A 99234-nucleotide genomic window follows, 5' to 3' on the forward strand; every position below is an offset into this window, starting at 1 on the left:
TCATCCAGCAGCTTGACCGCCTTGGCGTCCAGCGCGGCGGCTTCTTCGGCCACGTCCATCTCTTCGTTGGCACGGGCCAAGGCGCGCAGCTCTTCGGCTTTGCCTTCGATTTCGGCCAGGGGTTTTTCGAAATCCAGATACTGGGTCATGACGCCTCTCAACGCGGAATTTCATTGCTATATGACCTGTGGTTGCGCGGGATGCAACTCAGCAAGATTTGTGGAGGCGGGATATGCGACCACAAACGGGCAAGAGGAAGGAAGGGATGCCAATGCCAACCAGCTATGAAGACCGCATTCTGCGCGTGCTGGCCTATATCCACGACAACCCCGCCGGGGACCTGTCGCTGGACGCGCTGGCCGATGTCGCGGCGATGTCCCGGTTCCATTGGCACCGGGTGTTTCGCGCCCTGACCGGCGAGACCTGCGCGCAGGCCGTGCGCCGGATCAGGCTGCACCGTGCGGCGATTGCGCTGGTGCAGACAAACACGCCGGTGGCGCAGGTTGCCACGGATGTGGGCTATCCCAATCTGAACTCTTTCGCGCGGGCCTTTACCGACGCTTACGGCAAAAGCCCGCTCTCGTTTCGCAAGGCCAGGCAGTTCATGCCCGCCAATCCACGCTTCAGAACAGGAGATTACCCGATGTATCCCGTAACCACCCGTATCGAACCTGCTCGCAATATTGTGGCGCTGCCGCATAAAGGGGCCTATGCCAAGATTGGCAAAAGCTTTGAGGCGTTCGGTGCCTTATGCGAATCCCGTCAGCTTTGGCCGCAGGTCGGGCCGGTGATCGGCATCTATCTGGACAGCCCGGACACCGTGCCCGTTGATGAGCTGCGCAGCTATGCCGGGGCCGAATTCCGCGGCGATGCCACGCCCGACGGGATGGAGGCGATGCAGATCCCCGGCGGCAAGACGGCCGTTCTGACCTTCAAGGGCCCGTATTCCGGGCTTGAGGCGGCCTATCACAGCCTGTTTGGCAATTGGCTGCCGGATTCGGGCGAGGAACCGGCAGATCAGCCCTGCTATGAGGTCTATCTGAACGATCCGCGCGACACCGCACCCGAGGAACTGCTGACCGAAATCTGCCTGCCGCTGAAATAGCTCAGACCGGCCAAAGAACCGGATAGAGCGACAGCACCAGCAAAGCCGCCATGGTCCAGTTAAAGGCAACCAACCGGCGCGGGTTCGTCAGGACGCGCGCCATTTGCTGACCCAGAACAGTCCAGGTGCTGACCGAGGGCAGGTTCACCGCCCCAAAGATCACCGCGACCAGCAATATTGCAGGCAATGTGTGGTTCGGCGCATAGGCCGTCGTGGCCGTCAGCGCCATCGCCCAAGCCTTGGGATTGACCCATTGAAACGCCGCAGCCTGCAGAAATGTCATCGGAGAGCCCTCTGCAACCGCGCCCTTGGCCGGGGCTGCATGCGCGATTTTCCATGCCAGATAAAGCAGATACCCCACCGACGCGAGTTTCAGCACCATGTAACTGGCCGGGTATCTGTCGAACATATGCACTAGCCCTGCACCAACCATCAGCACCATGACGGTAAACCCCAAACCGATCCCCAGCATATGAGGGATGGTACGACGAAACCCGAAATTGGCCCCCGATGCCATCAGCATCAGGTTGTTGGGCCCCGGCGTGATGGACGAGACAAAGGCAAAGGTGATCAGGGCAAGCAGGATATCAGTATTCATGACGCGACAATCGCGGCATTTCCGGCAAATGAAATTGCGCTTTGATGCGAAAACTCGTTAATGTCGCAACAAATGACGAAACTGGACCACATAAACCAACAAATATTGCGCGAACTGACTCGGGACGGGCGCATCAGCAATCTGGAACTGGCGGATCGGGTTGGCCTGTCGCCGTCGGCCTGTCTGCGCCGCGTACAGGAGCTGGAGCGTGCAGGGGTGATCTCGGGCTATCGCGCGGTGTTGAACCCGGCGGCGCTGGGTCTGGGGTTTGTGGCCTATATCGGCGTCGGGCTGGGCGAACACACAAAGGCCGCGCAAGAAGGGTTCGAACGCGCACTGCAACGCGCCCCCGAAGTGGTGGAGTGCCACAACATCACCGGCACGATCGAGTATCTTCTGCGCGTCGAATGTGCTGATCTGCCCGCCTACAAGACCTTTCACACCGATGTGCTGGGTACCCTGCCGCATGTGACCTCAATTACATCCTATGTGGTGATGGGGTCCCCCAAGGATATGCGAGCTTGACCGCTGATTTGTGATGCTCTGTGGCCTTGCGGGCCAAAAACACTCATCCTAATGTCAATCCAAAGGCCCAGACAAAAAGGGGAAGACCCCACATCAAGGCCATATTCAGGGAGACGACGATGAAACCTATGAAAACCGGAGCGCTTGCCGCAACCTTGGCCTTGATCGCCGGGGCCGCACTGACCGCGCCTTTGAAACTGCAACCTGCCAATCCGCAACCCAAGCCGCAGGCGGGTTTGGACGTGAAATATTTTGGCACCGGAAATCAGCACAAAAAGATCCGCGATCTGAGCCAGGCAAAAAGCATGCTGTCGAAGGCGCAGCCCGGACAGCCGTTGCGCGGGCTGGACTACCGGGACACCAGCAAGGGCGAAGATGTCCTGACCTTTGATGGCGCATACAACGTCGCCGCTGAGATCACGGGGTACATGCTGTTCGATTCACCCGGAATCTACGAAATCGAAACATGGTCGAATGACGGGATCGAGGCGTGGGTCGGCGGTCAGGAGATTGGGCGCGTTAACGGCATTCAGGGCTGCGAAGCCAATCAGCGTACCGAAGTCGAAGTGCCCAAAGCGGGCTGGTATCCGCTGAAGATCACCTACTATCAAAAACTGGGAACGTCCTGCCTGATGATGAAGTCGGGCAAGAAGGGCGAACGCTTTACCTGGACACCCAACGAGGTCTTTGGCCGCTAATGCAAAAGGCGCCCTGGGGGGCGCCTTTTTCGTTTATCCGTTGGCAGCGATCAATTCAGCCTGCGCCACGATCACCTCGGCTTGTTTGATCGACGCGATATCCACCAGACGCCCCTTGTAGACGGTGGCACCTTCGCCATTGGCTTTGGCTTGTTCCATTGCGGCCAGAATATCGCGCGCCTCGGACACAGCCTCGTCCGTTGGGGTGAAGACCTGATTGGCCAGCGCGATTTGCTTGGGATGGATCGCCCATTTGCCCACCATGCCCAAGGTGGCCGAACGTTTGGCCTGCGCAATGAACCCGTCATCATCCGAGAAATCGCCGAACGGCCCGTCGACCGGCAGCACGCCATGGGTCCGGCAGGCGGCCACGATTGCAGCCTGCGCCCAATGCCACGGATCGGACCAGTGCTTTTCGCCCTCGCGCAGCATGTAATAGTTTTCCTGCGTGCCGCCGATGCCGGTGGTCTGCATCCCCATCGAAGCCGCAAAATCCGCCGCCCCCAGGCTCATCGCCTGCATCCGGGGTGAGGAGGCCGCGATTTCCTCGACATGCGCGATACCGGCGGCGGATTCGATGATGACCTCAAAACTGATGGGCTTGGTGCGGCCCTTGGCGCGTTCGATGGCCGTGACCAGAGCGTCGACAGCATAGACATCTGCCGCGCAACCGACCTTGGGGATCATGATCTGGTCCAGCCGGTCGCCTGCCTGTTCCAGCAGGTCCACCACGTCACGATACCAATAAGGTGTATCCAGACCGTTGATGCGGACGGACATGTATTTACTGCCCCAATCCACGGTGTTCAGCGCCTCGATCACGTTGGCGCGGGCGATGTCCTTGTCCGAGGGCGCAACGGAATCCTCAAGATCCAGATTGATCACATCCGCCGCCGAAGCTGCCATTTTGGGAAACAGTTTGGTGTTCGACCCCGGCCCGAACAGTTGGCAGCGATTGGGGCGCGCAGGGGCGGCGGGTTGCAGGCGAAAGCTCATCTGGACCTCGTGCGAGAAATGAAATTACAATTTTCCTGCTCACTGAGGTATTAAATTGCGCGACACTGTGCAAGCATCTTTGTGCAGATGCGGCAATGCAATTGCAGCATTCCCCAAAAAATGGGGTTCCACCCGTGGTTAAAGTTTAATCATCGTGAAAACTTGAAAGAAACTTGCATATTTGGATCGAAATGCGCAAAAATTTCCGATCCTCCGCGGGGTTACCGGTTCAAAAAGCGAAACGCTCGTTAAGCGCGTCCCTTAGATTGCGCCGGAATCAAAGGAGTGCACCGCAATGATCGAGACACCGTATCTGCTGTTTTTGGGCGATGCGCCCGACCAACTGGCCGCCAAAGTTGCCATCGGCATCCGCGACTGGCGTCCTGAAAACGCCGTAGGCCAGTTCCGCATGGACGGCTGCAAGGCTGATCTGGGTATGACCGACATGACCCTGGCCGAGGCCAAAGAGGCCGGTGCCAAGACGCTGGTCATCGGCGTTGCAAACCGCGGTGGCGTGATCAGCCAGGCGTGGAAAACCGTTCTGATCGAAGCGCTGGAAATGGGTTTCGACATCGCCTCGGGCCTGCACAACCTGCTGCGGGACGAGGGCGATCTGGTGGCTGCCGCGCAGACCCATGGCTGCACCCTGCACGACGTGCGCGTTCCGACCGTTGGCTATCCGATTGCAAACGGCAAAAAGCGCAGCGGCAAGCGGTGTCTGGCTGTTGGCACCGATTGCTCGGCCGGTAAGATGTACACCGCCATGTCGATGGATGCCGAAATGCGCAAACGCGGTATGAAGTCGACCTTCCGTGCCACCGGCCAGACTGGCATTCTGATCACCGGTCAGGGTGTTCCGCTCGACGCTGTTGTCGCGGATTTCATGGCTGGTGCGGTCGAATATCTGACGCCCGAGAATGATGAAGATCACTGGGATCACATCGAAGGGCAGGGATCGTTGTTCCACGTCTCGTATTCCGGCGTGACCATGGCGCTGGTTCATGGGGGACAGCCTGACGCGCTGATCCTGTGCCACGAGCCGACCCGCACCCATATGCGCGGTCTGCCCGAATATTCCCTGCCGACGCTGGCCGAACTGCGTGACACAGCGCTGCCGCTGGCGCGGGTCGGAAACCCGGCCTGTCAGGTTGTTGGTGTGTCGGTCAACACTCAGAACCTGAGCGAAGAAGACGCCAAAGCCTATCTGGCGCAGGTTGAGGAAGAGATGGGCCTGCCCGCTACCGACCCCTATCGCTTTGGGGCTGGTAAACTGGTGGATGCGCTGGCCGCGCTGTGATCTAAGCGGCGCGCCGGATGGTGGGTTGAGTGCAATCCGCCTCCGGCGGCCGTATTTTGAACGAGAAGAAGGATGGGCACGTGCAGATAGAGGTCTCTCGTGATGTGTTTCGGTTGGCGCAGGTCTTTACGATCTCGCGCGGGTCGCGGACCGAGGCAAAGGTTCTGACGGTTCGTCTGTCGGATGGGACGCATCAGGGGTGGGGCGAGTGTGTGCCCTATGCGCGCTATGATGAGACATTGGAGTCGGTTGAGGCCGAAATCGCCGGTCTGCCCGCCGAGTTTACCCGTCAGTCCTTGATGGATTTGCTGCCCGCGGGCGCGGCGCGGAACGCCGTGGACTGTGCCTTGTGGGATCTGGAGTGCAAGCGGGCGGGCAAACGCGCTTGGGACTTGGCTGGATTGTCGGTGCCGGGGCCTGAGATCACCGCCTATACGCTGTCGCTGGACACGCCTGAGGCGATGCAGGCGCAGGCGGCGCAGAACGCGCATCGCCCGTTGCTGAAAATCAAGCTGGGTACACCCGATGACATGCCCCGGCTTGAGGCTGTGCGGGCGGGCGCGCCGAATTCAAAGATCATCGTGGACGCGAATGAGGGGTGGTCGGCCGAGGTTTATGCCGATCTGGCCCCACATCTGGTGCGTCTGGGTGTTGCATTGGTGGAACAGCCTTTGCCTGCCAGTGACGATAACGCGCTGATCGGGATGGACCGCCCGGTGCCTGTGTGTGCTGACGAATCCTGCCATGATCGTGCCAGCCTGCCCAAGCTGAAGGGCAAGTATGATGTGATCAACATCAAGCTCGACAAAACCGGAGGGCTGACCGAGGCGCTGGAATTGCGCAAGGCGGCCATCGCCGAAGGCTATGACATCATGGTCGGCTGCATGGTCGGCAGCTCTCTGGCTATGGCGCCTGCGACACTGGTTGCGCAGGGCGCAATGGTCACAGACCTTGACGGCCCGCTTTTGTTGGCCGAAGACCGCACCGACCCGCTGCAATTTGATGACGCCGGAGTGCATCCGCCCAAGGCGGACCTCTGGGGGTGACGAACGCCAGGAAAACGATCCAGTGGATCGTTTTCAGTGAGGAACGGGCGAAGCCCTGAGACAAAAGGATATGACATGACCCGCACCGTTTACGTGAACGGAGAGTACCTGCCCGAGACCGAGGCCAAGGTATCCATCTTTGACCGTGGTTTCCTGATGGCCGACGCCGTCTATGAGGTGACAAGCGTGCTGGACGGCAAGCTGATCGACTTCGATGGCCACGCGGTGCGTCTGAAACGGTCGCTGGACGAATTGCAGATGGCTGAGCCCTGCAGCAAGGCTGAACTGCTGGAGATTCACCGCAAGCTGGTTGAGCTGAACGGGATCGATGAGGGCCTGATCTATCTGCAGGTCACGCGCGGCAGTGACGGTGACCGGGATTTTGTCTTTCCCTCTGCCGACACCAAGCCGACGCTGGTTCTGTTCACGCAGAACAAGCCGGGTCTGGCCGACAGCCCGGCGGCGCAGAAGGGTGCCAAAATCATCTCGATTGATGATATCCGCTGGGGTCGTCGCGACATCAAGACGGTACAGCTGCTGTACCCGTCCATGGGCAAGATGATGGCCAAGGCCGCTGGCTGCGATGATGCGTGGATGATCGAGGATGGCTTTGTCACCGAAGGCACCAGCAACAACGCCTATTTCGTCAAGAACGGCAAGATCGTGACCCGCCCACTGTCCAATGACATTCTGCACGGGATTACTCGCAAGGCCGTCCTGCGTATGGCGGCTGAGGCGCAGATGGAAGTCGAAGAGCGCCTGTTCACAATTGATGAGGCGAAAGAAGCGGATGAAGCCTTTACCACTTCGGCCAGTGCCTTTGTGATGCCCGTGGTAGAGATCGACGGCGTTCCGCTGGGCGATGGCACGCCCGGGCCGATTGCAAAGCGTCTGCGTGAGATTTATCTGGACGAAAGCCGCAAGGCGGCGATCTGAATGAAAAGGCCCGCCAAACCGGCGGGCCTTTTTGATTTCCGGGCTTAACCCTTTTTCGTAACGTTTTCTTCGAATGCGACCTCGAAGGCGGCCTGTTTTTCGGGGCTGGCCTCGGTCTGATAGTTGGCTTTCCACTCATCCATGGTCATGCCGTAGAAAATCTGGCGGGCTTCGTCCTTGCCCATCTCGATGCCTTTTTCATTGGCCGCTTCCTGATACCAGCGCGACAGGCAGTTGCGGCAGAACCCGGCAAGGTTCATCATGTCGATGTTCTGAACATCGGTGCGGTCTTCCATCAGGTGCTTTTGCAAGCGTCGAAACGCGGCGGCCTGAAGTTCGATTTCGGTTTGCTTGTCCATGGGCTGACTCCGGTTGGCGTGTTGCCTATTCAAGTAGCGGTGGAAGGCGCGTCTTTCAATGCAGCGCTATAGTTCGCTGGCCGTCAGCGCATCTTGCAGCACCACGGCCAGACGTTCCGCCCAGTCCCGTTGGCCCGCGTGATCAGCGATCAGGTCATTGCGTAACTCGATCAGCGCATTGGGGCGGCCAAAAGCGGTGCAGTGCTTGTCGATGGCATCGCCGGGCAGGACGCCGGTATAGGGCTCGTTGACGCCGACGCACAGGTCGCCCTCGGCCTGTAGCCGATTGATCAGCGGGCGCGAAAAACGCTTGTCCGGGGTGTGCAGCACGCCGACATGCCACGGGCGGGGTTCGCGTCCGCGCAGCTGGCGCGTGAAGGAGTGCATCGAGATGATCACCGCATGGGGCAGGGCGGCGAACTCTGCCAAGGCGGTGTGATAGGGGCGGTAGCACATATTCAGCCGCCGTTCCCGCTCGGCCGCGTCAGCGTGGCGGTTGCCGGGGATGATCGAGCCGTCATACAGCTTCATCAGCAGTGTCGGGTCATCCTCACCCCGGTTCGGGTCGATCACCAGGCGTGAGAAATTGGCAGCCACAACAGGTGCGTTCAGGATTTCCCCCAGATGTTTTGAAACCTCATAGGCCCCGACATCATAGGCGATGTGACGTTCCATATCCTCGCGCGGCAGGCCAAGGTCGCCGCCGTTTATTTCGGGCGGGACAGTGTTTGTGGCATGGTCACATGTGATCAGCCAGCGCGAAGGGCGATCAGCGCCGTGGATAAAAAACGGGGAATACGTCATAAGCCTGTCATCTAGTTTGTCGCAGGTGTAGGGCAGTTGCTTTAAAAAGGGAATTGCGCAATAAGCGGCCATAAGCAATGTTTGCGGTAACAATTGCGCGAAGACAAAATCAAGACGTGAGGAGAGCACCACCAATGCGACGCCTGAGAAGTGTAAAAATCGTGGCGACGCTGGGACCGGCGTCAAATGACTATGACATGATCCGCGCCCTGCATGAGGCCGGCGCCGACGTGTTCCGCCTGAACATGAGCCATGGCAGCCATGATGAAATCCGCGAGCGGCACCGGATTATCCGTCAGGTTGAAAAAGACCTGGACAGCCCGATCGCGATTCTGGCGGACCTTCAGGGGCCGAAGCTGCGGGTCGGTGTGTTCGCCAACGACGCCGAAGAGCTGGAAGAGGGCGCGATGTTCCGCCTGGATCTAGACCCGGCCCCCGGTGATGCCGGACGCGTATGCCTGCCGCATCCCGAGATTTTTGCGGCGTTGGAGCCGGGCGCGCGGTTGCTGGTCAATGACGGCAAGATACGACTGGTCGTTCAGGACTGTGGTCAGGATTTTGCCAATTGCACGGTTGAGGTTGGCGGGACGATCTCAAACCGCAAGGGCGTGAATGTTCCTGACGTTGTACTGCCACTGGCGGCGCTGTCGGAAAAGGACCGGGACGATCTGGAATTTGTGTGTCAGTTGGGGGTCGATTGGCTGGCGCTCAGCTTTGTGCAGCGTGCAAAGGACGTGTTCGAAGCCCGTGCGTTGGCGGATGGGCGGGCCTCGATCCTGTCCAAGATCGAAAAGCCCGCGGCGGTTGAGGCGTTTGACGACATCCTTGACGCCTCGGACGGGATCATGGTCGCGCGGGGCGATCTGGGTGTGGAGCTGCCTGTTTCAGCGGTGCCGCCCATTCAAAAGCGCCTGGTGCGCAAGTGCCGGGGCGCGGCCAAGCCGGTGATCGTGGCGACCCAAATGTTGGAGAGCATGATCGAAAGTCCGATGCCAACCCGGGCCGAGGTTTCGGACGTGGCGACTGCCATCTATGAAGGCACCGACGCCATCATGCTCAGCGCGGAGTCGGCGGCAGGGTCTTATCCGATTGAGGCCGTGCAGACCATGAACAAGGTCGCCATCGAGGTTGAGGCCGACCCGACCTATGGTCAGATCATCGCCTCGTCACGGTCGGCCAAGGGTACAACCATCGCGGATGGGATTGTGGCCGCCGCGCGTGAGATTGCGGAAAAGACGGACATCAAGGCCATCTGCTGCTTTACGCAAAGTGGCACGACTGCCCTTCTGACCGCGCGGGAACGGCCCGGCGTGCCCATCATCGCGATGACACCCGCCACCGGTACGGCCCGCCGCCTGTGCCTGACCTGGGGCTGCCATTGTGTGATGACGCCCGAGCTTGAGCGGTTCAAGGGGGCCGTCGTCAACGCCGCCCGCGCGGCGCGGTCCGCCGGGTTTGCGGCTGAGACGGATCAGATTGTCGTCACAGCCGGTGTACCCTTCAATGTGCCCGGAACCACCAATATTCTGCGGATCGCCCCGTGTGACGAACGGTTGATCTACAACACCGATCCGGGTTGAGTCTGGCTGGCAATCCGCAGGGATCAGATCGATACTTTTATAAGTCGCCTAAAAAATAGGCGACTTTTTTCTATTATTTTCAATGACAAAGCGCCCTCTCGGTTGAATTCTGCAAAAACCTCTCTGTTTTTTGGTGTTTTTCTCGGATACTGGGCGTCAGGGGCGGTCTACTCAGATAGTTCCAGGTTCCGGCTGCCCCACCGGGGTCACGGGTCCCGGTATAATCAAAAAATAATGGAGGAACGTCATGACAACGAAAATTGTCATAGGACTGGACGGGACAGAAACCGGCGAACGCGCGATTGCCTTTGCCAAGGATTTGGCTGGGCGCATCGGGTCCTGCGAATTGCTGGTGGTCTATGTCATCGAATGGTCCCCATTCACCTTTCAGACACCTGAAGAAAACGCCCTGCGGCACAAGCGGCGCGAGGAAGAGGTCGAACTGGCCACCAACCGCATTGTCACACCAGCGGTCGACGGGCTGAAGTCCGAAGGCTTCATGGCGCATGGCATTGTCCGCCATGGCGATGTGGCCGAGACGCTGAACAAGATCACCGTCGACAACGGCGGCACCCAGATCATCGTCGGGCGCGCCTCGGCGGATGGGTTCAAGAAACGGCTCTTTGGCAGTTCGACCCAGAATCTGGTGATGCATGCCGACGTGCCGGTCACGGTCGTGAACTGAGGGGAGTGACAGGAATGAATTTGCTTCGAAACCTTGGCCTTGGTGCCATTGCCGCCCTGATCGCCAACCCCGTTTTCGCGCAGGATGCGCCGGGTCTGGATGACAGGATCAACCAGGCCTTTGCAGATTTCACCGGGCCGTTTGTCAGCTTTATCTTTGCCCCGTTCCCGGGCACAGGCTTCCCCTGGATCGTGGGCTGGCTGGTAGTCGCTGCGACGGTCTTCTCGCTGTATTTCGCCTTTGTGCAGTTCCGGTTCTTTGGCCATGCCGTCAGCCTTGTCAAAGGCGACTATTCCGACCCCAATGACGCGGGGGAGGTCAGCCACTTTCAGGCGCTGGCAACCGCGCTGTCGGGGACTGTCGGTCTGGGTAACATCGCCGGTGTCGCGGTGGCCGTCGGGATCGGCGGGCCGGGCGCGACCTTCTGGATGATCATGGCGGGCCTGCTGGGCATGGCCTCGAAATTCACCGAATGTACGCTGGGCGTGAAATACCGCAACGAATACGAAGACGGCACTGTGTCCGGTGGCCCGATGTACTATATGTCCAAAGGGTTCAATGAACTGGGCCTGCCGGGCGGCAAAATTTTGGCCGTTCTGTTCTCGATCTTCTGTATCCTTGGCGCGCTGGGCGGGGGCAACATGTTCCAGGCCAATCAGGCGCACCAGCAGATTGCGGGCATTGTCGGGGATTACCCGGGCTGGATCACAGGTCTGGTCTTTGCAGGCATCGTCTTTGCCGTGATCGTGGGCGGCCTGAAATCCATCGCGCGTGTGACGGAAAAGGTCGTGCCGTTCATGGGCGTCATGTATGTGCTGGCGGCGCTGGTGATCATCATCATGCACGCAGACCAGATCGGCTGGGCCTTTGGTCAGATATTTGCCGGAGCCTTTACCGGTCTTGGCGTTGCCGGCGGTATGGTCGGAGCGCTGATCCAGGGCTTCCGCCGTGCGGCGTTTTCCAACGAAGCAGGCGTCGGGTCTGCGGCAATCGCACACTCGGCCGTACGGACCAGTGAGCCGATTACCGAAGGCTTTGTCTCCCTGCTGGAGCCGTTCATCGATACGGTCGTGATCTGTACCATGACCGCGCTGGTGATCATCATCACGCAGCAGTTGCTGATCGATCCGGAAACCGGTCTGTACATGCTGACCGAAGACGGCAGCGGTATCGCCACCGTTGACGGCAACTCGGGCGTCAGCCTGACCTCGGCGGCCTTTGCCAGCGCCTTTGGCTGGTTCCCCTATGTGTTGGCGATCGCGGTGGTTCTGTTTGCCTTCTCGACCATGATCAGCTGGTCCTACTATGGCCTCAAGGCGTGGACTTATCTGTTCGGTGAGGGGCAGACCAAAGAGCTGATCTTCAAGATCATCTTCTGCGTCTTCGTGGTAATCGGCGCGGCGGCCAACCTTGGTCCGGTCATCGATTTCTCGGATGCAGCGATCTTTGCCATGGCGGTCGTGAACGTCTTTGCGTTGTACTTCCTGATGAAGGTCGTGCGCGAGGAACTGGCCAGCTATGCAGCCCGGCTGAAAAGCGGTGAAATCCGCAAGTTCGGTCATTGATCCTATACACCGGGGCGGCGCGCGTCGCCCCGGTGCCTGACCAGCCTGCGAAAAGCGCAGATTCTGGTCGAAACCCCCTTGTCAGTATGGTCGAACTTGCGTAAACGGCGCTTCTGATCGCGTGACCGGCCGAGATGGCATGCCGAGTCGCGTTTAGTACCGAACCCTGAAAGGAGACGGAAATGCCTAAGATGAAGACTAAGTCGAGCGCCAAGAAGCGCTTTAAGGTGACTGCGACCGGTAAGGTCCTTGCTGGCCAGGCCGGCAAACGGCACGGCATGATCAAGCGGACCAAAAAGTTCATCCGCGACGCCCGTGGCAACACCACCCTGTCCGCCCCCGACGCCAAGATCGTCAAGGGCTACATGCCCTACGACCGCTAAGAGGAGATTAAGAGATGTCCCGCGTTAAAGGTGGAACCGTAACTCACGCCCGTCACAAGAAGGTCATCAAGGCCGCCAAAGGTTACTATGGCCGCCGCAAGAGCACCTTTAAGGTCGCCCGTCAGGCCGTCGACAAGGCCAACCAGTATGCAACCCGCGACCGTAAGAACCGCAAGCGCAACTTCCGCGCGCTGTGGATCCAGCGGATCAACGCGGCTGTCCGTTCGCATGACGAGGCTCTGACCTATTCCCGCTTCATCAACGGCCTGACCCTGGCCGGTATCGAAGTGGACCGCAAAGTTCTGGCCGACCTGGCCGTGCACGAACCGGAAGCGTTCGGCGCGATCGTCGCCAAAGCTCAGGCCGCTCTGGCTGCCTGATCCTCTGCTACAGAGACAGTGAATGAAAGGCCGTCCCACTTGGGGCGGCTTTTTTTGGTTGTCCGTCCGCTGCTGAGAAGCTCAGAGGGAAAACGTGAGCTTTTTGGAATGGTATCTAGCAGTTACCGCTGTTCTTCGTTTTCGATTTAGGCGACGAAATTAAGAAGGCGAAGAAACTCATAAAACCGGCAATTGCGAGGTGTTTGCCAGTGGAATAAAACTCAATACCAGTGTTGAGGTAAGTGTTTGTCAGTTTTCCAACCACTACGGGAAAGAAAAGGAATCCAAAAACTGTAAATGCAACACGCTGTCTTTCTCGTATCTGTGGATGATTTTTGAACACTAGTCTGCCGATGAGCGCCCCGGCGTAACTACCCAACCATGCGCCGCCGAAGATACTCGCTGTAACCGTTACAAAGCCCAGTGCCTTGAATGTATCTTCCGTTGCGAAGGCCACACCGAGCATAACTACAAGTGGCAACATGCCCAACCACGGCAGCCATTTTGAGCTTTCAAGTCTGCTGTGTAGCCTATTCAAAAAATCCACAAAATAGTTCCCTATAACGCTATTCACCACTCTTCTTCACTAACTGCGCCGCAAACGCCACCCCGGTCCCCGGACCTGCATAGGTCACCATGATCACGTCATCCAGATAGACACCGTTGAATATCCCCGAGGATACATCATCGCCTGAAATCCCTGCCTCGGCCAGAACAAAGCGGGTGGGATCGTCCAGAGAAAACGTGCCCATCGCCTCTTCGATGATCCAGTCTTTGTCTCCGATCCGGCGCCAGCGGTTGGTGGCGGTGATCAGGTTGCCGTCCAGCTTGGTGATCTCCAGCTCCATCTCGGTTTTCAGCAGGCCCTTGGCGTGGTTCGGGTTCGATTTGGCAAAGCCCACCAGATAGGTGCCGTGCCAGGTACCGACGATCTGCGGAAAACCGCTGCCTTGTTCGGCAAATGCGGGTGTGGTGAAGGCAAGAATGAAAGCGGTGAAAAAGGCGCGTAACATCGGGGGTCTCCTGTCTGGAATAGAAACAGGCTATCCGAGTTGCGGGTTTTGGCAAGGTTTTGTTCGGGCACAAAAAAACCGGCGCGAGGGTGCGCCGGTTTTCATCTTTCGCAGGTTTTAGCCGAAGACACGCCCCAGCGCGCCGTCCACCGCATCGGTGATCTGGTCGATATCGTCCGGCGTCGCAATCAGCGCGGGCGAGAAGCACAGCGTGTTGTTCCGGCCCGGGACCGAGCGGTTGGTGACGCCGATGATCACACCCTGCGCCATACAGTCAGCCACAACGGCCTGCGCCAGTTTTTCATCAACCGGCTCGCGGGTGGAACGGTCCGAGACCAGCTCGGCCCCAAGGAAAAGTCCCTTGCCGCGTACGTCGCCGATGACCTTGTGCTTTTCCATCAGCCCCTGCAGGTTGCCCATCATACGAGCGCCCATGTCCGTGCAGTTCTGCAGCAGGTTCTCATCCTCGATGATCCGCATGTTTTCGATCGCCGCTGCCGGGCCTGCTGTGCAACCGCCAAAGGTCGAGATATCGCGGAAATAGTTCATCGGGTCGTCGGCATTGTCCTTGAACATGTCAAAGATTTCTTCGGTCGTGACCATGCAGGCAATGGCCGCATAGCCCGAGGCGACGCCTTTGGCCATGGTTACAAAGTCAGGCTTCACGCCATATTGCTGATAGCCAAACCATGTGCCGGTGCGGCCGACGCCGCAGACAACCTCGTCGATATGCAGCAGGATGTCATACTTGTCGCAAATCTCCTGCACGCGCTGCCAATAGCCTTCGGGGGCCTCGATAACGCCGCCGCCAGCGGTCACAGGTTCCAGGCACAGGGCACCCACAGTGTCGGGGCCTTCGCGCAGGATGACCTCTTCGATCTGGTCGGCGGCCCATTCGCCAAAGTTCTCCTCGGGCGCGCCGTCAAGCTCGTGTTTACGGTATTCCATGCAATGCGGCACGCGCACGAAATCGGGCGCAAAGGGGCCGTATTGCGCGTTGCGCTCGTCCTGACCACCCGCCGACATCGCCGCCAGAGTCGAGCCGTGATAATCCCGGTCGCGATACAGAATCTTGGTCTTCTTGCCGCCGTATTTCTTATGGGCGATCTGGCGGACCATCTTGAAGGCTTTCTCATTCGCCTCAGAGCCCGAGTTCATGTAGTAGACCCGGCTCATGCCCGGCATCTTGCTGATCAGCTTTTCGGCAAAGATTGATCCGGGAATCGACCCGGCCGAGTTGGCGAAATAGCACAGCTTCATCAGTTGGTCATAGACGGCCTTGCAGATCGATTCGCGGCCATAGCCCACGTTGACCGTCCAGACCCCGCCTGAAACCGCATCCAGATGTTCTTTGCCGTTCTGGTCCCAGACGCGCATGCCTTTGCCTTCGACAATGATGCGCGGATCGTTGGTTTCAAAGGGCTTATGCTGGATCAGGTGGTGCCAGATATGGGCGCGGTCGGCCTCGACCACGCGGGAAAGATCGTTTTCGTTGAACGTGCCGTCCATGACATGTCCTTTCAGCAAAAGTGGGTGCGCAAGGTGCCTGAGGCCCCTGTTTTTTTGATGGCTCAGATCACCGCGAATGACCATTTGTAGATAGGGCCAGATTGCACCATCCCGTATCGCCAGTCCATGGCGCTGGCGTATTAATACGGGTTTGTCAGATGCGAAACTTTGTGATCAAGTCGCGCAAAATCTGAACTGGGAGGGTCAGCAAATGGCAGATACCAATATTTACGAACGTCATTTGGACAAGAACCGCGCGAATTACACGCCCTTGTCCCCGCTGAGTTTCATCGAGCGCACCGCGCAGATCTATCCCGACTATCCGTCGGTGGTGTATGGCGCGCGTCGCTACAGCTGGGTCGAGACCTATGGGCGGTGCTGCCGTCTGGCCGGTGCGCTTTCTGCGCGGAGGATTGGCAAGGGCGATACCGTATCGATCATCGCGGCCAATATCCCCGAGATGTATGAGGCCCATTTTGGCGTGCCCATGGCAGGCGCGGTGCTGAACACGATCAACACCCGGCTGGACGCGCCGATCATTGCCTTCATCCTGAACCATGCGGAATCCAAGGTCTTGCTGGTCGATCCCGAATTTTCGGGCGTGGTGAAAGAGGCCCTGAAACACGTCGATCACGATATTCTGGTGGTCGACATTGAAGACCCCGATTTTGAGGGAGGCGAAAAGCTGGGCGGGCTGACTTATGACACCCTGTTGACCGAAGGATCCCCGGATTTTGCCTGGTCGCTGCCCGATGACGAATGGGACGCGATCACGCTGAACTATACCTCCGGCACCACGGGCAATCCCAAGGGCGTCGTCTATCACCACCGCGGGGCCATGCTGAATGCGCAGTCGGACCTGTTAGATTGGGATATGCCCAAACATTCGGTCTATCTGTGGACACTGCCGATGTTCCACTGCAATGGCTGGTGTTTCCCTTGGGCGATGGCGGCCAATGCCGGCGTGTCTGTCTGCCTGCGGGCCGTGCGGGATGAGCCGATCTATGCCGCCTTCCGCGAAGAAAAAGTCACCCATTTCTGCGGCGCGCCGATTGTTCTGAACATGCTGGCAAACGCACCCGATCACCTCAAGGATTTCGATCACCAGATCAAGGTGATGACCGCCGGGGCCCCGCCGCCCGCCGCCGTGATTGAGAAAATGGAGGCGATGGGCGTTGACGTGACCCATGTCTATGGTCTGACCGAAACCTACGGTCCCTCGGTTGTCTGCGCCTGGAAAGAGGAATGGAACGACAAGCCCGCCGAAGATCGCGCCGCGCTGAAGGTCCGGCAGGGGGTGCGTTATACGGCCCTGTCCGGGTTGATGGTGGCCGATCCCGAAACGCTGGAGCCCGTGCCCGCGGATGGTGAAACCATGGGCGAGATTTTCATGCAAGGCAACGTGGTCATGAAGGGCTATCTGAAAAATGCTGATGCCACGGACAAGGCGTTCAAGGGCGGGTGGTTCGCCTCGGGCGATCTGGGCGTGATGCACCCGGATGGCTATGTCGCGCTGAAGGACCGGTCCAAGGACATCATCATTTCGGGGGGTGAGAATATCTCATCGGTCGAGGTTGAGGACATCCTTTATAAACACCCCGCCGTGATGGAGGCCGCCGTGGTCGCCCGCCCCGACGAGAAATGGGGTGAAACGCCCTGCGCCTTTGTCGAACTCAAGCCCGATGCGCAGGCCACCGATGCCGAGATCATCGCCTTTTGCCGCGATAACATGGCCCATTTCAAAGCGCCCAAGACGGTGGTGTTTGGCGCGTTGCCCAAAACCTCGACCGGGAAAATCCAGAAATTCAAGCTGAGGGATCAGGCAAGGGCGCTTTAGGCGCCCGCCTTGTCAAAGATCGACAGGTTCAGGTCCAACAACTCGCCCATCCAAATGGCCCGGTCGCGGTGATCTTCAAGGTGCTGGCCGGTTTCGGGATGGGTGAAGATGGTCAGGCCCTGCCGGTTCAGCATCAGCCAGGGGATGACCTGATCGAATGCGTCCGGGGTAAAGGCCAGTTGGCAACTCCATCGCGGGTGCGGCCCGACGTTTTTGGCATGCATTCGGCCCATCTCAACCGGAAAAAGGCGGGCGGCCTCTTGGCATAGCTGTTGCGCGGTGTTTTGGGTTTCGGCGTCGAAATAGACATGGGCGTGATAGCCGGTGATCTCGGGCATTGGGGCCTCCTGCATCCGTTTCGAAGAAACTACACCCATGGCGTCGGGTTTCACACCATTGCCCGCACACAGACCCTGTGCATCAGGTCGGGGCCTTAGGGTAGGCGGCGACAAAGGCAGGATGATCCGCGCAGGCGGCTTCGACCCCCTGAATACGCGGCAGGTCGGACAGGTCCACATCCCAGCGGTGCGCGTTGTAAAGTTGCGGGATCAGGCACAGATCGGCGAGGCTGGGCCCGGACCCTGTGCAATAGGGGGATTGTTCGAACCCGTTCAGCAAGGTTTCAAACGCCACCAGACCCGGCCGGATGAAATGACGCATCCAATCACCCGTTTCGCCGCCGCGGGCGGTGGCATGCTGGGCCACTGACAGGTTGCAGACCGGATGGATGTCGACAGCAATCGACTGCGCCAAAGCCGAAACCCTGGCCCTTTGCGCAGGTTCAGCGGGCAAAAGGCCGAGCCCGCGGGTCTGATCCAGATAGTCTATGATCGCCAGCGATTGCGTCAGTCGCAGCCCGTCAATCTCCAGCACAGGAACCAGCCCCTGCGGGTTGCGTGCCAGATGGTCCGGGGACCTTTGATCTCCGCCCCTAAGGTCGACCGGGACCGCACGATAGGTGATCCCGGCCAGGTTCAGCGCGATGCGGACCCGGTAACTGGCGGATGAGCGCCAGTAATCGTACAGAACCGCACCGCTCATGTAATCAATCGTCCTGCAATCTGGCGGCGTCCAAAGCCTGAGCCAGAACTTCGGCCTGTCCGATATGGTTGGCCAGCAGCAGAACCAGCCGCGCGTTCAGGGCGTCGCTTTCTGACTTGTCCAACCCGTCATGGGCGGCCAGCAAACCGGCATAGAAATCGTCGGCATTGTCGAGATTTGGGGTGAGGATCAAATCGGCCATGCTGCTTACTCCTTACCGGTGGCCCGGCGAAGGGCTTGCCGGAATGCGTTTTCCTCGAACGTGTCGCGTCTGGCCGCGACGTGCTGATCAGGGCGGATCAGATAGACGCCGGATGGGGCGTTCCCCAGATAACGGCGTTTGAGTTCCTGCGTCCGATCATCCTTGACGGAGACAGCCAGCCTTGTGGCTTCGATCCCGCCTTCTTCGATCCGCTCGGGGGCGTCGGCGTCGATGGTCAGCAAGGTGAACTTGCCTGCCAGTTTTGGCAGCAGAAAACCATCACCCAGCGGCGCATCCGGGCAGGCGGCACCGGGGCGGGTGATCTCTGGCCCGTCCAGCGCGTCTGCCGAGCTCAGCGAGGAGCCCTCATAGGCGCAGGGTGTGCTCAGCCGCCCGGAATTCACCAGGGGCCGGGCAAAGGCGTAATGCTCGCTTAGGTCCAGAACTGCGTCCCTGAACAGGCGCGACATCTCGGACTTCGGCGTGATGAAATCGGTCGAACGGGTCGAGGCGCGGATGTTCTCATCGGCGGCCTGCACCCGCTCGCGGTTGTAGCTGTCCAGAAGGATCTCGGGCGCTTGGCCGTCTATGACCAGTTGCAGCTTCCAGCACAGGTTGTCGGCATCCTGAAGGCCCGAATTGGCCCCGCGCGCGCCGAACGGGCTGACCTGATGGGCGCTGTCGCCGGCAAACAAAACACGACCGTAACGGAACCGGTCCATGCGGCGGCATTGGAACGTATAGATTGACACCCATTCCAGTTCGAACGGCACATCCTCGCCCAGCATGGCCTTGAGCCTTGGGATTACGTTCTCGGGCCGCTTCTCACGCTCTTTGTCGATGTCCCATCCCAATTGCAGGTCAATGCGCCACACGTTGTCGGGCTGTTTGTGCAACAGCGCCGATTGTCCACGATTGAAGGGCGGGTCGAACCAGAACCAACGTTCCGAGGGGAAATCCGCCTGCATCACCACGTCGGCGATCAGGAAATTGTCTTCGAACACGCGGCCTTCGAACTCCAACCCCAGCATCCGCCGCGTGGGCGAATGCGCCCCGTCACAGGCGATCAGCCAGTCGGCCTCAACGGTGTAGGACCCTTCGGGGGTTTCGACCTCAAGCGCGACATAATCGTCATGGGTGCCAATCGCCTCAACCTTGTTGCGCCCGCGAATTTCGATCGGTGCGCCCTCGGCTTGAAGGGCCCGAACCCGTTCGACCAGCGCGATTTCCACGTAATATTGCTGCAGGTTGATAAAGGCGGGGTTTGCATAGCCGGTGTCAGGTTGCAGGTTGAAATCATAGACCTGACGTTCGTCGAAAAAGACCTTGCCCGCGTTCCACAGAACGCCTTTCTCCAACATCGGACGCCCCGCGCCCAGACGGTCGGCAATGTCCAGTGTGCGTTGCGAAAAGCAGATGGCGCGACTGCCGAAACTGACCTTGTCATTGTCGTCCAGCACCACGACCTCGATCCCCTGCTGGGCCAGATCGATGGCTGCGGCCAGCCCGGTTGGGCCCGCGCCAATGATGATCACCTTGTGGCGGACCGGGGCTGGCGCGTCCTGATCCGGACTGTGGGAATAGGCATAAAGCGGGACTTCGAAAATCTTGTTCATGGGCTCTCTCTCCCCGATGGTCTGGCGCTGTGGCGCAAGATGTGCCCACGGGCGGTGTCCAGCCGAGGGCTTATCCCCATGGTTTCACCGAAAATTCGGCCGCAAAACGATCTGGATCAAATGCGACGGAATGTCCTTAGCTTTGCAGTGCCTCCCACATCTCAAGGTCGCGCTGGGCGGTCCAGATGCGCGGGGTGTCGATACCGCGGGCCTCGTCATAGGCGCGGGCGACGTTGAAGGGCAGGCAATGCTCGTAGATTGCATAGTCCGAGAATTTGGGGTCGCACTCGGCGCGCACGGCGTCCCACGCCTCTTTCAAAGACCCACCGCGTGCCGCTACCTTTGCCGCCGGACGGTAGGTGCTTTGGACGAAGTCACGGGTGTTCTCGATGGCCGCATTGACCATGTCTTTTCCGATGAGGGCATCGCCCCGCCCCGGAGCGATCGCATCGACGTCGAACCATTTGATCGCGTCCAGCGTATCGCTCCAATCGCTGAAATGCCCGTCGCCGCAATAGCAGGCCGAGTGATATTCGACGATGTCACCGGTGAACATGACGTTCTGGTCGGGCACATGGATGACGATGTCACCTGCGGTGTGGGCGCGGCCCAGATGCATCAGGTCAACCCGGCGGTTGCCCAGATAGACGGTCATCGTGTCGCTGAAGGTGGTGGTGGGCCAGGTCAGACCGGGGATGCTTTCGTGCCCTTCGAAGAGGCGGGGGAAGCGCTGGAATTCACTGTCCCAATCCTCTTGCCCGCGTTCGACGACCATGGCGCGGGCCATGTCCGACATCAGAATTTGCTGCGCCCCAAAGGCGCTGGCACCCAGTACGCGCACGGCGTGGTAATGGGTCAGCGCCACATGGGTGATCGGTTTGTCCGTCACTGAGCGGACGCATTCGATCACTTTGCTGGCCAGACGCGGGGTGGCCTGTGCTTCGACAATCATCACGCTGTCATCGCCGATGATCACGCCCGAATTCGGATCGCCCTCGGCGGTGAAGGCATAGAGTCCGTCGCCGATTTCGGTAAAGCTGATCTTTTTCTCAGACATGTCCCCCTGGGACGCGAATGCCTTGGCCATGTTGGGCTTCCTTTTTCAGGCTATGGACTGGTTGCGATGTAGCACCGCCTCCGGCGGCCGTATTTTCGACGAGAAGAAGTGGTGGGTTTATCGTTTGTAGGGGTCCGTTTGGGCGGGCAGGACCGTGCCGGTGCAATCGCCGAACCCGATGGTGTAGCCGTCGCCCTTGGCGCTGCCGGTCAGGGTCAGGGTGTCGCCGTCTTCGATAAAGCTGCGTGTTTCGCCGGCATCGAGCGTCAGAGGTTCCTTGCCGCCCCAGCTCAGTTCCAGCAGTGAGCCGCGTTCGGGTTTTGTGGGGCCCGAGATGGTGCCCGAGCCCAGCAGATCGCCCGTGTTCATCGGACAGCCCGAGGTGGTGTGATGCGCCAGTTGCTGCGCGGCTGAATAATACATCTCGCGGTAGTTGGTGCGGGCGATGGTGGTGGCGGGTTTGCCAGCGGGTGCCATCGTCACAGCGAGGTCGATGTCAAACAGCATCGGTCCGCAGTCTTTGAGGTGATCCAGCAGCTCATGTTCACGCGCCGGGGTGTCGCAGCGAAATGGCTCAAGCGCGGCTTTGGTGACAATCCAGGGGCTGATCGAGGTTGCGGTGGCTTTGGCCTGAAACGGCCCAAGGGGCTGGTATTCCCATGCCTGGATGTCGCGCGCTGACCAATCGTTCAGCAGCACGTAGCCAAAGATGTTGTCGTCTGCCTGCTGTACCGAGATCGGACCCTCGGACGGGGTGCCTACAATTGCGCCCATTTCCAGTTCGATGTCGAACCGGCGGCTGGGCAAAAAGGCGGGACGATCGTGGTCGGGGGATTTCAGCTGCCCCCAGGGGCGACGGATGTCGGTGCCCGACACCACCACCGAGGACGCGCGGCCATTATACCCGATGGGCATGTGCAACCAGTTCGGCGGCAGAGCATTTTCCGGCCCCCGGAACATGGTGCCGACGTTTTGGGCGTGGTGGCGACCTGCGTAGAAGTCGGTGTATTCGCTGACGGCGAAGGGCATGTGCATTTCGGCATCGATTTGGGCGACCAGCAGGGCACGAATCTTGTCTTGTTCTTCGGAGCCTTCGGCCAGCAGATCTGTCAGACGCGCGCGCAGCGCGGCCCAAACTGCGGGACCTTGTTCCATCAGCGGGTTCCAGAAGGGCAGGTCGAACAGCGGCTCGTCGGTCAGGGTGATAAGCCCCTCGGCCTCGGCCGTTGTGACGTCAAGGATCATGTCTCCGACGGCCACGCCGCAGCGCTGTTCATCTTCTTCGGTTGAGAAGACACCATAAGGAAGGTTGTTCAGGGGAAACGGGTGGTGGGCATCATTGGCCGAAGCGACCCAGGATTTCTTCAGTGACATGTTGTCTCCAAACCTTTGTCAGGGGACAAGATTTTTCGTCGAAAAATCTCGGACCACGAACGGTGTTCATTTCTTACCCGGGGTGCCGTCGAACTTTTTCTCAAGCGAGGTCCAGCAGTCAATGTAGTCGTCCTGCAAGGGGGCCTCGTTGGCGGCAAAGGGGGTCAGGTGCTGTGGAAAGCGGGTCTCGAACATGAAGGACATGGTGTTGTCCAGCTTGTCCGGGCCCAAGTTCGAATTTGACGCCTTGTCGAACGCCTCGCGATCCGGGCCATGGGGCAGCATCATGTTGTGCAGGCTCATGCCGCCGGGGACAAAGCCCTGCGGTTTGGCATCATACTGGCCGTAGATGTTACCCATCAGCTCGGACATGATGTTCTTGTGGTACCAGGGCGGGCGGAACGTATCCTCGGCCACCATCCAGCGTTCGCGGAACAGGACGAAGTCGATATTGGCCGTGCCAGGCTGCCCGGATGGGGCGGTCAGCACGGTAAAGATCGATGGGTCGGGGTGGTCGAACAGGATCGCACCGACCGGGCAATAGGTGCGCAGATCGTATTTGTAGGGCGCGTAATTGCCGTGCCATGCGACCACATCCAACGGGCTTTGACCGATCTTCGTCGTGTGAAACTGTCCACACCATTTGACGGTGACGGTTGAGGGCACTTCGCGATCCTCAAATGCGGCAACGGGTGCCTTGAAATCGCGCGGGTTGGCCATGCAGTTGGCACCAATCGGGCCACGGCCCGGCAGTTCGAATTTCTGACCGTAGTTCTCGCAGACAAAACCGCGCGCAGGGCCCTCTAGCACTTCGACGCGATATACCAGCCCGCGCGGGATGATGGCGATCTCTTTGGGTTCCAGATCGATGATCCCCAGCTCGGTCGCAAAGCGCAGGCGGCCTTCTTGGGGCACCACCAACAGCTCGGAATCGGCTGAGAAGAAGTAATCGTCCACCATGGAATCGGTGACCAGATAGATATGGCTGGCCATTCCCACCTGCGTGTTCACGTCGCCTGCTGTGGTCATGGTGCGCATACCGGTTAGCCAGGTCAGGCCCTGATCCGTATGGGGCACTGCGTCCCATCGATATTGTCCCAGGCTGATTACGTCCGGGTCGACGAAGGGCGCGCTTTTCCAAAAGGGCAGGTCGATCTTTTCATAGCGTTGCGAATGCTTGACCGAGGGCCGGATACGGTAGCACCACGTGCGTTCGGGCGGGTTGGCGGTAAATGCCGTGCCGCTGAGCTGTTCGCCATACAGGCCATAATTGCAGCGTTGCGGGCTGTTCATCCCTTGCGGCAGCGCGCCGGGTAGGGCTTCGGTCTCAAAGTCATTGGCCCAGCCGGGCATGTAGCCTGCATGCGCCCCAACGGGCGTGCTGGCCTGCGTCATTTCGCGTGGATCAGTCGGATGTTTCATCCTGTGCTCCTGTGTTTGCTGCTTGAGGGATAATAGTTGATTTTGTAACTAACAAGGATGACCCACGATGATTCCAACACTAACGATGATTTCGATCTGCGGGATTTCCTGCCTTATCTGCTAAACCGTGCGGCTGAGGAAAGCGCGTTAGAGTTTCAAAAGGTCTACAAGGATCGCTATGGCATGTTGCGGACCGAGTGGCGCGTGCTGTTTCATCTGGGCAATTATGGGGAAATGACTGCGACCGAAATCGGAACGCGCGCGCGCCTGCACAAAACCAAAATCAGCCGCGCTGTCCATCGGCTGGAAGCGCGGCGGTTCCTGCAGCGCGAGCGCAGCGCAGCGGATGGGCGGGTGGAACACCTCAGGCTGACTGCCGCCGGACAGTCTGCTTTTCGCACGCTGTGTGGTATCGCGCGGCAATATGATGCGCGCCTTACCGCGCAGTTCAGCCCGGATGAGGTCATGCTGTTGCGCAAAATGCTAAGGCAGTTGTCAGATACAGATTGAATACTGGAAATTGGGTCCCGTGGCCCCCAGATGACATCCAGAGCGGACACTGGAATAATAACAAAATGCAATTTGCGAACGCCGATATGGCGAAATCAAGCGATCTTATCGAATGGATTGTCGAGCGTGGCCTGGAAGGTGCCACGAAGGAAGAGCTGTTGGACGGCTATTGCACCAAGCTGTTGGATTTGGGCGTGCCGCTGATGCGCTTTCATGCAGCACAGTCCGCGCTGCATCCAGTTTATGGCGGCACCGGCTTCAGCTGGTACGAAGGTCAGGGCGGGACGCTGGAGAAGTTTGAATACACCGAGGAACCCAGCGAACAGTGGAAGCAAAGCCCCCTCTACGCCATTCTCAGCAATGAGGTGGACGAAATTCGTGAGCGTTTGGTCGAGCAGAATGAGGCCAGCCGGTTCCCACTGCTGAATGACCTGCGCCAGATCGGGGCCACCGATTACTATGCCACGGGCGTCAATTTCGATGTGCCCACACATAACGGCGGGAAAGACGCCAAGAAAGCCGTCGACGGTGTTCTGATGTCCTGGACGTCAAACGCGCCAGAGGGGTTTGGGGATAGCGATATCTCTCTGATCAACATGGCGGTTCCGCATCTGGGACTGGCGTTGAAAACGGCATCAAATGCTCGAATTTCAAAAGACCTGATGCGGGTCTATCTGGGTCGTGACGCCGGGCGGCGCGTGCTTTCGGGGGAAATCCGGCGCGGATCATTGCAGCAGATTGATGCGGTGATCTGGAATTTTGATCTGGAAAACTTCACCAGCCTGTCCGAGGAGCTGTCCGGGCCCGACATTATCGACATGCTGAATGACTATCTGGCGGTGGCTGTGAAAGTTGTGCACGACAACGGTGGCAATATCCTGAAATTCACCGGCGACGGGCTGATGGCGATGTTCGACGTGGGTGATATCGACGCGGACGCGCGTGCTGCCCTCAAGGCCGTGCCCATGCTGCAAAGCCAGATGGAGATTTTGAACATCAAGCGCCGCGCTGCGTCTCTGCCTGTCGCCAATTTCACTCTGGCGTTGCACTCGGGTGAAATCCTTTATGGGAATATCGGATCGGAAACCCGTCTGGACTTTACGGTTATCGGACCGGCAGTGAACCAGACCGCCCGGATTGCCGGTATGCATAGATCACTGGGGCAGCGCATTCTGATCTCGGACGACGTGGCGCAAGCTGCGCAGCCCTGTGGTCAGAATCTTGTCTCGGTCGGGCGGTACATGCTGCGCGGGGTGAACGAACCTAAAGAACTGTTCACGGTGTACAACCCTTAGAAATCGATCTCGACCCCCGGCAGGTTCAGTTCCTTCATCATGTCGCGCAGCTCTTGCCTTGCGGCGATGTTCGAGATGTTCAGTTGCTTGACCCCGATATCCTTGAGGTCCAGCAGGGTCAGGCCACGCGGAAACAACTCGCGAAAAATCACACGCTCGGAAAAGCCCGAGGCGACGCGAAAACCGATGCGCTGCGACAGCATTTCAATCGCGCGCTGCATCTTTTCCTTGTTGACCATGCGCTGCGTGCCGACGCGGTTGCGAACGACGACCCAGTCGATGGGTTTAAGCCCGGCCTGCGCCCGAAGCTGCCGCGCGTTCCAAACCATTTCGGAATAAACCGACGGGCCCAAGATCTTTTCACCTTTGGAGTCGATCCGGGCCAGCAAGTCGAAATCAATGAAACTGTCGTTCAGCGGCGTCACCAGCGTGTCAGCCAGCGAATGCGCCACCTGGCTGAGACGCGTGTGCGAGCCGGGGCAGTCGATCAGGATAAAGTCGCTGTCGCTTTCCAGTTCGGCCACGGCAGCAGACAGGCGGTGGTCATAGATGTTCTCACCGGGTTTCAGTTTTGTCGCGTCAATCTCGGGCAGATCGTGATGACGTGGGCTGGGCAGGGTGAAATCCGCGTTTTTCAGGAAATTCGCGCGGTTTTCGAAATACCGTCCCAGGCTGCGCTGTCGCAGGTCCAGATCCAGCGTGCTGACCTTGTGGCCCAGCCGCGCCAGCGCGGTGGCCACATGCATCGACACGGTCGATTTACCTGCGCCGCCCTTCTCGTTCCCCACTACGATGATATGTGCCATGCGTGTTTTCCCATGTCCCGCCGTGCTTAGCCACACGTTGTTGTTAGCCACTATATGTTGTGGAAACGGGGAAGGGAAGAACCCCATTGAGCCTTAAAGACCTCAAATTTGGAAAACCAAGCTGTGTGGATGGTTTAGCCTGCATGCTTGCCAAAGACGCTGGCCTGTTTCACTCTCCGTGACACCAAATTGCCATGGGGACCCGACGTGGAGCACCTGTTTCTGAATGTTCTGAACGTGGTCCTGCCCGTGCTGATTTGCGCCGGAATCGGTTATAGTCTGGCCCTGATCAAAGCTCCGTTCGACAATAAGGTGATCGGAGGGCTTGTGTCGCGCGTGGGCTATCCGACGCTGATCATTTCGCACCTGTCTACCACCCAGATTGCAGTCGGTACCTTTCTGGATGTCATGGCCGCCGCGGCGCTGGCCATTGTCGGGTTCGGGGTGCTGGGGTTTTTTGCCCTAAAGGTCATGCGCCTGCCGGTCCGGGCGTTTCTGACCCCGCTGATGCACGGCAATGTCGGCAATATCGGGCTTCCGATCACGCTGCTGGCGCTGGGTGATGCCGGAATGGCCTATACAATGGCTTTTGTGGTCGTGGTGCTGATCAGCATCTTCACTGTGGGCATGTGGATACCGGCGGGTGCGTTTTCGCCCAAAAAACTCGCCACTTCGCCAATTATCTATGCGGTTGCCATCTCGCTTGTTCTGATGACCACGGGGTACAGCCTGCCGCAGCCGGTGGCCAAGTCCTTTGACATTCTGGGCGGACTGTCAATTCCGCTGATGTTGCTGACGCTGGGCCATACGCTTGCGACCCTGCAGATCAAACGTCTTGGCCGGGCGGTGATGCTGACCGCGTTGCACCTTGCCATGGCCGTTCTGATTGCCAGCGGTCTTGTCTGGGCGTTCGGCTTCACAGGGGCGGAGAGAGGCGCGGTGATCCTGTGTTGTCTGATGCCATCCTCGGTTGCCGCCTATCTGTTTATCGATCAGCACATGCCCGAGTATGGGCCCGATGTGGCCGGGTTCATCCTTGTGTCAACGCTCAGCACCATTCTGGTACTGCCGATTGCGCTGTCTTACTGGATTTGACGCCCACCTTATGCAGGGGCCACGTTTCTGCTAAGCTGCTGAATAATTGTTTTAAACCGATATGGACTGAGGGCAGTTTGATGCAGGACAAGACACCGGCAGAGGTATCACCGCAGGCCCGCGCCCGCGTGGTTCTGGCGATGAGCGCGATCTGTATGATGGTTGTGGGGTTCAACACCACTGCGGTGACCACCATCCTGCCCAATCTCAAGGCCGAATTCGATCTGACCCAATCGGGGCTGCAATGGGTCATGGCCACCTATTCCGTAGCCAGCGCCACGCTTGTCACTATCGTCAGCCGTCTGGGCGATATCACCGGCAAGATGGGCGTCTTTTTCTTTGGTATGATCGTCTTTGCCATCGGTTCCGCCTCGGCCTTGTTTGCACAGGATGGGGCGATGCTGCTGTTCGGACGTGGGGCGCAGGGGGCGGGGGCGGCGGCGCTGTTCGGCACCTCTCTGACATTGCTGATGGCGGCCACGCCCGAAGACCAGCGCGCAAGCGTGACAGGGGCCTGGGGCGCGATTGTCGGCCTCGCCATCGGCATTGGCCCGATCCTGGGCGGCGCTTTCGGACACTATGTCAGTTGGAGAGCCATTTTTGCTGTCGATCTTGTCCTGCTGGCGTTGGCCTTTGCCATTGGTCTGCGTGTCAGCAAGCGGAAATACATCCCCGACACGCGCCTTGCGGGCGCGAAATTCGACTATGCCGGGGCCGTCGCAATCGTGTTCCTTCTCGGCCCGCTGTCCTTTGCGCTTAGCAACGGAGAAAGCGGAGGCTGGGCCTCACCCCTGACGCTTGTGTCGCTGGCTGTAGCGGCGGTTTCGACCATTGCTCTGGTAATCGTATCTCGCCGCAGCGACGATCCGCTGATCGAGCTGCGGTACTTTCTTCATCCACGGTTCTTGATGGCGGGGGCGGGAATGTTCTGCACGGGCTTTACGCTGTTCTGCTTTTTTGTCTATTTCAACACGTTCGTCCAATCGCCGGATGCCTTTGGCTACACGTCCATCGAGGCGGGGCTGGCGATCATGCCGCTCAGCCTCAGCATGTTTGTGATCTCGGTGGCCGCGCCCCGGTTTCTGGCCCCCTACAGCTTTCAATGGCCGGTTGCGATTGGGCTGGCTGCGATGGCATGTGGTTTTCTGCTGTTGATGACGACCACCAATACCACGCAATATGTCGAAATCTGGTGGAAGTTGCTGATCGTCGGGATTGGTCTGGGGGTCTGTTTTTCTTTGCTTCCCCGCCTGGGCCTGCGTCTGTTGCCGGATGAGCATGTGGGGCAGGGGTCCGGCGTCATCAATGGGTGCCTTTATTTCGGGGCGACGCTGGGTGCTGTGGTCGGCGGCCTTGCTGAATCCATCACCAGACGCCGCGGTCTGTCCGAGGTTATCGACGCGCTGCCCACCGGTTCCTCTCAGCGTGATGATCTGGCGCATGCGTTGACACACGGAACGCCCAGCCAGATCCAGCAATTGATCGCGGGAATGGAGCCAACGACCGGGACCGCCCTTGCCAAGGCTTTGCGTGACCTTCAGGACAATGCGTTCGACAGTGCCATGTTGGTGGCCGCGATTGCGGCGCTGATCGGGATGGGTCTTGCGCTGGCGCTGCTTCGGGGGCCGGTGCCGCCGCTCCACAGCGCGGCCGCGCTGGCGCGCAAGCGGCGCTAACCTCCCAGATACACACCATCTTTGGGGCGATAGAACACTTTCTGATCGTGCAGCTTACCCAGCAGGTCGTGAATACGGCGCAGGGTGTCTTCGCGCTCGGCCGTGCCGCTGGCTTCTTCATCCAGCGCAGCCTGTGACAATGAGGCGACCGAGCCGCGCAGTGCCGTTTCGATCAGGTCCATATCCTCGACCGAAAGCTCAATCATGTCATTGTACTGGGGCATGCCTGGGATCTCCGTTCCTGATGATCTTGGGGTGATCCCGAGTGTAGCACCTCTGAGCCCCGACCGAAAACAATTCGCGCTTTGGGGGGGTGATCAGTGTCAGGAGCGGAAAAGAAAAAGGCCGCCCCGTTGGGCGGCCTTTCGCATTTCAAAAGGGTCAGGCTCAGAAGCCCAGACCTTCGTATTTCTTCTTGAACTTCGACACGCGGCCGCCGGCGTCCATCAGGCGCGACGAGCCACCGGTCCACGCGGGGTGCGAGGAGGGGTCGATTTCCAGAGCCAGCTGGTCGCCTTCGGCACCCCAGGTGGATTTCATCTGAACCACGGTGCCATCGGTCATTTTGACGTTGATGACGTGATAATCGGGATGGATGTCTTTTTTCATCTTTCCGCTCCTTACGCCTCGGCGCCAGCCTTGGGCTTGTAGTTGGTGACCTCTGCGATACGTGCGGATTTACCACGACGGGTGCGCAGATAGTACAGTTTGGCGCGACGAACGCGGCCACGGCGGACAACGGTGATGCTGTCGATGTTGGTCGAATGCAGGGGGAACACACGCTCCACGCCTTCGCCAAACGAAATTTTGCGGACGGTGAACGAACCGGCGATGCCGTTGCCACCTTTGCGCGCGATGCAGACACCTTCGTAGTTCTGCACACGGGTACGCGACCCTTCGGTCACTTTAAAGCCGACACGGATGGTGTCACCGGCTTTGAAATCGGGGATGTCTTTCCCCAGGGCGGCAATCTGTTCCGCCTCAAGCTGTGCGATCAGGTCCATCGCAATCACTCCTATATGCTCGTGGTTGGTCCACGAAGTTTGGGCACGGGCCGAGAGCTCTTGGTCTTCATCGGGTCCCGCATGCAGCCCGCCAGAGGTCAGATCGTATGTTCCTTATGTCTGATCTGCTCTGACACGCGGGGGCCGAAGAAAGCCGGGCGTTGCGCCAAGATGCAAACCGAAACACCGGAGTCGCGCAGTTGCGGCACCGGATTGCGCTGCTTTACGGGGTTTGCGGACAGGGATCAAGCCAAAATCGCTATGATTTGCGGGCAAAACGGTGGGTTTCCGCTGTCCTTAAACTCCACCGTTGCCTTGTGGCACGGATCAGGCATTCTGAAGGGAATTATACGAGCAGAAATTTACAACAGGATAAAGAGCATGCGCATTGCGTTGATGCTGGCTGTTATGGCCTTTGCGACCCTGTCCTGCGGTCGCAGCACCCCTCCGCCCCAGCAGGTTGAGGCGAAATCCTTTCTGAGCACAACCGCGCCTTCTGTGATTTACCCGGCCTTTGGTGACGCCGACCCTCATGACTGGGACGGGCGGCATCCGGGTCACTACCCGGTGCATGGGCTGGACGTGTCGCGCTGGCAGGGGCCGATAGACTGGCACCGGGCCAAGGCATCGGGCGTCAGCTTCGTCTTCATCAAGGCAACCGAGGGCGGTGACGTGGCCGACCCGATGTTCGATGATCACCGGCGGGGCGCGCAGGCGGCAGGGGTGCCGTGGGGCGCCTATCACTATTACTATTTCTGTCGCCCCGCGCATGAGCAGGCGCGCTGGTTTATCCGAAACGTCCCCAAGGGCGCCGACCTGCCGCATGTACTGGACATGGAGTGGACCCCGCATTCCAGGACCTGCAGGTTGCGCCCCGATGGCGCTACCGTCCGGGCCGAGGCCAAGCGGTTCCTGGATATTCTGGAGCGCCACTACGGACGCCGCCCGATCGTTTACACGACCGTGGATTTCCATGCAGACACGAAAATCGCTCGTCTGCGCGGAACCGAGTTCTGGCTGCGCTCGGTCGCTGGACACCCGCATAAGGTTTATCCGAAATCCCCCTGGCGATTCTGGCAATATACCGGCACCGGTCTGGTGCCGGGTGTGCAGGGGCCGGTCGACATCAATACCTTCAACGGCCACCCGGAAACCTGGGCACGTTGGAAGGGCCGTTAGTCTTTGGATTTTTCGTAGGCATCCCACAGATCGGGCCGCCGTTCGCGGGTGATCTTTTCTGACATTTGGTGCCGCCAATCTGCGATGCGCCCGTGATGGCCGGACATCAGGATTTCTGGGATCGGGCGGCCCTTCCATTCGGCGGGGCGGGTGTATTGCGGATGCTCTAAAAGGCCCGAGGAAAAGCTTTCCTCTTCGGCTGACGCCTGATTGCCCAGCACGCCGGGGATCAGGCGCACGGTGGCGTCGATCAGGGCTTGTGCCGCGATCTCACCGCCGGTCATGACGAAATCGCCCAAGCTGGCCTCTTGCACGCCATAATGCTCTAACACCCGTTCATCGACACCTTCAAAGCGGCCGCACAGCAGGGTCATACCATCGCAGCGCGCAAGGTTCTGCATCATGCGCTGATCCATCCGACGGCCACGAGGGCTGAGGTAGATCAGCGGCCAGTTGCCGCGCACCCCGGCCATCGTGTGTTCAATCGCTTCGCCCAGCACGTCGGCGCGCAACACCATGCCCGCTCCACCGCCTGCGGGTGTATCGTCCACATTGCGGTGCTTACCGATGCCGAACCGACGCAGGTCGACTGTTTCCAGCTGCCACAATCCATCCTGCAACGCTTTGCCCGTCAGGCTTTCCCCCAGTACGCCGGGAAAGGCCGACGGGAACAGCGTGATGATCTTGGCCTTCCAAACCCCGTGCAGGTCGGGCGTGGGAGTCAACAGTTCACGCGGTTTCAATGTCGGGCGGATCGCCTTGCGACCGTGGGATTTGCCGGGTTTGTCTGTCATATCGTGCCGATCAACGCGCCTTTGGCGCGGTCTATGAGTGCTTTTTTCTGCTCGACCAATGCGGCCTCGTCCAGGCGCGAGCGGTTCAGTTCCAGCAGCTCTTCCAGAACATCCTCGGGCAGGCGGTTGTTGACCTTCGACGGCGGCACCAGCAGCTTGGCCTTGTCGCGGGGCGGGTCCAGATATTCGGCAAAGGGCGTGCCCGGGCCATAGCGGCGCAGCTGCAGCTCTTCCAGCCATTCTGTCATCACTGTCACCGAAGGCAGCCTGCCCTGCACCTGATCTACGGTGTCCTGCAGCGGGGCGACCTGATCCATGTGCTCGCGAAAGGTATCAAAGTCGAAGACCTGTCGCATCCGTTCCAGATCATGTGCCCACAGGCTGCGCAACCAGCCGCCGCGCTGCCGCAAAGACAAGTAAATGGTTATTTCGACCTCTTGGCCCGCAAACCGGTGGTGGACCGCGTCGACCAGACAGGCGGCAAGATCGGGGGTTGCGGCATAGCCCTGTTCCATGTTGCGGCTGGGGCGCAGACCGGCAAAGTTTTCCTCGGACAGGATCAACCCGCGTTTGTCGCCGAAATCCAGCGTGTCCAAAAGCTCGGCCACCTGCGTGCCAAATTCGGACAGCGTGCCAACCGTGCCATAGACCGAATGATTGGTGGCCGCCCGCGACAGTCCGGATTTGCGTGTGCGAAAAGGCAGGATCAGTGCAAAATGCGGCCAGATCAGTTCGCGATTGTCGTAGAGGAACGATTGCGCCGCTGTGGTGCCGGTCTTGTGCAGACCCAGATGCAGCAAAACGCGGCGCATCAGATCAGCCCCTCGGGCGGGTCGGCGATGATGCGGCCTTTGTCCAGATCGACGGTCGGCACGGCCGCAAGGGTGAACGGCAGCAAAACAGTCGCTTTCAGGCCGGACCCGTGCAGTTCCAGCAGATCGGCTGCGCCGTGGTTCTGGACCGATTTGACCCTGCCCAGCAGGGTGCCGCCGGTGTCATAGACCTCAAGCCCGATCAGGTCGGTGTGATAGAATTCGTCATCGGGCAGCGATGGCAACTGATCGCGCCGTGCAAACAGGCGCAGGCCCTTCAAGGCATCGGCCTGTTCCTTGGTCTCGACGCCGCCCAAACGCGCAGCGAAACCGTTCTTGATGGATCGAGTCAGGACCAGAGGGTATTTCTCACCGCCCGCTTCATCGGTCAGGGGGGAATACGCCTCGATGTCTTCAGGCGTGGCGCAATAGCTTTTCAGGCGCACTTCGCCGCGCACACCATATGAACCTGCAATGCTGCCGACGCAGATCAGATCACTCATTTGGTCCATCCGTCACACATAGCCCGTCCTGCCATTGCCCAAGCGCCTCGCACGCTTCGCGTTGGTTTGAGCGTTCGAAAAACACGCCGACAATAAAGGCGATCATCAGCAGAATGGGAAGCCGCAATAACCCGAACATGCGCCTACCGTATCTCGATGGGCAATGTGTCGTCGCGGTTTTCCCAGCCGACCTGTTCCAGTTCCGGCGTGTCGGACTGCGTCTCTGGCCAGCCCACACAGAAATAACCGATCAGACGCCAATCATCGGGCACGTTCATGTCGCGCGCCATCTGGTCAGGATCCAGAATGGACACCCAGCCCAGCCCCAGCCCCTCGGCCCGTAAGGCCAGCCAGAACAGTGTAATGGCCGAAACAACGGAGTAACGCCGCATCTCGGGCATTGTGTCCGCGCCCAGTCCTTGCCCCTTGTCGGTGGCATCGTCGCAGAACACGGCCAGTTGTACGGGGGCTTCCTGCATCCCCGACAATTTCAGGCGGCTGTAAAGCTGCGCCTTCTCGCCAGAATACCCCTCCAACGCTTGGGCATTGGCGGTTTGGAAATTCTTCAGCGCCGCCGCGCGGGCGGTGTCGCTGTTGACGCGGATCACGCGCCAGGGTTCGCTGAGCCCCACCGAAGGGGCCAGTCGAAACGCGTCGAGGCAGCGCGTCAGCACTGCCTCGTCAATCGCGTCGGTGCGGAACCGGCGCACATCGCGCCGGAGCCGCAGCAACAGGTCAAACTGCGTGCGAAAATCGTCGGTAAAAGTTTGATCCCGCACGCGCTTGCCTGCTTATTCTTCGGCCGCTGCTTCTTCAGCCGGTGCAGCAGCCGCTTCCGCAGCTTCCGCAGCCTTGGCTGCTTTTTCTTCGGCGCGTTCCTGGGCCTTCTTGCCCGGGGTACCCTTGTTGGGGTTGTTACGCTCGGCTTTTTCCTTGGCGCCTGCAGCTTCCAGCATACGAGCGATCCGGTCGGTGGGCTGGGCGCCCTGGTCCAGCCAGTACTGGATGCGCTCCATGTTCATTTTCACGCGCTCTTCGCTGTCTTTCGGCAGCAGCGGGTTGTAGGTGCCCAGTTTCTCGATGAAACGGCCATCGCGGGGCATACGGCTGTCGGCCGCAACAATGCGATAGAAGGGACGTTTTTTCGAGCCGCCGCGGGCGAGACGAATTTTCATTGCCATGGTGGTATCTCCTTTGGATGGCGTGACTGGGAAGGCCCCAGTTATTCTTGGTGTTTCCTGTGGTGTCGGATGACTTCCTGAATGATGAAATTCAGGAAAGCCTTGGCGAAATCAGGGTCCAGATCGGCCTGTTGCGCCAGGTCTTCTAACCGCGCGATCTGCGCGGCTTCGCGCGTGGGATCGGACGGGGGAAGGTCGTGCTCGGCTTTGAGCTTGCCAACGGCCTGCGTGTGCTTGAACCGCTCGCCCAGCGTATAGACAAGGATCGCGTCCAGCCGGTCGATGCTTTCGCGGTGGCTTTTCAGCAGCGTGGCCGCCTGTTTAACGGGGTCGGTCATGCGTAAGCCTCCATGCCGCCATTCACCAGATCGGCGGGCGCCGGATGCCGCCAGATCTCGATGGTGCCGAATTCCGGATGTTCGAAAGTGTAGTCAAACGCGGCACCCAGACGTTTAGCCACCGCCTTGCTGGCGTGGTTGTCGGGGTCGATTACCGAAATCGCGGTATCCCATCCCAAAATATCATAGGCATAGGCGCGGGCAGCTTTGGCGGCCTCGGTCGCGTATCCCTTGCCAGTCGCGTAGTTCATCAGGGTCCAGCCAACTTCCCGCTCGGGCCAGTTGTGCGGATACCACAGACCGACATGACCAACGTAGGTGCCGGTGCCTTTTTCCTCGACCCCCCAGAAGCCGTAACCGCGCATGATCCAATGCCCCATGAGTTGCGCGATCAAACGCCATGTCTCATCCGGGCGTTTGGGTCCGCCAACATACTTCGACTCATCCGTGGCGAAAAACTCCGCTTCGGCTTCGAAATCAGCCTCGGATAGTGCGCGCAGGATCAGGCGCTCGGTCTCAAGCCGGGGGATATGATCGGCGATCAGGTTCACTTTTTCTTCCCGAACCCGCTAAGGCCCGGCGGCAGCGCCATGCCGCCACCCATTCCGGGCATGCCACCGGGCATTTTACCCATCGCCTTGGCCGCCTGTTCCAGCGCCTTGGGGTCCATGCCGGCGGCCATCTCCTCGGTCGAGGGGCCGCCTTTGCCGAACATGCCCTTCATGGCCTGTTTCAGCATCTTGCCTTTGCCCATCTTGCCCATTTTCTTCATCATGTCCGACATCTGCCGGTGCATCTTGAGCAGCTTGTTGAGGTCGCTGACCTCCATACCCGAACCGGCGGCAATCCGTTTCTTGCGGCTGGCCTGCAGCAGTTGCGGGTTGGCGCGTTCGCGTTTGGTCATCGACTGGATAAGCGCGATTTGTTGGCGCAGGATCTTGTCGTCCAGACCGGCCTGATCCATCTGCTTGGCCATCTTGTTCATGCCCGGCATCATGCCCATCATGCCCTGCATGCCGCCCATCTGGATCATCTGTTCCAGCTGCATCTTAAGGTCGTTCATGTTGAACTGACCTTTGACCATGCGCTTCATCATGCGCTCGGTCTGTTCCATCTCCATCGTTTCCTGGGCCTTTTCGACCAGAGCAACGATGTCGCCCATGCCCAGAATACGACCGGCGATCCGGTCCGGCTCGAAGGTTTCGAGCGCGTCCATCTTCTCGCCCAGACCGACAAAGCGGATCGGCTTGCCGGTGACTGCGCGCATCGACAGCGCCGCACCACCACGCCCGTCACCGTCCATCCGGGTCAGAACCACGCCCGAGATGCCGACTTTGGCGTCGAACTCCTCGGCCACCTCAACGGCGACCTGACCTGTCAGACCGTCGACCACCAGCAGGGTTTCACGGGGATCGACCACGTTGCGAACCTGCTCGACCTCATCCATCAGGACTTCGTCGATATGCAGGCGGCCCGCGGTATCGAGCATATAAACGTCATAGCCACCCAGCGTTGCCTGCTGCTTGGCACGTTTGGCGATGTCTACGGGTTTCTGCCCCGGAACGATCGGCAGCGTATCGACGCCGACCTGCGTGCCCAGAACGGCCAGCTGATCCATCGCCGCCGGGCGATAGACGTCGAGCGAGGCCATCAGGACCTTCTTGCCCTCTTTCTCTTTCAGACGCTTGGCCAGCTTACCGGTTGTGGTCGTCTTACCCGAGCCCTGCAGACCGACCATCAGGATCGGGGCGGGCGGGTTGTCGATCTTCAGCGTGCCGGGGTCTTCTTCGCCGCGCAGGGTATCGACCAGCGCGTCATGCACGATCTTGACGACCTGCTGACCGGGGGTGATCGATTTCGTCACTGCCTGGCCGGTCGCCTGTTCCTGCACCTTCTTGACGAATTCGCGCGCCACCGGCAGCGAGACGTCAGCCTCAAGCAGGGCAACCCGAACCTCACGCAGGGCGGTTTTGACGTCTTCTTCGGACAGCGCGCCCTGTTTGGTCAGCCGGTCAAAGACGCCGGAAAGGCGTTCGGATAGATTTTCAAACATGCCTTCGGCCTCCTTAGCCGGTTATCCTGTGGCTGTTCCTAGGTAGGAAACGCCGGTTAAATACACAATTGCCCCCTCCCACTGAATTAGACGTGGGGGTCATGCCAAATGGCATTGCCCCCACGGGCGAAACTCGCTGGTGGGGGGCGATCCCTGAACGACTCAAGGGACCGGAAGATCATACGCTTCCGGATGTTTGAACGGGGCTTTAGGCCGATTGGCTGTCAGAGTCAACCGCCCGGGCCGGAAGCCAGTCATTGACCGCATCCACCAGCCGCTGCGACCCGCGCCCGCTGACATAAGCTTCGACAATCGGGTGCCGGCCTGCACTCATACCCTTTTCCAGGATCAGAACCGGACGGTGCATTTTGGACGTGGTCCTGTTGCGGGTTGAGGTGGTGGTTTCCACCTCGGCATGGGACAGGTTCGACAGCTCATGTTCTACAGTGTCATAGCCAAAGACGGATTGGCGGCGGATCAGAATGCTGTTGCCGGGTCGATCCAATATGACCTGAACGCGCCGCACAAAGGCGCAAAAAGCGCCGATCCCCATACCGCCGCCGAATACCGCAAAGAAAAGGCCGAACAGAATGCCTTCGCCGCCTTCGCTGGCCATGAAAAGACCAGCCCCAACAAAACATAGGATGAAGAAGACCAGCGAGATGCCGATAAACCAGGGCGTGTTGGACAGGATCAACTGGTCCGGGGTGTTGCGCGTGACTTTCATGGCGGCACGCTAGCACTGAATTCCGGGTCTGTCCGGCTTGAAATTGCCCGCGTGTTGCGCGATGAGCGCGGCAATACAGGAGGTTCCCATGGACGCATCATCCGCCTTTCAGGACACATTACCGCTCAGCTCGGACGCGCTGTTGGCGCAATTGGACGACTGGGGGTTGGCCTACACGCTGCACACCCATGTGCCGCTGCGCACGGTCGAAGACGCCAAAGCGGTCGAGGATCAGTTCATGGTGCCGGGTGAGAACGCTTTGCGGCTCAAGAACCTGTACCTGCGTGACAAGAAAAAACGCAACTACCTTGTGACGCTGGAACAAAGCCGCGAGATCGACCTCAAGGCGCTGGCGGCGGATCTGGGGGCAGGGAACCTGTCTTTCGGGTCAGCGGACCGGCTGTTGCAGAACCTTGGTATCCGGCCCGGCGCGGTCAGCCCGCTGGCGATGATCAATGGTGTCGAGAACACCGTTCGGTTCTTTATGGACGCTGCGGCCCAGCAGGCGGATGTGATCTACATGCACCCGCTGGTCAATGACCGCACGATTGCCATGCCCCGAACCGATCTGATGGCGTTTTTCGACCGGATCGGGTGTGAGGTGACGTGGCTGCCCTGATCATGCAGCCAGCCCCTTGATTGCCCCATGGGCCGAGGTCAGCGCGGCCTCGGCGTCCAGGGCCATCTTGTCGGCGGCAATAACATCCACATCGTGAATGCCGATAAAGCCCAGAACGTGCTTGGCGTAATCGGTGGCAAAATCGATCTCGGACCCGACGGCCGTGCCGCCTGACGCAATCGCCAGAACGGCGCGTTTGCCATCCAGCAGCCCCTTGGGGCCGTTTTCTGTATAGGAAAATGTCAGTCCGGCCCGCGCCACCAGATCGATCCACGCTTTAAAGGCTGCGGGCACCGAAAAGTTGTAGATCGGCAGGCCGATGACAATCGTATCCGCCTCTTGCAGTTCATTCACCAGACTATCCGACAGGGCCAACTGATCCCGCTGCGTCGCGTCGCGCTGGTCGGCAGGGGTGAAATTGGCGTTGATCCAGTCTTCGGTCAGCAAGGGCAGGGGGCTGGCCAGATCGCGGCGAATAATACGCGCGGCGCCCACATGCTTGACGATACGGTCAGACAGGTCACGGGTGGCCGAGCCTTCGCGGCGGGCCGAGGCGTCGATATGCAGGATCGTTTTGGTCATGTCACTTGCGTCCTTACGGGGTTCAGTTTGGGTTCTGGCCTCAATATGAATATTGCACCAGTGAACAAAACTCTGATATATCAACACCCATTGTTGGAATTTGCACATTGAAGGCGAGACAGTGGATAATTGGGACGAAGTGAGAACCGCCTATCAGGTCGCCCGCATGGGCACCGTCAGCGGCGCGGCCGAGGTGCTGGGCGTGCACCATGCAACGGTAATCCGCCATATCGACGCAATTGAAGCACGTTTGAGCGTCAAGCTGTTCCAGCGCCATGCGCGTGGCTACACACCGACCGAGGCAGGGGACGACCTGCTGCGCGTCGCCCAGGCGACCGAGGATCAGTTCAACCAGCTGGTCGGCCGCATGAAGGGGCGCGGCGATGATGTGTCGGGTGAGCTGGTGGTGACATCGCTGGCCTCACTGGCCCCTCTGGTCGTGCCGGTTCTCAGCGAATTTCAACGCCTGCATCCGGGTTTGATTGTGCGCTATTTGACCGGGGACCGCCTGTTCCGCCTGGAATACGGTGAGGCGCATGTGGCCATTCGCGCAGGCTCGGCCCCGGATCAGCCGGACAATGTGGTTCAGCCTTTCATCACGCAAGAGGTCGGCTTGTTCGCAAGCAAATCCTATATCGACGCCTTTGGAATGCCCGCAGGTGTCAAGGATTTCGACAAGCATCACTTTGTCAGCACCGACGATGAAAACAGCCGCGCTCCGTTCTCACGCTGGCTTCGTGCGACCGTCCCGGCTGAAAACATCACCTTCCGCTGTACCAACAACTTCTGCATCCGCGAGGCGGTTCTGTCCGGTGCCGGGATCGGCTTTATGGACCGGCGCGAGGCGGCGCGGGATTCTGATCTGGTCGAAGTGATCGAGCCGCTTCAGGAATGGTTCGGCAACCTGTGGCTTGTCACCCATGTTGATCTGCACCGCACGACCAAGGTGCAGAGCTTTCTGAAATACCTCAAGGATCAGTCAAAGGGCTGGAAAGCGTGAGCCCACAGGCACAGGGCCATCTGGCCATGCTTGCATTTTCGGCATTGGTGGCGGGCAGTTTCTCGCTGGGTGCCATGGTTGCCAATCAGATTTCGCCCGAGGCGATTACGGCGGCGCGCTTTCTGATCGCTGCGGTTCTGATCGGGGTGGTCGCCCTGATGACCACTGGCCTGCCGCGCAGCGCGGCGCGGGCACCGTGGCGGTATCTGGTGTTGGGCGGCCTGTTCGCCACTTATTTCGTGCTGATGTTCCACGGCCTGAAAACCGCACCTCCGGTCAGTATGGCGGCGGTATTTACCCTGACGCCGATGATGTCGGCTGTGGCGGGCTGGGTGCTGTTGCGGCAGTTCACGACGCCACGCATGGCGCTGGCCTTGTCCGTGGGGGCCGTTGGCGCGCTCTGGGTCATTTTTCGCGCCGATTGGCAAGCCTTCACAGCGTTCCAGATCGACCGGGGCGAAATCATCTTTTTCTGGGGCTGCCTCGCGCATGCCGTCTATACGCCGATGGTGCGCAAGCTGAACCGGGGCGAGCCCGCCGTGGTGTTCAGCTTTGGCACGATGGTTGCGGGGTGTCTGATCCTGACGCTCTATGCGTGGTCCGACATTCGCGCGACGGATTGGGCAAATTTGCCGCTGATCGTCTGGATCGGGCTGCTGTACCTGTCGGTCTTTGCCACTGCGGCCAGTTTTGTGCTGGTGCAATTCTCGGCGCTGCGCCTGCCCTCGGCCAAGGTGATGGCCTATACCTATCTGGTGCCCAGCTGGGTGATCCTGTGGGAAATCGCGCTGGGACAGACACCGCCGCCTGCGCTGGTTTTGGTGGGGGCAGTGCTGACAATCGCGGCCCTGTTGCTGTTGTTGAAGATCGAGGATCAGCCCCGGTCCTCGACCAAGCCCGCCGTCGAATAAGGTTTGTCTTTCCGGCGGTTTGTGGCAGCCTTACGAGATGTGAATACGGGTGGGCGTTAATGAAACACGTAACAGTTCTGATCGTCGCGGCGGGTCTTGCCGCCTGCACGCAACCCTCCCCCGATACTTCGGTCTCTGAGGCAGATTTGCAGGGCAGTTGTGAGGCGCTTGTGTCAGCCGAAACCGGTTTGCGCCCCGAGAATGTATCGGCCCTATCGACGGAAACCACGCCAACGGGTTCGGTCACGACGCTTTCGGTTTCCGGCGCGCAAGCACCGTGGTTGTGCCGCGCAGACCCGTTCGGGGTGATCACCGGCGTTGCCTATAGTCAGGAAGGGTAACCTGTTTAACAGGGTTCCGGCGCGTTGAGCTAGATCAAAGGCGTCATATGCGAATTTCTCTATGCTTTGTGCGAGGAGGAAGAACCCATGTTCAAACATATTATGATCCCCGTAGACCGTCATCTGCCGCCCGAGACCCGCAAAGCCGCCGATGTGGCCGCCCAGGTTGCAAAATGGCAGGGGGCCAAAGTTACCGTTGTCAGTGTCACCAGCAAACAGCCGGGTGAGGCACATCAGGGCGACATAGAAGTTTCGGAAGAATTGAAGGAACTCACCGATCAACTGAAGCAAGGCGCCACCGACGTGTCGGTGCGCAATGTTCATTCAGTGGATGTGGGTGCGGAAATGGACAGCGATCTTGCAAAGGTCGCGGATGAGATTGGGGCCGATCTGGTCATCGTGGGCACTCATGCGCCACGGATCACCGATTACATCTTTTCAAGTCATGCGGGTTACTTGGCCCAACATGCCACCATGTCCGTTTTTGTGGTGCGATAGCGCTCAGGCGTCGTCGGCGGGCAGTTCGGTTTCCAGAAACCGCTCAAACGCATCCAGATTGACCGGCTCGAACTGCCCGAAACCCTGCATCCAAACCGACGCCGCGCGCAGCGCGTCGGGTTCCAGCTTGCACCACTTTACCCGCCCGCGCTTTTCCTGAGAGATCAGCCCGGCCTTGGTAAGAATGACCAGATGTTTCGAGATTGCGGCCAGCGACATTTCGAACGGGTCAGCCACGTCGGTGACGGCCATGTCGTCCTCTAGCAACATCGCAAGGATGGCGCGGCGCGTCGGATCGGCAAGAGCTGCGAATACGGTGTCGAGGTCATTGGACATGATCTCGCTGAACCACAGTGCCCCGCTTTGGTCAACCATTTGGTTGAATATGCGAATTCGACACAGTCTGCCCACCTGCCGGGATGTGCGCTTTGGCCTGCATCTGGCAGCGCAATATTTTTAGCATAAAAATCTGATACTTAACTGCAGTCGGGGTGCGACCTATACACCGTTGACTCTGCGCGCCGCGCCCCTTAGCACCCTACCCAAGACTGTGCGAGGGAAATGCCCGTGACCGATGATGACCAAAAGCAGCGTATGGCGCAGCTGGAGGCCAAGATCGACGCGGCGAAAAAGGCCAAAAAGCCAGAGACCCGCGCAGACGCTGACATATCCGGAGGCGAGCTTGCCTGGAGGATGGTCATCGAAATGGTATCCGGTCTGGGGATCGGATTTGGCATCGGATACGGGCTGGACAGCCTGCTCGGGACGATCCCGATCTTTCTGGTGCTGTTCACATTGCTGGGCCTTGTCGCGGGCGTGAAGGTTATGCTCCGCAGCGCGAAAGAGGTTCAAGAGAAACAAGCGGCGGCGACGGCTGTCGAGAAGGACGAGAGGGACTGAACGTGGCAACTGAGACCACCGCAGCAGAAGGCAGCAGCCTGGTTTTCCACCCGATGGATCAGTTCATCGTAAAGCCGTTGTTTGGTGACGGTGCAGTGGGCATGTTCACGATCACCAACGTGACACTGTGGTTGTTCTTTGCCATCGTCGCAATCCTGCTGCTGCTGGTCGTGCCGACCTCGAAACGCGCCATTGTTCCCAGCCGGTCGCAATCGGTGGCTGAATTGGCCTACGGCTTCATCTACAAGATGCTGGAAGACATCTGCGGCAAGGAAGGCATCAAGTACTTCCCTTATGTCATGACGCTGTTCATGTTCATCGTCTGCGCCAACTTCCTGGGCATGATCCCGACATCTTTCACCACCACATCGCATTTCGCCGTGACCATCCCGCTGGCGCTGGCCGTGTTCCTGACCGTGACCATTCTGGGCTTTGTCAAGAACGGTGCCGGGTTCCTGAGCCTGTTCTGGGTGTCCAGCGCACCGCTGGCGCTGCGTCCGATCCTGGCGATCATCGAGCTGATCTCGTATTTCGTACGCCCGGTCAGCCACTCCATCCGTCTTGCCGGTAACGTCATGGCAGGCCACGCGGTGATCAAGGTGTTCGCAGGCTTTGCCGCAATCGCAGTGATCTCGCCCGTGTCCGTTCTGGCGATCACCGCAATGTATGGTCTTGAGGTCCTTGTGTCCTTTATCCAGGCCTACGTTTTCACCATTCTGACCTGTGTTTACCTCAAGGACGCTCTGCATCCGCATCACTGATTGGGTCTTGCACCCGACACAGGAACGATAACCCAACATCGAAACTTCCAATTCGTAAGGAGATACATCATGGAAGGCGATCTCGCACACATCGGCGCAGGCCTGGCAGCAATCGGTTCCGGCGCAGCCGCAATCGGGGTGGGCAACGTGGCAGGCAACTTCCTGGCCGGCGCCCTGCGCAACCCTTCGGCGGCTGCTTCGCAGACCGCAACCCTCTTCATCGGTATCGCATTCGCAGAAGCGCTGGGCATCTTCGCATTCCTGGTCTCGCTGCTGCTGATGTTCGCCGTCTAATCTGCGGAACCTGATCCTTACGCGCAGGTGGGCCCAAGCCATAGCGGCCCACCTGTTGTAAAGACAACGTTCCGACGGAGGACATCATGGCGACTGAACCCATTAGCGAAGAAGTAGTTGGCTCGTGCGTCGACTCGCATGGCTCTGCCATCGGGATGCCTCAGCTCTGCTTCGATTGGTTCCCCAACCAGATTTTCTGGCTGGTCATTACGCTGGTCGTCATCTTTCTGGTCCTGTCCCGCGTGGCTCTGCCCCGCATTGCGGCAATCCTGGCTGAACGTCAGGGGACCATTACAAATGACCTGGCTGCGGCCGAAGATCTGAAGGCCAAAGCGGTCGAGGCCGAAGAGGCCTATAACAAGGCGCTGGCCGATGCCCGTGCCGAGGCGCAGCGTATCGCTGCCGAAGCACGTGCGGAAATCCAGTCTGGTCTGGATGACGCAATTGCCAAGGCGGATGCGGAAATCGCTGCAAAGGCGGCTGAATCGGAAAAGGCAATTGCCGACATCCGTGCCGGTGCGCTGGAAAGCATTCAAGTGGTTGCCAAGGATACGGCGGCTGAACTGGTCACCGCACTGGGCGGCGAGGCGGATGCCAAAGCCATCAACAGTGCCGTAGATGCGCAGACGAAAGGATAAGTGACATGCGGAATATTCTTGCCCTTATCCTGACCTTCGGCGCGGCCAGCCCGGCTTTTGCGGCCAAAGGCCCGTTCTTCTCGCTTGGCAACACTGACTTTGTGGTCCTTTTGGGCTTCATCGTCTTCATCGCGGTCCTGTTCTATTTCAAGGTCCCCGGCATGATCGGCGGCGCGCTGGACAAGCGGGCCGAGGGCATCCAGTCCGAATTGGACGAAGCCCGCGCCCTGCATGAAGAAGCACGCAGCCTGCTGGCCTCGTATGAGCGCAAGCAGCGCGAAGTGCAGTCTCAGGCGGATGCTATCGTAGCTGCGGCCAAAGACGATGCGGCACTGGCGGCTGAGCAATCCAAGGTCGATCTGGAGAAATCCATTGCACGCCGCCTGGCGGCCGCACAGGATCAGATCGCGTCGGCAGAGGCATCTGCTGTGAAAGAGGTGCGTGATCAGGCCATCACCGTTGCCGTTTCGGCGGCAAATGCGGTTCTGGCCAAACAGATGACGGCGACACAAGCCAACAAACTGATTGATGCGGCAATCGCCGATGTCGGCGAAAAGCTCCACTAAAATCAGATTGTGAAAAGTAAGAAGAACCCGGCCTTAGCGCCGGGTTTTTTCGTTTGATCAGGCCGCTGTGGGCATCGAAGGCAGTCGGTTCACGATGCCTGCATATTCGGGGGATGCGACAAACAGCTCGGGCAGCTCATCAATGATAACGTCGATTGGGTCGTACACCGCAGACGCCTGTGTCAGGATGTCTTCGGGGATTGCCTTTGGTGCTCTGTTCGCACGTGCGGGGAGATCAAACTCCATACCCAGAAAATCCGCCACGTCACCCTGCCTGCGCCAGATCGCATCGTAGTTCAGGCACAGAACAGGCACGTCGGTGAATGTGGCCCATTGCTTCATCTGCTTGGCCTGATTGAGGACATCATACCGAAACAGATCCTCGAACGTGCCATCGGCGTGAAGGTGATTGAAATGCTGTTCCACCCACTCGGGGCCGAACCGTTCCATCGCTGAATAGACCGACAACGCTGAATCCTTGGTCGACCCAAAGCAAAACAGAACCTTGACGTTTTTCCGTGTTTTCAGCGCGTCGGGGAAATCATGAGTTTTCACAAAACTGCCCGGCTCAAGGTACGCCGTTGCCAGTTCCTGCTCGAAAACAGCGGTGATCTTTCGTTTCCAAGGTCCCCATTGTTTCTGAGCCTCCGCCATCCACAATGCTTCGAACATCAATGTGCTGCCAGATCGGCCATTGCTGGCCACGATAACGCAGGGTGCATCCTGAGTGGGTCTGCCGCGCTGAAAAAGGTTCATTCATTGCCCCGATGTTGCTGCGTAAGAGCGGACTCGCAGTAAGGATGCCGATATGTGTACGTATCAGTTAAATTTCCAGTAACAGAAAAACAATCACCTGTGAGGTGACGATGGTTTTCTTGGGCGCGCTTATGCCTGCCCGGTCTCGTGCTGCAACCGTTGTTGGGCGATGGCCTCGTTGCGCTGGGTTTTCTGGTGATCTTCCATGCTCTGCTGCACAAAGCTGAGATGGTTATGGACAGCCTCGCGCGCGCCTTCGGCATCGCGGGCCTGTAGTGCGGTATTGATCGCGCGGTGCTGATCCAGAATGGCGCCCCGCGTGGTTTGTTGCTGAAACATGATCTGTCGGTTGTAGAAGACGCCCTGTTGCAGCAATTCATACATGGATCGCATCATGTGCAGCATGACCACGTTATGGCTGGCCTCGATGATGGCCATGTGAAACTGGGCATCCAGTTGCGCCTCGTCTTTGGAGGCGTTGCGTTTATGGGCAGTTTCCATCTTTTCAAAGATCGTCTGTACGACTTTCAAATCGCTGTCCGAACCCCGCCGGGCGGCGCGTTCTGCGGCCAGCCCCTCAAGATCGCGGCGGAATGAGATATAGTCGGCCACGGCCTCCTCGTGGCTGCCGAACAGCCGGACAAGGGCGGGCGAAAACGCTGATCCCAACACGTCAGCCACATAGATGCCGGACCCGGCCTTGGCAGTTAGCAACCCCTGATCCTGCAGGTTTGAAATCGCTTCACGCAGCGAGGGGCGCGATACCCCCAGCCGGTCCGCCAGCTCTCGCTCCGCCGGGAGGCGTTCTCCGGGGCGCAGGATGCCGCGCAGGATCAGCATCTCGATCTGTTTGACGACAGCAACAGACAGCTTTTCAGGTTGGATTTTTTGAAAGGGCATGCAGGCGTTTTCCGAAACTGGTCAGATCATATGACCACGTAATAAAGGTTGGCACAAGAATAGGGGACTCCGAGAGCGCAATATTTGCGAGGTGATCTGCCATCGGGGCGGAAAGGTTTTGTTAACCATCATCCATCAAAGATCGCGTGATGATGCGCTATCTTTCCCTTTTGGTGTTGGCCGCTTGTTCCGCAGGCACACCGCATTTTCGCGATGTTCCTGCCACCCGTGTTGAGGTGAACGGCAGTGTGTTTGACGTGCGCGTGCGCGGTGATTTGGCCGAGGCGGTGCGGGTCAACACCCAATACGCGCCACGGCTGGGCCCGATCCGCGATCGCGCGGGGCTGGCGATGGCGCAGGTGTCGGGTTGCCCCATTCTGGATGTGCTGGGCGATGCAGCGGTGACGATTGGCGTGCTCGGCTGCGACCGCGAGGCGGGTGAGCGGTTGCTGCTGACCGCTGTGTCTACCCCGAACTACGAATGTGTGGATACGGGCATCTTTGACCATATCGGTGGCGGTTACGGCTATCAGGTCTTTGAGTGTACGCCCTACTGATATACGCGTCTTTCTGCGTATTTTTGCAAGATATTGTGGATAAGTCCGGATGATATCCCATATCCTGCGCAACTCCGTTGACACGTCCACACTCCGTTGCGCAGACTTCAAGCATATAGGAATCACGGGACCCATTGCCTTTGCGCTTTAGCAAACTCAAACTCACCGGCTTCAAAAGCTTTGTCGATCCGACCGATCTGATCATTGCGGACGGGCTGACCGGCGTGGTGGGTCCCAATGGGTGCGGCAAGTCCAACCTGCTCGAGGCGTTGCGCTGGGTGATGGGGGAAAACCGTCCCAAATCCATGCGCGGCGGCGCGATGGAGGATGTGATCTTTGCCGGGGCAGCCACCCGCCCGGCCCGTAATTTCGCCGAAGTGGTCCTGACCATGGACAACTCGGAACGGTTGGCCCCTTCGGGCTTCAATGACGCGGATCAGTTGGAAATCGTGCGTCGCATCACCCGCGACGTGGGCAGTGCTTATAAGACCAACGGTAAGGACGTGCGCGCCCGCGATGTTCAGATGCTGTTCGCTGATGCCTCGACCGGGGCGCATTCGCCTGCGCTGGTGGGTCAAAACCGAATTGCCGAGCTGATCAATGCCAAGCCCCGCGCGCGACGCCGTATTTTGGAAGAGGCTGCTGGAATCTCGGGCCTGTATCAACGTCGGCACGAGGCCGAGCTGAAGCTGAAGGGCACCGAGGCCAATCTGACCCGTGTGGATGATGTGTTGGAACAGCTGGGTGCTCAGCTGGCGCAACTCGCCCGTCAGGCCCGCCAGGCCGCGCGCTATCGCGAGATTGGTGAGCAGTTGCGTCAGGCCGAGGGCATGCTGCTGTATCGCCGCTGGAAAGAGGCGGATATGGCCCGCCAGCAGGCCGAGGAAAAGCTGCGCGAACGGATCACCGATGCCTCGCGCGCCGAGGCTGAGGCCCGCGCGGCTGCCGCCCGGCGGGCTGAGATCGAAGAGACCTTGCCGCCCCTGCGTGAAGAAGAGGCCATCGCCGCCGCGGTGTTGCAGCGCCAGCAGGTGCAGCGTGACCAGCTGGCCGATCAGGAAACCCGTGCCCGCCAGACCATCGAAACCCTGACCAACCGTATTCAGCAGCTGGGCAATGATATTGAGCGTGAAACCGGTCTGAACCGAGACGCAGGCCAGATGATCGAACGGCTGGAATGGGAAGCCCGTGAGCTGGCCAAGGCGGCCGAGGGCCATGACGACAAAGTGGCTGAGGCAGCCGAGATCGCGCGCGAGGCGGCCTCGGTCCTGCAGGACCGCGAAGACCACCTGTCTCAGGAAACCGAGGATATGGCGCGGTTGGTGGCCCGGCACCAGTCGGCGCAGCGCCTGGTTGAAGACAGCCGCAAGACGCTGACCCGGTCCGAGGCCGAGGAAGACAAAGCGCGCGGTGCCGTGAATGAGGCGCGCGAGGCGCTGACCCGCGCGGCGGAGGCGTTTGAAACCGCGCAGCAAGGAGAGGAAGAGGCGCGCATTGCCGCCGAAGCCGCCGAGCAGGCACTGGCCCAAGCCGATGAGCTGCGCAACGAGACGCAGGCGCGCGAGGCCGAAGCCCGCGCGCAGCGGTCCGAGGCCGAAGGTGAACTGGGTGCGATCCGTGCCGAGACCACGGCGCTGGCCAAACTGGTCGAACGGGACACAGCCGAAGGCGGGCAGGTGTTGGACCTGCTGCGTGTCGCTCCGGGTTACGAAAAAGCACTGGGCGCGGCGCTGGCGGATGATCTGCGCGCACCGCTGGTCGAAGGCGACGGGCCGTCGGGGTGGGTGCAGGTCGCAGGTTATGACAGCGACCAACCCTTGCCCGACGGTGCAGAACCGCTAGCCCTGCATGTATCGGGCCCCGACCGTCTGAGCCGCCGTATTGCTCAGATCGGGTTGGTGGACGCGGATCAGGGCGCGCGGCTGCAGGCTGCGCTGAAGCCGGGGCAAAGGCTGGTGTCGCGGTCCGGTGATCTGTGGCGCTGGGACGGGTTCCGCGCCTGGGCCGAGGATGCGCCAAGCGCCGCAGCGTTGCGGCTGGAACAACTCAACAAGCTTGAGGCGCTCAAGCAGGAGCTGACCCGGACCGAGGCGCAGGCCGACGGCGCTCGTGCCGCGCATGAGGCCCTGTCGCAGCAACTGGCCGAGGTCACCGAGGCTGACCGCCGCGCGCGTGAGGCCCGCCGCGCCGCCGATCAGCGCATGGCTGAAACCGCCCGTCAACTGAGCCGGGCCGAGGCGGATCGCAACCTTGGCCAAGGCAAGCTTGAGACGCTGACCCTTGCGGTTGACCGCCACAAAGAAGACGCCATGTCTGCCCGCGCCCAACTGCGCGAGGCTGAGGCGGCGCTGCAGGATTTGGGCGATCTGGACAGCGCCCGCGCGCAGGTTGAGGACATCAAACAGACGGTTGAGGCCGCGCGGATCACCATGCTGACCCATCGCTCGACCCATGACGAACTGCGCCGCGAGGGTGAGGCCCGGACCCGCCGCTCGCAGGAGGTGACGAAAGACCTTAGCGGGTGGAAACACCGGTTGGAAACGGCCGAAAAGCGAATTTCCGAACTGGCCGAGCGCAAGGAAAGCTCGGAAGGGGAATTGTCCGAGGCAACGGCTGCCCCCGGCGAGATCGCCACAGAACGCGAGAAGCTGAATGAACTGATCGTCGAGGCCGAGACCCGACGCGCCGAAGCTGCCGATAAGCTGGCTGGGGCCGAAACTCAGCTGCGCGAGTTGGTCTTGGCCGAGCGGGACGCCGAGCGTGTCGCCTCGGAAGCGCGCGAGGCTCGGGCTGCGGCCGAAGCGCGGTGCGACGGGGCGAAGGAAAGCGTGACAGCTGCTGCAGAGCGTATTGCCGAGGACCAGCAGCTGACGCCCAACCAGTTGCTCAACCAGTTGGACGTGAACCCCGACCAGATGCCCGCCGCCGACGCGCTTGAGGCTGAGGTCAACCGCCACAAGCGTCAGCGCGACGCGATGGGAGCCGTAAACCTGCGCGCCGAAGAAGACAGCAAAGAGGTTCAGGAAGAATTCGACACGCTGAACACCGAAAAGGCCGATCTGGAAGAGGCGATCAAAGCCTTGCGCAGCGGCATCGCCAGCCTCAACCGCGAAGGGCGTGAACGTCTGCTGACTGCGTTTGAACAGGTGAATTCGAACTTCGCCATGCTGTTTAAGCACCTGTTTGGCGGTGGTGAGGCTAATCTGGTCATGGTCGAAAGCGACGATCCGCTGGATGCGGGGCTTGAGATCATGTGCCAGCCGCCGGGCAAGAAACTGTCGACCCTCAGCCTGTTGTCGGGCGGCGAACAGACCCTGACCGCGACCGCGCTGATCTTTGGCGTCTTCCTCGCCAATCCGGCCCCTATCTGTGTGTTGGATGAGGTCGACGCGCCGCTGGACGACGCCAACGTCACCCGCTTCTGCGATCTGCTGGACGAGATGTGCCGCCAGACCGATACGCGGTTCCTGATCATCACCCACCACGCGGTGACGATGGCGCGGATGGATCGGCTGTTTGGCGTGACCATGCAGGAACAGGGCGTCAGTCAGCTGGTCTCGGTCGATTTGAAAAAGGCCGAGGCGATGGTGGCCTGACACCTCACCGCAACGTTATGACCGGATTGCGCCACAACAGGGTAGGCTGGTTGCATGATACGGTACTTGACCCTCGCCCTTCTGATCGCGTCCCCGGCCACCGCCACCGAATGGCGCACCAAGCCCGGAGACGTCCCATTGTCACCCACCGAACTGGCCGCGTTGGAGGGGCGTACGTTCACCTTTTACGATGACGGTCAGGCCGCATTTGCTGCCGACGGGGCCTATTCCTATACCTACGCCAGCGGAGACGCGGCCTTTGGCACCTATTCCATCGCCGAGGACGGCAGCGTCTGCATTGCTTATCGCAACGGGTTCAGCCGCTGCGATCTGTATGTGCGAAGTGGTGAGAGGTTGATCCTGATCGATGAGAAGGGTGATCGGTATCCGGTTAGGTCAGAGTGAAACCGGCCTTAGATTGGTCCTGACCCTAACGCGACGTCCGTTCCCATTCGACAATCGCGGTGACTTTCTGGCCTTGAAACACCGCTCCGGCGGCGCTGAGGGTCAGGCGCTCTCCGTCAAACGCGATCTTGCGGATCTGGTCGGTTCCAACCCAATTCGGGCACGACGCCTGCGTGACGGAATGTATCACGTGATCGCCCTTGTCGATAAAATTGCCTGAATATGTGATCTGCGACTTCATCGCAGCCGAGTCTTCAGCTTCGGTGCCTCCGAATGGGTCGTTGCTGGCATAAGGCTGGCGATTGGTGGCGCTGAGTTGAACGAACACAAAACCATCCGGGGTATAACTGATATACCCAGACGCTTCTTCCCCCAACGGGTAAATGCGGGTTCCATCGGGGCATAGATTATACCAGGCCACAAGGGACCAGGTTCCTGTCAAAGGCGATGCGGGCATGAAAAATCCTTTGCTCCATGGCTTGCAAACAATTCATCCGCCCCGGCGGGTGAGGCGGATTGAAGGGCTAACTTTGCCATCTCAGAGCTTATTCAACAACTCCACCGTCGGCCACGCATCCGCAGGCAGTCCCAGCCGCTGCTGCTCGGCCTGAACAGCCGCGCGCGTTCCGGCACCCAGAATGCCGTCGATCTTGCCCACGTCATAGCCTCGGGCCTGTAGCTTGCTTTGCAGTTGCTTCATCTGCGCCGCGTTCAGCCCCTGCGCCGGGTTGCCTGCGTTGTAGACCTGCGCGCCCTCAAGGCGGGTGCCGAAATAGGCGGCGGTCAGGACGTAGGTAAAGCTTTGGTTCCACTCGAAATAGACGTCGAAATTGGGATAGGCTAGAAACGCCGGCCCCTTATGTCCTTGCGGCAGGATCAGCGAGGCAGGCAGGTTCGCCAGCGATCCGCCGCGCGCCTGCACGCCCATGGCCTGCCATTCGGACACCGGGCGCGGTTTGCCGGGGCCGGACAGGGACCAGTCCAAATCTGCGGGCACCGTGACCTCTTGCAGCCACGGCTGACCCGGCTGCCACCCCAGACCCGAAAGCATCTTGGCCCCCGACATCAACGCATCGGGCGCTGAGGTTTTCAGCGACACTTTGCCGTTGCCATCCCCGTCGACGCCGTTTTCCAGAATGTCGCGAGGCAGCATCTGCACCATGCCGATCTCTCCGGCCCAGGCCCCTGTGGTGCGGGCGGGGTCGAAATTACCCTGTTCGTACAGTTCGATGGCGGCGAAGATTTGCGGGCGGAACAGGTCGGGGCGGCGGCAATCATGGGCCAGTGTCACCAGCGCGTTACGGGTGTTGAAATCCCCCTGAACGGCTCCGTAGTCGGTCTCGAATGCCCAGAAGGCCAGCAAAACCCCGCGCGAGATGCCGTATTCGGCCTCGATCCGGTCAAACACCGCGTCGTATTTGCGCGACATGGCCTGCCCGCGATCGATCCGGTTTTGCGAGATCAGGCGGCGGGAAAAGTCGATGAAGGGGCGTTGGAACACGCCTTGCGCCCGGTCGGCTTTCAACACGGCCCCGTCCTGCTGCACCCCTTGGAAGAACGCGTTGACGGTGGATTTGTCAAACCCTTGCTGGACGGCCTCGGCCTTGAGCCCTTTGACAAAGGCGTTAAACCCGCCGCCACATTGGGCAAAGGCGGGCGAGGCGAACAGGGCGGCGGCAACAAGGCCGGAAAGAAAGCGCATGGGCGGGTCCGTCAGACTAAGAAACTGACCCCAACCCACACCGACACGAGGCCAAGTGCAAGCCCCCAAACCCGCCAGAGCATATCGCATGCGCGGAAAACCTCTGACGCGCCGATCTCTTGCGGGGCGTCGCCGTTGACCCAGGCCAGATCGCGGATCTGGCCGTCATAGCTGCGCGGGCCTGCCAGGGCCACGTTCAGGGCGCGCGCCATCGCCGCCTCGGGCCAGCCTGCATTGGGCGAGATATGGCGGCGGGCATCGGCGACCATTTCAGGCCAACGCGCCCATTGGCCCGACAGCGCCACGATCATCACACAGGTCAGGCGCGCCGGGATCAGGTTCAATACGTCATCCAGACGCGCGGCGGCCCAGCCGAACGCTAGGTACTTTTCGTTCCGATAGCCGATCATGCTATCGGCTGTGTTGACCGCCTTGTAGATCAGCAAGCCGGGCAATCCGGCGATCAGGAACCAGAACGCAGGCGCAATCACCCCGTCGCTGAGGTTTTCTGCGGCGCTTTCGATGGCCGATCGGGCGACCTGCGCTTGCGACATGTCCCGTGTGTCGCGTGAGACGATCATGGCCACCTTTGCCCGCCCCTCCGGCAGGGAGATTTGCAGCCCTTCGCCGACGTCGCGCACATGGGTCACCAACGATTTCTGTGCCAGAAGGATGGCGCAGATGAGGACCTCGACCACAGGTCCCAACAGGGACAGCACGCGCCCAAGGGTCAGCGCGCCGCCCACCAGCAGGATGACAACCGCGACGCCTTTGAGCCGCTTGTGTGCCCCATGGTTCAGGCGCTGGTCCAGCAGGCTGATGACATTGCCCATCATCACGGCCGGGTGTTTCACCCGCGACCACAGCCAGTCCGGTTCGCCCAATGCAGCGTCCAGGCACATGGCGCAGACCAGCAGGAATGCGGTGCTCACAACGCAGCCTCCAGCCTGGCCCAGCCGCCCGCAGAGGGAAGACCCAGCCGCAGGTAGGTTTGTGAATAGGGGAAGATGCGGCTCCAGATATGGGCGCGGGCCAGACGGGTTTGCCAGGCGGCGGCGCTGTCGACCTCATAGAGGCGGAACAGGGTCGTGCCGCCCACAAGCGTCGCGCCTTTTGAGGTCATCAGGGCATCCAGCCGCGCCGCCTCAGATGTCAGGTGCTGACGGGTGGCATTGGCCCAGCTTGGGTCGCTCAGCGCTTGGGTCCCGACCCGCAGGGCTGGGCCGGAAACAGCCCAAGGGCCGGTCAGGTCGTTCAGGCGGGCGATCAGCTCGGGCCGGCCAATGGCAAAGCCCAGCCGCATACCGGCCAGCCCCCAGAACTTGCCAAAACTCTTGAGCACCACAACACCGGGCCGCGCGGCGAGGTGGATCAGGGATGTCTCAGGGCTGACATCGCAAAAGCTTTCATCGATCACGGTCAGCGGTGCGTCGACATCAGCCTCGGACCAGACCCGCCCATCGGGGTTGTTCGGGTGCACGATGACGCGCGCATCGGCAGGGCCGTCGGGCTGCACTGTCCAACCTTGCGCGGCAAAGGCGGCGGCGTGTTCGTTATAGGTGGGCGTTGTGATCTGAACCCGCCCCTGCGGCGCTAGCGCCGGGATGCGGGCAATCACGGCTGAGGCCCCGGGCGAGGGCAGAACCGCAGCCCCGTCTGGTACGGACCAGAATTGCCGCGCGGCCTCTGCCAGCCTTTCAAACGCGCCATGGTCGGGCAGTTCTGCCCAATCGGCATGGGTCAGGTCCGTGACGGGGTAGGGATGCGGGTTGATGCCGGTGGATAAGTCCATCCATCCAGCGCGGGTTCCGCCATAGGTGGCGATGGCCCCATCCAGCCCGCCGCCATGATCGCGCGCCTCGCGGGGGTTCAAGTTTTTGTCAGGGCCTGCCATGGGTTTCTCGCCGGAATCGCTCATTTCCGCTTGCTTCAAGCGGATTTTCGCCGTTTGCACAAGCAATTCCCTCCGTTCAGGGTTACCGGTCGCGAGCGTTAACACTTTGTTAAGGAATAAGCGAGATCACGATGAACGGGGGTCGGCACCACTCACTCTTCCTAGTGCCGAGGTTGTTGAAAATGAAAGTTTTGATTGTTGAGAGTAACCCCGACCTTGGTCGGGTTTGGAAAAGGCATCTTGAACGTCACGGCGCCGAAGTCTCGCTGGTGGCGGGCCAAGAGGCTGCTATTCTTGCGCTTTATGGCCAGGATTTTGAGATCATCGTGCTGGATCTGGTTCTGGAAACCGGCAGCGCGCTGGCAGTGGCCGATTTCGCCAGTTACCGCCGCCCCGAGACGCGTGTGATCTTTGTCACCAACACCACCTTCTTCTCGGACGGGTCTATCTTTGCGCATAGCCCGAATGCCTGTGCCTATGTCCAAAGCGAAACGCCGCCAGAGGATCTGGCGGCGATGGTCGAACATTACGCGGCGGGGCGCTGACCCCGGCCGTGGGGTTCTGAATAATCCAGCACCGGGTTCACCGGGATGATCCGGTGCGGATTTATCGTCTCGTGACTATAGTGATAGTGGCGCACGATATGGTCCATATTCACCGTCCCGGCCACTCCCGGCCATTGGTATAGCTCTCGGGTATAGGCCCACAGGTTCGGATAATCGATCAACCGACGGCGGTTGCATTTGAAATGCAGGTGATAGACCGGATCGAACCGGATCAGGGTGGTGAACAGGCGCCAATCGGCCTCGGTCAGGCGATCCCCCATCAGATAACGGTTGCTGACCAGCCGCGCCTCAAGCCAGTCCAGCGTGTCGAACAGGGGGGTGACGGCGGCGTCATAGGCGCCTTGGCTGGTGGCAAAGCCGGATTTGTAGACGCCGTTGTTAACATCGGAATAGATGCGCGCGTTGACCTCTTCGATCTCATCCCGCATCGGTTCGGGCCAATAGTCATCCGTGTTGCCGGTGATCTCGTCAAAGGCCGAGTTGAACATGCGGATGATTTCCGAGCTTTCGTTCGACACAATCGTCTGTTGGGCCTTGTCCCACAGGATCGGCACGGTCACACGGCCCGAATAGGCCGGGTCGGCTTTGGTGTAGACTTGATGGGCAAAGTCGAACCCGTGCAGCGTGTCACCGGTTGCCCCGTGATCGTCCGTCTTGAACGTCCAGCCCTTGTCCAGCATGTCCGGATGCACGACCGAAACGTCGATCAGATTGGTCAGCCCTTTCAACTCACGAAAGATCAACGCGCGATGCGCCCAGGGGCAGGCGTGGCTGACATAGAGGTGATAGCGTCCGGGTTCTGCCTTGAACCCGCCCTTGCCCGAGGGGCCGGCGCTGCCGTCGGGGGTCAGCCAGTTGCGAAATTGCGCGGCGCTGCGTTTGAACGCGCCGCCGGTGGATTTGGTATCATACCAGGTGTCATGCCATTTGCCGTCAACCAACAGGCCCATCTTGCATCCTCCGCTTATGCGTTTTGGCAAAGATAGGGCCTTGCCGGGGCGCGTCACATGCCCGACGGCGCGCATGGTCTCTGCGCTGGTGCACAGGCGGGGTTGAGATTTCCGCGCAACAGGCGGCGGGGGTTTGGGGCTATGTGACCACCTTCACTAGATATTTACAGTCAGTGGGTCACAATAGTTCGGGCTTCCGGGGGGAATTGTTATGACGACCTATGTTTCTAAAGAAATAAGCGCCGAATTGGATGCGGCGCGAATCGCAGGATTGAAAAAGACCAGCCGTCTTCGTGTAGAATTCGGCGACAATACATTTAAAATTCTCAGATTGTGGAGGGACGGCTTCACGGTTGAGGCTGAGACGACGCCGCAATTGCGTGGGCTGGTCGATATCTATGACGGCGCGCGTCACCTGTACCAATGCCTGATCATCGCGGATGAGGCGCAGGCGGGTGAGATGCGGTACGACTTCAAACGCAGCACCGCCGCGGCCGACACGGCTCCGCTGGACTTTTATCGCGCGCCGGACGCGCCCATCGCGCTGTTGGGATACGAAGACTAGGGGCGGATTTCCACCGTTGTCCCATTTGGTGTCAGGCTCCAAAGCCGCGCCATTTCGACATTTGACAAGGCGATGCAACCGGCCGTCCAGTCGCCCGGGAGGGTCAGCCCCACTATACCGTTCGGCTGTCCATGAATGAAGATATCGCCCCCCGGATCAACGCCCTGAGCCTGGGCGCGGGTGACGTCTTCGGGTTTGGGATAGTTGATCCCAAGAGACAGGTGAAAGGCGCTTTGGGGATTGCGTCGGTCTATCGTAAACGTCCCGATGGGCGTTTTCCCGTCACCTTCCTGCTGTTTGTCACCTTGCGGAGCGAACCCCAGCGCGACGTCCGCCTGCATGACGACCGCTCCGTTCAAGGACGCGGTCAAGCGCCGGGCGGATTTCTCGATCAGGATGTGGTCAATCTGCGTAGCCACAGGCGCCATCGCAGGCGCGGGCGGGCGCGGCCCATATCGCTGCCATGCCACCCATGCCGCGCCGATCAGGCACAGCATGAGGGTTATCTTTAGCGCCCACTTCACTGCAAATCGGCAAAGGCATGTTTCAGGCGGGCGCAGGCATCCTCGACCCGGCTGCGTTGGGTGGCCAGGTTGAACCGCTCAAATGTTTCTCCGCCCGCGCCGAAGCCAGGTCCAGAGGAGGTGGCGATCTTGGCGTCGTCGCGCAGGCGGCGGATGAACTCATCGTGATCCATACCGGTGCCCGAGAAATCGACCCACGCCAGATAGGTGGCCTGCAACGGCATGGACCAGAGGCCGGGAATCTCGGCAATGGTGGCGTCAAACAGCCTGCGGTTACCATCCAGATGCGCGATCTGCGCGTCGACCCACGCGGCCCCCTCGGGCGAGTAGGCCGCGGTGATCATGGCCACCCCCAACGCGCTGGGATCATAATCCAGCGTCTGAATGCGGTGCCGCATGGCCGCGCGCAGCGCAGGGTCGGGGATGATCATGTTGCCTGTGCGCTGGCCTGCGATGTTGAACGTCTTGGAGGCCGCCGTCAGGGTCACGGTCCACGCCCGCGCATCCGGTGCAGCCACATCCATCGGCACGAAGGTGTTGCCGGGATAGACCAGATCATGGTGAATTTCGTCCGACACAAGGATCAGTCCGTTGCGCTCGGCAAAGGCGGCGACGGCGCGCAGTTCATCGGGCGTCCAGACACGGCCCGACGGGTTCTGCGGCGAACACCACAGCAACATTTTTTCAGTTCCGTCCAGTCGCGATTGGGCGTCATCCAGATCAAGCGCGTAGGTATCGCCGTCACGTAACAACGGGCATTCCACCACACGGCGACCGGTTTTGTTCACCTTGTGGGCGAACTCGTGGTAGACGGGCGTGAAGATCACCACCCCATCACTGGGTTCCGTCCACACGTCCAGACACAGGGCAATCGCGTTGCCCAGACCTTGCGAGGTCAGCACCCATTCCGTGTCGATGTCCCACCCATGGCGGGTCTTCATCCACCATTGGATCGAGGCCAGATACTCTGGGTGCATCCAGGAATAGCCAAACGCACCGTGGTCCGCGGCGGCGCGCACCGCTTCGATCACGCAGGGCGCAGTGGCATAGTCGGAATCGGCGGTCCACATGGCCAGCCCATCCTTCGGAGAGACGCCATAGAGCGTCTCCATCTTATCCCATTTTGAACTGTTGGTGCCCCGGCGGTCGATCAGGTCGTTGAAAGTCATGTCTGCTCCGTCTGTTGGGGGGAAAGCTAGCCACAATTGCAGCAGGCGCAAGGGGGGCGTTGCGGCGGGGGGCGGGATGGCCTAAATCAACCCCATGAAACGCAATATCCTGATCCATCCCGACCCCCGTCTGAAAAAGGTCTGCGCCCCGGTGGCCGATCTGTCGGACGCGCTGCGCACTTTGGCAGACGACATGCTGGAAACGATGTATGACGCCCCCGGCATCGGGCTGGCGGCACCGCAGATCGGTGTGCTGGACCGCCTGATCGTAATGGATTGCGTCAAGGAGGAGGGTGAGGCCCCGCGCCCCCTGATCATGTTCAACCCCGAGATCGTCGCCTCATCCGACGAAACCAATGTCTATGAGGAAGGCTGCCTGTCGATCCCCGAGCAATATGCCGAGGTGACGCGCCCCAAGGTGGTGGATGTGGCCTGGATCGACCGCGACGGCAACGCGCAGCAAGAGACGTTCGATGGTCTCTGGGCCACCTGCGTGCAGCATGAGATCGACCACCTGAACGGCAAGCTGTTCATCGATTACCTCAAGCCTTTGAAACGGCAGATGATCACGCGCAAGATGCAAAAACTCAAGCGCGAGCAGGCGCGCTCATGACCGTGCGCAGCTGCCTGCCGTGGCCCGACAAGCGCCTGCGCACCAAGGCCGAGGATGTGGCCGAGATCACCGATGAGGTCCGCGCCATCTGGCAGGACATGATCGACACGATGGAGGCGATGCCCGGCGTTGGCCTCGCCGCCACGCAGATCGGGGTGATGTTGCGGCTGGCGGTCGTGGATGGCTCGACCGAGCGGGGCAGGGCCGTTCGTTTGGCGAACCCCGAAATTCTGCACAGCTCAATCGAGTTGCGTGAACATGATGAGGCCAGCCCGAACCTGCCCGGTGTTTCGGCCAAGGTGAAACGCCCGCGTGCGGTGACAGTGAAGTTTCTGAACGAAAACGGCATGATCGACCGACGCGATTTCGTGGGAATCGAGGCCACCAGCGTGCAGCATCAGATCGACCATCTGAATGGGCGGATGTATTTCGACCGGCTCAGCAAGGTCAAACGCGACATGCTGCTGCGCAAAGCCAAAAAGCAGGGGTAGAGATGCGCGTTGTCTTTATGGGGACACCTGATTTCTCGGTCCCGGTGCTGGATGCGCTGGTCGGGGCCGGGCATGAGATCGCGGCCGTTTACTGCCAACCCCCACGCCCGGCGGGACGCGGCAAGAAGGACCGACCGACGCCTGTTCATGCACGGGCCGAGGCGCTGGGGCTGATGGTGCGCCATCCCGTTTCGCTGAAATCGGCAGAAGAACAGGCGGCTTTTGCCGCGCTGAACGCGGATGTGGCGGTTGTTGTGGCCTATGGCCTGCTGCTGCCGCAACTTGTTCTGGATGCACCCAAAAATGGCTGCCTGAACATCCATGCCAGCCTGTTGCCGCGTTGGCGCGGGGCCGCGCCGATCCACCGGGCAATCATGGCTGGCGATGCGCAAACCGGCATCTGCATCATGCAGATGGAGGCCGGGTTGGACACCGGACCCGTCTTGCTGCGGCAAGCCACTGACATCGGTGCCCAAGAAACAACGGCCCAGTTGCATGATCGTCTGTCGGGTATGGGCGCTGGCCTGATTGTGGACGCCTTGGCCGATCTGCCCGACCTCACACCCGACCCGCAGCCTGCGGAGGGTGTCACCTATGCCACAAAGATCGACAAAGCCGAGGCGCGGGTCGACTGGACCCGCCCGGCGGTTGAGGTTGATCGCCAAATCCGCGGCCTGTCGCCTTTCCCCGGTGCGTGGACCGAAATCGGGGGGCAGCGCGTCAAACTGCTGGCTTCGGCGCTGGCCGAAGGGCAGGGCCAGCCCGGAGAGGTTCTGAACGATGCCCTCCGCGTGGCCTGTGGCGATGGCGCGGTTGACCTGTTGCGCCTGCAACGTGCAGGTAAGGGCGCGCAGGATGTGCAAACCTTTCTTCGGGGCTGGCCGGTTGACGCCGGAACCCATCTGAATGCGGGGTAGATCAGATGTTCATGGTTCTGATGGGAACAGTCGTGATTGCCGGTATCGTAGGCTATCTGTCCGAAAAGACGGGCTTTACCCATAACGGCTATCTGCCCTCGATCATCATTTGCGTGGGCGGCGCGTTCCTGTTCTACTTTGTCCGCATCATGTTCGGCATCAGCTTTGGCCCTCCGGGCCTGAATGCGGTGCTGTCATCCATCGGTGCGCTGATCATCGTACCGACTCACTGGAGGAAATAGCGTGCCCGTCCTTGCCCTGATCGTGATCGGAGCCGCCGCCGGATTTCTGGCCACGCGGCTGATGCGGATTGAGGCGGACATTCCAACCACCATGCTGATCGGTATCGTGGGGGCGTTGGTTGGCGGGTTTCTGTTGCGGGCCTTGATCACGGTGGCCGGCTGGCTGTCGGGTTTTGTGGGCGCCGTACTGGGCGCGCTTTTGGTGATCTGGATTTGGCAGACATATCTGCGGCGCTAAGCGCTTGACGTTTGTGCGGTTTCCCGGCCAGATCGCCGGAACACAAAACCCCAAGGAAATACCATGTCCGACGATCTGAACCCCGGTGACGTTGCCCTGATGGGGGTGCCGCTGGATTTGCACTCATCCTTCCTGCAAGGGCCCGCCTTTGCGCCGGGCCGCATCCGCGAGGCGCTGCATTCGGGGGCCGCGAACCTGACCGCCGAGGATGGCACCGATCTGGGGGCGACGGATCGTTTCAAGGATACCGGCGATCTGGATGTGTTCGAGATGATGGGACAGGAACCCATCGACCGGATCGAAGCCGGGGCTGCGGCCCGTATCGCCACCGGCGCGCGGCTGTTGTCGCTGGGGGGTGATCACTCGGTCGCGTATCCGCTGATCAAGGCGCATGCAGAGCGGTATGAGGGGTTGAACATCCTGCATATCGACTCGCATCCCGACCTCTATGACAGCCAGCAGATCGGTCCGCTGGGCCATGGTTGCCCGTTCGCACGGGTGATGGAGACCTGCCGGATCAACCGTCTGGTTCAGGTCGGCATCCGCACCATGAACAAGCACCAGCAAGAGCAGGCTGACAAGTTCGGGGTCGAGGTGATCGATATGCAAAGCTGGAGCCCCGACCTTGAGATCAGCTTTGACGGGCCGGTGTACCTGTCGCTGGATCTGGACGCGCTGGACCCGGCCTTTGCGCCCGGCGTGTCGCATCACGAACCCGGCGGGCTGAGCACGCGCGAAGTGATCAACCTGATCCACCGGTTCAAGGGTCAGCTGGTCGGCGCGGATATTGTCGAGCTGAACCCCCATCGCGATCCCTACGGGATGACCGCGATGGTGGCGGCGAAATTCGTCAAGGAAATCGGCGGGCGGTTGTTGGCGCGCTGAGCTCAGCGCGCATCGCAGAGTGCAGGCGCGCCAAGGCGCGGTGACCGGGTTGTGCTCAGGTCATATTGATCCGCCTCGGCCGCTGTCATCCAGTGCATGCCCTCGGCGGGGGCGGCGTCAAGCGTGTACCAGTAAAACGCCTCATCCACGCCAATATCCGCGTAGTAATCCAGATACCGGTCATGCTCGGGGTCGTCTTGGGGGATTTCAGTCGCCACGATGTTCCAGCCGCCCCAGCTGTGGACGCCGACACAAGCCCCCTGTTCCAGAACGCGCCGGTTGCCCGCCAGAAACAGGTCCGTCCCGCCCGAAGCCACCAACCCGTCCGAGGGCACAACAGTGTCGAACCCCAGCTCACGTACAACGCGCGAGAAGATGACATTGGAATCGTCGTCAATCGAGCCTTCGATATTCTGCAGCACCAGCGTTTTGATCTGCGGATTTTCCCGCGTGATGTCCTGAAACGCGCTGAGCGTGGTGTGGTCGATGGTGCCGACGGCTACGATTTCGTCCCCTTGCGCCACGAATTGCACCGGGTCGTCTTGCGTGCCACAGGCACCCAGCAGCGTGAGACCAAGCAATACGTAAACGGATCGTTTCATGGAAAAGGGTTTCCTTTTCAAACGCGCGGCGGACGGCTTTTGTAGACGGGCAGTTTCCAGCCAAACAACAGCGATCCGGCCCGCAAGGCCCAGCAGATCAGGGCGCAGGCAGCCAAGGCCACAATGGGTTCAAAGCCAAAGCGGTTTAAGGCCACGGCCCCAAGTGCACCGGCAAAGGCGCAGGAGACATAAAGCTCACCTTGCTTCAGGACCAAAGGCACCTCATTGCAGACCACATCGCGCATCAAGCCGCCCAGACACCCGGTGGAAATTCCCATCAACACGACAACGACGCCGGGTTTGCCAAGGGACAGGGCAGCGGCAGTGCCTGCGGCGACGGCAATGGACAGGGCGAAACTGTCCAGCCAGATCAGCCAGTTATATCTGCTTTCAACCCGATGGGCGGTGAAAAAGACCAGCACGGACGCGGCGACCGCGATCAGGATGTAATCGGGTTGTCCGACCCAGAAAATGGGGTGCCGGTCCAGCAACAGGTCGCGCACCGTGCCGCCGCCAACAGCGGTCAGGCTGGCGATGAAGGCAAACCCCACCAGATCAAGCTGTGCCCGGCTGGCCACCAGCGCACCCGTCAGCGCGAAGACGAAAACCGAGGCATAGTCCAGCAGGGCAAGCCAGGTCACGACTGCGCCTTTTGCGGCTTGAACGGGGCCATGCCGGCGCGGGCCAGCTCATCGGCCTTTTCGTTTTCGGGATGCCCGGCATGGCCTTTGACCCATTCCCATGTCACATCATGGCGGGTTTGCGCCTCGTCCAGCCGCTGCCACAGATCGACATTCTTGACCGGTTTCTTATTCGAGGTCTTCCAGCCGTTCCGCTTCCACCCGAAAATCCAGCCGGTCACGCCGTTTTTCACATAGGCACTGTCGGTGACCACAGTGATGGTTGAGGCGCGCTCTAACGTCTCAAGCGCGCTGATCGCGGCCAGCAATTCCATGCGGTTATTGGTGGTCTCGGCCTCGCCGCCCTTGAGCTTGCGCTCTTTCAGAACGGTGTCGCCGTCCATCGCGCGCAACAGCACGCCCCAGCCTCCGGGGCCGGGATTGCCGGAACAGGCGCCGTCGGTATAGGCAAAAAGCTCAGGCATGGGCCAGCACCAGAATGAAGCCGTCGTAAGACCCGGCCAGACCCGAGCCCACACCCGTGGTGATCTGATTGACGGTAAAGCCTGCCTGTTCCAGCGCCGCTTCGATCTCGGTCTGAGAGAAATAGGTGTAATAGCGGTCCAGATCGTCGCGATGTTCGCCCGTGCCCAGCTTCAGGCCCAGAAAAAAGATGCCGCCGGGTTTCAGCGCGCGATGGATGGTGGCCAGGTGGCGCGGAAAATCGGCGCGCGGGGCATGCAGCAGGGAAAAGCTGGCATAGACGCCATCATATTCGGCCTCTTCGGTCACGTCGTCGAAGGTGCCCAGATGTGCGTCGACGCCGTTTTCCCGCGCGTGTTCGACAAAGGCTGGGGTGGCGTCCAATGCGCGCACGCGCAGCCCCTGGCGCATCAGAAAGGCACTGTCGGAACCGGGCCCCGAGCCCAGATCAAGGACATAGCCCGTCCCAACAGCCTCGGCGAAGGCCAAGCGCGCCTCGATCTGTTCGGGAGGCAAGGGGACCTGCAGGTATTCGGTCACGCGGGTGGAGTACGCGTCGATTGTTCGTTTATCGGTCACAGGTACACTCCTACGGCAAGACAGGCCACGACGACGGCAGTCAGGGTTACGCGCAGGCGCAGCCACCATGTGGGGGTCAAACGCCAATAGGCAAACAGGGCATCCAGAACCAGCAAACCGGCAAAGCCGTACATCAGATATGTGCCTGCGCTGACCGGGCCGCCTCCGGTTTTGAAGAACGCCCAGAGGGCGGGCAGAACGGACAGACCGTAGCAGACCGCCGCCTTGCTGCCCGAGGTTTTGGTGGCAAAGCCCCACAGCACCCCCGACATGAAGCTCAGGATCACCGACCCATAGAAAAGCTGCACATAAGGCCCCACCATACGCGCGCCGAACGTCTGCGTGCCCCATGCGTGCAGGTCATCGTTCAGGTAGGTCAGCGCGCCCCAGATAAAGGGGATCAGCCCGGCCAGACCGAGGATAAGAGGGGTTCTGGGCACGCCGCTCATACGGGGTGCCCCGGTACGCAGGGTGTTGGGAATGCAGTGGCCTTCATGAGACACAGCTACGTCTTTTGACCGCCTTGGTCCAGACGCCTCCTTGTCATTTGCCTGACATGAATCAGCGCTAGACAAGAGGTGTTTTTAGTACCTATTCTTAGTTAAAAAAGGCGCGGTCAGAACTTTGATGTCCGGCCGCGCCTGTTTTCTTCCCCGATTTGGTGAGTGGTTCGGGGTTTATTGTCCACCGGCAGCTGCAACGTTGCGCGGCTCCATCGGCATTTCGCGCGGCGGGCGTCCGATGACGTCGCGCAGGTCTTCCAGTTCGATGAAGTTGTCGGCCTGGCGGCGCAGTTCGTCCGAGATCATCGGCGGCTGGCTGCGGATGGTCGACACGACCGACACGCGCACGCCCTGACGCTGCAGGCTGGCAATCAACGGACGGAAATCCCCATCGCCCGAAAACAGCACGATATGATCAACGCGCGGTGCGAGTTCCATGGCATCGACTGTCAGTTCGATATCCATGTTTCCTTTGACTTTCCGACGCCCCATGCTGTCGGTGTATTCCTTGGCCGGTTTTGTCACCATGGTGAAGCCATTGTAATGCAGCCAGTCAACCAGGGGACGGATCGGCGAATACTCGTCGTTCTCCAGAAGCGCTGTGTAGTAAAAAGCACGAAGCATTTTGCCGCGGCGCATGAATTCCTGGCGCAGCAATTTGTAGTCGATATCAAACCCCAGTGCTTTTGCGGCCGCATAAAGATTCGAGCCGTCGATGAACAGCGCTAGCCGTTCGTCTTTATAAAACATAAATAGTTCCTTCCGGTACAAACCAGCGACGCCGGGTGATAGGTGAGTGAGCTAGTAATAATGCAGCGCGCTGATATGCGTATAATTAGGGCATTCGATGCATATCGCAAGCATGCAATTCGCCGAATATAGGGAGTTTCATGAGCAATTTTTCGTCAGAAGCGGTGATTGCACTGGGCGCAAATCTCAGTCTGAGAGGCGTTGGGCCCAGGGTGACACTTCAGGCGGCTCTTGATGCGATAACGCGTCAGGGGGTGGTGATTCGCGCCGTCAGCCGCTTTTTTGAGACCCCGTGTTTCCCGCCCGGTGCCGGGCCGGACTACGTCAATGCGGCCGCTTTGATCCAGACAGACCTGACCCCGGTCGCGCTGCTGGGGGTGTTGCATCAGGTTGAACACGAATTCGGGCGCGAGCGGGTTCAGCGCTGGGGGATGCGTACCCTGGATCTGGATTTGGTCTGTTACGATGATCTGATCCTGCCGGACCGTACCGTGTTTGATCAATGGCTGACACTGCCGCCCGAGGCCCAGACACAAGAGACACCCGATCAGTTGATCCTGCCGCATCCCCGTTTGCAGGATCGGGCCTTTGTCCTGGTGCCGATGGCCGATGTTGCCCCCGATTGGCGGCATCCGGTCCTGGGGCGCACAGTCTCTGAGATGCTGGCTGCGCTGCCTGCTGCGGATATTGAGGGCGTGACCCCTCTGTGAATGGTGCACTTGCGGCATTTCCTGCTTGTCAAGGCGGGGATTCGCGCTTAGATAAACGTCTTCCTGACATGGATTCAGTAACGGAGAGCGCCCCATGGCCCGCGTGACGGTTGAAGATTGCGTAGACAAGGTTCCGAACCGGTTTGAACTGGTGATGCTTGCCGCCCATCGTGCGCGTGAGATTTCTGCCGGTGGCCCGATCACCGTGGACCGCGACAACGACAAGAACCCTGTCGTATCGCTGCGCGAAATCGCGGATGAGACCCAAAGTGCCGATGAACTGCGCGAGCGTCTGATCGAAGCGAACCAGACCCAGATCGAAGTCGATGAGCCGGAAGAAGATCAGATGGCTCTGCTGATGGGCGCGGAATCGGACAAGCCGGCTGAGGACGACATGTCCGAAGAAAAGCTGCTGCGCGCTCTGATGGAGGCGCAAGGCCAGGGGTAACCCAAGCTTATAAGGTGCGGACCGGATGATTTCTGCTGAAGACCTGATTGCGCTGGTCCGCAACTACAACCCCAAGACAAATGCCGAGCGCATCACCCAGGCCTATGAGTTTGGGAAGCAGATGCACGAAGGCCAGTTCCGCCATTCCGGCGAACCTTATTTTACCCATCCCGTCGCAGTAGCCGCCATCCTGACCGAACAGCGTCTGGATGACGCGACAATTATCACCGCGCTGCTGCATGACACCATTGAGGACACCAAAGCCAACTACGGCAAGGTGGCCGAGTTGTTCGGGGATGAGGTGGCCAAGCTGGTGGATGGCGTTACCAAGCTGACCAATCTGCAGCTGTCCAGCCGCGAAACCAAACAGGCTGAAAACTTTCGCAAGCTGTTCATGGCCATGTCCAAGGACCTGCGCGTCATTCTGGTCAAGCTGGCCGACCGTCTGCACAACATGCGCACGATCAAGGCGATGCGCCCCGAAAAACAAGTGGTCAAAGCGCGTGAGACGATGGACATCTATGCGCCGCTTGCGGGCCGTATGGGTATGCAATGGATGCGCGAAGAGCTGGAGGATCTGGCCTTTCGCGTGCTTAACCCCGAAGGTCGTCAATCGATCATCCGGCGCTTTATCACTCTGCAACGCGAAACCGGCGATGTGATCCACCGCATCACTGGCGACATGCGTTTTGAGCTTGAGAAGGCAGGGATCGAGGCCGAGGTGTTCGGGCGCGCCAAAAAGCCTTACTCGATCTGGCGCAAGATGCAGGCCAAGGATCAGGGCTTTTCGCGCCTTTCTGACATTTACGGCTTTCGCATCATCACCCAGACCGAGGAAGACTGCTATCGGACGCTGGGCGCGATTCACCAGCGTTGGCGCGCGGTACCGGGTCGGTTCAAGGATTACATCAGCCAGCCGAAATCCAACGGCTACCGCTCGATCCAGACCACCGTGTCCGGGCGCGATGGCAAGCGGGTTGAGGTTCAGATTCGGACGCGCCAGATGCATGACGTGGCCGAAACCGGTGTGGCGGCGCATTGGTCCTATCGCGATGGTGTGCGGTCTGAAAACCCCTTTGCGGTGGACCCGGCCAAGTGGATTTCCAACCTGACTGAACAGTTCGACAGCGAAGAGGATCACGAGGACTTCCTCGAAGCTGTCAAGCTTGAGATGTATTCGGACCAGGTGTTCTGCTTTACGCCTAAGGGTGATGTGGTGAAACTGCCGCGCGGGGCGACGCCGATCGACTTTGCTTATGCCATCCACACCCGGATCGGCCATGCCTGTGTCGGGGCCAAGGTCGATGGCATCCGCGTGCCGCTGTGGACCCGAATCAAGAACGGTCAATCGGTGGATGTGATCACTGCCGACGGCCAGACCCCGCAGGTCACCTGGCTTGAGATTGCGGTGACCGGTAAGGCCCGAACCGCGATCCGGCGGGCGCTGCGTGAAGTGGATCGTGAAAGATTCATCAAACTGGGCAAAGAGCTGGCGCGCTCAGGGTTTGATCACGTGGGCCGCAAGGCCACCGACAAGGCGCTGGACACGGCGGCCAAACACCTGCGACTGAAGGACCGGCACGAGCTGCTGGCCCGTCTCGGCAGCGCCGAGCTGACCGCGCATGATGTGGTCAGCGCGGTCTACCCGGAATTGACACAGGACGAAGGTGACGCGATTTCCCCGCGCCGGGCCGTGATCGGTCTGGAGCCGGGTCAGAAATTTGACCGTGCGCCGTGCTGTCAGCCCCTGCCGGGCGAGCGTATCGTCGGCATCACTTTTCGGGGCCGGGGCGTTATCGTGCATGCCATCGATTGCGACCGCCTGTCGGAATACGAAAGCGAACCGGACCGCTGGGTCGATCTGCACTGGCATTCGGGCACGCACCCGGCCGCCTATGGCGTGACGCTTGACCTGACCATCGGCAACGACGCCGGGGTGTTGGGGCGTATTTGCACATTGATCGGTGAGAAAAAGGCCAATATCTCGAACCTGGAATTCGTGGACCGCAAACCGGATTTTTACCGTCTTCTGATCACTGTCGAGCTACGCGACCTTGAACAGCTGCATTCGCTTATGCTGATGCTTGAGGCGGAAAGCGACGTTGCCGCGGTCGAACGGCATCGGGATCGGGAAAAAACCGCTGTGGCGGCTGGCTGAGAAGGGGTGATCAGGAGTGGTATTCAAGCGCCGAGATCGACGCTCGCCCATTCAGATCGCCTCGGAATTTGTCTATCCGCGCGGCGGATGGACCCGCGCCTTTCATTATGTCAAACATCGCATCCGGCGCCTGCCGGATTCGCCTGAACGTATCGCGCGTGGCGTTGGGGCCGGGGTGTTTGCGGCCTTTACACCGTTCTACGGCTTTCACTTTTTCATTGCCGCGCTGCTCAGCCGTCTGATCAATGGCAACCTGCTGGCCTCGCTCAGCGGGACGTTCTTTGGCAACCCTCTGACCTATGTTCCGATTGGGGTCGTCTGTTTGCAGACCGGGCATTTCTTGCTGGGCGATGACTTTGAAGAGGGTGAAACCCACGGGCTGATGGCAAGCTTTGGCAAGGCGCTCAGCGATCTGAAGAACAACTTCATGGCGATGTTCACCGACCGCGTGGCCGACTGGCGCGGCCTCAGCGTGTTTTATGATGAGGTGTTTTTTCCCTATCTGATCGGGGGCATCCTGCCGGGCCTTCTGGCGGCCTTCATTTGCTATTATCTCAGCCTGCCTGTGGTGCGGACCTATCAGCAAAGGCGCCGTGCCAAGATCAAAGCGAAATTCGACGAAATCAGGCGGATGGCCGAAGCTGAGGCCGCCGGGCCTCCGCCGCCTCCCGTCGGCTCGGATCAGAGCCCGAAAAAGGAAACAAGTGATGTCTGACACTCATCTGCGTCTGGGCGTGAATATCGATCATGTTGCCACGGTGCGCAACGCACGCGGCGGGGCCTATCCTGACCCCCTGCGCGCCGCCAAACTGGCCGAAGAGGCCGGGGCCGATGGCATCACCGCCCATTTGCGCGAAGACCGCCGCCATATCTCGGACGCCGATATTGATGGCCTGATGGAGGTCCTGTCGGTCCCGCTGAACTTTGAGATGGCCGCCACGCCCGAGATGCAGCAGATCGCCCTGCGCCACAAACCGCATGCGGTGTGCATCGTCCCGGAAAAGCGCGAGGAACGCACAACCGAAGGCGGGCTTGAGGTCGCGCGTGAAGAAAACAAATTGGCGCACTATATTGCACCGCTGCGCGAGGCCGGATGCCGCGTGTCGATCTTTATCGCCGCCGATCAGCGCCAGATCGAAGCCGCCCATCGCATTGGCGCCGAAGTGATCGAGCTGCACACCGGCGCCTATTGCGACGCCCATGCCGAAGGTCATATGGACGAGGCCAAGCGCGAGTTGGAAGCCCTGCGCGAGATGTCCGCTTTTGCCCATTCACTGGGACTTGAGGTGCATGCGGGTCACGGCCTGACCTATGACACTGTGCAGCCCATCGCCGCCTTCCCCGAAGTGCGTGAACTGAACATTGGCCACTTTCTGATCGGTGAGGCGATCTTTCGCGGCCTCACCCCCGCCATTGCCGAGATGCGCCGGCTGATGGATGGGGTGCGCGGATAACGCATTTCAAAATATAAGGAAATTGAAATGAATTCTCGTCTTGTCCGGTTTTCGCTGGTCTTTGTAGGAACAAGCCTGGTCATACCACTTGCGATTTTTGTCGTTCAGTTGCTTCTGAAAGTCGATCTCTCAAGCTCGGGCGCGGGTATGATCCCTTTCATGATCGCCGCGATGGTCGAGGGGCAGCGCTATGTGAAAGACTTCGGAGAAAAGCCAACCCCGTCCGAGATGTGGAAAGCGGCAAGGTTCATGGCGCTGATCGGGATGGTCTGGTCATTGGTCCTGGCCATCGTTTACTTCGTTGTCTTGACCGGCGCATGGGACATGTTGGCCCAAATCTCTCCCGTGTTTATGCTGATTGCAGTTGTTGTTTTGTACGGCATAGCCTTGCTGACGTGTCGGGTATTTGTCTGGCTTGGGGCAAACAACCAATTGAAACAAATGGCACGCAAGCGCGGATAATACCATGATCCTCGGCATCGGTACAGACCTCGCGAATATCGAACGCATTCAGGGCACGCTCGACCGGTTTGGTGACCGCTTTCGGAACCGCGTTTTCACCGAGATCGAACAGCGCAAGGCCGAACGCCGCCACGATACCGCGGGCACCTACGCCAAGCGCTGGGCCGCGAAAGAGGCGTGTTCCAAGGCGTTGGGCACCGGTCTGCGGATGGGCATCGCATGGAAAGACATGGCCGTCACCAATCTGCGCACCGGCCAGCCTGTGATGCATGTCACCGGCTGGGCCGCTGAACGCCTGAAAGAGATGACGCCCGAGGGGCATGAGGCGATCATCCACGTCACCTTGACCGACGACCACCCCTGGGCGCAGGCTTTTGTGGTGATCGAGGCGCGGCCCGTTCAAGATCACGCCGCTCAGCCTTGACTTGCCCCCAGCCGACCCGCATGTAGCACCCCAACAACCCAAGGACCGGAGAGCAGTATGGCCGAGGACGTGAAAACCGGAAATCCCGTTTGGGAGACGATCAAAACTATCGTCTACGCCCTGCTGATCGCAGGCGTTTTCCGCACTCTGTTCTTTCAGCCCTTCTGGATTCCCTCAGGTTCAATGAAACAGACCCTGCTGATCGGGGATTTCCTGTTCGTCAACAAGATGGCCTATGGCTACTCCTATGCCTCTTGTCCAAGCTTGATCATTCCCAGCGTCGGTCTGAACATCGATGCCGAGGATGTGTGCGGCTGGATGAAGGGCGACAACACCCGTATCTGGGGGGGGGAGCCCGACCGCGGGGATGTCATCGTCTTTCGCCATCCAGTCACAGGCCGCGACTATATCAAACGCCTGATCGGTCTGCCGGGGGATCGTGTCCAGATCCGCGATGGCCAGATCATCCTGAACGGCACGCCCGTCCCGCAGCAACCCGATGGTGTCTTTATCGAAACGGCTGAACCGCAAGGGCCTCAGCGCCTTCGCCCGCGCTGTGAAAACGGGCCTGTGGGGATCGGTGGTATGTGCGAGAAATCCCGATCCATCGAAACCCTGCCCAATGGTGTGACCTACGATGTCCTCAATATCGGCAACCAGAGCGCGGACAATACAGGCATTTATACCGTGCCCGAAGGTCACTATTTCTTCATGGGTGACAACCGCGACAATTCCTTGGACAGCCGCGCGTCGCAATCTGCCGGTGGCGTGGGGTATGTGCCTTATGAAAACCTCATCGGACGGGCGGACCGGATCATGTTCTCTTCTGCGGGCCGTTCGATGTTGTTCTTCTGGACCTGGCGGGGTGATCGCTTCTTCAAGGCGGTCAATTGAAGCTATCGGCTGACATAAAAGCGTTCCAACAGCGTCTGGGGTATGAGTTCAAATCCTCCGAACTTCTGGTGCGCGCCCTGACGCATGGCTCTGTGTCCTCGGCAACGCGACCCGACAACCAACGGTTGGAGTTTTTGGGCGACCGCGTGCTTGGCCTTGTCATGGCAACCGCACTGCTTGAGGCGGATAAAACCGCAAGCGAAGGCCAACTGGCCCCCCGGTTCAACGCGCTGGTGCGCAAAGAGGCCTGCGCCGACGTTGCCCGTCAGATCGATCTGGGCGCGGTGCTGAAACTAGGTCGGTCCGAAATGCTGTCGGGCGGACGTCGCAAACAGGCCCTGCTGGGCGACGCGATGGAGGCTGTGATCGCCGCCATTTACCGCGATGCCGGGTTCGAGGCCGCCCGCGACGTGATCCTGGCGCTCTGGGGTGACCGCATTTACACGGTCGAGGCTGATGCCCGCGACGCCAAAACCGCATTGCAGGAATGGGCGCAGGCCCGCGGCCAAAAACCGCCCAGCTATGTCGAGGTCAAGCGCAGCGGCCCGGACCACGCCCCGGTCTTCACCATCGCCGCACGGCTGCAAAACGGCCCCGAGGCTCAGGCCACCGCAGGCTCCAAACGTCAGGCCGAGCAGGCTGCCGCCAAGGCCCTGCTTGAAAGCCTGCAGAAATAGCCGCCGGGGATCCCTTCATCTGGCCAAAAATATCCCGGGGGTGAGCCCGGATGAAATCCGGGCGAGGGGGCTGGCCCCCTCACCGGTCGGATTGGCACAGCCAATTCGACATTCAGACCACCCGGATAAACCCGGTCAGACCGGTTTTCTGATGCTCAATCACGTGACAATGAAACGCCCAATCGCCCGGATTGTCCGCGACCAGCGCAATGTCCACAATCTCATCTTTCAACAGCAACATTGTGTCCGTCAAAAGCGGAGGCAGAACACGCAGGTTCGAACTCAGTGGCGTGTACACCAATCCATGCAAGTGAATGGGATGCAGATTGGGCGACTCGTTACGCAATCGCAGAACATAGCTCTTGCCCATTTCCAGCGTCGCCAGCGGCCCAACCCCCGGTGCTGCGTCGCCGGGCCATGGCGTGCGGTTGATGGACCAGAAGTTATAACCCAAAGACCCACAGAACCCGTTCACCGGCTCACCCCCTTCGGGCGTCCAGCCGAACACAAACTCATGCAGTTCGGCATTGGCCAGATCGGGTTTTGCTGTCGGATTTGCTGCCAAAGCCCGCAGCTCGCGCAAATCGCGCGATGCAGATGCCCCCATCGCTCGCAAGCGGGTCACGGCGCGCGGCGGCTGACCGGGAAACTTGGCCATGAGGTTGACCATCTGCCCTTCATCACCGGGCATCCTGACAGCAAAATCCACCCTTTGACCGGGTCCCATCAGCATAGGCTCATCGGCTTTGGGCAGGGGGATGTCAATCTCGACCGGATGGCCATCCCAGGCGATAACCCGCGCCTCTGCACCAGCTAGATGTACTTTGTAAATCCGGGTCGTATCCGTGTTCACCACGCGCAGCCGCACCAGACTGCCCGAGGCATGGTCATAAACTGGGCTGTGCTGCCAGTTCGCGGTCTGCACATTGCCGAATGTCCCCGCCCGCGCAGCCCCGCGGGCCGTATAGGCGGGCAGGAAAGCCCCGTCATCATCCAGTCGGAAATCCCGCAGGTTGACCACTTGGTCACTGTCGAAACCAGGGTCCTCGGCCTCGGCAATCACCATCACACCGGTCAGGCCGTGGGCCATCTGCTCCATCGTCATGCAATGGGGATGATACCAATAGGTCCCCGCATCCGGCGGCGTGAACTCATAGTTGAATACCTCGTCCGGCCCCATGGGCATCTGCGTCAGATAAGGCACGCCGTCCATTTTATTGGGAATGCGCAACCCGTGCCAATGCATGGCCGTGTAATCCGGCAGCGTGTTGCGCACCGGGAGGCGCATGACCTCACCCTGCTTGCCATAAAGAACCGGGGGTGGCGCATCCGGCGACAGGCTGACCATGCCGTTCGTGACCTGGTCGCGCAGAAGGTAGCTGGCCGGTTGTATCACCAGCTCTTGCGTTCCAGCTGCCAGCCCAAAACCGCCCAGACCTGCCGCGCCGGTGGCGGCGGCAGTACCCAAAAGAAACTCTCGACGTCTCATATCCAACCTCATGAACGGGAAAACTGCACCGGGCTCGGCCTGGCTGGGCGCGCGCCGCATAAGTGGCATCGCCGACGCATGGCCGCAATGCGACAAATCCCTCTGGCCCAAAGGCCCTTTCTGCTATAGGGGTGCGCACTTGCAAACAGGATCGCAGGATACATGACCACACGCGCCGGATTTATCGCCCTGATCGGAGAGCCCAACGCAGGCAAATCCACCCTTCTGAACCGCATGGTCGGGGCCAAGGTCTCAATCGTGACGCATAAGGTGCAAACCACGCGCGCGCGTATTCGTGGCGTGGCGATGGAGGGCGACGCGCAACTGGTCTTCGTCGACACGCCCGGCCTGTTCAAACCGCGCCGCCGTCTGGACCGTGCCATGGTCGCGGCGGCCTGGGGTGGGGCTGCGGATGCGGATGTGGTCGTGTTGATGGTCGAGGCGCACCGCGGCATAACCGAAGGTGTCGAGCGTATTCTGGAAGGTCTGGACGAGATCGGGCAGGGCCGCACTATCGCGCTGGCGATCAACAAGATCGACAAAGTGCCATCCGAGAAACTGCTGGCGCTGACCAGTGACCTGAACGCGCGTTACTCTTTTGCTGAGACCTTCATGATTTCAGCCGAAAAAGGCCATGGCGTAGACGATCTGCGCACCTGGCTGGCGGGCGAGCTGCCCGCAGGCCCATGGCTCTACCCCGAAGACCAGATCGCCGATCTGCCCCTGCGCATGATCGCAGCCGAAATGACGCGCGAGAAACTGACCCTGCGCCTGCATCAGGAACTGCCCTATCAGCTGACGGTCGAGACCGAGAACTGGGAAGAGCGCAAGGATGGCTCGGCCAAAATCGATCAGGTTATCTACGTCATGCGCGACGGCCACAAGGGGATCGTTCTGGGCAAACGGGGTGAGACGATCAAGGCAGTTAGTCAGGCCGCAAGGGCCGAGCTTGAAGAGTTCCTTGACCGGAAGATTCACCTGTTCCTGCAGGTGAAAGTCCGCCCCAACTGGCTTGAGGAATCTGAACGGTACTCGGAAATGGGTCTGGATTTCAAAGACGGCAACGCATGACGCGGGCCGAGAATTTTCGTCGAAAATTCTTACGCCCAGCGGATGGGGCGGTTCAATGGCACGTCTGACGGCAGAGTTCTGGGTGCATGCCTATCTGGCGCGGCTGCGTTTTCAGGAAATCCCGGCTTTTGTCGTTGCCCATGGCGATGACACAGCCGGCGCGGTGCTGATCAAGTTGAACACTTTGGACGGTCAGGCGATTGCCTTTCAGCGCAGTTTTGATCTGATGAGCGGAGAACGCAAATGGGTCGAGCTGTCCAGTGGCGCTGAGGGTGATGTCGACGCCGCTGTCACCAAACAGCGCAGCTTTGACCCCGACCTTTGGGTGATCGAGGTCGAGGACCGACAGGGACGGCATCTGCTGGGGGAAGAAGGGTTGGAGTGAGATCTGAACTCCAAAAAATGTCTCAAAGACGACGTGGTGTTGCGCCTCGGTGACGGCTCGACTGTTTAACCAGAGCCCTTGTTGTATGAAATTGCATAACACTCAGCAGTCAGCCAAATCATGTGGAAATTCACATATTTGGGACTGAAATGAATAACGCAATCAAGGCCTTGGCGCCGATCTCCGCATGTGTAAGCTATCTTCTTCTCGCCGGTTGTGAAGCGCAACAAACTGACAAAAGCAGCTTGCTGGTCGGGAGTTGGGATTGTCGTTCAACCGTCGAATCTCCGGACGGTGGAGAGACCGAACTGGCATCTTTGACTCTGCAATATTTGAGCAATCACAAATCCAATGCGAATCTGGTTATTTCCGCCAGCGAGGCTGGGCTCGACGTTGAAATCGAGATGATTGGGTCTGGAAACTGGGAAATTGACGGCGACTATCTTATTGAAGAAATCGAAAAGATAAGCGTTCTTAATCTGACAATGCTGGGGCAGACGGTGTTGATGTCGGACCTGCCGGATGAAGTGGGTCAAGAGTTTGAGAACCTAATCGAAGCGTTTCAGGGACTGTCGGCCATGTCGGAAATTCGGACGCTCACGTCCGGTAGGTTGGAGCTCTATGATCCCACTGAAAAAGTCACAACCAAATGCTCTGCACTTTGACGTGGAACTGTGAAAGTATCCACGTTGACCGATATATCGGGAGGGGCTGACATAGCAAGCCTCTCGGCGGCCATGTAGCGAACCAAAGGATACGGATACTCCGCCATGGACTGGCGCGATCACGGCATACTTTTGACCTCTCGCCGTCATGGTGAGACGGCGGCGATCATTGAGGTGTTTACCCAGGCCCATGGTCGCCATGCAGGTGTGGTGCGCGGAGGGACAAGTCGCAAGATCGCTCCGATCCTGCAGCCCGGCGCGCAACTGGACGTGCTTTGGCGCGCGCGGCTTGAGGAACATATCGGAACATTTCAGGTCGAGCCGCTCAGGTCCCGTGCGGCCGCGGCCTTTTCCGGGCGGTTGGCGTTGGCCGGGCTGAATGCGGTGGTTGCCCTGCTGTCCTTTTGTCTGCCTGAACGTGAGCCACATCCGGCGATCTACAAACAGTCCGAACAACTGATGGACTTGTTGGGGCAGGATGAGGTCTGGCCTTTGGCCTATCTGCGCTGGGAGTTGGCGCTGCTGGAAGAGCTGGGGTTTGGTCTGGACCTGACAGCCTGCGCAGTGACCGGCGCGACCGAGGGGTTGGTCTATGTCTCACCCAGAACGGGCCGCGCAGTCAGCGCCAAGGGTGCGGGCGAATGGGCGGACAAGCTTTTGCCGCTGCCGCCTTGTTTGCGCGGCGAGGGCGCAGCGCCAGATGCCGAGATCGCCGAGGCCTTGCGCACGACCGGGTACTTTCTGGAACACCGCGTCGCGCCATCGCTGGGTCACAATCCGTTGCCAGAGGCGCGGGCGCGGTTTTTGGATCAATTCACTCGGCGGCTGTGAACACCATCTCGTGCCCGTCCTCATTGCGCAGGATCAGCACGTCGCCCGAGACTTCGGACTGGGTCATGGACATGAGGGCGGCAAAGTAAAACCCTTCGGCCTCAAGCCCCACGCAGGCGGCGCGGGTGGCGGTCAGGTCGGTGATTTCGAACCATGGATACGGCGCGCTCAGGCTGCCGCTATAGCTGTTGCAGGGGGCGTTGCCCTCGATCCTGCCCTCTTGTGGAAAACGCAGTTGGGCGCTGGCCTCGAAAGCTTGCCCGTCAATCTCTTGCAGGGTCCAGACCTGATCCGCAGCGCCATAGGCCGCGACGGTTTCATCCCTGTCGCATTGGAACAGGGCCAGAAGGGGCAGGGTCAGCAGAAATCGGGTCATGACAGCAATTTCAGTAAGGGTTCGCGCCGCTCAGCAGTTCTTCGCGTACCTCGCTGCGGGGCCTCCAGTTGTATCGCGTATCCTCGCGGACCTCATCCCAGAACAGATCGCCGCTGTTGCGCCATGGATCAAGGATGATCCCGTCATACATCGAATCCCCCTTGGCGCTGATCAGGGCCGAATGATGGATAATCCGAAACGCGGTCGGAGGGGAGGTGGCCCAGTGCATATCCAGCGTGCGAAAATCCTCTTGCCGCAGACGCGTGGTCATGGCCTGCGCCCAGTCATTGCACAGGCCAAACTCGCGAAATCCGTTGATGATCTTGGCGTTGTGGACAATGGCCGCGTCGGTGACGTTCCAGTCCTGCTTGAGCTGCTGCGAGTAGGTATAAGAGATTTCAGCGGCCCGCTTGGCCTCGGCCGGATCGACATTCGGGCCAAGGGATTGAATGGCCCGTGCCAGATCGTCCACATCATTTTGAGTGACGGGGGCCTGCGTTGTCGCACAGCCTACAAGGGTCAGGATCGCCCAAAGCGCGAGTAGTCGTCTGATCATTCCGAATGCCATTGGTTAAGGGACGCTGGCTGCTGTAACCTTGTTCCGGCCTGTGATCAAAGGGGAAGTTGCTTTTCGGCGGATCACATCTGATCCAGACAGAAAATGACCCGGCACGAAGGCCGGGTCAGTTGGGGAAACAGAGCTGCCGTATTCGGTCACCCGAGCAGACGTCGTGCGATGACCTGTGCCTGAATTTCGGCAGCCCCTTCGAAAATGTTGAGAATGCGCGCGTCGCACAGGACACGGCTGATCTTGTATTCCAGCGCAAAGCCGTTGCCGCCGTGGATTTGCAGGCCATTGTCGGCCGCCGCCCAGGCGACACGCGCGCCCAGCAGCTTGGCCATGCCGGCCTCAAGATCACAGCGCTGGCCGTGGTCTTTCTCCCACGCGCTGAAATAGGTCAGCTGGCGCGCGATCATGATTTCGACCGCCATCATCGCCAACTTGCCCGAGACGCGGGGGAAGTTGATCAGGGACTTGCCGAATTGCTTACGATCCTGCGCGTATTGCATGGCAATATCCAGCGCGCTTTGCGCCACGCCGATGGCGCGGGCGGCGGTCTGGATACGGGCGGACTCAAACGTCTCCATCAGCTGTTTAAAGCCTTTGCCCTCTTCGCCGCCCAGAAGGTTCTCGCCTTTGACTTTGAAGCCATCAAAGCCCAGTTCGTATTCCTTCATGCCGCGATAGCCCAGAACCTCGATCTCGCCGCCGGTCATGCCGGGGGTGGGGAAGGGAGCTTCATCCGTTCCCGGTGTCTTTTCGGCCAGAAACATCGACAGGCCCCGGTGGTCGGTGCTGTCAGGGTTGGTTCGCGCCAGCAGGGTCATCACATGGGTCCGCGCCGCATGGGTGATCCATGTCTTGTTGCCGGTGATCTCATAATCGCCCTCGGCAGTCTTGACCGCGCGGGTGCGCAGGCTGCCCAGATCCGATCCGGTGTTGGGTTCGGTGAACACGGCGGTGGGCAGGATTTCAGCGCTGGCCAGTTTCGGCAGCCAGTTGGCCTTTTGCTCATCCGTGCCGCCTGCGATGATCAGTTCGGCCGCGATTTCGGACCGAGTGCCCAGCGAACCGACGCCGATATAGCCGCGCGAGAGTTCTTCGGACACCACGCACATCGACGCTTTGGACAGGCCGAAACCGCCGAATTCTTCGGGGATGGTCAGGCCAAAGACACCCATTTCGGCCAATTCCTCGATGACCTCCATCGGGATCAGCTCATCCTTCAGGTGCCACTCATGAGCGTGAGGTTCGACCTTTTCGACCGCATAGCGGCGGAACTGGTCCCGGATCATCTCAAGCTCTTCGTCCAGCCCGGAAGCCCCGAACATGGTGGCCCCGGCCTGATCCTCCATCAATTCCACAAGACGGCTGCGGGCGGCTTGAGTGTTACCGCCTTGGGTCAGGGTCATCACCTCGGGAAGCATCAAAGCGCGCATATCGTCCTGGCTGAGGCCAAGATCCTGAAGGCGAACGATTTCACCCTGGTTCATTTGGATGCCGCCATAGACCTGCCACAGGTATTCGCCAAACGCGATTTGATGCAGCAGCTGTTCTATTTCACCAAACTTGCCATCGCTTTCCAAGGCCTCGGCCCATCGCTGCATCTGTTGCAGAGACTGATTGTAGGTTGCCAGCCATGCCAGGCCATGGGCAGCCGTCTGGTGCGCCTCGATCAATCCGCCGGACACACGACCTTCGGCGGTGACCATCTCGCGCACGGAGGCCCGGGCACGTTCAAACACATTGTCCACTGCGGGCAGCGCCGCGCGGGTCAGTGCCAGAAGGTCGGGCAAAATCGCGGATGTGGTCATCTGGGTCATATCCTGTCCGTCATGGGCCATGAATCGAGTCCTTCTTTGCTGTCGTCTGGTCATATCATGCTGCACGTGCAGCGCAACAAAAATACGAATTACGTCGCGAAATAGTTCGAAAATTGCTTATACGATTTTGCACTGCAGCACGCGGCAACAGTGTTATGACGGGGCTATGACGTTGTTTTCCTTGCTCACTCCGCAGGACCTGATTTTGGCATTGGCCGTGGCCTTCGTGGCGGGTTGGGTCAAGGGGATGGTCGGTTTTGCCATGCCGATGGTGCTGATTTCGGGCCTCAGCCTGTTCTTGCCGCCAGAGCTTGCGATTGCGGGTCTGATCCTGCCGACGCTGGTCACGAACGGTGTGCAGGCCCTGCGCGAAGGCATTCCCGCCGCTGTGTCAGCCATCAAAGAGTTCCGTGTGTTTCTGGCCGTCGGGCTGGTGTTCCTGCTGATCGGGGCGCAACTGGTCAGCGCCGTTCCGGCCCGGACCTTTCTGCTGATGATTGGTGCTCCGGTCACGTTTTTTGCGCTGATCCAGGTTCTGGGCGTGAAGCTGACACTGCGCGCACCTTCGGCGCGGGTTGAGGCCGCAATCGGTGCGATTGCCGGTTTTGTTGGCGGGATGTCGGGAATCTGGGGGCCGCCAACCGTTGCTTATCTGACGGCGCTGAACACGCCCAAAGCGATCCAGATGCGGGTGCAGGGGGTGATCTATGGGCTGGGTGCGGTGGCGCTGTTGATTGCCCATATGGTGTCGGGCATCTTTCGGGCGGACACGGCGCCGTTTTCGGCCGTGTTGATTGCTCCGGCCTTGGTTGGAATGCTGGCGGGGCTGTGGCTGCAATCCCGCATTGATCAGGCGGTGTTTCGCAAGATCACCTTGCTGGTGCTGCTGATTGCCGGGGTGAACCTGTTGCGGCGTGGCTTGTTGGGTTAGCGGCGCTTGTCGGCGAAGCGAAAGGCAAAATACAGGCCCATCATCAGGAAAAGCAGGCCAAAAATGTCCCCGATCAGATAGGCAACATACTCTGCCCGCGCGCTGCCAAAGGCCAGGTTTGTCAGGCCCGAGACAAGGAAGGACGTCACAATCCCAACCCCCATGACGCAGGACCAGCACGGCTTGCGATCCGGGTGCGGAAACAAGTCCCATCCAGCCCATTTGCACAGGTAGAACACCGCAGGCACGGTTGTGACGGCGATGGCGATTGCGATCAACCTGCTGGGCAGGAACACATCGCTGCCGCCAAGGACGGCAAAGACCAGAAAGACACCCGGCAACAGCGCGAAGATCGCACGCCAACCCAGCAGCCATGCCGACAGAACCCGCACGCCGTGCGGCAGAAAAAGAAGGCTGGCCCTGCTGGGATATTCCGGAAAGAACACATTCTGCAGCGGCATCAAAACCTCGAACGTGAGGTATGATGCGACCACATAAGCCAAAGAGGCGTAGAAGGTGTCAGTTGCCCACCTGCGCACGTCGATCAACTGCCTGCGCGCAGGTTCAGGGCGTTACCTGGGGGCATGAACGATATACCGGCCCCGGTTGGCGCTGCCGCTTTGCGACAGATATCCCTTTTGAACAAGCGACTTCAGCGCGCGAAAGAATGTCGGGCGCGAAACGCTTTGAACCAGAGTGTGTTCGATCAATCCGAAGGTGCGCACTTCGGTGTCGTCTTTCGACAGCTCTTCAGCTGCATAGTAGATGTCACGCTCAACCGGAGAGAGTTGCTCCAGCCCCAGCGTGCGTTCCATGCTTTGCATCAGCTTGCGCAGCTCGGTCAGTTTCGAGATTTCAGTCATGTCTTACCCATCTTTTCAAGCGCCGTGATCCGCAGTTTCGCGGAGTGTTTCGATATCCTGAACTGAGTGTTTTCAGCATATCTCACGTTGACACTTTTCCCCTTCATAATACACTATGTACCTGATTAGGTTGCTCTAATTGCTGATGTGAACGTCTGCGTGAGCTTCCCCAAGGTGTTTTTAAGGTCGGTCCGGTGCAAAATTGCACCGGACCTTTTATCATAATGACATCGTTTCGTAGCGCATGAGGGGATGTCGGGCAACGCATTTGTCTGCACAAGGTTTAGAATACAACTTTAACAAGAATACCTTTGCGTGAGACTCCCATAGAAAAGGGGCCCGAAGGCCCCTTTCCCGTCAACTTAGCACCGCTTAGCGTCAACCGATAGCGACGGCTTTGATGTCTTCATCGATGAAGGGCAGATATTGCTCAAAGTTCTCGGCAAACATCTGAACCAGCTTCTCGGCCTGCTTGTCGAATGCAGCCTGATCATCCCATGTGCGGCGCGGGTCCAGCAGAACTTCGGGCACGCCGGGGACTGAAACAGGCACGTCAAAGCCGAAATTCGCGTCCTTGCGGAACTCGGCGTCCCGCAGCGAGCCGTCCAGCGCGGCAGTCAGCAGGGCGCGAGTGGCCTTGATCGGCATCCGCGAGCCAACGCCATAGGCGCCGCCGGTCCAGCCGGTGTTGACCAGCCAGCAGGTTGCGCCGTGCTGGGCGATCTTGTCGCGCAGCAGGTTGCCATACTCTTCCGGGCGGCGTGGCATGAAAGGCGCGCCAAAGCAGGTCGAGAAGGTGGGCTGCGGCTCGGTCACGCCACGCTCGGTCCCCGCAACCTTCGAGGTGAAGCCGGACAGGAAGTGATACATCGCCTGTGCCGGGGTCAGCCGTGCGATCGGAGGCAGTACGCCGAACGCATCACAGGTCAGCATGATGATGTTCTTGGGGTGTCCCCCCAGCGCACTGCTGGACGCGTTCGAGATATACTCGAGCGGGTAGGCGCAGCGCATGTTTGCGGTCAGCGAGTCATCGTTGAAATCCAGCTCTTTGGTTTCGGGATCGAAAACCATGTTCTCGATCACGGTGCCGAATTTCGACGTGGTGGCGTAGATTTCTGGCTCAGCCTCGGGGTTGAGGTTGATGGTCTTGGCATAGCAACCGCCTTCAAAGTTGAAGGTGCCGCGATCGGACCAGCCATGTTCGTCATCGCCGATCAGCACGCGTGCAGGGTCAGCCGACAGGGTTGTCTTGCCAGTGCCCGACAGGCCGAAGAACACAGCCGTGTCGACCGGGTTACCAACAGCATGGTTGGCCGAGCAATGCATCGGCATCACGCCTTTTTCCGGCAGCATGTAGTTCAGTAGGGTGAAGACGGATTTCTTGTTCTCACCCGCATATTCCGTGCCACCGATCAGGATCAGCTTGCGGTCGAAATTCAGCGCAATCACCGTTTCGCTGCGGCAGCCATGCTTGGCCGGGTCGGCCTGAAAGCTGGGGCAGTTGATAATTGTGAAGTCGGCAATAAAGTCGTTCAGATCTTCGCGATCCGGACGACGTAGCAGGTGGCGGATGAAAAGGTTGTGCCAGGCCAGTTCGGTGACCATGCGCACGTTGATCGAATAGGTCGGGTCAGCCCCGCCAACCAGGTCCTGCACGAAATAGTCGCGGCCCTTCATATGCTCCAGCATGTCGACATACAGGGCGTCAAAGCCTTCGGGGCTCATCTCGGCGTTGTTTTCCCACCAGATGCTGTCGGCAACGCTGTCGGTGCGCACGACGTGCTTGTCCTTGGGCGACCGGCCAGTGAACTTGCCGGTGGTGACCAGAAAGGCCCCGCCATTGCCCAGGGTGCCTTCGCCGCGCTTGAGCGCCTCTTCGATCAGCGCCGGTTCCATGAAGTTGTAATAGACATTGCCCAGACCCTCGATGCCCTGATCTTCGAGGCGGAATTGCGGGTTAACCCGTCCAGATGTCATGTGTGTCTTCTCCTGTGGCGGCGCGGCGGCGGTTGGGCCGGGTGCGCTCTTGGGGCATTTTGCCGGGTCATTCCGGCGGACAGGCGGGTCTTATCATGGTCGTTTGGGGCATGAACAGGTCGCTTTCGTGTAGTTAGCGCAACCAAGTCCAGGTTTAGCGCCACCAGAAATTTCCTGTCGGAAATCAAAGCGCTTTTCTGCCCGCTTTAACGGCTTTTTTGCCGCAGCTATGTGACAACAAACGCACGATTCGCAGATACGGATTGATTCGCGGCCATAAAAACGACAAAGATGCCTTACTAATAAGCGAAATATTGCATGAGTGAGCAGGAATAGGGGTAAACCCGATGTCAAAGATTGCACTGGTGGATGACGACAGAAACATTCTGACGTCCGTATCCATGACACTCGAAGCCGAAGGGTTCGAGGTCGAAACTTACAATGACGGGCAAGCAGCCCTGGACGCTTTCAATAAAAAACTTCCCGATATGGCCGTGCTGGATATCAAGATGCCCCGCATGGACGGTATGGATTTGCTGCAACGGCTGCGGCAGAAAACCCAGATGCCGGTCATCTTTCTGACCTCGAAAGACGATGAGATCGATGAGGTTCTGGGCCTGCGCATGGGCGCGGATGACTATGTGAAAAAGCCATTCTCGCAACGTCTGCTGGTGGAACGCATCCGCGCGCTTCTGCGCCGGCAAGAGGCGACTACGGGCGATGTGACGAATGCCACTACCGGCGACACCAAGGTGATGGAACGCGGCGAGCTGCGGATGGACCCGCTGCGCCACGCGGTCAGCTGGAAGGGCAACGACGTATCCCTGACCGTGACCGAGTTTCTGCTGCTGCAGGCACTGGCGCAGCGTCCGGGCTTTGTCAAAAGCCGCGATCAGCTGATGGATGTTGCCTATGATGATCAGGTCTATGTGGATGACCGGACCATCGACAGCCATATCAAACGGCTGCGCAAGAAGATGCGCGCGGCAGATCCTGAGTTTTCGGCCATCGAAACCCTGTACGGCATTGGCTACAGGTATAACGAAGAATAAGCGTGGCCGCTGAAGAAGGGTAACCTGACCTGGTGCGGGATACGGAACAAACCATCGAATTGCGGGACGGTGACGTCGTTCTGGGGGATGATTGGGTCATCCCGCAGGACCCCGAGTCGGCCGAGTTGCGCGCGTCTCGCCGACGCCGCAACCTTTTCGCGTTGCGCGGCTCGCCGCTGGCCCGAAAGATCATCACGTTCAACCTGATTGCCTTGGTCATTCTGGTGACCGGGTTGCTCTATCTCGACGACTCCCGCGAGGAACAGGTACAGCAGACCGCCCGCAACCTCATGGGCGACGCGCAGCTTGTCAGTAACGTGTTTGAGGCTCAGCTGCGTCAGCAACAGGCCGCGGGTGCACAGGATGCATCTGGTCTGGACGTGAAAGGCACGCTGGCGGGGCTCAGCCTGCCGGATGGCGGAGAGGTGTTTGTTTACGACGCAAGCGGGACGCTGATCGGCTGGACACGCGGGGCGGCCACCCCATCTGAAATGCCGGGCCTGCTGCGATCTGACGCCGAGGTTCAAACTGGCAGCACTTTGATCAGCGACGCGCTGCATGCGGTCTGGACCGGATTGTCGCGCGTCTTTGCCGGGGGGGAGGGCAGCGATGCGCCGACCCTGGCCCAACGGGTGCAGGAGATCATACCAGAGGCCCTGCAAGGCCAGATGCAGGTGCAGGCTGTTCAGGATGATCTGGGCCAGACCGTCATCGTCGGGGCCGCACCCATCGTTCTGGCAGATGCGGCTGTGGGTGCCGTGGCCATGGCGGGCCCTGCCGGCGAAATCGACGCGTTAGCCCGGCGCGAACAGGAGCGCATCCTGCAGATGTTTGTGGTGGCTTTGCTGGTTTCGATCGGTCTTAGCCTTGTTTTGGCGTCAACCATCGCCAACCCGCTCGCCGATCTGGCCGCCGCCGCTGAAATGGGCAAAGACCGTGGCGCTGGGGTGAACCCCGGCCGTATCCGCATCCCCGACCTGAGCGCGCGCCCCGATGAGATCGGGCGTCTCAGCCGGGCGCTGCGGGGGATGGTCACAGCGCTTTACAACCGCATTGACGCCAATGAGCAATTTGCGGCGGATGTGGCGCATGAAATCAAGAACCCGCTGGCCAGTCTGCAATCGGCGGTCGGCACTCTGCGCATGGTTAAGCGTGAAGATCAGCGCGACAAATTGCTGGGCGTGATCGAACACGACGTGCGGCGGCTGGACCGTCTGGTCAGCGATATCTCAAACGCATCGCGTCTGGATGCCGAACTGGTCAAGGAAGAGGAACAGCCCTTTGACCTGCTGAATCTTCTGGGCAATCTGGGGCAGTATCTGGGCGAAGAGGCGCGTGCAAAGGGCATCGACTATATCACCGATCTGCCGCCGGACCCGATCATCGTGAACGGTCTTGAGGCGCGTCTTGCGCAGGTCTTTGTCAACCTGATCACCAACGCGATTTCCTTCTGTGACGAAAGCGATGCCATTCGTGTCTGGGTGCGCAGACGGGAAAACCGGGTTCTGGTCGTGGTCGAAGACACCGGTCCGGGCATTCCCGAACAGGCCCTGACCAAGGTATTCAAACGCTTCTATTCACAACGCCCCGAAGAGCATTTTGGCAATAACTCCGGCCTTGGATTGGCCATATCCAAGCAGATCGTCGAAGCCCATGGCGGCGTGATCTGGGCCGAGAATATTCGCCCGACCGAGGCGGACATCACCTCTGACCCGCAGGGCGCCCGGTTCGTCGTGGGTCTGCCTGTCTAATCGCATGGGCGACCAAACGCTTTCGAACACAGACAAAGGCGCCGACATTATCCATGCAACTTGCGTGGCCGTCGAGGGCCGCGGCGCATTGATTCTGGGGCCAGCAGGGGCCGGAAAATCGGGCCTGGCCCTGCAAATGATGGCGTTGGGCGCTGTGTTGGTCGGGGACGACCGGGTGCAGTTGCGTCTGATGGACGGACAGGTGGTGGCCTCGGCCGCCCCGAACCTGCGCGGCTTGATCGAAGCCCGCGGTATTGGCCTGTTGCGGGCGCATAGCGTGGACATGGCGCCGGTCCATTTTGTCGTCGACCTCAGTCAGACCGAACCGGCACGGCTGCCAGGCCGGTCAGAAATCAAAGTGCTGAGGCAAACTGTTCCCTTGCTTCGGGGGGGCGGCATCCCCAATTTGGCCGCAGCACTCGTACAATTGTTGAAAATGGGACGTGTGGACCCGGAATGGCCCAGCACATGACGCAGCAGCAGCGCATCGTTCTGGTAACCGGCCCGTCCGGCGCAGGCCGCACAACGGCCATCCGCGTTCTGGAGGACCTGGGCTTTGAGGCCATCGATAACCTGCCGATGGGCCTGTTATCGCGCCTGTTGGACGGCGCACAGGGCGACCGCCCCATGGCTCTGGGGATCGATGTGCGGAACCGCGATTTCTCGACCACCGGGTTCATCGATCTGGCGGCCAAACTACGGCGGATGGAGAAGGTGGACCTGACGACCCTCTATCTGGATTGCAGTGATGACGTCCTGCTGCGGAGATTCTCGGAAACCCGCCGCCGCCACCCCGTGGCCACCGATGCAGGTCCGGAAACCGGCGTGCGTCAGGAAAAAGGTTTGCTCGTACCGATCCGTGGCGCGGCGGATATTCTGATCGATACCAGCCCCCTGAATGTCCACCAACTGCGCGAAGAGGTCGAGCGGTGGTTCGCCCCCAAAGGCGGACGGCATCTTGCGCTTTCTATCGAATCGTTTTCGTACAAACGCGGTCTCCCCCCGGGTTTGGATATGGTGTTTGACTGCCGGTTTCTGGATAACCCTTATTGGCGGCCCGAGCTGCGGTCGGAAGATGGTCGAAACCCGGATGTGGCGCACTATGTTCAGTCCGATACGAACTATGCACCGTTCTTTGACCGGGTGGTTGATCTGCTGAAACTGCTGCTGCCAACCTTCCGGGCCGAGGGTAAAGCGCACCTGTCCGTGGCCTTCGGTTGTACCGGAGGGCAACATAGATCCGTAGCGGTCGCCGAAGCTGTGGCAAAGGCCCTTGCGGAACAGGGGCAGCAAGTGGCAATTAGGCACCGCGAAATGGAGCGTCGATCGTTGAATGTGAGGCCGAATTGATCGGAATCGTACTCGTAGCACATGGGGGACTGGCCAAGGAATACCTTGCGGCCGTGCAACATGTCGTGGGGCCTCAACCCGGCCTTGTCGCGATTTCCATTGATCCCGACGATGATCGTGAGGCCAAGCAGGCCGAAATCTGTGCCGCAGCCGACCGTGTCGATGCGGGGGACGGGGTTGTCGTTGTGACAGACCTGTTCGGAGGCAGCCCATCGAATCTCAGCCTGCGGGCCTGTACGCCGCAGGATCGCCGTATCCTCTACGGGGCAAATCTGCCGATGTTGATCAAACTGGCCAAAACCCGCCACCTGCCAATTGCCGATGCCGTGCGGCAGGCGATGGAGGCTGGACGCAAATATATTAATGCGCAAAATGTGACCTTGGAAGAAGACCGGACAGATTAAGAATGACCAATCGAAGCCTGAAAATCATTAACGAAAAAGGTCTCCATGCCCGTGCCTCGGCCAAGCTGGTTGAGGTGGTCGAGGGGTTCGATGCGCAGGCCGAAGTTTCCAAAGATGGCTTTTCTGCATCGGGCGACAGCATTATGGGCCTTTTGATGTTGGCAGCCTCGCGCGGAACGACTATTGACGTCGAGACGTCCGGACCGGATGCTGAGGCGTTGGCCGATGCTTTGGAAACCCTGGTGAACGATAAGTTCGGGGAAGGGTTCTGACCCAATCGACCGTGTGACCAAGAACGGGAAGACCAGGAATTGGCGGAAACGACGCACGATACCAAGACAGGCCCGGTTGTAGACGGGCTCGAAGATCAGGGCGAAGTCTACGACCGTAGAACTCTGACCTACGCAAACTCTTTCGACGACGCCTGGACCTCGACAGCCATACGCGCCATCGAATGGTGCACGGGTAAGCTGACCATTTTGCGTATGGTCAATAAGTTCGAGAAGAAGAACGAGTACTATCGCGGTCAGCGGTTCTGGGGCGGCGCGCTTGAGACCATGGGGATCAAGCTGACAACGCCCGAAGAACAGATCGCGCGCATCCCGAAAGACGGCCCCGTCGTGGTGGTGGCGAACCACCCGCATGGCATGGTCGACGGGATGATCTTTGCCGAGCTGATCGGCCGGGTCCGGGGCGACTACCGCATCCTCACACGCTCGGTCCTGACCGGGCTGGATGAGGCCGCGACGTCGTTCATGATTCCGGTACCCTTCCCGCACGACCCCGAAGCGCAAACCAAAATGCTGGAAATGCGCGGCAAGTCGATGGAACACCTGAAAGACGGTGGGGTCGTCGCATTGTTCCCATCGGGCGTAGTGATGTCCTCGGACGATTGGTTCGGCCCCGCGCAAGAGCGGGAATGGAACGTCTTCACCGCCAAAATGATCCGCCGTTCGGGCGCCCGTGTGGTGCCGATCTTTTTCCCCGGCAGCAACTCGCGCGCCTATCAGATCGCCAACAAACTGTCGCCGATCCTGCGTCAGGGCCTGCTGCTGCACGAGATCGTCCGTTCCTGCAACAAACCGCAATCTCCGGTGATCGGCAAGCCGATCTCGGATGAGGATATGAAATTGCTCGAAACGGATCCGCGCGGCTTCATGACATGGCTGCGCGCGCATACCCTGTCTCTGGGCGAAAACCCCGACCGCTGATCCGCCTCTTCATCTGTCTAAAAATATCCCGGGGGTGAGCCCGGATAAAATCCGGGCGAGGGGGCTGGCCCCCTTACCCTCAGCGGGTAGGAACCGGAACCTCACCGCGGTAATCATAAAACCCGCGTTCGGTTTTGCGGCCCAGCCAGCCGGCTTCTACATATTTGGTCAGCAACGGACAGGGGCGGTACTTGGTGTCGGCTAACCCGTCATGCAGGACGTTCATGATCGCCAGGCAGGTGTCCAGCCCGATGAAATCGGCCAATTCCAAAGGCCCCATCGGGTGGTTTGCGCCCAGTTTCATCGACTCGTCAATCGAACGCACGTTTCCAACGCCTTCATACAGGGTATAGACCGCCTCATTGATCATCGGCATCAGGATGCGGTTCACGATAAAGGCGGGGAAATCTTCGGCGCTGGCCGAGGTCTTGCCCAGACGATCCACCACGGCCTTACAGGTGGCAAAGGTTTCCTCATCCGTGGCGATCCCCCGGATCAATTCCACCAACTGCATCACCGGCACCGGGTTCATAAAGTGGAACCCCATGAATTTCTCGGGCCGATCCGTTCTGCTGGCCAGCCGCGTGATCGAAATAGACGACGTGTTCGAGGTCAGAATCGTATGCGGTTGCAAATGTGGTTGCAGGTCCTCAAAAATTGCCTGCTTGATTGTCTCCCGCTCTGTCGCGGCTTCGATCACAAGGTCCGTCTGACCCAGCTCGGGCAATTGCAACGTTGTTTGAATCCGGCCCAGCGCGGCCTGCATTGCCTCGTCCGTGATCTTCCCGCGCGAGGCCTGACGGGCCAAATTCCCCTGAATTGTCGTCACGGCAGCACTCAGTGCGTCCTGATTCACGTCGTTCAGCACAACATCATATCCCGCCAGGGCCAGAACATGAGCGATACCATTGCCCATCTGTCCAGCGCCGATCACTCCGACTGATTGTACGTCCATGTTTTTTATGCCTCTGAGTCTCGGGATTGGTGGGACAGTACCGGCAGATCGGTGGGGGCGGCAAGGGGATCGGGCGCATCCAATTTGCTTCAAATGCGCACATTAGCACTTTCTAAAGACATGCGGCTGTAAGATGGCAACCGGGTGAAAAATGGGTGAGTGTTATGAGCTATCATCAAACAGGCTCGGCGGGGGCCGGGCATGCCGTATGCCAATACGGTGAATCGCGCCTTTGGTTCCGGGGGCCAAAACGGTCGCTGGACTCGGCGTACATGGCCTGTGTGGGCGGGGACGAAACCTATGGGCGTTTCGTCGAACGCCCCTTTTCAGCGATTCTCGAAGGCAAGCTGGACCGGCGCTGTCTGAATCTGGGCAGCCTGTTTTGCGGAGTTGAGGCCGTCTGCGGTGATGCAGGACTGTTCGATCTGATGAGCAGGGCAGAGCTGTGCATTCTTCAGGCTCCGACGATCCTTGGGCAGTCGAATCACTTTTACCGCGTCCATCCGCGCCGCAATGACCGGGTCCTGGCGCCGACGCCAGACCTGATTGCTCTTTACCCTGAGATTGACTTTGCCGAGGTGCATTTTGTTCGTCATCTGGTGACCCTTTTGCAGAACCGACAGGACGCGCGTTTCGAAATGGTAGCCGAAGAATTGCGGTGCAATTGGGTGCAAAAGGTCAGCAATCTTCTAACCCGCTTAGATACGCCAGTCATCCTCTTGAACCTGCGCGTAGACGAGCACCTTCAAGGACAACAACAACCGGTCGCAGTCACGACTGAGATGCTGACGCGTCTCAAGCCGCATTGTGCCGACGTCATTGAGATCGCAGTCAGTGTATCCGGCCAATCGGATGAGCTTGAGGATATGCTGTTCGGAACCCTGCAACAGCCGATGGCGGAACATATGATCGGTCCGGCCGCGCATAGGGCCATTGCGGATGCGTTGTTTGGCCCGGTAAGGAACCTGAACTGAAAAAGGCCCGCCTTTTGGCGGGCCTTCCCAGATTTTTCGACGAAAAATCTTTGCCTTCGATCAGCCGAGTTTTTCGGTCAGTTCCGGCACCGCCTGGAACAGGTCTGCGACCAGACCGAAATCTGCGACCTGGAAGATCGGTGCTTCTTCGTCCTTGTTGATAGCGACGATAACCTTCGAGTCTTTCATACCCGCCAGGTGCTGAATCGCGCCCGAGATGCCGACAGCAACGTACAGATCGGGGGCAACAACTTTACCGGTCTGACCCACCTGCCAGTCGTTCGGCGCATAGCCCGAGTCAACGGCCGCGCGCGATGCGCCAACAGCCGCGCCCAGCTTGTCGGCCAGTGTTTCGATCAGCTTGAAGTCGTCTTCCGAGCCAACGCCACGGCCGCCCGACACAACGATGCCAGCCGAAGTCAGTTCCGGACGGTCGCTTTCGGCAACCTTGTCCTCGACCCAGGACGACAGACCGGGGTTTTCTCCGACCGAGATGGTCTCAACCGGGGCCGAGCCGCCTTCGCCCGCAGCGTCAAAGCTGGCGGTCCGCAGGGTGACGACCTTTTTGGCGTCGTTCGATTTCACGGTCTGGATTGCGTTGCCCGCATAGATCGGACGCTCGAAGGTCGAACCGTCAACCACGCCGGACGCATCCGAGATCACCATCACGTCCAGCAGCGCAGCAACGCGCGGCATGACATTCTTGGCGTCGGTGGTCGCAGGGGCCACGATATGCTCGTAACCATCGGCCAGCGATACGATCAGCGCCGCAGTCGATTCCGCCAGGCGGTGGCCCAGCGACTCGTCTTCGGCGACCAGAACCTTGGCAACACCGTCGATCTTGGCGGCGGCCTCACCGGCAGCGGCGGCGGAACCACCTGCAGCCAGAACGGTCACATCACCCAGAGCTTTTGCGGCGTTGACGGCCTTGGCGGTGGCGTCCAGCGACAGCTCACCATTGTTGACTTCTGCCAGAAGAAGAACAGCCATTACACAGCCCCCGCTTCTTTGAGTTTCTCGACCAGCTCGTCGACCGAGCCCACAACGATACCCGCGGCACGTGCCGGCGGCTCTTCGGTTTTGACCACTTCCAGACGCGGAGTGACGTCGACGCCGTAATCGGCTGCGGTCTTCTCATCCAGCGGCTTTTTCTTCGCCTTCATGATGTTGGGCAGCGACGCATAGCGCGGCTCGTTCAGACGGAGGTCAACGGTTACGATGGTCGGCATCTTGACGGTGATGGTCTGCAGGCCGCCGTCCACCTCACGGGTGATCTTGGCGCTGTCGCCTTCGATGTCCACTTCCGACGCAAAGGTGCCTTGCGACCAGCCCAGCAGGGCCGACAGCATCTGACCGGTGGCGTTCATGTCGTTGTCGATCGCCTGCTTGCCCGCCAGAACCAGACCGGGCTGCTCTTCCTCGACCACTTTGGCCAGGATTTTTGCAACGGCCAGAGGTTCGATATCGGTGTGAACGTCATCAGCTGCGACAACCAGGATCGCACGGTCTGCACCCATGGCCAGAGCGGTCCGCAGGGTTTCCTGCGCCTGCTTGACGCCGATCGAAACGGCAACGACTTCGTCGGCCTTGCCCGCTTCTTTCAGACGGATCGCTTCTTCAACCGCAATCTCGTCGAACGGGTTCATCGACATTTTGACATTGGCGAGATCAACACCGCTACCGTCCGCTTTCACGCGGACTTTCACATTATAGTCAATCACGCGTTTGACAGGTACCAGTACCTTCATTTTAGCGCTTTCTCCTCAAAAAACGGTAAGCCGCGAAGCGACTCCACCAATGCTCTCGGGGCATTGCATAGCGTCTCAATTCCCCATGCAACAGAGCAAAATCGTCATGTCATGGGCTTGGGACGTCGCGTTTCGTGTTTTTTGACGTCACGGCCCTGTGGTTAACGGTTTGCGCCCGGAATCCACAGCACGTCCACAGTGCCGTTTTCGTTGGCACAACGGGCTGCCACAAAGAACCAGTCGCTCAGACGGTTGAGGTACTTTACGGCGACCTCGTTCACCGGCTCCATATTGGTCAGCTCAACCGCCAGCCGCTCGGCCCGGCGCGATACGGTCCGGCACACATGCAGGTGGGCCGCCAGACGCGAGCCACCGGGCAGGATAAAGCTGCGCAGGGGTTCAAGCGCGTCGTTCATGGCGTCAATCTCGGCCTCAAGCCGGTCGATCTGCGCAGGCACGATGCGCAGCGGCGTGTATTCGGCCTCGGCGTCCTTTTCCATGTCGGGGCGGCAGAAATCAGCGCCCAGATCGAACAGATCATTCTGGATGCGGGACAGGGCGGCATCGACGTCCCCTTCGGCTTCGGTCCGGGCCACGCCGACGAATGAGTTCAGCTCATCCACCGTGCCATAGGCGGCCACACGGCCCGAGTACTTTGCGACCCGTTCACCATTGCCCAGTGCCGTTTTGCCGTCATCGCCGGTGCGTGTGTAGATTTTGTTGAGTACGACCATTTACTGACCTCCTTGTCCGCGCAGCCAGACGTAGAGCACGATCAGCACCACGGCAATGAACTGAAACAAAATCCGCAGCTGCATCATCTTGTTGCTTCTGAGCGCGGCGCTTTTACCGGGTTTGCCGAAATTCGAGATGCCGATCACCAGCACGACGACAACCGCCGCCATGGCCAGCAACAAAACGACCATCAAAAGGTCCATGGGTACACCGTCCGCTTGTCTTGTTTTCCTGAGGCTATCATCTAGACCCGCAGGTGTGAAAAGCGAACGGGTTATTTCGCCTCAGACGTCTGACAGGATGCGGTCGATGGTGCGCGTGGGCAGAATGCGCCGCAGATACCCGGCGATATAGGTGGGCGTCGTCACATAATAGCGCGGGCGTGGACGTTTCGATTCGACCGCATGGGCCAGCTTGTCGGTCACGGCCGAAGCAGGCAGTTCAAACCGGTCCGGTCCTGAAGATTCGTACAGTCTTTTCAACAGGGACGCCTCGTACCGGTCGCGCAGGGCCGAGCTCTGCCAGTTGATGAAACGCTCGAACATCGGGATCGAATTTTCGCGGATTTTTGAGGTGATCGGGCCGGGCTCGATCAGGACGACCTTGATGTCGGTATCCGCCAGCTCCAGGCGCAGCGTGTCGGTCAGCCCTTCGACCGCATATTTCGTGGCCACATAGGCCCCGCGCCACGGATACGCCACCAGACCCAGCACGGATGAGTTCTGAACGATTCGCCCATGTCCCTGCGCCCGCATGACCGGAATCACCTGCCGGGTCAGTTCGTGCCAGCCAAAGAAATTGGCCTCAAAAATCTGGCGCAGGCCGTCGGTGGGTAAATCCTCGACCGCGCCGGGCAGGCCGTGGGCCCCGTTGTTGAACAGCGCATCCAAGGTGCCGCCGGTGGCTTCAAGCACCGAAGCCAGGCCCGAGGTGATGCTGTCTGAATCGGTATAATCGATACGCGGGCTTTCGAACCCCTGCGCCCGCAACCTGTCGCAATCGCGCTGCTGTTTGCAGGACGCAAAGACACGCCACCCGCGGGCGCGCATGCCGTGGGCCGCATCCAGACCAATGCCCGACGAACAACCGGTGATCAGAATGGTTTTTTGCATTGTCTCCCCCGCCCTTTATTCTCAGCCATAGCTATGGCGAGCATTGGGGCAGGACAATGACACGACTGCGTTAGTTCGCTGTTTTTCGCACCAGCGACGCGGAAATCCAGCCGACCTGTTGCTGTGGCAACACGCGCAGACGCAGCCAGCCGGTGCCGGATTCGCCAAGAACCTCGACCTTCTGGCCGATGCTGGCTTTGCCGATGATCGGATAGATCGTACCCGGCCCGTCGCGCATGTTCACACGGGTGCCAGAGATTTCGCGAATGTCCTTTTCCACCTCGGGCAGGGCAGGCGATTCTCCCGCAACATCCACGGTTTCATCTGTGACCTGCTGCAGACCGGCGACGCCCTCCTCAAGCGAGGCAAGGGTGATATTGGCGCTTTGATCTTCGAACACGGTCAGGTTCGAAAAGGACGCGAGGCTGGCATCATCAGCCACGATCTCGACCACATCCTCGATGGCAGGTTGGGGTTCTGCGCGTGACGCAGGCACACGGACCGCAACATTGGTCACAAGCTCTTCGGCGCGGGCCCGGGAAACAGAAGTTACAGGGGTTGAAGCCACCTGAACGGGTTGTTCACTGCGCAGGCCGCGCGGTTCAAAATCCGGTCCGTCGCTCATTACGTAAAAGCACCAACCGAGTGCAGCAAAAGTCATAACAATAAGGCGCGTCATAGCGCATCCCCCAGTAATCGTAAGAAACAAGAAATAGGCAGCAGTCTAATCCGATCAGACTAGCATATTTTCAGACCCGAGTCGAAAAACGGGGGAAATCGGGGGGTTGCCTCCCCCTGTTGCAAAAAGCGCCACTTGTCCCCAGCAAAATATGCGTTGGTTGCTTTACCGCGCCGCGCTTGCATTGTACCACATCATATATGAACGATACGATCGACGACCCCAACATGGAGGCCCCCGAAGGTGGGGGCGAGGTAGCCGAACCGCTGCGCCGCGCGATTGGCGAACGCTATCTGACCTACGCTCTGTCCACCATCATGCACCGGGCACTGCCCGATGCGCGGGACGGGCTGAAGCCGGTTCACCGGCGAATCCTTTATGCCATGCGCGAGCTGCGACTCAGCGCGACGGGCGGATTCCGTAAGTCGGCCAAGATTTCGGGCGACGTGATGGGCAACTATCACCCGCATGGCGACGCCGCGATTTATGACGCGATGGCGCGTCTGGCGCAGGATTTCAACGTCCGCTACCCGCTGGTCGACGGTCAGGGGAATTTCGGCAACATCGACGGCGATAACCCGGCGGCCTCGCGATATACCGAGGCGCGGATGACCATCGTGGCCGAGGCTCTGCTTGAGGGTCTGAACGAAGACGCCGTCGATTTCCGTGACAACTATGACGGCACTCTGACCGAACCGGTTGTACTGCCCGCGCAGTTCCCGAACCTGTTGGCCAACGGTGCCAGTGGGATTGCGGTGGGTATGGCGACCAATATCCCGCCGCACAATATCTCGGAACTCTGCGACGCCTGTCTGCATCTGATCAAAACGCCGGATGCGCGCGACGACACGCTGTTGAACTATGTGCCCGGCCCGGATTTCCCAACCGGCGGTGTGATCGTCGAACCACCCGAGAATATCGCGCAAGCCTATCGCACCGGGCGTGGCTCGTTCCGCCTGCGCTGTAAGTATGAGGTTGAGGATCTTGGCCGTGGCCAGTGGCAGATCGTGGTCACCGAGATTCCCTATCAGGTTCAGAAATCCAAGCTGATCGAAAAGATCGCAGAACTGATCCAGACCAAGAAAATCCCGATCCTCGGCGATGTGCGCGACGAATCCGCAGATGACATCCGCCTGATCCTTGAACCGCGTTCCAAAAACGTGGACCCCGAGGTGCTGATGGGCATGCTCTACCGCAGCTCGGACCTTGAGGTGCGGTTCAGCCTGAACATGAACGTGCTGATCGACGGCGTGACGCCCAAGGTCTGTTCGATGAAGGAAGTGCTGCGCGCCTTCCTCGATCACCGGCAAGAAGTTCTGCTTCGTCGTTCGCGCCACCGTATGGCCAAGATCGACCACCGGCTTGAGGTGTTGGAGGGCTTTATCGTCGCCTTCCTGAACCTCGACCGTGTGATCGACATCATCCGTTACGACGACGATCCCAAGGCGGCGCTGATGCGCGAGGATTGGGGTGTCGACCACGTCCGCGCCACCAGCGAGGCTGACTATGTCTCACCCAAGCCGGGCGAGGGCGAGCTGTCCGAAGTTCAGGTTGACGCCATCCTCAACATGCGCCTGCGCAGCTTGCGTCGTCTGGAAGAGATGGAGCTGGTGCGTGAGCGCGATGCGCTGATGGAAGAGCGTGCCAATCTCGAAGACCTGCTGGCCGATCCGGCCCTGCAGTGGGCCAAGATCGCTGAACAGCTGAAAGAGACCAAGAAGACCTTCGGCAAAGACTACGAAGGCGGCGCGCGGCGCACCGCACTGGAAGAGGCCGGTGAGGTCGAAGAGGTCCCGCTTGAGGCGATGATCGACCGCGAACCGATCACGGTCGTCTGTTCTCAGATGGGCTGGATTCGCGCCATGACTGGCCATATCGACCTGAAGCGCGAGCTCAAGTTCAAGGACGGCGACGGCCCGCGGTTCATCTTCCATGCCGAGACGACTGACCGCTTGCTGGTGTTTGCCTCGAACGGACGGTTCTATACGGTCAGCGCCGCCAACCTGCCCGGTGGTCGGGGAATGGGTGAACCGCTGCGCCTGATGGTCGATCTGCCGAACGAAGCACAGATCGTCGACATCCTGATCCACAAGCCAGGGCGCAAGCTGTTGGTGGCCTCGGATGCGGGGAACGGATTCATGGTGCCCGAGGATGACGTGCTGGCCCAGACCCGCAACGGTAAACAGGTGCTGAACGTCAAAGGCGACGAGACGGCGGTGATCTGTAAACCGGTTGCAGGTGACCACGTGGCGGTGGTCTCGCAAAATGGTAAGTTCCTGGTCTTCCCGACCGAGGAACTGCCCGAGATGACCCGTGGCAAGGGCGTGCGCCTGCAAAAATACAACATGGCGCGCGGGCGGCAGGGCACGCTTGAGCTGGATGGCGGTTTGTCCGACATCACCACCTTCAACTGGGAAGAGGGCCTGAAATGGTCCATGGGCGGCGACAAAACCCGGCACGAGGCGGATATGTCCCAATGGCTGGCCAAACGCGCCAGTGTCGGGAAAAAACCGCCCTATGGCTTCCCGCGCGACTATAAATTCTCGTGATAGCGGGCCTCCGTAGGAGGAATTCCACCGATACGGCTTGGCACAACCCGTATCGGTGCGCTAGATCAATAAAAAACAGGCCTATCGAGACGAGAGACATGCTGCGCATTCTGACCCTGATCACCGGATTGGCCCTGATGGGCGCCTGCACACAGACGCAGGTTTATGAGGAACCTGAATCATTGGGTGAATTCAAGTTGCGGGTCAACTACGCCTTTGCCGATAAGGCGGTGCAGGGCCCGGTGTCGCGCGATGCGACTCCGGATGAGTGGACCGCCGCAATTCAGAATGCGGTTGATATTCGCTTGGGCCGGTACTCGGGTGCGCAGGAATATGACATCGGTATCAGCCTCGAAGGTTATATGCTGGCGCCTCCGGGCATTCCGGTCATTTACAACCCCAAAAGCACCGCGATCGTGTTGGTTAACGTTTATGACGTGAACAACAAAGAGTTTCTTGCCAAGGGAAAGCAGTTCCAGGTTCTCGAAGACACGACCGGAGAAAGTGCGCTGGCAGGATCGGGCCATTCGCGCACCAAAGAAGAACAAATGAGCGGTCTGTCCCTGAAAGTCGCCGACCGAGTCGAGGAGTGGCTGGCCGAAGAACATCAGGCGAACGGCTGGTTCCAGCGGCGTCCGGACTTGATCCAACCCCTCGATTCCAGCGAGTTGACCCAAAATCCGGCATCTTAACCTGCTTTTCACGCAGGATGTGCTTGATTTTCCCCTTTGAACCAAATATCTCGCGCGCGCAGATGTAACCACGGGACCAAGGGTCCCCCAAATCGCAAAAGGGCGCCTGAGGAATGGCAAAGGAAAAGTTTGAGCGTACAAAACCGCACGTCAACATCGGCACGATTGGGCATGTTGACCACGGTAAAACGACGCTGACCGCAG

The 99234-nt window shown here is 59.7% G+C and carries 123 protein-coding genes (1 of these 123 running past the window's edge); 63 read left to right on the forward strand and 60 right to left on the reverse strand.

Annotated elements, in window-relative coordinates:
* Window positions 1–149, reverse strand: the 5' end (the start) of a protein-coding gene (locus ACRZ94_RS18250; RefSeq protein WP_480655899.1) for an acetyl-CoA carboxylase carboxyltransferase subunit alpha. The gene continues 814 nt to the left of window position 1, outside the view; 149 of the gene's 963 nt are visible here — the first part of the coding sequence; it begins with the start codon at window positions 147–149; the stop codon falls past the left edge of the window.
* A gap of 122 nt (window positions 150–271) precedes the next feature.
* Between ACRZ94_RS18250 and ACRZ94_RS18255 the strand changes: the two genes are divergently transcribed.
* Entirely contained in the window at window positions 272–1105 is an 834-nt protein-coding gene (locus tag ACRZ94_RS18255) for an AraC family transcriptional regulator (RefSeq protein WP_480798007.1), read from the forward strand.
* A 1-nt stretch (window position 1106) separates the two neighbouring features.
* Here ACRZ94_RS18255 and ACRZ94_RS18260 read toward each other — a convergent pair whose 3' ends face one another.
* The gene (locus ACRZ94_RS18260; protein ID WP_480798008.1) at window positions 1107–1703 is read right to left on the reverse strand and encodes a LysE family translocator; all 597 of its coding nucleotides are present in this window, start codon (window positions 1701–1703) and stop codon (window positions 1107–1109) included.
* A gap of 72 nt (window positions 1704–1775) precedes the next feature.
* On the opposite strand from ACRZ94_RS18260, the gene ACRZ94_RS18265 reads away from it, so the two are divergent.
* Together ACRZ94_RS18265 and ACRZ94_RS18270 are read left to right on the forward strand one after the other, a co-directional pair.
* Window positions 1776–2228, forward strand: coding sequence for an Lrp/AsnC family transcriptional regulator (locus ACRZ94_RS18265; RefSeq protein WP_480798009.1), 453 nt, complete (start codon window positions 1776–1778; stop codon window positions 2226–2228).
* A 119-nt stretch (window positions 2229–2347) separates the two neighbouring features.
* Window positions 2348–2926 (forward strand): PA14 domain-containing protein, encoded by a 579-nt coding sequence (locus ACRZ94_RS18270; RefSeq protein WP_480798010.1) that lies wholly within the window; start codon window positions 2348–2350, stop codon window positions 2924–2926.
* 33 nt (window positions 2927–2959) lie between these two features.
* On the opposite strand, the gene ACRZ94_RS18275 is transcribed toward ACRZ94_RS18270, so the two are convergent.
* Window positions 2960–3922 carry an L-malyl-CoA/beta-methylmalyl-CoA lyase gene (locus ACRZ94_RS18275; protein ID WP_480655908.1) on the reverse strand — a complete coding sequence of 321 codons (963 nt, stop codon included), beginning with the start codon at window positions 3920–3922 and terminating at the stop codon, window positions 2960–2962.
* Window positions 3923–4217: 295 nt separating this feature from the next.
* Between ACRZ94_RS18275 and dgcN the strand changes: the two genes are divergently transcribed.
* The 3 genes from dgcN to ACRZ94_RS18290 all read left to right on the forward strand — a co-directional run bounded on the left by dgcN (window position 4218) and on the right by ACRZ94_RS18290 (window position 7201).
* Window positions 4218–5219 (forward strand): N-acetyltransferase DgcN, encoded by a 1002-nt coding sequence (dgcN, locus tag ACRZ94_RS18280; RefSeq protein WP_480798011.1) that lies wholly within the window; start codon window positions 4218–4220, stop codon window positions 5217–5219.
* Between the two features lie 80 nt (window positions 5220–5299).
* Window positions 5300–6265, forward strand: coding sequence for an N-acetyl-D-Glu racemase DgcA (gene dgcA, locus ACRZ94_RS18285; RefSeq protein WP_480798012.1), 966 nt, complete (start codon window positions 5300–5302; stop codon window positions 6263–6265).
* Window positions 6266–6340: 75 nt separating this feature from the next.
* Window positions 6341–7201: a D-amino-acid transaminase gene (locus ACRZ94_RS18290; RefSeq protein ID WP_480798013.1), complete on the forward strand. Its 861-nt coding sequence runs from the start codon at window positions 6341–6343 to the stop codon at window positions 7199–7201.
* A gap of 44 nt (window positions 7202–7245) precedes the next feature.
* Here the strand turns inward: ACRZ94_RS18290 and ACRZ94_RS18295 are convergent, their stop codons facing one another.
* Together ACRZ94_RS18295 and ACRZ94_RS18300 are read right to left on the reverse strand one after the other, a co-directional pair.
* On the reverse strand, window positions 7246–7560 hold the full coding sequence (locus ACRZ94_RS18295) for a DUF1244 domain-containing protein (RefSeq protein WP_480655916.1): 315 nt from the start codon (window positions 7558–7560) through the stop codon (window positions 7246–7248).
* A gap of 66 nt (window positions 7561–7626) precedes the next feature.
* Window positions 7627–8364: an N-formylglutamate amidohydrolase gene (locus tag ACRZ94_RS18300; RefSeq protein WP_480655918.1), complete on the reverse strand. Its 738-nt coding sequence runs from the start codon at window positions 8362–8364 to the stop codon at window positions 7627–7629.
* Between the two features lie 134 nt (window positions 8365–8498).
* Between ACRZ94_RS18300 and pyk the strand changes: the two genes are divergently transcribed.
* The 5 genes from pyk (at window position 8499) to rplT (ending at window position 12957) form a co-directional block, all read left to right on the forward strand.
* A complete protein-coding gene (gene pyk, locus ACRZ94_RS18305; RefSeq protein ID WP_480798014.1) occupies window positions 8499–9944 on the forward strand; it encodes a pyruvate kinase in 1446 nt (481 codons plus the stop codon).
* Window positions 9945–10191: 247 nt separating this feature from the next.
* Window positions 10192–10629 (forward strand): universal stress protein, encoded by a 438-nt coding sequence (locus ACRZ94_RS18310; protein ID WP_480798015.1) that lies wholly within the window; start codon window positions 10192–10194, stop codon window positions 10627–10629.
* A 14-nt stretch (window positions 10630–10643) separates the two neighbouring features.
* Window positions 10644–12194: an alanine/glycine:cation symporter family protein gene (locus ACRZ94_RS18315; protein ID WP_480798016.1), complete on the forward strand. Its 1551-nt coding sequence runs from the start codon at window positions 10644–10646 to the stop codon at window positions 12192–12194.
* Between the two features lie 182 nt (window positions 12195–12376).
* Window positions 12377–12577 (forward strand): 50S ribosomal protein L35, encoded by a 201-nt coding sequence (rpmI, locus tag ACRZ94_RS18320; protein ID WP_010443552.1) that lies wholly within the window; start codon window positions 12377–12379, stop codon window positions 12575–12577.
* 14 nt (window positions 12578–12591) lie between these two features.
* Window positions 12592–12957 carry a 50S ribosomal protein L20 gene (gene rplT, locus ACRZ94_RS18325; protein WP_480655926.1) on the forward strand — a complete coding sequence of 122 codons (366 nt, stop codon included), beginning with the start codon at window positions 12592–12594 and terminating at the stop codon, window positions 12955–12957.
* A 115-nt stretch (window positions 12958–13072) separates the two neighbouring features.
* Here rplT and ACRZ94_RS18330 read toward each other — a convergent pair whose 3' ends face one another.
* From ACRZ94_RS18330 to ACRZ94_RS18340, 3 genes are all read right to left on the reverse strand, one after another.
* Window positions 13073–13504, reverse strand: a complete 432-nt coding sequence (locus tag ACRZ94_RS18330) for a hypothetical protein (RefSeq protein ID WP_480655928.1) — start codon at window positions 13502–13504, stop codon at window positions 13073–13075.
* A gap of 19 nt (window positions 13505–13523) precedes the next feature.
* On the reverse strand, window positions 13524–13970 hold the full coding sequence (locus tag ACRZ94_RS18335; protein ID WP_480655930.1) for a hypothetical protein: 447 nt from the start codon (window positions 13968–13970) through the stop codon (window positions 13524–13526).
* Window positions 13971–14087: 117 nt separating this feature from the next.
* The gene (locus ACRZ94_RS18340; RefSeq protein ID WP_480655932.1) at window positions 14088–15479 is read right to left on the reverse strand and encodes an aminotransferase family protein; all 1392 of its coding nucleotides are present in this window, start codon (window positions 15477–15479) and stop codon (window positions 14088–14090) included.
* 211 nt (window positions 15480–15690) lie between these two features.
* Between ACRZ94_RS18340 and ACRZ94_RS18345 the strand changes: the two genes are divergently transcribed.
* Window positions 15691–17316 (forward strand): acyl-CoA synthetase, encoded by a 1626-nt coding sequence (locus ACRZ94_RS18345; RefSeq protein WP_480798017.1) that lies wholly within the window; start codon window positions 15691–15693, stop codon window positions 17314–17316.
* On the opposite strand, the gene ACRZ94_RS18350 is transcribed toward ACRZ94_RS18345, so the two are convergent.
* From ACRZ94_RS18350 to hmgA, 7 genes are all read right to left on the reverse strand, one after another.
* Window positions 17313–17654 carry a DOPA 4,5-dioxygenase family protein gene (locus ACRZ94_RS18350; protein WP_480655935.1) on the reverse strand — a complete coding sequence of 114 codons (342 nt, stop codon included), beginning with the start codon at window positions 17652–17654 and terminating at the stop codon, window positions 17313–17315. The genes ACRZ94_RS18345 and ACRZ94_RS18350 overlap by 4 nt on opposite strands.
* A gap of 82 nt (window positions 17655–17736) precedes the next feature.
* Complete coding sequence (gene maiA / locus ACRZ94_RS18355; protein ID WP_480655937.1) at window positions 17737–18357, reverse strand: maleylacetoacetate isomerase; 621 nt, start codon at window positions 18355–18357, stop codon at window positions 17737–17739.
* A 4-nt stretch (window positions 18358–18361) separates the two neighbouring features.
* Window positions 18362–18559, reverse strand: coding sequence for a DUF2783 domain-containing protein (locus ACRZ94_RS18360; protein ID WP_480655938.1), 198 nt, complete (start codon window positions 18557–18559; stop codon window positions 18362–18364).
* A 5-nt stretch (window positions 18560–18564) separates the two neighbouring features.
* The gene (locus tag ACRZ94_RS18365) at window positions 18565–20175 is read right to left on the reverse strand and encodes an FAD-dependent oxidoreductase (RefSeq protein WP_480655940.1); all 1611 of its coding nucleotides are present in this window, start codon (window positions 20173–20175) and stop codon (window positions 18565–18567) included.
* A gap of 136 nt (window positions 20176–20311) precedes the next feature.
* The gene (locus ACRZ94_RS18370; protein ID WP_480655942.1) at window positions 20312–21262 is read right to left on the reverse strand and encodes an MBL fold metallo-hydrolase; all 951 of its coding nucleotides are present in this window, start codon (window positions 21260–21262) and stop codon (window positions 20312–20314) included.
* A gap of 87 nt (window positions 21263–21349) precedes the next feature.
* Window positions 21350–22606 (reverse strand): fumarylacetoacetase, encoded by a 1257-nt coding sequence (gene fahA, locus ACRZ94_RS18375; protein ID WP_480655944.1) that lies wholly within the window; start codon window positions 22604–22606, stop codon window positions 21350–21352.
* Between the two features lie 66 nt (window positions 22607–22672).
* Window positions 22673–24028 (reverse strand): homogentisate 1,2-dioxygenase, encoded by a 1356-nt coding sequence (gene hmgA, locus ACRZ94_RS18380; protein ID WP_480655945.1) that lies wholly within the window; start codon window positions 24026–24028, stop codon window positions 22673–22675.
* A 57-nt stretch (window positions 24029–24085) separates the two neighbouring features.
* Between hmgA and ACRZ94_RS18385 the strand changes: the two genes are divergently transcribed.
* Window positions 24086–24538 carry a MarR family winged helix-turn-helix transcriptional regulator gene (locus tag ACRZ94_RS18385; protein ID WP_480655947.1) on the forward strand — a complete coding sequence of 151 codons (453 nt, stop codon included), beginning with the start codon at window positions 24086–24088 and terminating at the stop codon, window positions 24536–24538.
* Window positions 24539–24603: 65 nt separating this feature from the next.
* Complete coding sequence (locus ACRZ94_RS18390; protein ID WP_480655949.1) at window positions 24604–25833, forward strand: adenylate/guanylate cyclase domain-containing protein; 1230 nt, start codon at window positions 24604–24606, stop codon at window positions 25831–25833.
* On the opposite strand, the gene ACRZ94_RS18395 is transcribed toward ACRZ94_RS18390, so the two are convergent.
* Window positions 25830–26639: a division plane positioning ATPase MipZ gene (locus ACRZ94_RS18395; protein ID WP_480655951.1), complete on the reverse strand. Its 810-nt coding sequence runs from the start codon at window positions 26637–26639 to the stop codon at window positions 25830–25832. The two genes, ACRZ94_RS18390 and ACRZ94_RS18395, sit on opposite strands and share 4 nt — an antisense overlap.
* A gap of 207 nt (window positions 26640–26846) precedes the next feature.
* Between ACRZ94_RS18395 and ACRZ94_RS18400 the strand changes: the two genes are divergently transcribed.
* Entirely contained in the window at window positions 26847–27734 is an 888-nt protein-coding gene (locus ACRZ94_RS18400) for an AEC family transporter (RefSeq protein ID WP_480655952.1), read from the forward strand.
* An 80-nt stretch (window positions 27735–27814) separates the two neighbouring features.
* Window positions 27815–29410, forward strand: coding sequence for an MFS transporter (locus tag ACRZ94_RS18405; RefSeq protein WP_480655954.1), 1596 nt, complete (start codon window positions 27815–27817; stop codon window positions 29408–29410).
* On the opposite strand, the gene ACRZ94_RS18410 is transcribed toward ACRZ94_RS18405, so the two are convergent.
* From ACRZ94_RS18410 to rplS, 3 genes are all read right to left on the reverse strand, one after another.
* Complete coding sequence (locus tag ACRZ94_RS18410; RefSeq protein WP_480655956.1) at window positions 29407–29634, reverse strand: hypothetical protein; 228 nt, start codon at window positions 29632–29634, stop codon at window positions 29407–29409. The genes ACRZ94_RS18405 and ACRZ94_RS18410 overlap by 4 nt on opposite strands.
* 163 nt (window positions 29635–29797) lie before the next feature.
* Complete coding sequence (rpmE, locus tag ACRZ94_RS18415; RefSeq protein WP_170428949.1) at window positions 29798–30019, reverse strand: 50S ribosomal protein L31; 222 nt, start codon at window positions 30017–30019, stop codon at window positions 29798–29800.
* 11 nt (window positions 30020–30030) lie between these two features.
* Entirely contained in the window at window positions 30031–30414 is a 384-nt protein-coding gene (gene rplS, locus ACRZ94_RS18420; protein ID WP_170447921.1) for a 50S ribosomal protein L19, read from the reverse strand.
* A 381-nt stretch (window positions 30415–30795) separates the two neighbouring features.
* Between rplS and ACRZ94_RS18425 the strand changes: the two genes are divergently transcribed.
* The gene (locus tag ACRZ94_RS18425) at window positions 30796–31593 is read left to right on the forward strand and encodes a glycoside hydrolase family 25 protein (protein WP_480655958.1); all 798 of its coding nucleotides are present in this window, start codon (window positions 30796–30798) and stop codon (window positions 31591–31593) included.
* Here the strand turns inward: ACRZ94_RS18425 and trmD are convergent.
* The 10 genes from trmD to ACRZ94_RS18475 all read right to left on the reverse strand — a co-directional run bounded on the left by trmD (window position 31590) and on the right by ACRZ94_RS18475 (window position 38001).
* Window positions 31590–32387, reverse strand: coding sequence for a tRNA (guanosine(37)-N1)-methyltransferase TrmD (gene trmD, locus ACRZ94_RS18430; RefSeq protein ID WP_480798018.1), 798 nt, complete (start codon window positions 32385–32387; stop codon window positions 31590–31592). The genes ACRZ94_RS18425 and trmD overlap by 4 nt on opposite strands.
* Window positions 32384–33199 (reverse strand): hypothetical protein, encoded by an 816-nt coding sequence (locus ACRZ94_RS18435; protein ID WP_480798019.1) that lies wholly within the window; start codon window positions 33197–33199, stop codon window positions 32384–32386. The genes trmD and ACRZ94_RS18435 overlap by 4 nt, the downstream gene beginning before the upstream one ends.
* Window positions 33199–33702 (reverse strand): ribosome maturation factor RimM, encoded by a 504-nt coding sequence (rimM, locus tag ACRZ94_RS18440; RefSeq protein WP_480798020.1) that lies wholly within the window; start codon window positions 33700–33702, stop codon window positions 33199–33201. The genes ACRZ94_RS18435 and rimM overlap by 1 nt, the downstream gene beginning before the upstream one ends.
* A complete protein-coding gene (locus tag ACRZ94_RS18445; protein ID WP_480655965.1) occupies window positions 33695–33841 on the reverse strand; it encodes a hypothetical protein in 147 nt (48 codons plus the stop codon). Before ACRZ94_RS18445 ends, rimM begins: the two co-directional genes overlap by 8 nt.
* 4 nt (window positions 33842–33845) lie before the next feature.
* On the reverse strand, window positions 33846–34481 hold the full coding sequence (gene bluB, locus ACRZ94_RS18450) for a 5,6-dimethylbenzimidazole synthase (protein WP_480798021.1): 636 nt from the start codon (window positions 34479–34481) through the stop codon (window positions 33846–33848).
* Window positions 34482–34493: 12 nt separating this feature from the next.
* A complete protein-coding gene (gene rpsP / locus ACRZ94_RS18455) occupies window positions 34494–34883 on the reverse strand; it encodes a 30S ribosomal protein S16 (RefSeq protein WP_480655968.1) in 390 nt (129 codons plus the stop codon).
* A gap of 41 nt (window positions 34884–34924) precedes the next feature.
* On the reverse strand, window positions 34925–35221 hold the full coding sequence (locus ACRZ94_RS18460) for a chorismate mutase (protein ID WP_480655970.1): 297 nt from the start codon (window positions 35219–35221) through the stop codon (window positions 34925–34927).
* Window positions 35218–35772 carry a GNAT family N-acetyltransferase gene (locus tag ACRZ94_RS18465; RefSeq protein WP_480798022.1) on the reverse strand — a complete coding sequence of 185 codons (555 nt, stop codon included), beginning with the start codon at window positions 35770–35772 and terminating at the stop codon, window positions 35218–35220. Before ACRZ94_RS18465 ends, ACRZ94_RS18460 begins: the two co-directional genes overlap by 4 nt.
* Window positions 35769–37274: a signal recognition particle protein gene (gene ffh / locus ACRZ94_RS18470; protein ID WP_480655974.1), complete on the reverse strand. Its 1506-nt coding sequence runs from the start codon at window positions 37272–37274 to the stop codon at window positions 35769–35771. Before ffh ends, ACRZ94_RS18465 begins: the two co-directional genes overlap by 4 nt.
* A gap of 208 nt (window positions 37275–37482) precedes the next feature.
* Complete coding sequence (locus ACRZ94_RS18475) at window positions 37483–38001, reverse strand: hypothetical protein (protein WP_480655976.1); 519 nt, start codon at window positions 37999–38001, stop codon at window positions 37483–37485.
* A gap of 88 nt (window positions 38002–38089) precedes the next feature.
* Between ACRZ94_RS18475 and ACRZ94_RS18480 the strand changes: the two genes are divergently transcribed.
* The gene (locus ACRZ94_RS18480) at window positions 38090–38620 is read left to right on the forward strand and encodes a prolyl-tRNA synthetase associated domain-containing protein (protein WP_480798023.1); all 531 of its coding nucleotides are present in this window, start codon (window positions 38090–38092) and stop codon (window positions 38618–38620) included.
* Here the strand turns inward: ACRZ94_RS18480 and ACRZ94_RS18485 are convergent, their stop codons facing one another.
* Entirely contained in the window at window positions 38621–39202 is a 582-nt protein-coding gene (locus tag ACRZ94_RS18485; protein WP_480798024.1) for an FMN-dependent NADH-azoreductase, read from the reverse strand.
* Window positions 39203–39323: 121 nt separating this feature from the next.
* Here ACRZ94_RS18485 and ACRZ94_RS18490 point away from each other — a divergent pair, with 121 nt between their 5' ends.
* The 4 genes from ACRZ94_RS18490 (at window position 39324) to ACRZ94_RS18505 (ending at window position 41952) form a co-directional block, all read left to right on the forward strand.
* Window positions 39324–40202 (forward strand): LysR family transcriptional regulator, encoded by an 879-nt coding sequence (locus tag ACRZ94_RS18490; protein ID WP_480798025.1) that lies wholly within the window; start codon window positions 39324–39326, stop codon window positions 40200–40202.
* Entirely contained in the window at window positions 40199–41113 is a 915-nt protein-coding gene (locus ACRZ94_RS18495; protein ID WP_480655983.1) for a DMT family transporter, read from the forward strand. Before ACRZ94_RS18490 ends, ACRZ94_RS18495 begins: the two co-directional genes overlap by 4 nt.
* 59 nt (window positions 41114–41172) lie before the next feature.
* Window positions 41173–41454: a hypothetical protein gene (locus tag ACRZ94_RS18500; RefSeq protein ID WP_480798026.1), complete on the forward strand. Its 282-nt coding sequence runs from the start codon at window positions 41173–41175 to the stop codon at window positions 41452–41454.
* Window positions 41455–41541: 87 nt separating this feature from the next.
* Window positions 41542–41952 (forward strand): universal stress protein, encoded by a 411-nt coding sequence (locus ACRZ94_RS18505; protein WP_480655987.1) that lies wholly within the window; start codon window positions 41542–41544, stop codon window positions 41950–41952.
* Between the two features lie 3 nt (window positions 41953–41955).
* Here the strand turns inward: ACRZ94_RS18505 and ACRZ94_RS18510 are convergent, their stop codons facing one another.
* Window positions 41956–42288, reverse strand: a complete 333-nt coding sequence (locus ACRZ94_RS18510; protein ID WP_480655989.1) for an ArsR/SmtB family transcription factor — start codon at window positions 42286–42288, stop codon at window positions 41956–41958.
* Window positions 42289–42519: 231 nt separating this feature from the next.
* Here ACRZ94_RS18510 and ACRZ94_RS18515 point away from each other — a divergent pair, with 231 nt between their 5' ends.
* From ACRZ94_RS18515 to ACRZ94_RS18535, 5 genes are all read left to right on the forward strand, one after another.
* Window positions 42520–42852, forward strand: coding sequence for an AtpZ/AtpI family protein (locus tag ACRZ94_RS18515; RefSeq protein WP_480798027.1), 333 nt, complete (start codon window positions 42520–42522; stop codon window positions 42850–42852).
* Window positions 42853–42854: 2 nt separating this feature from the next.
* Window positions 42855–43613 (forward strand): F0F1 ATP synthase subunit A, encoded by a 759-nt coding sequence (locus tag ACRZ94_RS18520; RefSeq protein ID WP_480655993.1) that lies wholly within the window; start codon window positions 42855–42857, stop codon window positions 43611–43613.
* A 69-nt stretch (window positions 43614–43682) separates the two neighbouring features.
* Window positions 43683–43907: a F0F1 ATP synthase subunit C gene (locus tag ACRZ94_RS18525; RefSeq protein WP_005981269.1), complete on the forward strand. Its 225-nt coding sequence runs from the start codon at window positions 43683–43685 to the stop codon at window positions 43905–43907.
* 86 nt (window positions 43908–43993) lie between these two features.
* Window positions 43994–44545: a F0F1 ATP synthase subunit B' gene (locus tag ACRZ94_RS18530; RefSeq protein ID WP_480655995.1), complete on the forward strand. Its 552-nt coding sequence runs from the start codon at window positions 43994–43996 to the stop codon at window positions 44543–44545.
* Between the two features lie 5 nt (window positions 44546–44550).
* Window positions 44551–45111 carry a F0F1 ATP synthase subunit B gene (locus tag ACRZ94_RS18535; RefSeq protein ID WP_480655997.1) on the forward strand — a complete coding sequence of 187 codons (561 nt, stop codon included), beginning with the start codon at window positions 44551–44553 and terminating at the stop codon, window positions 45109–45111.
* 57 nt (window positions 45112–45168) lie between these two features.
* Here the strand turns inward: ACRZ94_RS18535 and ACRZ94_RS18540 are convergent, their stop codons facing one another.
* Window positions 45169–45867 (reverse strand): hypothetical protein, encoded by a 699-nt coding sequence (locus tag ACRZ94_RS18540; RefSeq protein ID WP_480655999.1) that lies wholly within the window; start codon window positions 45865–45867, stop codon window positions 45169–45171.
* A gap of 129 nt (window positions 45868–45996) precedes the next feature.
* Complete coding sequence (locus ACRZ94_RS18545; protein WP_480656000.1) at window positions 45997–46767, reverse strand: FadR/GntR family transcriptional regulator; 771 nt, start codon at window positions 46765–46767, stop codon at window positions 45997–45999.
* A gap of 149 nt (window positions 46768–46916) precedes the next feature.
* On the opposite strand from ACRZ94_RS18545, the gene ACRZ94_RS18550 reads away from it, so the two are divergent.
* The 3 genes from ACRZ94_RS18550 to ACRZ94_RS18560 all read left to right on the forward strand — a co-directional run bounded on the left by ACRZ94_RS18550 (window position 46917) and on the right by ACRZ94_RS18560 (window position 51325).
* The gene (locus ACRZ94_RS18550; RefSeq protein WP_480656002.1) at window positions 46917–47324 is read left to right on the forward strand and encodes a hypothetical protein; all 408 of its coding nucleotides are present in this window, start codon (window positions 46917–46919) and stop codon (window positions 47322–47324) included.
* Between the two features lie 140 nt (window positions 47325–47464).
* The gene (locus tag ACRZ94_RS18555) at window positions 47465–50920 is read left to right on the forward strand and encodes an AAA family ATPase (RefSeq protein WP_480798028.1); all 3456 of its coding nucleotides are present in this window, start codon (window positions 47465–47467) and stop codon (window positions 50918–50920) included.
* Between the two features lie 54 nt (window positions 50921–50974).
* Complete coding sequence (locus ACRZ94_RS18560; protein WP_480656006.1) at window positions 50975–51325, forward strand: hypothetical protein; 351 nt, start codon at window positions 50975–50977, stop codon at window positions 51323–51325.
* 25 nt (window positions 51326–51350) lie between these two features.
* On the opposite strand, the gene ACRZ94_RS18565 is transcribed toward ACRZ94_RS18560, so the two are convergent.
* The 4 genes from ACRZ94_RS18565 to ACRZ94_RS18580 form a co-directional block, all read right to left on the reverse strand.
* Window positions 51351–51782, reverse strand: a complete 432-nt coding sequence (locus tag ACRZ94_RS18565) for a lipocalin-like domain-containing protein (RefSeq protein ID WP_480656008.1) — start codon at window positions 51780–51782, stop codon at window positions 51351–51353.
* A gap of 81 nt (window positions 51783–51863) precedes the next feature.
* Window positions 51864–53027, reverse strand: a complete 1164-nt coding sequence (locus tag ACRZ94_RS18570) for a lytic murein transglycosylase (RefSeq protein WP_480656010.1) — start codon at window positions 53025–53027, stop codon at window positions 51864–51866.
* 11 nt (window positions 53028–53038) lie between these two features.
* Window positions 53039–53959 carry an adenosylcobinamide-phosphate synthase CbiB gene (gene cbiB, locus ACRZ94_RS18575; protein ID WP_480798029.1) on the reverse strand — a complete coding sequence of 307 codons (921 nt, stop codon included), beginning with the start codon at window positions 53957–53959 and terminating at the stop codon, window positions 53039–53041.
* Complete coding sequence (locus ACRZ94_RS18580; RefSeq protein WP_480798030.1) at window positions 53956–54945, reverse strand: threonine-phosphate decarboxylase; 990 nt, start codon at window positions 54943–54945, stop codon at window positions 53956–53958. Before ACRZ94_RS18580 ends, cbiB begins: the two co-directional genes overlap by 4 nt.
* Before the next feature lie 158 nt (window positions 54946–55103).
* On the opposite strand from ACRZ94_RS18580, the gene ACRZ94_RS18585 reads away from it, so the two are divergent.
* On the forward strand, window positions 55104–55466 hold the full coding sequence (locus ACRZ94_RS18585) for a response regulator transcription factor (RefSeq protein WP_480656015.1): 363 nt from the start codon (window positions 55104–55106) through the stop codon (window positions 55464–55466).
* Here the strand turns inward: ACRZ94_RS18585 and ACRZ94_RS18590 are convergent.
* Entirely contained in the window at window positions 55448–56437 is a 990-nt protein-coding gene (locus ACRZ94_RS18590) for a glutathione S-transferase family protein (protein WP_480656017.1), read from the reverse strand. The genes ACRZ94_RS18585 and ACRZ94_RS18590 overlap by 19 nt on opposite strands.
* A gap of 211 nt (window positions 56438–56648) precedes the next feature.
* Between ACRZ94_RS18590 and ACRZ94_RS18595 the strand changes: the two genes are divergently transcribed.
* Entirely contained in the window at window positions 56649–57002 is a 354-nt protein-coding gene (locus ACRZ94_RS18595; RefSeq protein ID WP_480656019.1) for a hypothetical protein, read from the forward strand.
* On the opposite strand, the gene ACRZ94_RS18600 is transcribed toward ACRZ94_RS18595, so the two are convergent.
* Both ACRZ94_RS18600 and ACRZ94_RS18605 read right to left on the reverse strand, forming a co-directional pair.
* On the reverse strand, window positions 56999–57499 hold the full coding sequence (locus ACRZ94_RS18600) for a L,D-transpeptidase family protein (RefSeq protein ID WP_480656021.1): 501 nt from the start codon (window positions 57497–57499) through the stop codon (window positions 56999–57001). The two genes, ACRZ94_RS18595 and ACRZ94_RS18600, sit on opposite strands and share 4 nt — an antisense overlap.
* Window positions 57500–57522: 23 nt before the next feature.
* Window positions 57523–58695, reverse strand: coding sequence for a MalY/PatB family protein (locus ACRZ94_RS18605; RefSeq protein ID WP_480656023.1), 1173 nt, complete (start codon window positions 58693–58695; stop codon window positions 57523–57525).
* A gap of 94 nt (window positions 58696–58789) precedes the next feature.
* Between ACRZ94_RS18605 and def (ACRZ94_RS18610) the strand changes: the two genes are divergently transcribed.
* The 6 genes from def (ACRZ94_RS18610) to speB all read left to right on the forward strand — a co-directional run bounded on the left by def (ACRZ94_RS18610) (window position 58790) and on the right by speB (window position 62081).
* Window positions 58790–59308: a peptide deformylase gene (gene def, locus ACRZ94_RS18610; protein ID WP_480656025.1), complete on the forward strand. Its 519-nt coding sequence runs from the start codon at window positions 58790–58792 to the stop codon at window positions 59306–59308.
* Window positions 59305–59799: a peptide deformylase gene (gene def / locus ACRZ94_RS18615; protein ID WP_480656027.1), complete on the forward strand. Its 495-nt coding sequence runs from the start codon at window positions 59305–59307 to the stop codon at window positions 59797–59799. Before def (ACRZ94_RS18610) ends, def (ACRZ94_RS18615) begins: the two co-directional genes overlap by 4 nt.
* A gap of 2 nt (window positions 59800–59801) precedes the next feature.
* Complete coding sequence (gene fmt, locus ACRZ94_RS18620) at window positions 59802–60716, forward strand: methionyl-tRNA formyltransferase (RefSeq protein WP_480798031.1); 915 nt, start codon at window positions 59802–59804, stop codon at window positions 60714–60716.
* Between the two features lie 5 nt (window positions 60717–60721).
* Window positions 60722–60958 carry a hypothetical protein gene (locus ACRZ94_RS18625; RefSeq protein WP_170387214.1) on the forward strand — a complete coding sequence of 79 codons (237 nt, stop codon included), beginning with the start codon at window positions 60722–60724 and terminating at the stop codon, window positions 60956–60958.
* A gap of 1 nt (window position 60959) precedes the next feature.
* Window positions 60960–61196 carry a GlsB/YeaQ/YmgE family stress response membrane protein gene (locus ACRZ94_RS18630; protein WP_480656031.1) on the forward strand — a complete coding sequence of 79 codons (237 nt, stop codon included), beginning with the start codon at window positions 60960–60962 and terminating at the stop codon, window positions 61194–61196.
* Between the two features lie 63 nt (window positions 61197–61259).
* A complete protein-coding gene (gene speB, locus ACRZ94_RS18635; RefSeq protein WP_480798032.1) occupies window positions 61260–62081 on the forward strand; it encodes an agmatinase in 822 nt (273 codons plus the stop codon).
* A 2-nt stretch (window positions 62082–62083) separates the two neighbouring features.
* On the opposite strand, the gene ACRZ94_RS18640 is transcribed toward speB, so the two are convergent.
* From ACRZ94_RS18640 to ACRZ94_RS18665, 6 genes are all read right to left on the reverse strand, one after another.
* A complete protein-coding gene (locus ACRZ94_RS18640) occupies window positions 62084–62683 on the reverse strand; it encodes a COG3904 family protein (protein ID WP_480656035.1) in 600 nt (199 codons plus the stop codon).
* A 17-nt stretch (window positions 62684–62700) separates the two neighbouring features.
* Window positions 62701–63324, reverse strand: a complete 624-nt coding sequence (locus ACRZ94_RS18645) for a trimeric intracellular cation channel family protein (RefSeq protein WP_480656037.1) — start codon at window positions 63322–63324, stop codon at window positions 62701–62703.
* On the reverse strand, window positions 63321–63788 hold the full coding sequence (rnhA, locus tag ACRZ94_RS18650) for a ribonuclease HI (protein WP_480656039.1): 468 nt from the start codon (window positions 63786–63788) through the stop codon (window positions 63321–63323). Before rnhA ends, ACRZ94_RS18645 begins: the two co-directional genes overlap by 4 nt.
* The gene (locus tag ACRZ94_RS18655; protein WP_480656041.1) at window positions 63781–64365 is read right to left on the reverse strand and encodes a class I SAM-dependent DNA methyltransferase; all 585 of its coding nucleotides are present in this window, start codon (window positions 64363–64365) and stop codon (window positions 63781–63783) included. The genes rnhA and ACRZ94_RS18655 overlap by 8 nt, the downstream gene beginning before the upstream one ends.
* On the reverse strand, window positions 64362–64814 hold the full coding sequence (locus ACRZ94_RS18660) for a DUF3429 domain-containing protein (RefSeq protein WP_480656117.1): 453 nt from the start codon (window positions 64812–64814) through the stop codon (window positions 64362–64364). Before ACRZ94_RS18660 ends, ACRZ94_RS18655 begins: the two co-directional genes overlap by 4 nt.
* A gap of 228 nt (window positions 64815–65042) precedes the next feature.
* A complete protein-coding gene (locus ACRZ94_RS18665) occupies window positions 65043–65618 on the reverse strand; it encodes a LabA-like NYN domain-containing protein (protein ID WP_480656043.1) in 576 nt (191 codons plus the stop codon).
* 140 nt (window positions 65619–65758) lie between these two features.
* Between ACRZ94_RS18665 and folK the strand changes: the two genes are divergently transcribed.
* The 9 genes from folK (at window position 65759) to rnc (ending at window position 72845) form a co-directional block, all read left to right on the forward strand.
* Window positions 65759–66328, forward strand: a complete 570-nt coding sequence (folK, locus tag ACRZ94_RS18670; RefSeq protein ID WP_480656044.1) for a 2-amino-4-hydroxy-6-hydroxymethyldihydropteridine diphosphokinase — start codon at window positions 65759–65761, stop codon at window positions 66326–66328.
* Window positions 66329–66422: 94 nt separating this feature from the next.
* A complete protein-coding gene (gene rpoZ / locus ACRZ94_RS18675; RefSeq protein WP_170380450.1) occupies window positions 66423–66776 on the forward strand; it encodes a DNA-directed RNA polymerase subunit omega in 354 nt (117 codons plus the stop codon).
* Between the two features lie 25 nt (window positions 66777–66801).
* Window positions 66802–68934, forward strand: coding sequence for a RelA/SpoT family protein (locus tag ACRZ94_RS18680; protein WP_480656047.1), 2133 nt, complete (start codon window positions 66802–66804; stop codon window positions 68932–68934).
* A gap of 16 nt (window positions 68935–68950) precedes the next feature.
* Window positions 68951–69649: a DUF2062 domain-containing protein gene (locus ACRZ94_RS18685; RefSeq protein ID WP_480798033.1), complete on the forward strand. Its 699-nt coding sequence runs from the start codon at window positions 68951–68953 to the stop codon at window positions 69647–69649.
* The gene (locus tag ACRZ94_RS18690; protein WP_480798034.1) at window positions 69642–70388 is read left to right on the forward strand and encodes a pyridoxine 5'-phosphate synthase; all 747 of its coding nucleotides are present in this window, start codon (window positions 69642–69644) and stop codon (window positions 70386–70388) included. Before ACRZ94_RS18685 ends, ACRZ94_RS18690 begins: the two co-directional genes overlap by 8 nt.
* 27 nt (window positions 70389–70415) lie before the next feature.
* Complete coding sequence (locus tag ACRZ94_RS18695) at window positions 70416–70850, forward strand: ABZJ_00895 family protein (RefSeq protein ID WP_480798035.1); 435 nt, start codon at window positions 70416–70418, stop codon at window positions 70848–70850.
* Between the two features lie 4 nt (window positions 70851–70854).
* Window positions 70855–71274 carry a holo-ACP synthase gene (gene acpS, locus ACRZ94_RS18700; RefSeq protein WP_480798036.1) on the forward strand — a complete coding sequence of 140 codons (420 nt, stop codon included), beginning with the start codon at window positions 70855–70857 and terminating at the stop codon, window positions 71272–71274.
* A 57-nt stretch (window positions 71275–71331) separates the two neighbouring features.
* Window positions 71332–72168 (forward strand): signal peptidase I, encoded by an 837-nt coding sequence (gene lepB / locus ACRZ94_RS18705; RefSeq protein ID WP_480798037.1) that lies wholly within the window; start codon window positions 71332–71334, stop codon window positions 72166–72168.
* Window positions 72165–72845 (forward strand): ribonuclease III, encoded by a 681-nt coding sequence (gene rnc, locus ACRZ94_RS18710; RefSeq protein WP_480798038.1) that lies wholly within the window; start codon window positions 72165–72167, stop codon window positions 72843–72845. Before lepB ends, rnc begins: the two co-directional genes overlap by 4 nt.
* A 112-nt stretch (window positions 72846–72957) precedes the next feature.
* Here the strand turns inward: rnc and ACRZ94_RS18715 are convergent, their stop codons facing one another.
* Window positions 72958–74334 carry a multicopper oxidase family protein gene (locus ACRZ94_RS18715; RefSeq protein ID WP_480798039.1) on the reverse strand — a complete coding sequence of 459 codons (1377 nt, stop codon included), beginning with the start codon at window positions 74332–74334 and terminating at the stop codon, window positions 72958–72960.
* Window positions 74335–74496: 162 nt separating this feature from the next.
* Here ACRZ94_RS18715 and era point away from each other — a divergent pair, with 162 nt between their 5' ends.
* From era to recO, 4 genes are all read left to right on the forward strand, one after another.
* Window positions 74497–75405: a GTPase Era gene (gene era / locus ACRZ94_RS18720; protein ID WP_480656061.1), complete on the forward strand. Its 909-nt coding sequence runs from the start codon at window positions 74497–74499 to the stop codon at window positions 75403–75405.
* Window positions 75406–75460: 55 nt separating this feature from the next.
* Entirely contained in the window at window positions 75461–75790 is a 330-nt protein-coding gene (locus ACRZ94_RS18725) for a DUF1491 family protein (protein WP_480656062.1), read from the forward strand.
* Window positions 75791–75939: 149 nt separating this feature from the next.
* A complete protein-coding gene (locus tag ACRZ94_RS18730) occupies window positions 75940–76455 on the forward strand; it encodes a hypothetical protein (protein ID WP_480656063.1) in 516 nt (171 codons plus the stop codon).
* A gap of 105 nt (window positions 76456–76560) precedes the next feature.
* On the forward strand, window positions 76561–77286 hold the full coding sequence (recO, locus tag ACRZ94_RS18735) for a DNA repair protein RecO (RefSeq protein ID WP_480656065.1): 726 nt from the start codon (window positions 76561–76563) through the stop codon (window positions 77284–77286).
* On the opposite strand, the gene ACRZ94_RS18740 is transcribed toward recO, so the two are convergent.
* From ACRZ94_RS18740 to ACRZ94_RS18750, 3 genes are all read right to left on the reverse strand, one after another.
* On the reverse strand, window positions 77270–77662 hold the full coding sequence (locus tag ACRZ94_RS18740; RefSeq protein WP_480656067.1) for an META domain-containing protein: 393 nt from the start codon (window positions 77660–77662) through the stop codon (window positions 77270–77272). The two genes, recO and ACRZ94_RS18740, sit on opposite strands and share 17 nt — an antisense overlap.
* A gap of 10 nt (window positions 77663–77672) precedes the next feature.
* Window positions 77673–78218 (reverse strand): hypothetical protein, encoded by a 546-nt coding sequence (locus ACRZ94_RS18745; protein WP_480656069.1) that lies wholly within the window; start codon window positions 78216–78218, stop codon window positions 77673–77675.
* Window positions 78219–78376: 158 nt separating this feature from the next.
* Entirely contained in the window at window positions 78377–80068 is a 1692-nt protein-coding gene (locus ACRZ94_RS18750) for an acyl-CoA dehydrogenase family protein (RefSeq protein WP_480656071.1), read from the reverse strand.
* Between the two features lie 145 nt (window positions 80069–80213).
* On the opposite strand from ACRZ94_RS18750, the gene ACRZ94_RS18755 reads away from it, so the two are divergent.
* A complete protein-coding gene (locus ACRZ94_RS18755) occupies window positions 80214–80978 on the forward strand; it encodes a sulfite exporter TauE/SafE family protein (protein ID WP_480656073.1) in 765 nt (254 codons plus the stop codon).
* Here ACRZ94_RS18755 and ACRZ94_RS18760 read toward each other — a convergent pair.
* The 3 genes from ACRZ94_RS18760 to ACRZ94_RS18770 all read right to left on the reverse strand — a co-directional run bounded on the left by ACRZ94_RS18760 (window position 80975) and on the right by ACRZ94_RS18770 (window position 83818).
* The gene (locus ACRZ94_RS18760) at window positions 80975–81439 is read right to left on the reverse strand and encodes a hypothetical protein (RefSeq protein WP_480798040.1); all 465 of its coding nucleotides are present in this window, start codon (window positions 81437–81439) and stop codon (window positions 80975–80977) included. The two genes, ACRZ94_RS18755 and ACRZ94_RS18760, sit on opposite strands and share 4 nt — an antisense overlap.
* Before the next feature lie 111 nt (window positions 81440–81550).
* Window positions 81551–81841, reverse strand: coding sequence for a hypothetical protein (locus ACRZ94_RS18765; protein ID WP_480656076.1), 291 nt, complete (start codon window positions 81839–81841; stop codon window positions 81551–81553).
* Window positions 81842–82219: 378 nt separating this feature from the next.
* Complete coding sequence (locus ACRZ94_RS18770) at window positions 82220–83818, reverse strand: phosphoenolpyruvate carboxykinase (protein ID WP_480656078.1); 1599 nt, start codon at window positions 83816–83818, stop codon at window positions 82220–82222.
* A gap of 347 nt (window positions 83819–84165) precedes the next feature.
* On the opposite strand from ACRZ94_RS18770, the gene ACRZ94_RS18775 reads away from it, so the two are divergent.
* From ACRZ94_RS18775 to ACRZ94_RS18805, 7 genes are read left to right on the forward strand one after another with little or no spacing between them, the layout of a single operon-like run.
* Window positions 84166–84870, forward strand: coding sequence for a response regulator transcription factor (locus ACRZ94_RS18775; protein WP_480656080.1), 705 nt, complete (start codon window positions 84166–84168; stop codon window positions 84868–84870).
* A 32-nt stretch (window positions 84871–84902) separates the two neighbouring features.
* The gene (locus ACRZ94_RS18780) at window positions 84903–86621 is read left to right on the forward strand and encodes a sensor histidine kinase (protein ID WP_480656082.1); all 1719 of its coding nucleotides are present in this window, start codon (window positions 84903–84905) and stop codon (window positions 86619–86621) included.
* 4 nt (window positions 86622–86625) lie between these two features.
* Entirely contained in the window at window positions 86626–87093 is a 468-nt protein-coding gene (locus tag ACRZ94_RS18785) for an HPr kinase/phosphorylase (protein ID WP_480656084.1), read from the forward strand.
* On the forward strand, window positions 87078–87971 hold the full coding sequence (rapZ, locus tag ACRZ94_RS18790; RefSeq protein ID WP_480656086.1) for an RNase adapter RapZ: 894 nt from the start codon (window positions 87078–87080) through the stop codon (window positions 87969–87971). Before ACRZ94_RS18785 ends, rapZ begins: the two co-directional genes overlap by 16 nt.
* The gene (locus ACRZ94_RS18795) at window positions 87968–88375 is read left to right on the forward strand and encodes a PTS sugar transporter subunit IIA (protein WP_480656088.1); all 408 of its coding nucleotides are present in this window, start codon (window positions 87968–87970) and stop codon (window positions 88373–88375) included. The genes rapZ and ACRZ94_RS18795 overlap by 4 nt, the downstream gene beginning before the upstream one ends.
* A 2-nt stretch (window positions 88376–88377) precedes the next feature.
* A complete protein-coding gene (locus ACRZ94_RS18800) occupies window positions 88378–88647 on the forward strand; it encodes an HPr family phosphocarrier protein (RefSeq protein WP_170328297.1) in 270 nt (89 codons plus the stop codon).
* 39 nt (window positions 88648–88686) lie between these two features.
* Window positions 88687–89586, forward strand: a complete 900-nt coding sequence (locus ACRZ94_RS18805; protein ID WP_480656090.1) for a lysophospholipid acyltransferase family protein — start codon at window positions 88687–88689, stop codon at window positions 89584–89586.
* A 79-nt stretch (window positions 89587–89665) separates the two neighbouring features.
* On the opposite strand, the gene ACRZ94_RS18810 is transcribed toward ACRZ94_RS18805, so the two are convergent.
* Entirely contained in the window at window positions 89666–90541 is an 876-nt protein-coding gene (locus ACRZ94_RS18810; RefSeq protein WP_480656092.1) for a 3-hydroxybutyryl-CoA dehydrogenase, read from the reverse strand.
* Between the two features lie 164 nt (window positions 90542–90705).
* Here ACRZ94_RS18810 and ACRZ94_RS18815 point away from each other — a divergent pair, with 164 nt between their 5' ends.
* Complete coding sequence (locus ACRZ94_RS18815) at window positions 90706–91515, forward strand: DUF6473 family protein (RefSeq protein ID WP_480656094.1); 810 nt, start codon at window positions 90706–90708, stop codon at window positions 91513–91515.
* A gap of 60 nt (window positions 91516–91575) precedes the next feature.
* Here the strand turns inward: ACRZ94_RS18815 and ACRZ94_RS18820 are convergent, their stop codons facing one another.
* The 6 genes from ACRZ94_RS18820 to ACRZ94_RS18845 form a co-directional block, all read right to left on the reverse strand.
* The gene (locus tag ACRZ94_RS18820; RefSeq protein WP_480798041.1) at window positions 91576–92505 is read right to left on the reverse strand and encodes an electron transfer flavoprotein subunit alpha/FixB family protein; all 930 of its coding nucleotides are present in this window, start codon (window positions 92503–92505) and stop codon (window positions 91576–91578) included.
* Window positions 92505–93263: an electron transfer flavoprotein subunit beta/FixA family protein gene (locus ACRZ94_RS18825; RefSeq protein WP_480656098.1), complete on the reverse strand. Its 759-nt coding sequence runs from the start codon at window positions 93261–93263 to the stop codon at window positions 92505–92507. Before ACRZ94_RS18825 ends, ACRZ94_RS18820 begins: the two co-directional genes overlap by 1 nt.
* 161 nt (window positions 93264–93424) lie before the next feature.
* Window positions 93425–93997, reverse strand: a complete 573-nt coding sequence (locus ACRZ94_RS18830) for a cob(I)yrinic acid a,c-diamide adenosyltransferase (protein ID WP_480798042.1) — start codon at window positions 93995–93997, stop codon at window positions 93425–93427.
* Window positions 93998–94201, reverse strand: a complete 204-nt coding sequence (locus tag ACRZ94_RS18835) for a twin transmembrane helix small protein (protein WP_480798043.1) — start codon at window positions 94199–94201, stop codon at window positions 93998–94000.
* An 81-nt stretch (window positions 94202–94282) separates the two neighbouring features.
* Window positions 94283–95110 (reverse strand): SDR family NAD(P)-dependent oxidoreductase, encoded by an 828-nt coding sequence (locus tag ACRZ94_RS18840; RefSeq protein WP_480798044.1) that lies wholly within the window; start codon window positions 95108–95110, stop codon window positions 94283–94285.
* A 70-nt stretch (window positions 95111–95180) separates the two neighbouring features.
* Window positions 95181–95735, reverse strand: coding sequence for an SH3 domain-containing protein (locus ACRZ94_RS18845; protein WP_480798045.1), 555 nt, complete (start codon window positions 95733–95735; stop codon window positions 95181–95183).
* Between the two features lie 254 nt (window positions 95736–95989).
* On the opposite strand from ACRZ94_RS18845, the gene ACRZ94_RS18850 reads away from it, so the two are divergent.
* The 3 genes from ACRZ94_RS18850 to ACRZ94_RS18860 form a co-directional block, all read left to right on the forward strand.
* Window positions 95990–98338 carry a DNA topoisomerase IV subunit A gene (locus ACRZ94_RS18850; RefSeq protein WP_480656108.1) on the forward strand — a complete coding sequence of 783 codons (2349 nt, stop codon included), beginning with the start codon at window positions 95990–95992 and terminating at the stop codon, window positions 98336–98338.
* Window positions 98339–98436: 98 nt separating this feature from the next.
* Window positions 98437–99030, forward strand: coding sequence for a hypothetical protein (locus ACRZ94_RS18855; protein ID WP_480656110.1), 594 nt, complete (start codon window positions 98437–98439; stop codon window positions 99028–99030).
* 113 nt (window positions 99031–99143) lie between these two features.
* On the forward strand, window positions 99144–99234 hold a 91-nt coding region (locus ACRZ94_RS18860), incomplete at its 3' end, for a GTP-binding protein (protein WP_215675807.1).

The sequence above is a fragment of the Ruegeria sp. CH10 genome (assembly GCF_056537125.1).

Excerpts from the sequence above, each read along its gene's own strand:
- ACRZ94_RS18255 (WP_480798007.1), top strand. The coding sequence starts at position 272 with ATGCCAACCAGCTATGAAGACCGCATTCTGCGCGTGCTGGCCTATATC.
- ACRZ94_RS18260 (WP_480798008.1), bottom strand. The coding sequence starts at position 1,703 with ATGAATACTGATATCCTGCTTGCCCTGATCACCTTTGCCTTTGTCTCG.
- ACRZ94_RS18265 (WP_480798009.1), top strand. The coding sequence starts at position 1,776 with ATGACGAAACTGGACCACATAAACCAACAAATATTGCGCGAACTGACT.
- ACRZ94_RS18270 (WP_480798010.1), top strand. The coding sequence starts at position 2,348 with ATGAAACCTATGAAAACCGGAGCGCTTGCCGCAACCTTGGCCTTGATC.
- ACRZ94_RS18275 (WP_480655908.1), bottom strand. The coding sequence starts at position 3,922 with ATGAGCTTTCGCCTGCAACCCGCCGCCCCTGCGCGCCCCAATCGCTGC.
- dgcN (WP_480798011.1), top strand. The coding sequence starts at position 4,218 with ATGATCGAGACACCGTATCTGCTGTTTTTGGGCGATGCGCCCGACCAA.
- ACRZ94_RS18290 (WP_480798013.1), top strand. The coding sequence starts at position 6,341 with ATGACCCGCACCGTTTACGTGAACGGAGAGTACCTGCCCGAGACCGAG.
- ACRZ94_RS18295 (WP_480655916.1), bottom strand. The coding sequence starts at position 7,560 with ATGGACAAGCAAACCGAAATCGAACTTCAGGCCGCCGCGTTTCGACGC.
- ACRZ94_RS18300 (WP_480655918.1), bottom strand. The coding sequence starts at position 8,364 with ATGACGTATTCCCCGTTTTTTATCCACGGCGCTGATCGCCCTTCGCGC.
- pyk (WP_480798014.1), top strand. The coding sequence starts at position 8,499 with ATGCGACGCCTGAGAAGTGTAAAAATCGTGGCGACGCTGGGACCGGCG.
- ACRZ94_RS18310 (WP_480798015.1), top strand. The coding sequence starts at position 10,192 with ATGACAACGAAAATTGTCATAGGACTGGACGGGACAGAAACCGGCGAA.
- ACRZ94_RS18315 (WP_480798016.1), top strand. The coding sequence starts at position 10,644 with ATGAATTTGCTTCGAAACCTTGGCCTTGGTGCCATTGCCGCCCTGATC.
- rpmI (WP_010443552.1), top strand. The coding sequence starts at position 12,377 with ATGCCTAAGATGAAGACTAAGTCGAGCGCCAAGAAGCGCTTTAAGGTG.
- rplT (WP_480655926.1), top strand. The coding sequence starts at position 12,592 with ATGTCCCGCGTTAAAGGTGGAACCGTAACTCACGCCCGTCACAAGAAG.
- ACRZ94_RS18335 (WP_480655930.1), bottom strand. The coding sequence starts at position 13,970 with ATGTTACGCGCCTTTTTCACCGCTTTCATTCTTGCCTTCACCACACCC.
- ACRZ94_RS18340 (WP_480655932.1), bottom strand. The coding sequence starts at position 15,479 with ATGGACGGCACGTTCAACGAAAACGATCTTTCCCGCGTGGTCGAGGCC.
- ACRZ94_RS18345 (WP_480798017.1), top strand. The coding sequence starts at position 15,691 with ATGGCAGATACCAATATTTACGAACGTCATTTGGACAAGAACCGCGCG.
- ACRZ94_RS18350 (WP_480655935.1), bottom strand. The coding sequence starts at position 17,654 with ATGCCCGAGATCACCGGCTATCACGCCCATGTCTATTTCGACGCCGAA.
- maiA (WP_480655937.1), bottom strand. The coding sequence starts at position 18,357 with ATGAGCGGTGCGGTTCTGTACGATTACTGGCGCTCATCCGCCAGTTAC.
- ACRZ94_RS18360 (WP_480655938.1), bottom strand. The coding sequence starts at position 18,559 with ATGGCCGATTTGATCCTCACCCCAAATCTCGACAATGCCGACGATTTC.
- ACRZ94_RS18365 (WP_480655940.1), bottom strand. The coding sequence starts at position 20,175 with ATGAACAAGATTTTCGAAGTCCCGCTTTATGCCTATTCCCACAGTCCG.
- ACRZ94_RS18370 (WP_480655942.1), bottom strand. The coding sequence starts at position 21,262 with ATGGCCAAGGCATTCGCGTCCCAGGGGGACATGTCTGAGAAAAAGATC.
- fahA (WP_480655944.1), bottom strand. The coding sequence starts at position 22,606 with ATGTCACTGAAGAAATCCTGGGTCGCTTCGGCCAATGATGCCCACCAC.
- hmgA (WP_480655945.1), bottom strand. The coding sequence starts at position 24,028 with ATGAAACATCCGACTGATCCACGCGAAATGACGCAGGCCAGCACGCCC.
- ACRZ94_RS18385 (WP_480655947.1), top strand. The coding sequence starts at position 24,086 with ATGACCCACGATGATTCCAACACTAACGATGATTTCGATCTGCGGGAT.
- ACRZ94_RS18390 (WP_480655949.1), top strand. The coding sequence starts at position 24,604 with ATGCAATTTGCGAACGCCGATATGGCGAAATCAAGCGATCTTATCGAA.
- ACRZ94_RS18395 (WP_480655951.1), bottom strand. The coding sequence starts at position 26,639 with ATGGCACATATCATCGTAGTGGGGAACGAGAAGGGCGGCGCAGGTAAA.
- ACRZ94_RS18405 (WP_480655954.1), top strand. The coding sequence starts at position 27,815 with ATGCAGGACAAGACACCGGCAGAGGTATCACCGCAGGCCCGCGCCCGC.
- ACRZ94_RS18410 (WP_480655956.1), bottom strand. The coding sequence starts at position 29,634 with ATGCCCCAGTACAATGACATGATTGAGCTTTCGGTCGAGGATATGGAC.
- rpmE (WP_170428949.1), bottom strand. The coding sequence starts at position 30,019 with ATGAAAAAAGACATCCATCCCGATTATCACGTCATCAACGTCAAAATG.
- rplS (WP_170447921.1), bottom strand. The coding sequence starts at position 30,414 with ATGGACCTGATCGCACAGCTTGAGGCGGAACAGATTGCCGCCCTGGGG.
- ACRZ94_RS18425 (WP_480655958.1), top strand. The coding sequence starts at position 30,796 with ATGCGCATTGCGTTGATGCTGGCTGTTATGGCCTTTGCGACCCTGTCC.
- trmD (WP_480798018.1), bottom strand. The coding sequence starts at position 32,387 with ATGACAGACAAACCCGGCAAATCCCACGGTCGCAAGGCGATCCGCCCG.
- ACRZ94_RS18435 (WP_480798019.1), bottom strand. The coding sequence starts at position 33,199 with ATGCGCCGCGTTTTGCTGCATCTGGGTCTGCACAAGACCGGCACCACA.
- rimM (WP_480798020.1), bottom strand. The coding sequence starts at position 33,702 with ATGAGTGATCTGATCTGCGTCGGCAGCATTGCAGGTTCATATGGTGTG.
- ACRZ94_RS18445 (WP_480655965.1), bottom strand. The coding sequence starts at position 33,841 with ATGTTCGGGTTATTGCGGCTTCCCATTCTGCTGATGATCGCCTTTATT.
- rpsP (WP_480655968.1), bottom strand. The coding sequence starts at position 34,883 with ATGGCAATGAAAATTCGTCTCGCCCGCGGCGGCTCGAAAAAACGTCCC.
- ACRZ94_RS18460 (WP_480655970.1), bottom strand. The coding sequence starts at position 35,221 with ATGACCGACCCCGTTAAACAGGCGGCCACGCTGCTGAAAAGCCACCGC.
- ffh (WP_480655974.1), bottom strand. The coding sequence starts at position 37,274 with ATGTTTGAAAATCTATCCGAACGCCTTTCCGGCGTCTTTGACCGGCTG.
- ACRZ94_RS18475 (WP_480655976.1), bottom strand. The coding sequence starts at position 38,001 with ATGAAAGTCACGCGCAACACCCCGGACCAGTTGATCCTGTCCAACACG.
- ACRZ94_RS18480 (WP_480798023.1), top strand. The coding sequence starts at position 38,090 with ATGGACGCATCATCCGCCTTTCAGGACACATTACCGCTCAGCTCGGAC.
- ACRZ94_RS18485 (WP_480798024.1), bottom strand. The coding sequence starts at position 39,202 with ATGACCAAAACGATCCTGCATATCGACGCCTCGGCCCGCCGCGAAGGC.
- ACRZ94_RS18500 (WP_480798026.1), top strand. The coding sequence starts at position 41,173 with ATGAAACACGTAACAGTTCTGATCGTCGCGGCGGGTCTTGCCGCCTGC.
- ACRZ94_RS18505 (WP_480655987.1), top strand. The coding sequence starts at position 41,542 with ATGTTCAAACATATTATGATCCCCGTAGACCGTCATCTGCCGCCCGAG.
- ACRZ94_RS18510 (WP_480655989.1), bottom strand. The coding sequence starts at position 42,288 with ATGTCCAATGACCTCGACACCGTATTCGCAGCTCTTGCCGATCCGACG.
- ACRZ94_RS18525 (WP_005981269.1), top strand. The coding sequence starts at position 43,683 with ATGGAAGGCGATCTCGCACACATCGGCGCAGGCCTGGCAGCAATCGGT.
- ACRZ94_RS18530 (WP_480655995.1), top strand. The coding sequence starts at position 43,994 with ATGGCGACTGAACCCATTAGCGAAGAAGTAGTTGGCTCGTGCGTCGAC.
- ACRZ94_RS18535 (WP_480655997.1), top strand. The coding sequence starts at position 44,551 with ATGCGGAATATTCTTGCCCTTATCCTGACCTTCGGCGCGGCCAGCCCG.
- ACRZ94_RS18540 (WP_480655999.1), bottom strand. The coding sequence starts at position 45,867 with ATGAACCTTTTTCAGCGCGGCAGACCCACTCAGGATGCACCCTGCGTT.
- ACRZ94_RS18545 (WP_480656000.1), bottom strand. The coding sequence starts at position 46,767 with ATGCCCTTTCAAAAAATCCAACCTGAAAAGCTGTCTGTTGCTGTCGTC.
- ACRZ94_RS18550 (WP_480656002.1), top strand. The coding sequence starts at position 46,917 with ATGATGCGCTATCTTTCCCTTTTGGTGTTGGCCGCTTGTTCCGCAGGC.
- ACRZ94_RS18560 (WP_480656006.1), top strand. The coding sequence starts at position 50,975 with ATGATACGGTACTTGACCCTCGCCCTTCTGATCGCGTCCCCGGCCACC.
- ACRZ94_RS18565 (WP_480656008.1), bottom strand. The coding sequence starts at position 51,782 with ATGCCCGCATCGCCTTTGACAGGAACCTGGTCCCTTGTGGCCTGGTAT.
- ACRZ94_RS18570 (WP_480656010.1), bottom strand. The coding sequence starts at position 53,027 with ATGCGCTTTCTTTCCGGCCTTGTTGCCGCCGCCCTGTTCGCCTCGCCC.
- ACRZ94_RS18580 (WP_480798030.1), bottom strand. The coding sequence starts at position 54,945 with ATGAGCGATTCCGGCGAGAAACCCATGGCAGGCCCTGACAAAAACTTG.
- ACRZ94_RS18585 (WP_480656015.1), top strand. The coding sequence starts at position 55,104 with ATGAAAGTTTTGATTGTTGAGAGTAACCCCGACCTTGGTCGGGTTTGG.
- ACRZ94_RS18590 (WP_480656017.1), bottom strand. The coding sequence starts at position 56,437 with ATGGGCCTGTTGGTTGACGGCAAATGGCATGACACCTGGTATGATACC.
- ACRZ94_RS18595 (WP_480656019.1), top strand. The coding sequence starts at position 56,649 with ATGACGACCTATGTTTCTAAAGAAATAAGCGCCGAATTGGATGCGGCG.
- ACRZ94_RS18600 (WP_480656021.1), bottom strand. The coding sequence starts at position 57,499 with ATGCTGTGCCTGATCGGCGCGGCATGGGTGGCATGGCAGCGATATGGG.
- ACRZ94_RS18605 (WP_480656023.1), bottom strand. The coding sequence starts at position 58,695 with ATGACTTTCAACGACCTGATCGACCGCCGGGGCACCAACAGTTCAAAA.
- def (WP_480656025.1), top strand. The coding sequence starts at position 58,790 with ATGAAACGCAATATCCTGATCCATCCCGACCCCCGTCTGAAAAAGGTC.
- def (WP_480656027.1), top strand. The coding sequence starts at position 59,305 with ATGACCGTGCGCAGCTGCCTGCCGTGGCCCGACAAGCGCCTGCGCACC.
- fmt (WP_480798031.1), top strand. The coding sequence starts at position 59,802 with ATGCGCGTTGTCTTTATGGGGACACCTGATTTCTCGGTCCCGGTGCTG.
- ACRZ94_RS18625 (WP_170387214.1), top strand. The coding sequence starts at position 60,722 with ATGTTCATGGTTCTGATGGGAACAGTCGTGATTGCCGGTATCGTAGGC.
- speB (WP_480798032.1), top strand. The coding sequence starts at position 61,260 with ATGTCCGACGATCTGAACCCCGGTGACGTTGCCCTGATGGGGGTGCCG.
- ACRZ94_RS18640 (WP_480656035.1), bottom strand. The coding sequence starts at position 62,683 with ATGAAACGATCCGTTTACGTATTGCTTGGTCTCACGCTGCTGGGTGCC.
- rnhA (WP_480656039.1), bottom strand. The coding sequence starts at position 63,788 with ATGCCTGAGCTTTTTGCCTATACCGACGGCGCCTGTTCCGGCAATCCC.
- ACRZ94_RS18660 (WP_480656117.1), bottom strand. The coding sequence starts at position 64,814 with ATGAGCGGCGTGCCCAGAACCCCTCTTATCCTCGGTCTGGCCGGGCTG.
- ACRZ94_RS18665 (WP_480656043.1), bottom strand. The coding sequence starts at position 65,618 with ATGTTTTATAAAGACGAACGGCTAGCGCTGTTCATCGACGGCTCGAAT.
- folK (WP_480656044.1), top strand. The coding sequence starts at position 65,759 with ATGAGCAATTTTTCGTCAGAAGCGGTGATTGCACTGGGCGCAAATCTC.
- rpoZ (WP_170380450.1), top strand. The coding sequence starts at position 66,423 with ATGGCCCGCGTGACGGTTGAAGATTGCGTAGACAAGGTTCCGAACCGG.
- ACRZ94_RS18680 (WP_480656047.1), top strand. The coding sequence starts at position 66,802 with ATGATTTCTGCTGAAGACCTGATTGCGCTGGTCCGCAACTACAACCCC.
- ACRZ94_RS18690 (WP_480798034.1), top strand. The coding sequence starts at position 69,642 with ATGTCTGACACTCATCTGCGTCTGGGCGTGAATATCGATCATGTTGCC.
- ACRZ94_RS18695 (WP_480798035.1), top strand. The coding sequence starts at position 70,416 with ATGAATTCTCGTCTTGTCCGGTTTTCGCTGGTCTTTGTAGGAACAAGC.
- acpS (WP_480798036.1), top strand. The coding sequence starts at position 70,855 with ATGATCCTCGGCATCGGTACAGACCTCGCGAATATCGAACGCATTCAG.
- lepB (WP_480798037.1), top strand. The coding sequence starts at position 71,332 with ATGGCCGAGGACGTGAAAACCGGAAATCCCGTTTGGGAGACGATCAAA.
- ACRZ94_RS18715 (WP_480798039.1), bottom strand. The coding sequence starts at position 74,334 with ATGAGACGTCGAGAGTTTCTTTTGGGTACTGCCGCCGCCACCGGCGCG.
- era (WP_480656061.1), top strand. The coding sequence starts at position 74,497 with ATGACCACACGCGCCGGATTTATCGCCCTGATCGGAGAGCCCAACGCA.
- ACRZ94_RS18725 (WP_480656062.1), top strand. The coding sequence starts at position 75,461 with ATGGCACGTCTGACGGCAGAGTTCTGGGTGCATGCCTATCTGGCGCGG.
- ACRZ94_RS18730 (WP_480656063.1), top strand. The coding sequence starts at position 75,940 with ATGAATAACGCAATCAAGGCCTTGGCGCCGATCTCCGCATGTGTAAGC.
- recO (WP_480656065.1), top strand. The coding sequence starts at position 76,561 with ATGGACTGGCGCGATCACGGCATACTTTTGACCTCTCGCCGTCATGGT.
- ACRZ94_RS18740 (WP_480656067.1), bottom strand. The coding sequence starts at position 77,662 with ATGACCCGATTTCTGCTGACCCTGCCCCTTCTGGCCCTGTTCCAATGC.
- ACRZ94_RS18745 (WP_480656069.1), bottom strand. The coding sequence starts at position 78,218 with ATGATCAGACGACTACTCGCGCTTTGGGCGATCCTGACCCTTGTAGGC.
- ACRZ94_RS18750 (WP_480656071.1), bottom strand. The coding sequence starts at position 80,068 with ATGGCCCATGACGGACAGGATATGACCCAGATGACCACATCCGCGATT.
- ACRZ94_RS18755 (WP_480656073.1), top strand. The coding sequence starts at position 80,214 with ATGACGTTGTTTTCCTTGCTCACTCCGCAGGACCTGATTTTGGCATTG.
- ACRZ94_RS18760 (WP_480798040.1), bottom strand. The coding sequence starts at position 81,439 with ATGCCGCTGCAGAATGTGTTCTTTCCGGAATATCCCAGCAGGGCCAGC.
- ACRZ94_RS18765 (WP_480656076.1), bottom strand. The coding sequence starts at position 81,841 with ATGACTGAAATCTCGAAACTGACCGAGCTGCGCAAGCTGATGCAAAGC.
- ACRZ94_RS18770 (WP_480656078.1), bottom strand. The coding sequence starts at position 83,818 with ATGACATCTGGACGGGTTAACCCGCAATTCCGCCTCGAAGATCAGGGC.
- ACRZ94_RS18775 (WP_480656080.1), top strand. The coding sequence starts at position 84,166 with ATGTCAAAGATTGCACTGGTGGATGACGACAGAAACATTCTGACGTCC.
- ACRZ94_RS18785 (WP_480656084.1), top strand. The coding sequence starts at position 86,626 with ATGGGCGACCAAACGCTTTCGAACACAGACAAAGGCGCCGACATTATC.
- rapZ (WP_480656086.1), top strand. The coding sequence starts at position 87,078 with ATGGCCCAGCACATGACGCAGCAGCAGCGCATCGTTCTGGTAACCGGC.
- ACRZ94_RS18800 (WP_170328297.1), top strand. The coding sequence starts at position 88,378 with ATGACCAATCGAAGCCTGAAAATCATTAACGAAAAAGGTCTCCATGCC.
- ACRZ94_RS18810 (WP_480656092.1), bottom strand. The coding sequence starts at position 90,541 with ATGGACGTACAATCAGTCGGAGTGATCGGCGCTGGACAGATGGGCAAT.
- ACRZ94_RS18815 (WP_480656094.1), top strand. The coding sequence starts at position 90,706 with ATGAGCTATCATCAAACAGGCTCGGCGGGGGCCGGGCATGCCGTATGC.
- ACRZ94_RS18820 (WP_480798041.1), bottom strand. The coding sequence starts at position 92,505 with ATGGCTGTTCTTCTTCTGGCAGAAGTCAACAATGGTGAGCTGTCGCTG.
- ACRZ94_RS18825 (WP_480656098.1), bottom strand. The coding sequence starts at position 93,263 with ATGAAGGTACTGGTACCTGTCAAACGCGTGATTGACTATAATGTGAAA.
- ACRZ94_RS18830 (WP_480798042.1), bottom strand. The coding sequence starts at position 93,997 with ATGGTCGTACTCAACAAAATCTACACACGCACCGGCGATGACGGCAAA.
- ACRZ94_RS18835 (WP_480798043.1), bottom strand. The coding sequence starts at position 94,201 with ATGGACCTTTTGATGGTCGTTTTGTTGCTGGCCATGGCGGCGGTTGTC.
- ACRZ94_RS18840 (WP_480798044.1), bottom strand. The coding sequence starts at position 95,110 with ATGCAAAAAACCATTCTGATCACCGGTTGTTCGTCGGGCATTGGTCTG.
- ACRZ94_RS18845 (WP_480798045.1), bottom strand. The coding sequence starts at position 95,735 with ATGAGCGACGGACCGGATTTTGAACCGCGCGGCCTGCGCAGTGAACAA.
- ACRZ94_RS18850 (WP_480656108.1), top strand. The coding sequence starts at position 95,990 with ATGAACGATACGATCGACGACCCCAACATGGAGGCCCCCGAAGGTGGG.
- ACRZ94_RS18855 (WP_480656110.1), top strand. The coding sequence starts at position 98,437 with ATGCTGCGCATTCTGACCCTGATCACCGGATTGGCCCTGATGGGCGCC.